Source organism: Aliihoeflea sp. PC F10.4 (assembly GCF_054612275.1).
In genome coordinates this window covers 1-111,503 of the sequence record NZ_JBTSWH010000003.1, presented here as the reverse complement: position 1 = coordinate 111,503, position 111,503 = coordinate 1, and the positions used below count along the sequence as shown (strand labels likewise).

107 protein-coding genes and 7 pseudogenes (1 of these 114 running past the window's edge) are annotated in these 111,503 nt (G+C 60.6%); 40 read left to right on the top strand and 74 right to left on the bottom strand.

The features are described 5' to 3' along the window. The 4 genes in view from ACX82Z_RS23345 to ACX82Z_RS23330 are tightly spaced (at most 56 nt apart) and all read right to left on the bottom strand, a layout consistent with a single transcriptional unit that may run on beyond the window. A protein-coding gene (locus ACX82Z_RS23345) for a Rieske 2Fe-2S domain-containing protein (RefSeq protein WP_459912282.1) crosses the window boundary here: on the bottom strand, positions 1–387 show its 5' portion. 939 nt of this gene lie to the left of the window's left edge; only the first 387 of its 1,326 coding nucleotides appear in the window; the start codon lies at positions 385–387; its stop codon lies beyond the left edge, outside the window. Between the two features lie 56 nt (positions 388–443). Then, a complete protein-coding gene (locus ACX82Z_RS23340) occupies positions 444–785 on the bottom strand; it encodes a hypothetical protein (protein WP_459912281.1) in 342 nt (113 codons plus the stop codon). Continuing rightward, positions 782–1,900 (bottom strand): thiolase family protein, encoded by a 1,119-nt coding sequence (locus ACX82Z_RS23335; RefSeq protein ID WP_459912279.1) that lies wholly within the window; start codon positions 1,898–1,900, stop codon positions 782–784. The genes ACX82Z_RS23340 and ACX82Z_RS23335 overlap by 4 nt, the downstream gene beginning before the upstream one ends. After that, positions 1,897–2,151, bottom strand: a complete 255-nt coding sequence (locus ACX82Z_RS23330; protein WP_459912277.1) for a hypothetical protein — start codon at positions 2,149–2,151, stop codon at positions 1,897–1,899. The genes ACX82Z_RS23335 and ACX82Z_RS23330 overlap by 4 nt, the downstream gene beginning before the upstream one ends. Before the next feature lie 294 nt (positions 2,152–2,445). On the opposite strand from ACX82Z_RS23330, the gene ACX82Z_RS23325 reads away from it, so the two are divergent. The 5 genes from ACX82Z_RS23325 (at position 2,446) to ACX82Z_RS23305 (ending at position 5,609) form a co-directional block, all read left to right on the top strand. Beyond that, complete coding sequence (locus ACX82Z_RS23325) at positions 2,446–2,625, top strand: hypothetical protein (RefSeq protein ID WP_459912276.1); 180 nt, start codon at positions 2,446–2,448, stop codon at positions 2,623–2,625. Continuing rightward, the gene (locus ACX82Z_RS23320; RefSeq protein WP_459912274.1) at positions 2,622–2,966 is read left to right on the top strand and encodes a MaoC/PaaZ C-terminal domain-containing protein; all 345 of its coding nucleotides are present in this window, start codon (positions 2,622–2,624) and stop codon (positions 2,964–2,966) included. The genes ACX82Z_RS23325 and ACX82Z_RS23320 overlap by 4 nt, the downstream gene beginning before the upstream one ends. A gap of 87 nt (positions 2,967–3,053) precedes the next feature. Further along, positions 3,054–3,812, top strand: a complete 759-nt coding sequence (locus tag ACX82Z_RS23315; RefSeq protein ID WP_459912272.1) for an electron transfer flavoprotein subunit beta/FixA family protein — start codon at positions 3,054–3,056, stop codon at positions 3,810–3,812. Beyond that, positions 3,812–4,738 (top strand): electron transfer flavoprotein subunit alpha/FixB family protein, encoded by a 927-nt coding sequence (locus ACX82Z_RS23310; RefSeq protein WP_459912271.1) that lies wholly within the window; start codon positions 3,812–3,814, stop codon positions 4,736–4,738. The genes ACX82Z_RS23315 and ACX82Z_RS23310 overlap by 1 nt, the downstream gene beginning before the upstream one ends. Before the next feature lie 25 nt (positions 4,739–4,763). Further along, positions 4,764–5,609: a MaoC/PaaZ C-terminal domain-containing protein gene (locus ACX82Z_RS23305; protein ID WP_459912269.1), complete on the top strand. Its 846-nt coding sequence runs from the start codon at positions 4,764–4,766 to the stop codon at positions 5,607–5,609. 15 nt (positions 5,610–5,624) lie between these two features. Here ACX82Z_RS23305 and ACX82Z_RS23300 read toward each other — a convergent pair whose 3' ends face one another. The 13 genes from ACX82Z_RS23300 to ACX82Z_RS23240 form a co-directional block, all read right to left on the bottom strand. Further along, positions 5,625–7,175: an AMP-binding protein gene (locus tag ACX82Z_RS23300; RefSeq protein WP_459912267.1), complete on the bottom strand. Its 1,551-nt coding sequence runs from the start codon at positions 7,173–7,175 to the stop codon at positions 5,625–5,627. Further along, entirely contained in the window at positions 7,172–7,981 is an 810-nt protein-coding gene (locus ACX82Z_RS23295) for an enoyl-CoA hydratase-related protein (RefSeq protein ID WP_133357809.1), read from the bottom strand. The genes ACX82Z_RS23300 and ACX82Z_RS23295 overlap by 4 nt, the downstream gene beginning before the upstream one ends. 1 nt (position 7,982) lies before the next feature. Beyond that, complete coding sequence (locus tag ACX82Z_RS23290) at positions 7,983–9,926, bottom strand: TRAP transporter permease (protein WP_459912264.1); 1,944 nt, start codon at positions 9,924–9,926, stop codon at positions 7,983–7,985. Between the two features lie 90 nt (positions 9,927–10,016). Further along, a complete protein-coding gene (locus ACX82Z_RS23285; RefSeq protein ID WP_459912262.1) occupies positions 10,017–11,180 on the bottom strand; it encodes a TAXI family TRAP transporter solute-binding subunit in 1,164 nt (387 codons plus the stop codon). A 50-nt stretch (positions 11,181–11,230) separates the two neighbouring features. Continuing rightward, the gene (locus ACX82Z_RS23280) at positions 11,231–12,025 is read right to left on the bottom strand and encodes an SDR family NAD(P)-dependent oxidoreductase (RefSeq protein WP_459912260.1); all 795 of its coding nucleotides are present in this window, start codon (positions 12,023–12,025) and stop codon (positions 11,231–11,233) included. After that, positions 12,022–12,399 carry a Zn-ribbon domain-containing OB-fold protein gene (locus ACX82Z_RS23275; protein WP_459912258.1) on the bottom strand — a complete coding sequence of 126 codons (378 nt, stop codon included), beginning with the start codon at positions 12,397–12,399 and terminating at the stop codon, positions 12,022–12,024. Before ACX82Z_RS23275 ends, ACX82Z_RS23280 begins: the two co-directional genes overlap by 4 nt. 2 nt (positions 12,400–12,401) lie before the next feature. Next, positions 12,402–13,553: a thiolase domain-containing protein gene (locus tag ACX82Z_RS23270; protein ID WP_459912256.1), complete on the bottom strand. Its 1,152-nt coding sequence runs from the start codon at positions 13,551–13,553 to the stop codon at positions 12,402–12,404. Continuing rightward, a complete protein-coding gene (locus tag ACX82Z_RS23265; protein ID WP_459912254.1) occupies positions 13,550–14,677 on the bottom strand; it encodes an acyl-CoA dehydrogenase family protein in 1,128 nt (375 codons plus the stop codon). The genes ACX82Z_RS23270 and ACX82Z_RS23265 overlap by 4 nt, the downstream gene beginning before the upstream one ends. Further along, complete coding sequence (locus ACX82Z_RS23260) at positions 14,674–15,924, bottom strand: acyl-CoA dehydrogenase family protein (protein ID WP_245513713.1); 1,251 nt, start codon at positions 15,922–15,924, stop codon at positions 14,674–14,676. The genes ACX82Z_RS23265 and ACX82Z_RS23260 overlap by 4 nt, the downstream gene beginning before the upstream one ends. A gap of 201 nt (positions 15,925–16,125) precedes the next feature. Further along, complete coding sequence (locus ACX82Z_RS23255; protein WP_133357759.1) at positions 16,126–16,896, bottom strand: enoyl-CoA hydratase-related protein; 771 nt, start codon at positions 16,894–16,896, stop codon at positions 16,126–16,128. After that, positions 16,893–17,762: a MaoC/PaaZ C-terminal domain-containing protein gene (locus tag ACX82Z_RS23250; protein WP_133357761.1), complete on the bottom strand. Its 870-nt coding sequence runs from the start codon at positions 17,760–17,762 to the stop codon at positions 16,893–16,895. The genes ACX82Z_RS23255 and ACX82Z_RS23250 overlap by 4 nt, the downstream gene beginning before the upstream one ends. Before the next feature lie 24 nt (positions 17,763–17,786). Further along, positions 17,787–18,545 (bottom strand): short-chain dehydrogenase/reductase, encoded by a 759-nt coding sequence (locus ACX82Z_RS23245; RefSeq protein WP_133357763.1) that lies wholly within the window; start codon positions 18,543–18,545, stop codon positions 17,787–17,789. 3 nt (positions 18,546–18,548) lie between these two features. Continuing rightward, positions 18,549–19,439 carry an NAD(P)-dependent oxidoreductase gene (locus tag ACX82Z_RS23240; RefSeq protein ID WP_459912251.1) on the bottom strand — a complete coding sequence of 297 codons (891 nt, stop codon included), beginning with the start codon at positions 19,437–19,439 and terminating at the stop codon, positions 18,549–18,551. A 268-nt stretch (positions 19,440–19,707) separates the two neighbouring features. Here ACX82Z_RS23240 and ACX82Z_RS23235 point away from each other — a divergent pair, with 268 nt between their 5' ends. Both ACX82Z_RS23235 and ACX82Z_RS23230 read left to right on the top strand, forming a co-directional pair. Continuing rightward, positions 19,708–20,256 (top strand): TRAP transporter small permease subunit, encoded by a 549-nt coding sequence (locus ACX82Z_RS23235; protein WP_459912249.1) that lies wholly within the window; start codon positions 19,708–19,710, stop codon positions 20,254–20,256. A gap of 11 nt (positions 20,257–20,267) precedes the next feature. Beyond that, positions 20,268–21,569, top strand: coding sequence for a TRAP transporter large permease (locus ACX82Z_RS23230; protein WP_459912247.1), 1,302 nt, complete (start codon positions 20,268–20,270; stop codon positions 21,567–21,569). A 103-nt stretch (positions 21,570–21,672) separates the two neighbouring features. On the opposite strand, the gene ACX82Z_RS23225 is transcribed toward ACX82Z_RS23230, so the two are convergent. After that, positions 21,673–22,797 carry a CaiB/BaiF CoA transferase family protein gene (locus ACX82Z_RS23225; RefSeq protein WP_459912245.1) on the bottom strand — a complete coding sequence of 375 codons (1,125 nt, stop codon included), beginning with the start codon at positions 22,795–22,797 and terminating at the stop codon, positions 21,673–21,675. 12 nt (positions 22,798–22,809) lie between these two features. Beyond that, positions 22,810–23,937: a CaiB/BaiF CoA transferase family protein gene (locus ACX82Z_RS23220; RefSeq protein WP_459912243.1), complete on the bottom strand. Its 1,128-nt coding sequence runs from the start codon at positions 23,935–23,937 to the stop codon at positions 22,810–22,812. Between the two features lie 207 nt (positions 23,938–24,144). On the opposite strand from ACX82Z_RS23220, the gene ACX82Z_RS23215 reads away from it, so the two are divergent. Further along, on the top strand, positions 24,145–24,786 hold the full coding sequence (locus ACX82Z_RS23215) for a LysR family transcriptional regulator (RefSeq protein ID WP_459912241.1): 642 nt from the start codon (positions 24,145–24,147) through the stop codon (positions 24,784–24,786). A gap of 128 nt (positions 24,787–24,914) precedes the next feature. After that, positions 24,915–25,580, top strand: coding sequence for a plasmid pRiA4b ORF-3 family protein (locus ACX82Z_RS23210; RefSeq protein WP_459912292.1), 666 nt, complete (start codon positions 24,915–24,917; stop codon positions 25,578–25,580). Here ACX82Z_RS23210 and ACX82Z_RS23205 read toward each other — a convergent pair. Then, on the bottom strand, positions 25,561–26,373 hold the full coding sequence (locus ACX82Z_RS23205; protein ID WP_459912239.1) for a tyrosine-type recombinase/integrase: 813 nt from the start codon (positions 26,371–26,373) through the stop codon (positions 25,561–25,563). The genes ACX82Z_RS23210 and ACX82Z_RS23205 overlap by 20 nt on opposite strands. Positions 26,374–26,517: 144 nt before the next feature. Between ACX82Z_RS23205 and ACX82Z_RS23200 the strand changes: the two genes are divergently transcribed. The 5 genes from ACX82Z_RS23200 to ACX82Z_RS23180 all read left to right on the top strand — a co-directional run bounded on the left by ACX82Z_RS23200 (position 26,518) and on the right by ACX82Z_RS23180 (position 32,618). Then, positions 26,518–27,918, top strand: a complete 1,401-nt coding sequence (locus ACX82Z_RS23200; RefSeq protein ID WP_459912237.1) for an ISKra4 family transposase — start codon at positions 26,518–26,520, stop codon at positions 27,916–27,918. A gap of 353 nt (positions 27,919–28,271) precedes the next feature. After that, on the top strand, positions 28,272–28,520 hold the full coding sequence (locus ACX82Z_RS23195; protein ID WP_109614872.1) for a hypothetical protein: 249 nt from the start codon (positions 28,272–28,274) through the stop codon (positions 28,518–28,520). Positions 28,521–28,767: 247 nt separating this feature from the next. Next, positions 28,768–28,959 (top strand): hypothetical protein, encoded by a 192-nt coding sequence (locus tag ACX82Z_RS23190; protein ID WP_109614873.1) that lies wholly within the window; start codon positions 28,768–28,770, stop codon positions 28,957–28,959. A 67-nt stretch (positions 28,960–29,026) separates the two neighbouring features. Continuing rightward, positions 29,027–31,900 (top strand): HsdM family class I SAM-dependent methyltransferase, encoded by a 2,874-nt coding sequence (locus ACX82Z_RS23185; RefSeq protein ID WP_109614874.1) that lies wholly within the window; start codon positions 29,027–29,029, stop codon positions 31,898–31,900. Position 31,901: 1 nt separating this feature from the next. Beyond that, positions 31,902–32,618 (top strand): hypothetical protein, encoded by a 717-nt coding sequence (locus ACX82Z_RS23180; RefSeq protein WP_459912234.1) that lies wholly within the window; start codon positions 31,902–31,904, stop codon positions 32,616–32,618. A gap of 52 nt (positions 32,619–32,670) precedes the next feature. Here ACX82Z_RS23180 and ACX82Z_RS23175 read toward each other — a convergent pair whose 3' ends face one another. From ACX82Z_RS23175 to traA, 14 genes and pseudogenes are all read right to left on the bottom strand, one after another. After that, the gene (locus tag ACX82Z_RS23175; protein ID WP_459912232.1) at positions 32,671–33,000 is read right to left on the bottom strand and encodes a hypothetical protein; all 330 of its coding nucleotides are present in this window, start codon (positions 32,998–33,000) and stop codon (positions 32,671–32,673) included. 272 nt (positions 33,001–33,272) lie between these two features. Beyond that, positions 33,273–34,016 (bottom strand): IS21-like element helper ATPase IstB, encoded by a 744-nt coding sequence (istB, locus tag ACX82Z_RS23170; RefSeq protein ID WP_427207147.1) that lies wholly within the window; start codon positions 34,014–34,016, stop codon positions 33,273–33,275. 11 nt (positions 34,017–34,027) lie between these two features. Beyond that, positions 34,028–35,539 carry an IS21 family transposase gene (gene istA / locus ACX82Z_RS23165; protein ID WP_253126725.1) on the bottom strand — a complete coding sequence of 504 codons (1,512 nt, stop codon included), beginning with the start codon at positions 35,537–35,539 and terminating at the stop codon, positions 34,028–34,030. 129 nt (positions 35,540–35,668) lie between these two features. Next, a complete protein-coding gene (locus tag ACX82Z_RS23160; protein WP_170125241.1) occupies positions 35,669–35,878 on the bottom strand; it encodes a hypothetical protein in 210 nt (69 codons plus the stop codon). Further along, complete coding sequence (locus tag ACX82Z_RS23155) at positions 35,879–39,172, bottom strand: Eco57I restriction-modification methylase domain-containing protein (protein ID WP_109614888.1); 3,294 nt, start codon at positions 39,170–39,172, stop codon at positions 35,879–35,881. It abuts the gene before it with no gap. A 14-nt stretch (positions 39,173–39,186) separates the two neighbouring features. Continuing rightward, on the bottom strand, positions 39,187–42,573 hold the full coding sequence (locus ACX82Z_RS23150) for a helicase-related protein (RefSeq protein WP_109614875.1): 3,387 nt from the start codon (positions 42,571–42,573) through the stop codon (positions 39,187–39,189). Then, the gene (locus tag ACX82Z_RS23145) at positions 42,573–42,767 is read right to left on the bottom strand and encodes a helix-turn-helix domain-containing protein (RefSeq protein WP_109614876.1); all 195 of its coding nucleotides are present in this window, start codon (positions 42,765–42,767) and stop codon (positions 42,573–42,575) included. The genes ACX82Z_RS23150 and ACX82Z_RS23145 overlap by 1 nt, the downstream gene beginning before the upstream one ends. A 173-nt stretch (positions 42,768–42,940) precedes the next feature. Beyond that, entirely contained in the window at positions 42,941–43,414 is a 474-nt protein-coding gene (locus ACX82Z_RS23140; protein WP_146201558.1) for a hypothetical protein, read from the bottom strand. Next, complete coding sequence (locus ACX82Z_RS23135; protein WP_109614878.1) at positions 43,414–43,779, bottom strand: thermonuclease family protein; 366 nt, start codon at positions 43,777–43,779, stop codon at positions 43,414–43,416. Before ACX82Z_RS23135 ends, ACX82Z_RS23140 begins: the two co-directional genes overlap by 1 nt. Continuing rightward, positions 43,776–44,411 carry a TraH family protein gene (locus ACX82Z_RS23130; RefSeq protein ID WP_109614879.1) on the bottom strand — a complete coding sequence of 212 codons (636 nt, stop codon included), beginning with the start codon at positions 44,409–44,411 and terminating at the stop codon, positions 43,776–43,778. Before ACX82Z_RS23130 ends, ACX82Z_RS23135 begins: the two co-directional genes overlap by 4 nt. A gap of 13 nt (positions 44,412–44,424) precedes the next feature. Continuing rightward, positions 44,425–45,663: a conjugal transfer protein TraB gene (locus ACX82Z_RS23125; RefSeq protein ID WP_109614880.1), complete on the bottom strand. Its 1,239-nt coding sequence runs from the start codon at positions 45,661–45,663 to the stop codon at positions 44,425–44,427. After that, entirely contained in the window at positions 45,584–46,117 is a 534-nt protein-coding gene (gene traF, locus ACX82Z_RS23120) for a conjugative transfer signal peptidase TraF (protein WP_109614881.1), read from the bottom strand. Before traF ends, ACX82Z_RS23125 begins: the two co-directional genes overlap by 80 nt. Further along, entirely contained in the window at positions 46,114–47,580 is a 1,467-nt protein-coding gene (locus ACX82Z_RS23115; RefSeq protein WP_280523582.1) for a BID domain-containing protein, read from the bottom strand. Before ACX82Z_RS23115 ends, traF begins: the two co-directional genes overlap by 4 nt. Before the next feature lie 363 nt (positions 47,581–47,943). Beyond that, positions 47,944–50,187 (bottom strand): annotated as a pseudogene (gene traA, locus ACX82Z_RS23110) (Ti-type conjugative transfer relaxase TraA); the annotation flags it as partial. A gap of 214 nt (positions 50,188–50,401) precedes the next feature. Here traA and ACX82Z_RS23105 point away from each other — a divergent pair. From ACX82Z_RS23105 to traG, 3 genes and pseudogenes are all read left to right on the top strand, one after another. Beyond that, positions 50,402–50,626 carry a TraC family protein gene (locus ACX82Z_RS23105; protein ID WP_109614883.1) on the top strand — a complete coding sequence of 75 codons (225 nt, stop codon included), beginning with the start codon at positions 50,402–50,404 and terminating at the stop codon, positions 50,624–50,626. Positions 50,627–50,654: 28 nt separating this feature from the next. Further along, positions 50,655–50,852, top strand: a pseudogene (locus ACX82Z_RS23100) (conjugal transfer protein TraD); the annotation flags it as partial. Continuing rightward, complete coding sequence (gene traG / locus ACX82Z_RS23095; protein WP_459912228.1) at positions 50,851–52,821, top strand: Ti-type conjugative transfer system protein TraG; 1,971 nt, start codon at positions 50,851–50,853, stop codon at positions 52,819–52,821. The pseudogene ACX82Z_RS23100 and the gene traG, both read left to right, overlap by 2 nt. A 172-nt stretch (positions 52,822–52,993) precedes the next feature. Here the strand turns inward: traG and ACX82Z_RS23090 are convergent, their stop codons facing one another. The 4 genes from ACX82Z_RS23090 to ACX82Z_RS23075 form a co-directional block, all read right to left on the bottom strand. Further along, the gene (locus tag ACX82Z_RS23090; RefSeq protein ID WP_170125242.1) at positions 52,994–53,158 is read right to left on the bottom strand and encodes a hypothetical protein; all 165 of its coding nucleotides are present in this window, start codon (positions 53,156–53,158) and stop codon (positions 52,994–52,996) included. A 428-nt stretch (positions 53,159–53,586) separates the two neighbouring features. Continuing rightward, a complete protein-coding gene (locus ACX82Z_RS23085) occupies positions 53,587–53,811 on the bottom strand; it encodes a hypothetical protein (RefSeq protein ID WP_146201553.1) in 225 nt (74 codons plus the stop codon). Positions 53,812–53,871: 60 nt separating this feature from the next. Further along, on the bottom strand, positions 53,872–54,216 hold the full coding sequence (locus ACX82Z_RS23080; RefSeq protein WP_032492531.1) for a DUF736 domain-containing protein: 345 nt from the start codon (positions 54,214–54,216) through the stop codon (positions 53,872–53,874). A gap of 311 nt (positions 54,217–54,527) precedes the next feature. After that, on the bottom strand, positions 54,528–55,904 hold the full coding sequence (locus tag ACX82Z_RS23075; protein ID WP_109614781.1) for a Fic family protein: 1,377 nt from the start codon (positions 55,902–55,904) through the stop codon (positions 54,528–54,530). A 32-nt stretch (positions 55,905–55,936) separates the two neighbouring features. Between ACX82Z_RS23075 and ACX82Z_RS23070 the strand changes: the two genes are divergently transcribed. After that, a complete protein-coding gene (locus tag ACX82Z_RS23070) occupies positions 55,937–56,254 on the top strand; it encodes a hypothetical protein (RefSeq protein ID WP_459912225.1) in 318 nt (105 codons plus the stop codon). On the opposite strand, the gene ACX82Z_RS23065 is transcribed toward ACX82Z_RS23070, so the two are convergent. From ACX82Z_RS23065 to ACX82Z_RS23045, 5 genes and pseudogenes are all read right to left on the bottom strand, one after another. After that, entirely contained in the window at positions 56,251–57,141 is an 891-nt protein-coding gene (locus ACX82Z_RS23065) for an ArdC family protein (protein WP_032492525.1), read from the bottom strand. The genes ACX82Z_RS23070 and ACX82Z_RS23065 overlap by 4 nt on opposite strands. Positions 57,142–57,457: 316 nt before the next feature. Beyond that, positions 57,458–57,817: a hypothetical protein gene (locus tag ACX82Z_RS23060; protein WP_109614779.1), complete on the bottom strand. Its 360-nt coding sequence runs from the start codon at positions 57,815–57,817 to the stop codon at positions 57,458–57,460. Continuing rightward, complete coding sequence (locus tag ACX82Z_RS23055; protein ID WP_109614778.1) at positions 57,814–58,497, bottom strand: ParA family protein; 684 nt, start codon at positions 58,495–58,497, stop codon at positions 57,814–57,816. The genes ACX82Z_RS23060 and ACX82Z_RS23055 overlap by 4 nt, the downstream gene beginning before the upstream one ends. Positions 58,498–58,745: 248 nt before the next feature. Then, a complete protein-coding gene (locus tag ACX82Z_RS23050; RefSeq protein ID WP_109614777.1) occupies positions 58,746–58,955 on the bottom strand; it encodes a trans-acting factor B in 210 nt (69 codons plus the stop codon). A gap of 203 nt (positions 58,956–59,158) precedes the next feature. Further along, positions 59,159–59,980: pseudogene (locus tag ACX82Z_RS23045) on the bottom strand (IS256 family transposase); the annotation flags it as partial. A gap of 60 nt (positions 59,981–60,040) precedes the next feature. Between ACX82Z_RS23045 and ACX82Z_RS23040 the strand changes: the two are divergent. Beyond that, the gene (locus tag ACX82Z_RS23040; protein WP_459912221.1) at positions 60,041–61,084 is read left to right on the top strand and encodes an IS110 family RNA-guided transposase; all 1,044 of its coding nucleotides are present in this window, start codon (positions 60,041–60,043) and stop codon (positions 61,082–61,084) included. A 279-nt stretch (positions 61,085–61,363) separates the two neighbouring features. Here ACX82Z_RS23040 and ACX82Z_RS23035 read toward each other — a convergent pair. From ACX82Z_RS23035 to ACX82Z_RS23000, 8 genes and pseudogenes are all read right to left on the bottom strand, one after another. After that, positions 61,364–61,759: pseudogene (locus tag ACX82Z_RS23035) on the bottom strand (transposase); the annotation flags it as partial. 1,014 nt (positions 61,760–62,773) lie between these two features. Continuing rightward, complete coding sequence (locus ACX82Z_RS23030; RefSeq protein WP_109614775.1) at positions 62,774–63,601, bottom strand: class I SAM-dependent methyltransferase; 828 nt, start codon at positions 63,599–63,601, stop codon at positions 62,774–62,776. 352 nt (positions 63,602–63,953) lie between these two features. Continuing rightward, on the bottom strand, positions 63,954–64,322 hold the full coding sequence (locus ACX82Z_RS23025; protein ID WP_109614774.1) for a hypothetical protein: 369 nt from the start codon (positions 64,320–64,322) through the stop codon (positions 63,954–63,956). A 2-nt stretch (positions 64,323–64,324) separates the two neighbouring features. Beyond that, positions 64,325–64,798: a hypothetical protein gene (locus ACX82Z_RS23020; RefSeq protein ID WP_109614773.1), complete on the bottom strand. Its 474-nt coding sequence runs from the start codon at positions 64,796–64,798 to the stop codon at positions 64,325–64,327. A gap of 190 nt (positions 64,799–64,988) precedes the next feature. Further along, the gene (locus ACX82Z_RS23015; protein WP_109614772.1) at positions 64,989–65,420 is read right to left on the bottom strand and encodes a type II toxin-antitoxin system VapC family toxin; all 432 of its coding nucleotides are present in this window, start codon (positions 65,418–65,420) and stop codon (positions 64,989–64,991) included. Continuing rightward, entirely contained in the window at positions 65,420–65,659 is a 240-nt protein-coding gene (locus tag ACX82Z_RS23010) for a type II toxin-antitoxin system VapB family antitoxin (protein ID WP_109614771.1), read from the bottom strand. Before ACX82Z_RS23010 ends, ACX82Z_RS23015 begins: the two co-directional genes overlap by 1 nt. Before the next feature lie 128 nt (positions 65,660–65,787). Next, entirely contained in the window at positions 65,788–66,189 is a 402-nt protein-coding gene (locus tag ACX82Z_RS23005; RefSeq protein ID WP_170125233.1) for a hypothetical protein, read from the bottom strand. A gap of 75 nt (positions 66,190–66,264) precedes the next feature. Continuing rightward, entirely contained in the window at positions 66,265–68,190 is a 1,926-nt protein-coding gene (locus tag ACX82Z_RS23000) for a ParB/RepB/Spo0J family partition protein (RefSeq protein ID WP_109614785.1), read from the bottom strand. A 573-nt stretch (positions 68,191–68,763) separates the two neighbouring features. Here ACX82Z_RS23000 and ACX82Z_RS22995 point away from each other — a divergent pair. Next, a complete protein-coding gene (locus ACX82Z_RS22995; RefSeq protein ID WP_109614769.1) occupies positions 68,764–69,015 on the top strand; it encodes a hypothetical protein in 252 nt (83 codons plus the stop codon). 267 nt (positions 69,016–69,282) lie between these two features. On the opposite strand, the gene istB (ACX82Z_RS22990) is transcribed toward ACX82Z_RS22995, so the two are convergent. Continuing rightward, on the bottom strand, positions 69,283–70,026 hold the full coding sequence (gene istB / locus ACX82Z_RS22990; protein ID WP_427207147.1) for an IS21-like element helper ATPase IstB: 744 nt from the start codon (positions 70,024–70,026) through the stop codon (positions 69,283–69,285). Between the two features lie 11 nt (positions 70,027–70,037). Then, the gene (gene istA / locus ACX82Z_RS22985; RefSeq protein WP_253126725.1) at positions 70,038–71,549 is read right to left on the bottom strand and encodes an IS21 family transposase; all 1,512 of its coding nucleotides are present in this window, start codon (positions 71,547–71,549) and stop codon (positions 70,038–70,040) included. Positions 71,550–71,711: 162 nt separating this feature from the next. Between istA (ACX82Z_RS22985) and ACX82Z_RS22980 the strand changes: the two genes are divergently transcribed. Next, a complete protein-coding gene (locus tag ACX82Z_RS22980) occupies positions 71,712–72,530 on the top strand; it encodes an AbiJ-NTD4 domain-containing protein (RefSeq protein WP_459912291.1) in 819 nt (272 codons plus the stop codon). A 238-nt stretch (positions 72,531–72,768) separates the two neighbouring features. Here ACX82Z_RS22980 and ACX82Z_RS22975 read toward each other — a convergent pair whose 3' ends face one another. From ACX82Z_RS22975 to ACX82Z_RS22955, 5 genes are all read right to left on the bottom strand, one after another. Beyond that, positions 72,769–73,272 (bottom strand): thermonuclease family protein, encoded by a 504-nt coding sequence (locus tag ACX82Z_RS22975; protein WP_146201552.1) that lies wholly within the window; start codon positions 73,270–73,272, stop codon positions 72,769–72,771. A gap of 21 nt (positions 73,273–73,293) precedes the next feature. Beyond that, positions 73,294–73,803 carry an RrF2 family transcriptional regulator gene (locus tag ACX82Z_RS22970; RefSeq protein ID WP_210205693.1) on the bottom strand — a complete coding sequence of 170 codons (510 nt, stop codon included), beginning with the start codon at positions 73,801–73,803 and terminating at the stop codon, positions 73,294–73,296. Between the two features lie 19 nt (positions 73,804–73,822). Next, positions 73,823–75,175 (bottom strand): plasmid replication protein RepC, encoded by a 1,353-nt coding sequence (gene repC / locus ACX82Z_RS22965; RefSeq protein WP_109614765.1) that lies wholly within the window; start codon positions 75,173–75,175, stop codon positions 73,823–73,825. An 806-nt stretch (positions 75,176–75,981) separates the two neighbouring features. Then, the gene (locus ACX82Z_RS22960) at positions 75,982–76,293 is read right to left on the bottom strand and encodes a MarR family transcriptional regulator (protein WP_170125235.1); all 312 of its coding nucleotides are present in this window, start codon (positions 76,291–76,293) and stop codon (positions 75,982–75,984) included. Positions 76,294–76,566: 273 nt separating this feature from the next. Then, the gene (locus ACX82Z_RS22955) at positions 76,567–77,763 is read right to left on the bottom strand and encodes an IS256 family transposase (protein WP_057352988.1); all 1,197 of its coding nucleotides are present in this window, start codon (positions 77,761–77,763) and stop codon (positions 76,567–76,569) included. A 238-nt stretch (positions 77,764–78,001) separates the two neighbouring features. Between ACX82Z_RS22955 and trbB the strand changes: the two genes are divergently transcribed. From trbB to ACX82Z_RS22885, 14 genes and pseudogenes are all read left to right on the top strand, one after another. Continuing rightward, positions 78,002–78,994: a P-type conjugative transfer ATPase TrbB gene (gene trbB / locus ACX82Z_RS22950; protein ID WP_280523580.1), complete on the top strand. Its 993-nt coding sequence runs from the start codon at positions 78,002–78,004 to the stop codon at positions 78,992–78,994. Next, positions 78,984–79,352 (top strand): TrbC/VirB2 family protein, encoded by a 369-nt coding sequence (locus ACX82Z_RS22945; RefSeq protein WP_109614763.1) that lies wholly within the window; start codon positions 78,984–78,986, stop codon positions 79,350–79,352. Before trbB ends, ACX82Z_RS22945 begins: the two co-directional genes overlap by 11 nt. Next, positions 79,345–79,644 (top strand): conjugal transfer protein TrbD, encoded by a 300-nt coding sequence (locus ACX82Z_RS22940; RefSeq protein ID WP_109614762.1) that lies wholly within the window; start codon positions 79,345–79,347, stop codon positions 79,642–79,644. The genes ACX82Z_RS22945 and ACX82Z_RS22940 overlap by 8 nt, the downstream gene beginning before the upstream one ends. 3 nt (positions 79,645–79,647) lie before the next feature. Continuing rightward, entirely contained in the window at positions 79,648–82,086 is a 2,439-nt protein-coding gene (locus ACX82Z_RS22935; protein WP_109614761.1) for a conjugal transfer protein TrbE, read from the top strand. Continuing rightward, positions 82,061–82,852, top strand: a complete 792-nt coding sequence (gene trbJ / locus ACX82Z_RS22930; RefSeq protein ID WP_109614760.1) for a P-type conjugative transfer protein TrbJ — start codon at positions 82,061–82,063, stop codon at positions 82,850–82,852. Before ACX82Z_RS22935 ends, trbJ begins: the two co-directional genes overlap by 26 nt. Before the next feature lie 4 nt (positions 82,853–82,856). Then, positions 82,857–83,108, top strand: a complete 252-nt coding sequence (locus ACX82Z_RS22925; protein ID WP_109614759.1) for a DUF2749 domain-containing protein — start codon at positions 82,857–82,859, stop codon at positions 83,106–83,108. 19 nt (positions 83,109–83,127) lie between these two features. Beyond that, complete coding sequence (gene trbL, locus ACX82Z_RS22920) at positions 83,128–84,252, top strand: P-type conjugative transfer protein TrbL (RefSeq protein ID WP_109614758.1); 1,125 nt, start codon at positions 83,128–83,130, stop codon at positions 84,250–84,252. Between the two features lie 40 nt (positions 84,253–84,292). After that, positions 84,293–84,955 (top strand): conjugal transfer protein TrbF, encoded by a 663-nt coding sequence (gene trbF / locus ACX82Z_RS22915; protein WP_109614757.1) that lies wholly within the window; start codon positions 84,293–84,295, stop codon positions 84,953–84,955. 23 nt (positions 84,956–84,978) lie between these two features. Beyond that, a pseudogene (trbG, locus tag ACX82Z_RS22910) lies at positions 84,979–85,802 on the top strand (P-type conjugative transfer protein TrbG). Positions 85,803–85,804: 2 nt separating this feature from the next. Then, positions 85,805–86,263 carry a conjugal transfer protein TrbH gene (gene trbH / locus ACX82Z_RS22905; RefSeq protein ID WP_109614755.1) on the top strand — a complete coding sequence of 153 codons (459 nt, stop codon included), beginning with the start codon at positions 85,805–85,807 and terminating at the stop codon, positions 86,261–86,263. A 12-nt stretch (positions 86,264–86,275) separates the two neighbouring features. After that, positions 86,276–87,604, top strand: coding sequence for an IncP-type conjugal transfer protein TrbI (gene trbI / locus ACX82Z_RS22900; RefSeq protein WP_109614754.1), 1,329 nt, complete (start codon positions 86,276–86,278; stop codon positions 87,602–87,604). After that, positions 87,601–88,215: a hypothetical protein gene (locus ACX82Z_RS22895; protein WP_109614753.1), complete on the top strand. Its 615-nt coding sequence runs from the start codon at positions 87,601–87,603 to the stop codon at positions 88,213–88,215. The genes trbI and ACX82Z_RS22895 overlap by 4 nt, the downstream gene beginning before the upstream one ends. After that, the gene (locus ACX82Z_RS22890; RefSeq protein ID WP_109614752.1) at positions 88,215–88,475 is read left to right on the top strand and encodes a hypothetical protein; all 261 of its coding nucleotides are present in this window, start codon (positions 88,215–88,217) and stop codon (positions 88,473–88,475) included. The genes ACX82Z_RS22895 and ACX82Z_RS22890 overlap by 1 nt, the downstream gene beginning before the upstream one ends. 8 nt (positions 88,476–88,483) lie before the next feature. Next, positions 88,484–88,891: pseudogene (locus ACX82Z_RS22885) on the top strand (helix-turn-helix domain-containing protein); the annotation flags it as partial. A 99-nt stretch (positions 88,892–88,990) separates the two neighbouring features. Here the strand turns inward: ACX82Z_RS22885 and ACX82Z_RS22880 are convergent. After that, positions 88,991–89,383, bottom strand: a complete 393-nt coding sequence (locus ACX82Z_RS22880) for a hypothetical protein (RefSeq protein WP_109614750.1) — start codon at positions 89,381–89,383, stop codon at positions 88,991–88,993. A 150-nt stretch (positions 89,384–89,533) separates the two neighbouring features. Between ACX82Z_RS22880 and ACX82Z_RS22875 the strand changes: the two genes are divergently transcribed. Both ACX82Z_RS22875 and ACX82Z_RS22870 read left to right on the top strand, forming a co-directional pair. Next, positions 89,534–90,142 carry a recombinase family protein gene (locus ACX82Z_RS22875; protein ID WP_056103234.1) on the top strand — a complete coding sequence of 203 codons (609 nt, stop codon included), beginning with the start codon at positions 89,534–89,536 and terminating at the stop codon, positions 90,140–90,142. An 8-nt stretch (positions 90,143–90,150) separates the two neighbouring features. Beyond that, positions 90,151–93,153 carry a Tn3 family transposase gene (locus ACX82Z_RS22870; protein WP_109614749.1) on the top strand — a complete coding sequence of 1,001 codons (3,003 nt, stop codon included), beginning with the start codon at positions 90,151–90,153 and terminating at the stop codon, positions 93,151–93,153. A gap of 42 nt (positions 93,154–93,195) precedes the next feature. On the opposite strand, the pseudogene ACX82Z_RS22865 reads toward ACX82Z_RS22870, so the two are convergent. Continuing rightward, positions 93,196–94,530, bottom strand: a pseudogene (locus tag ACX82Z_RS22865) (DUF4158 domain-containing protein); the annotation flags it as partial. 154 nt (positions 94,531–94,684) lie between these two features. Here ACX82Z_RS22865 and ACX82Z_RS22860 point away from each other — a divergent pair. After that, positions 94,685–95,278: a recombinase family protein gene (locus ACX82Z_RS22860; RefSeq protein WP_459912213.1), complete on the top strand. Its 594-nt coding sequence runs from the start codon at positions 94,685–94,687 to the stop codon at positions 95,276–95,278. A gap of 365 nt (positions 95,279–95,643) precedes the next feature. On the opposite strand, the gene ACX82Z_RS22855 is transcribed toward ACX82Z_RS22860, so the two are convergent. From ACX82Z_RS22855 to tnpA, 6 genes are all read right to left on the bottom strand, one after another. Then, positions 95,644–96,699, bottom strand: a complete 1,056-nt coding sequence (locus ACX82Z_RS22855; protein ID WP_109614748.1) for a maleylacetate reductase — start codon at positions 96,697–96,699, stop codon at positions 95,644–95,646. A 14-nt stretch (positions 96,700–96,713) separates the two neighbouring features. Continuing rightward, positions 96,714–97,613 carry a 4-sulfomuconolactone hydrolase gene (locus ACX82Z_RS22850; protein WP_109614747.1) on the bottom strand — a complete coding sequence of 300 codons (900 nt, stop codon included), beginning with the start codon at positions 97,611–97,613 and terminating at the stop codon, positions 96,714–96,716. A 39-nt stretch (positions 97,614–97,652) separates the two neighbouring features. Further along, the gene (locus tag ACX82Z_RS22845; RefSeq protein ID WP_459912210.1) at positions 97,653–98,939 is read right to left on the bottom strand and encodes a class-II fumarase/aspartase family protein; all 1,287 of its coding nucleotides are present in this window, start codon (positions 98,937–98,939) and stop codon (positions 97,653–97,655) included. A gap of 242 nt (positions 98,940–99,181) precedes the next feature. Continuing rightward, a complete protein-coding gene (tnpC, locus tag ACX82Z_RS22840; RefSeq protein WP_459912208.1) occupies positions 99,182–100,837 on the bottom strand; it encodes an IS66 family transposase in 1,656 nt (551 codons plus the stop codon). Between the two features lie 62 nt (positions 100,838–100,899). After that, complete coding sequence (gene tnpB, locus ACX82Z_RS22835; protein ID WP_459912206.1) at positions 100,900–101,253, bottom strand: IS66 family insertion sequence element accessory protein TnpB; 354 nt, start codon at positions 101,251–101,253, stop codon at positions 100,900–100,902. Then, complete coding sequence (gene tnpA / locus ACX82Z_RS22830; RefSeq protein ID WP_459912204.1) at positions 101,250–101,696, bottom strand: IS66-like element accessory protein TnpA; 447 nt, start codon at positions 101,694–101,696, stop codon at positions 101,250–101,252. Before tnpA ends, tnpB begins: the two co-directional genes overlap by 4 nt. Before the next feature lie 363 nt (positions 101,697–102,059). Here tnpA and ACX82Z_RS22825 point away from each other — a divergent pair, with 363 nt between their 5' ends. Next, a complete protein-coding gene (locus ACX82Z_RS22825; protein WP_109614746.1) occupies positions 102,060–102,842 on the top strand; it encodes an IclR family transcriptional regulator in 783 nt (260 codons plus the stop codon). Between the two features lie 62 nt (positions 102,843–102,904). On the opposite strand, the gene ACX82Z_RS22820 is transcribed toward ACX82Z_RS22825, so the two are convergent. From ACX82Z_RS22820 to pcaH, 8 genes are all read right to left on the bottom strand, one after another. Next, complete coding sequence (locus ACX82Z_RS22820) at positions 102,905–103,933, bottom strand: TRAP transporter large permease (RefSeq protein WP_459912202.1); 1,029 nt, start codon at positions 103,931–103,933, stop codon at positions 102,905–102,907. Between the two features lie 152 nt (positions 103,934–104,085). Then, positions 104,086–104,829, bottom strand: coding sequence for an IS21-like element helper ATPase IstB (gene istB, locus ACX82Z_RS22815; RefSeq protein ID WP_427207147.1), 744 nt, complete (start codon positions 104,827–104,829; stop codon positions 104,086–104,088). A gap of 11 nt (positions 104,830–104,840) precedes the next feature. Further along, the gene (gene istA / locus ACX82Z_RS22810; protein ID WP_253126725.1) at positions 104,841–106,352 is read right to left on the bottom strand and encodes an IS21 family transposase; all 1,512 of its coding nucleotides are present in this window, start codon (positions 106,350–106,352) and stop codon (positions 104,841–104,843) included. 175 nt (positions 106,353–106,527) lie between these two features. Further along, entirely contained in the window at positions 106,528–106,818 is a 291-nt protein-coding gene (locus tag ACX82Z_RS22805; protein WP_459912200.1) for a TRAP transporter large permease subunit, read from the bottom strand. After that, positions 106,811–107,356, bottom strand: coding sequence for a TRAP transporter small permease (locus ACX82Z_RS22800; RefSeq protein ID WP_109614744.1), 546 nt, complete (start codon positions 107,354–107,356; stop codon positions 106,811–106,813). Before ACX82Z_RS22800 ends, ACX82Z_RS22805 begins: the two co-directional genes overlap by 8 nt. Next, complete coding sequence (locus ACX82Z_RS22795) at positions 107,331–108,302, bottom strand: TRAP transporter substrate-binding protein (RefSeq protein WP_459912197.1); 972 nt, start codon at positions 108,300–108,302, stop codon at positions 107,331–107,333. Before ACX82Z_RS22795 ends, ACX82Z_RS22800 begins: the two co-directional genes overlap by 26 nt. A 68-nt stretch (positions 108,303–108,370) precedes the next feature. After that, a complete protein-coding gene (gene pcaG, locus ACX82Z_RS22790) occupies positions 108,371–108,961 on the bottom strand; it encodes a protocatechuate 3,4-dioxygenase subunit alpha (RefSeq protein WP_051796746.1) in 591 nt (196 codons plus the stop codon). Then, positions 108,951–109,688 carry a protocatechuate 3,4-dioxygenase subunit beta gene (gene pcaH, locus ACX82Z_RS22785; protein WP_051796759.1) on the bottom strand — a complete coding sequence of 246 codons (738 nt, stop codon included), beginning with the start codon at positions 109,686–109,688 and terminating at the stop codon, positions 108,951–108,953. Before pcaH ends, pcaG begins: the two co-directional genes overlap by 11 nt. 175 nt (positions 109,689–109,863) lie before the next feature. Here pcaH and ACX82Z_RS22780 point away from each other — a divergent pair, with 175 nt between their 5' ends. Beyond that, positions 109,864–110,991, top strand: a complete 1,128-nt coding sequence (locus tag ACX82Z_RS22780; protein WP_109614743.1) for an ISAs1 family transposase — start codon at positions 109,864–109,866, stop codon at positions 110,989–110,991. The last annotated feature ends 512 nt before the right edge of the window (positions 110,992–111,503 follow it).

Below are 111,503 nucleotides of genomic sequence, written 5' to 3'. Positions count from 1 at the left end.
CCCATTGCGTTCGACGCAGGGGTAGGACTTGAGCTTCACCCGTTCCTTCAGGCGCGAGCGCACCGGCTCGGCCGGCATGTCGGTGACATTGCCGCCGACGTCGAATTTCCAGCCGTGGTAGACGCAGCGCAGCCCGCAATCCTCGTTGCGGGCAAAGGACATCGGCGCGCCCCGGTGGGGACAGACATGATCGACCAGGCCGACATTGCCCTCGCTGTCGCGGAAGACGACCAGCGTCTCGCCCAGCAGCTTGACGGTCTGCGGCTGGCCGTCCTTCTCGAGGTCGGCGGCGGCGTAGAACGGAATCCAATAGAGCCGCATCATCCCGCCCATGGTGGTGCCGGGGCCGACACGGACCAGGGTTTCGTTATCTTGATGTGAAAGCATGTTTCTTGTCTCCCTCCTGTCGGGTCGCCCGCGCGGGCCGGCCCTTGTGACTTCGTTTATCCATTGTTCGCGAGGTCGGTTGCGGGGCGGTCGAGCTGGCCATGGACCAGCCCGCCAACCCCGAGAAAGCGGGCCCACCAGCCCTGGTCGGTGGTTTCCAGCGGCGGGCGCGGCACAGGGGGCAGTTCGCCCGCCCGGAGACGCCGCATGATCTCCTCGATCCGCATGCGCTCCAGCGCCAGCAGCGCTTGCTCGACATCCTCGTGCTCGGCCTCGAAACCGCCCAACTCGGGGTAGCGCAGCCGTCGGGTCCACTCGCCGTCACGCTCGATCGGCTGGGCCTCCAGAATGTACGGGATCGACAGGTAGTCTCGGACTTTCATCTCTGAACCTTTCATGCGCTCGTCCGTGGGCGTTCCGGCTCGAGCAGAACGAAGGATGAATCGTCGTACGGGCCGACCTGAACCAGCGCCGGGCCGGATCTGACCTGCCGCGCGCCCGCGCGCCCGGTGGCCTGCAGGTAGGCCTCGCGCAGATGTCCCATGCCGTGCAGCCGCCCCTCCCCCAGCGCGCCGCCGAAGGTGTTGAGCGGCAACTTGCCGTCACGCTCGGCGCGCCCCTCGCGGATGAAGGCGGGGGCGCCGCCAACGGAGGTGATGCCAAAGCCGTCGAGCCACTCCCAGACCATCGAGGAGAAGCCGTCGTAAAGTTGCGCCGAGGCAAGATCGCCCGGCCCGCGGCCGCTCATCCGCCAGATCCGTTCCGGGCGGGAAAAACCGCTCCATCCCGTCACCCATGCGGGCGAGGCCCCGGCGGGCAGATCGTCTTCAAGGCACATCACGAAGGCCTGCGCGCCGCAGACCGGCATGTCGCAGTCGAACAGCCCGTGTGGCTCGGCGATCATCCGGGCGGCCATGTATTTGTCGCGCTCCAGCGGCTTGTCGCGCCAGATCGCCGTCGGATTGTCGGCGGCATTGCGCCGGGCCAGGCTGACGATGGCGAAAAGATCGTCGCGGCTGGCGCTATGGCGCTGCATGTAGGCCCAGGCGCGCGCGGCAAACCGCGCTCCGGCCGTGCCGAACCCGTAGGGCCTGGTGAACTGATCTAGCCCGAACGCATCGTTGCCCGTGCCGGTGGCATAGTTCAGATCGGGCAGCACATGGAGGGCGCGCACGCCGAGGACATGTCGGCACGTACCCGACAGCAGCGCATGGGCGGCGCTGCCGACCATATCCGTCGGATAGCGGCGATACAGGTCCGCCGCCCATGTAAGGCGGAGCCCCATCATGGCCGCCAGGGTCTTCACCGAAATTTCGTCTCCCCCCTCCGCATGGGGAGAGCCGGCATTGGTCGCGTAGGGCGCGCCCACATATCCGTCGATCGCGTCACGGTCCAGTTTGGCGTCGGCGAGCGCCGCGGTGGCGGCATCAAGGGCGAATGCTGCAATACCCCGCTCGGACCTTGCGACGATCCCGGAAGCCCCGAAGCCCGCGATGACGACCCGACCGCTCATAGGGCCCGCTCCGGCATGACAATGGCATAGGAGCCATCCGCGTCGGTGCGAAATCCGATACGGACCGGAGCTCCCGGAGCCAGCGATGCGGTGACGTCGTCGGCATCGAGCGCGACAAGCAGAATGCGCGGGTCTTCCTCGATCGCGCATTGCGCCAGCGTGGCCGGCATCTCCTGTCCCGGATAGCCGGGGATGTGAAGAACCGTGCGCCCTGCCAGCGTCGCGCGGCCAGAGCATTGGATCGGGCTCATCTGGTCGCCGAGGCAGTCCGGGCATCGCGGCGAAAGCGGCGGCGCCATCCGCCCGCATGAGGTGCATTTGCCCAAAAGAGGGCGCCTTCGGCGGCCTTCTCCCAGAAGACGGCTGTTTCCTTTGTGGGAACAGGGCGCGGACGGCCCTTTGAGAGGGTTGATATGGACTTCATTGGACTGGTTGTATAATGGACTGACCATTAGATCAATTGCAAAATTGCCTCGCAAGCGGAGGCGCTACGATCGACCGAAGCCGCCCCGCCGGCGAACCGGAGAGGAGTGTAAGGAGACCAGATGACCCAGATCCGAGACTTTCAGGACCGTTTGAAACTGCCTGTCATCGCCGCGCCGATGTTTCTGGCTTCCGGGCCCGAGCTGGTGATTTCAGCCTGCCGCGCCGGCATTGTCGGAACCTTTCCCGCGCTGAACCTGAGATCGACCGAAGCCTTGGCCGCGACCGGTTCGCCGCGGTGACGGGCGACAACAACTGGTATCACCTGGATGTCGAGCGGGCGGCGCGCGAGTTGCCGGGGGGCCGGACGCTGGCGCATGGGCTGCTGACGCTTGCGCTGGTGCCGGGCCTGTCGGGCCAGATCTTCCGGGTCACGGCGCATGGGCGGGCGCTGAACTACGGGTACGAGAAACTCAGGTTTCCCGAACCGGTGGAAAGCGGCGACCGGGTGCGGCTGCATATGGAGGTCACCGATGCCGAGCCGGACCGGGGCGGATTGATGATCCGGCGCAACTTCAAGATGGAGATCGCAGGCAAGACGCGTCCCGGGCTCGTCGCGGTTGCCCTGACGCTTGCCTATTAGCGCATTTTTGGTTGATTGTAGGACCATTAGTCGTATTCCTGTCCCGAAGCGGCGTCATGCCGCCCCTGGCGCAAGGAGAGAGACCCCATGAAGGTGCTGGTACCTGTGAAACGGGTGATCGACTACAACGTGAAGGTCCGGGTCAAGTCGGACGGTTCCGGTGTCGATCTCGCCAATGTGAAGATGTCGATGAATCCGTTCGACGAGATTGCCGTCGAAGAGGCGATCCGGCTGAAGGAAGCCGGGACCGCCGAAGAGGTGATCGCGGTGTCGATCGGCGTGAAACAGGCGCAGGAGACGCTGCGCACCGCGCTGGCCATGGGCGCCGACCGGGCGATCCTCGTGGTGGCCGCCGATGATGTGCACCAGGACATCGAGCCGCTGGCCGTCGCCAAGCTTCTCGCGAAGATCGCCGAGGAAGAAGGCGCCGGCCTCGTGCTTGCCGGCAAGCAGGCGATCGACAACGACATGAACGCCACGGGCCAGATGCTTTCGGCCCTGCTGGGCTGGTCGCAGGCCACCTTCGCATCGGAACTGAAGATCGAGGGTGAGCACGCCGTGGTGACCCGCGAGGTCGATGGCGGCTTGCAGACGATCAAGGTGAAGATGCCCGCCATCGTCACCGTGGACCTGCGCCTCAACGAGCCGCGCTACGCCTCCCTGCCCAACATCATGAAGGCCAAGAAGAAGCCGCTGGATGAGAAGACCGCCGCCGACTACGGCGTCGACGTCAGCCCGCGCCTCGAGGTGGTGAAGACCTCCGAGCCAGAAACCCGGCAGGCCGGCGAGATCGTGCCCGATGTCGACACGCTGGTGGCGAAGCTCAAGGAAAAGGGGATTATCTGATGGCTGTTCTCCTTCTTGCCGAAGTGACCGACGGCGAACTGGCGATGGACGCCACCGCCAAGGCCGTCTCCGCCGCCGCGAGGCTGGGCGACGTGACTGTGCTCTGTGCCGGGGCCTCGGCCTCCGCAGCCGGGGAAGCCGCCGCCAGGATCGACGGCGTGGCGAGGGTCCTCGTCGTCGAGGATCCCTCGCTGGGCCACCGCCTTGCCGAGCCGACCGCGGCGCTGATCGTCTCCCTTGCCGGCGATTACTCCCACATCGTCGCGCCCGCCACGACGGATGCGAAGAACGTGATGCCGCGCGTCGCCGCTCTGCTTGACGTGATGGTGCTCTCGGATGTCTCCGGCGTGGTCGACGCCGATACATTCGAGCGCCCGGTCTATGCCGGCAATGCGATCCAGACGGTCAGGTCGAAGGATGAAAAGAAGGTCATCACCTTCCGGACCTCGACCTTCGACGCCGCCGGCGAAGGCGGGTCCGCCTCTGTCGAAACCGCCGCCGCCGGCGAAAATCCGGGCCTTTCGGAGTGGGTCGAAGACAAGGTCGCGGTCTCGGACCGCCCCGAGCTGACCTCCGCCGGCTTCGTCGTCTCCGGCGGGCGCGGCGTCGGCTCGCAGGATGATTTCGCGCTGATCGAAAAGCTCGCCGACAAGCTTGGCGCCGCCGTCGGCGCCTCCCGCGCGGCCGTCGACGCCGGCTTCGCCCCGAACGACTGGCAGGTCGGCCAGACCGGCAAGGTCGTCGCACCCGAGCTCTACGTGGCCGTGGGCATCTCCGGCGCGATCCAGCATCTCGCGGGCATGAAGGATTCGAAAGTCATCGTCGCGATCAACAAGGACGAGGAGGCGCCGATCTTCCAGATCGCCGACTATGGCCTCGTCGCGGACCTCTTCACCGCGGTGCCCGAACTGATCGAGAAGCTCTGAACGCCAGGATACAGGAGATCTGACCATGCCGCTCGACGAGACCCGGGTTCGCGATTTCGACTTTGCCGATGTGCCCGTGAAGGTGCGCGAGAAGGATGCGATGCTCTATGCGCTCGGCCTCGGGATCGGGGCCGACCCGCTGGACGCGCGGGCCCTGCGACATGTCTACGAGAAGGACTTGCAGGTGTTTCCGACCATGCCGCTGGTGCTGGGCAGCCCCGGCATGTGGTTCGACAACGCCGGGCTGGATTACCGCAAGCTGGTGCATGGGGCGCAGGCGCTGGAGGTGGTCCGACCGCTGCCGCTGAACGCCGACATGGTGGCCCGCTCCAGGGTTGTGGGTCTTTGGGACAGGGGCGCCGAGAAGGGCGCCGTGGTGGACGTGGAGCGGGTGTTGACCGACACGGCCGGTGCGGCGGTGGCGCGGCTTGTCTCGACCTACGCGCTGCGTGGGGACGGCGGCTTTGGCGGCCGCCCGCCGGAGCGCGATGGCTGGGCGCGGCCGGAGCGGGCGGCGGATGGCGCAGCGGTGCTGCCGATCCTGCCGCAGGCCGCGCTGCTCTACCGGCTGAACGGCGACATGAACCCGCTGCACGCCGACCCCGAACGGGCGAAGGCGGTGGGCTTCGAACGACCGATCCTGCACGGGCTCTGCACCTTTGCCATGGCGGCGCGCGGACTGATCGAGCAGCTCAGCCCCGATGCGCCGGAAGCGCTTCGCGCGATTTCCGGCCGGTTCAGCCGTCCGGTCTTTCCGGGCGAAACGCTGCGGGTGACGTTCTGGCGGGAAGCCGGCGAGGTGCTGTTCGAAGCCTCGGTCGAGGAGCGGGACCTGGTCGTGCTGACGGGTGGACGCGCGCGCTTCGCGTGAGCGCGCGCTGCGCGATCAGCCCTGATCGCGCAGCTTTCGCTTCATCAGCTTGCCGCTTTCCTCGCGCGGCAGCTTGTCGGCAAAATGGATGATGCGCGGTATCTTGTACTTGGCCAGCCGCGGCTCGAGGTAATGGCGGATCGCCTCCGGGTCGGGCTTGGCGCCGGGGGCTAGCTGAATATAGGCGGCGAGAACTTCGCCGAACTCCGGGTCGGGCAGGCCGATCACCGCGCAATCGACCACATCCGGGCTCTGGATCAGCTCGGATTCGATTTCCGCCGGGTAGATGTTGGTGCCGCCGAAGATCACCATGTCGCGCTTGCGGTCGCTGATATACAGAAAGCCCGCCTCGTCGAGATAGCCCACATCGCCGATGCTGATGAATCCGTCGCGCTCCGACTCGGCGCGCGCCTCGGGATTGTTGATGTAGGTGAAATCGGCGTAGTTGGCGTTGCGCACGTAGATTTCGCCCGCCTCGCCCGTGGGCAGCACGCTGCCGTCATCGCCATAGATGCGGATCTCGGCGTTGGGAACGCAGCGCCCGACCGTGCCGGGGCGGGCGAGCCACTCTTCAGGCGTCGCATGCAGGGCGATGCCAACCTCGGTGCCGCCGTAGATCTCGTGCACGATGGGGCCGAACCATTCCATCAGGCCCTGCTTGACCTCGACCGGGCAGGCGCTGGCGGTATGGCTGATCCAGCGCAGCGAGGAGACGTCGTATTTCTCGCGCACCTCCCTGGGCAGCTTGAGCAGTTTGACGAACATGGTCGGCACGGCGGTGACCACGTTGATCCGGTGTTTCTCGATCAGGGCAAGGAACTCTTCGGGGTCGAAGCGCGGGGTGATCACCAGCAGGCGGCCGCGGGTGGCGGCGTAGCGGGCAAAGCCGTTGGGCGAGGCGTGATAGAGCGGGGTGACCAGCAGGCCGCGCATATCGGGCGCGATGCCATAGGTCGCCCTGAAGGTGGCGGCGTTGCGCTCCGCCTCCTGCGGGGTCATCGGGTTGCGCTTCACACCCTTGGGTTTTCCGGTGGTGCCGGACGTATAGATGATGACGCCGCGATCAAGCGGGATCGGGCCGCTGTGGGGCTCCGCCGCGGCGATCCAGGTTTCGTAATCCGTCATGCCTTCGGGAACGGCGCATTGCGACGGGTCGAGCTTGAACGCCCGGGCCACGGCGGGCGGCGTCGCCACCACGACCACGCGGCACGTCCCGGGCAGCCCGCCCTGCACCAGCGGCAGCAGGTCGGCGTGGACGATCAGCATGTCGGCCGCGCAATCTTCGATGACATAGAGCAGCTCGGGGCCGGCCAGGTGCCAGTTCAGCGGAACGGAATAGCAGCCCAGCCGCTGTGCGGCGATGTTGACCTCGATGATGGGCGTGTCGTTGCGCATCAGCTGCGACACCACCATGCCCTCCGAAAGGCCGTCGCGCTTCAGCGCCCCCGCCACCTGGGCGACCCGCGCTTCCATCTGCTCCTGGGTGACGGTGCGGTCTCCGGTGATGATTTCCGCAGGCTGCTGCACGTCTTTCAGGTCGCGGATGGCTGTCTGCGTCAGGGTCATGTGGTGTGCTCCCGGGAGGCAAGGGGAATGTTGATGAAATCGGGCGTCCGTTTCTCGGCAAAGGCCGCGCGGCCCTCGCGGGATTCGGGTGCGCCCGAGCATTGGGACTGCATCTTCGCCTCAAAGGCGATCTGCGCTTCGAAATCGTTGCAGGGCGAGGCTTCGAACAGCCCGCGTGTTCGGCTCAGTGCGTTTACGGGCCCCTCGGCGAGCCGGGTTGCGAGGGCGAGGCTTTCCGACTGCAGGCTCTCGTCCGGAAAGACGCGATTGACCAGGCCCCAGTCGAGCGCCTGCGCCGCCGGAAGCCGTTCCGCCAGAAGCGCCATTTCGCGCGCCCGGGCCTCGCCGATGCGGCGGGGCAGCAGCCAGCTTGCGCCGCAGTCGGGAACCAGTCCGGCCTTGACGAAGGCCTGCAGAAAGGAGGCGCTTTCGGCGCAGGTCACGATATCGCCGAGAAGCGCGAGGCTCATGCCCGCCCCGGCGGCAATGCCGTTGACCGCCACGACGACGGGCAGCGGGCAGGTCCGAAGCCGGCGGATCATCGGATGATACCAGGTTTCGAGCACCGTGCCGCCCTCGGGAACCTCAAGACGTTCCGTCAGGTCCGCCCCGGCGCAGAAGCCGCGTCCGGCTCCGGTGATGAGCAGGGCGCGGGTCGGGCTGCCGGGCGCCAGGCAGTCGGCCAGGGCCAACTCGAGCGCGCGGGCGAGCTGGCCGGACAGCGCATTCATCCGTTCCGGGCGGTTGAGGGTCAGCCGCGTTACGGCGCCGATCTCTTCGCGCAGCAGGATATCGGGTGCGGTCATCTCATTCTCCGGCGGGACTTGCGGACAGGGGGGCGGTCATGGCGCATCCGGGAAGGGTGCGGATGGCGAGGGCGCACAGGGCGATGAGGGCGATGCCGATGGCGCCGAACTCGAGCTGGTTGAGACCCAGCGATGCGTTGCCCGGGGAGGCCAGGATGAGCCCGGCCAGCATCAGCACCGCCCGGGTCGCGACGCCCGCGACCGAGTTGGCGATCCCTCCGACGCCCAGCATGTAGCCTTGCAGGGACCACGATACCGCCGCCACCCCGCAGACCGCCGTGATGATGGAGGTGACGATCTCGTAAGGCGTGCCCTGCAGGATCAGCGCCGGGTTCATCACGAAGAAGAACGGCACGAAGTACATCACCGAGGCGAGCCGCATCGCGTGCCAGCCGATCTTGATCGCGGGGACCTTGGCGATGGCCGCGGCGGCAAACGTGGCGATGGCGACCGGCGGCGTGACGAAGGAGAGCATGCCCCAGTACATGACGAAGAGATGCACCGCGAGCGGGTTGAACCCGACCTTGACCAGTGCGGGCACCAGCACGATGGCGAGAAAGATGTAGCAGGCCGAAACCGTCATCCCCATGCCGAGCACGAAGGAGGTGAGGGCGCCCATTATGAGCAGCATGATCGGCGCGTCGCCGGCGAGAAAGACAAGCTCGGTGCTCAGCGTGCTGAGGATGCCGGTGGCCGCCAGCCCGCCCGCGATCATGCCGATCGCGAGGATGATCGCGATGATCTCCGAAAGTCCGCGTCCGATGCCGGTGATCATTTCGCGGAGGCCGGCGAGGCCGACCCGGTTCTCGGGCCGGTACTGGTTGACCACAAGGAGCAGGCCGGTGGCGTAGAAGGCCGCGCGGCTCTCGTTCATGCCCTGGGCCAGCATGGTGATGAGCGCGATGAAGACGAGGCAGTAGTGCCAACCGCCCTTGAAAGCCTCGGCGAGGGTGGGAAGTTCGGCCCGCGGCAAGCCCTTGAGGCCACGCCGTGCGGCGTAGGCGTCCACCTGCAGCAGGAGGCCGATGTAGAAAAGCGCGGCGGGGATGGCGGCCGCAAGGGCGACCTCGGTGTAGGGAATGGACAGGAACGTCGCCATGATGAAGGCGGTGGTGCCCATCACGGGAGGGGTCAGCACGCCGCCGGTGGACGCGACCGCCTCGACGCCGCCGGCGTAGGAGGCGGAAAATCCCGTGCGTTTCATCGCCGGGATCGAGACCGATCCGCTGGTCATGACGTTCGAGATCACGCTGCCGCTGATCGAGGCTTGCAGCGCGCTCGACACCACGGCGACGTGGGCCGCGCCTCCACGCACCGTGCCCATGAGGGCAAAGGCGACATCGTTGAAGAACTTCGCCGCGCCGGTGAATTGCAGCGCCAACCCGAAGACGATGAAGCCGACGACAAGATCGGCGAATGCCCGCATCGGCACGCCGAAAACGCTTTCGAAGCTGTAGAGGTGGTAGGCCGCGACATCGGAGATGGGCAGCGACATGGAATTGAGCGGGCCCGGCATGTGGTCGGCGACGGTCGGGTAGAGCGAGACCAGCAGCACGACGATCGTCAGCGGCCAGCCATTGGTGCGGCGCGCGCCTTCCAGCACCAGGAGCCAGGTAAGCCCGGCGACAAGCTGCGCCTGGGTCGGGGCCGTGAACTGCCAGTTCGAATAGATGATGTCGTTGGCGTGAAGGATCAGGTAGCCCGAGCACAGGCAGGCGAGCACGAAGAGCGCGCAGTCAAGAAGGCCGACCTCTCCCGTGGTGCGCGCCGCACGCGGCGTGATCAGGAAGATGATCGGAAAGAACACCAGCGTCAGCACGTAAAGGAATGTCTGCCCGTTGATAACCACGCCGATCACGCGCGAGAACAGAAAGGTCTGGTTCACCGTCAGCAGGAGGCCGAGCGCGGAAAAGGCGAATATGATCCACTGTGAGAGCCTGGTCATTGTCCGGAGCCTTCGTTGTTGCCGGGCGTCGCGCCCGACGCAGGGACAGCGGAAGGCCCGACGCACGGATGCGCCGGGCCCCCTGGCGAACTACCAGTCCTTGACGGGAACGTCGAAACCGGCGGCTTCGAGCGCCTTGATGCGCGCTTCCTTCCAGGCGGTGGCGAATTCGGCATCGTCGGAAATGTTGCGGGCCACGGTCTCTTTCCAAGCGTCCGCGAGCACTTCCTGGCGCTTCACCAGCGCGTCGTTGTGGGCCTGAAGCTCGTCATTCCAGAGGCCGGCCTCCTTGAAGTAGCGGATGGCGCCATCGTGGAAGGGCACCACGTAATTGAGGATCTGCCGGTCGGCGGCCAGTCCGTAGGTGGTGGGGGCGGCCTTGGAGATATTGTCGAAATCGTCGTAGATCGCCTTGACCATCGCATAGACGAGGCTGTCGGAGCGTTCGCTTGTGGTGTTGAGCATCATCTCGGGATAGCTGGCCATCTCGATCCCCTCCTTGGGGATGTTGACGCCTTCCCTGGCGACCTTCTGGATCCAGCGCGGATCGCTGGCGCGGATGTTTTTCCAGCACTCGGTGTCGGAGAAGGGCACCGGCACCCAGGCCAGCCCGCGCGACGAGGCTTCGGCGCGCAGCGAGGTGCCGGTGTTGGTGGTGGTAAAGTAGACGTCGGCCTGATCGTTCATGTAGGCGTCGACGGACGCGCCGTAGCCCGGCACGTCGACCTTGGTCACATCATCCCAGGTGAGGCCGCCGCAGGCCAATATGTACGTGTTCAGCGCTGCTTCGATCGACGGCGAGCCCTGCACGAAGGCGATCCGCAAACCGGCGAGATCGCGCGGGCTCTTGACGTTTTCCGCGAGGTCGGGGGCGATCGCCAGCGCGAAACTCTGGTCGGTCATGCTGGTCAGCACGAGGCGCACAGGCTGCGGACCCCAATCCTTCGCGCCGAACTGGTAGGCGCCTTCCTGGGCGAAATACACATCGAACACGGCGAGGACGAAGTCCGCACGCCCGGTTTTCAATGTCGACTGCTGCGCGACGCCATTGCCCGCGCTGAGGACGCGCAGATTGACATCGTTGCTTTGCTTCAGCGCGCTGCTGATGGCGACGGCGGCCGTGTGTATCGCGCCGCCGCCGTCATAGGTGGTCCAGACGACGGTGCCGGGCAGGGTGTCCTGCGCCATCGCGGTGCTGCTCGCCAGCGCCACGACAGCGGCCGCGGCCGTGCTCCTGATTGCCTTCGGTATCATGGTTCTTCCTCCCTTGAATGCGGGATGGCGCCCGCCAAAGCATTGCCAGTTCAGATGTTGATGTTCATGCCGCCATCGATGCCGAGGTTCTGGCCGGTGATGTAGGACGCGGAATCCGACAGCAGGAAAGCCACGGGGCGCACCACTTCCAGCGGCTCGGCCCAGTAGCCCAAGGCGATGCGCGACAGAATGTCGTCGCGGAACTTCTCGCTGCGGACCACCTCGGTCATCGGGGTTTCGACGACCCCGAAGCTCACCGTGTTGGAGCGGATGCCGTAGCGGGCCCACTCCTTCGCGGCGGTCATGGAAATGCCGAAGATCCCGGCCTTGGCGGCGGCGTAATTGACTTGTCCGATCGAGCCGGAGCGCCCGGCGATGGATGACACATGCACCAGCGCGCCGGAGGTCTTCTTCGATTCGCCCGCGTCGGCGATCATCGCCCTGCCGACGGCCTGGGTCCAAAGATACGCGCCCTTGAGGTGCACGCGGATCACGTCGTCCCACTGGGACTCTTCCATCTTGAGCAGCATCGCCGGGCGGATGATGCCCGCGTTGTTGACCAGTCCGGTCAGGCGCAGCCCCTTGGCGCGCACCGCGGCAATGGTGCTGGCGGCGAAGGCCGCGTCGCTGACGTCACCGGTGAAGATCTCCGCGGCCGGAATATCGGCCTTCAGCGCTTCGAGCGCCTCTCCGTTGAGGTCCACCGCGACGACGGCGCCGCCCAGATCGGCGATCAGCCCCGCCAGTGCGCGCCCGATCCCCTGACCGGCGCCGGTGACGACGATCACCTTGCCTTCGAGCGTTCCGAGATTCTGCATGTGCGTTTCCTGTTCCTGCTTGCTCATGTCCTGCGAAACACCGGCCCGGTCAGCCCGTCCGGGTTCGCTTCGAAATCGACCGTTACCGCGTCGCCGATGGCGATGTTTTCCGGCGCGTCGATGATGCGCGTCATCATCGTCGGCCCTTCCTCCAGCGTGACGTAGGCCACCACGCGCCGGTGATCGGGGCGCTCGGTGACCGAAAGACTGTAGATCGTGCCCCGCCCGCTGGCGGGCGCCAGCTCGACGTCGTCGGCGCGACAGAACGGGCAGATCTCGCGCGGGTAATAGTGGGCCTCGCCGCAGGCGTTGCAGCGCGCCACCAGCAGCCGGTGGGCCTTGGCGGCTTCCCAGAAAGGGGCCGCATCGAACTGGACCTCGGCAATGTCGGCGATGTTCATGGCTACTGCCTTTCCAGAATGAGGGTGGCGGAGCCGTGGCGCGTGGCGAGCGAGCCTCCCGTGCCGTGGGCAAGCGCCAGGTCGCAATTGGGCACCTGGACGGCCGGGTGGGCCTCGCCGCGCAACTGGCGCACCGCCTCGATGACCTTGGTCATGCCGCCCCGGTTGGAGGGATGGTTGTTGCACAGGCCGCCGCCATCGGTGTTGAAGGGCAGCCGGCCAGTGCCGGAGATCAGGTTGCCGTCGGCCACGAAGGCGCCCCCCTTGCCCTTCTCGCAGAACCCGAGGTCCTCGAGCGCGACCAGAACGGTGATGGTGAAGCTGTCGTAGATCGAGGCGTATTTGATGTCGGCCGGCGTCACCCCCGCTTCGGAGAAGGCCCGCGGACCGGAGACGGCTGCGGCGGAGGCGGTCAGGTCGATCCGCCCCGCGGATGGGTGCCCGATGGCTTCGCCGGAGCCGCGCACGGCGACGAGCGGGCGCGACAGGGATCTGGCGACGGCCTCGCTCGTCACGACGAGCGCCCCGCCGCCATCGCTGACGACGCAGCAGTCGAGCCGGTGCAGCGGAGCTGACACTATCGGAGAATTGACCACGTCCTCCACCGTCACGACCTTGCGCAACATGGCGTTTTCGTTGTGCTGCGCGTGATGCGAGGCGGCGACCTTGATCCAGGCGAGTTGCTCGGAGGTGGTGCCGAACTCGTGCATATGCCTGGCCGCGACCATTCCGTACATTTCGACGATCGAAGCGGCGTGGGGCGCTTCGAACGGCGTGTCCGGCGTGGGGGCCAGCGGCATTTTCGCGGATTTCATGCCCGCCGCGCGCGGGCGCCCCGCCAGGGTGATCAGCGCGACGTTGCACTTGCCCGCGGCAATCGCCTGCGCGGCATGGGCGACGTGAACCAGATAGGCCGAACCGCCGGAATCGGTGGAGTCGAAATGGCTGACGTTGAGGTTCATGTATTCCAGCATCGACATCGGGCCGAGGCCGGGGGCGTCGCCCGCGCAGAAGTAGCCATCGACGTCGTCGAAAGTCAGTCCGGCGTCGGCGAGCGCCCCCCGGGCGGATTGCATGTGCAGTTGCGCGACCGAAATGCCTTCGGCCTTGCGGGTCGGATGCTCGAAGGCGCCGACGATATAGGCGCGGCTCATTGCGCGGCCTCCGGCCTTGCTTCGGCGTCGATTTCGGCGGCGAGCGCGGCGCTGCGCAGACGCAGGCTTCCGGCTTCCTGACCGAGCAGCGCCTGAAGGCAGATCAGGCGGCGAAAATAGTGTCCGATGGCCATTTCGTCGGTCATGCCCATCCCTCCATGCAGTTGAATCGTGGCCTGGCCGACCGCCTGCGCGGCCCGGCAGATGCGGGCGCGGGCGCGGTCGAGCAGCGGCGCGGGGTCGGCGAGCGTCTGCGCGGCGAAGCTGGCCATCTCGGCCATGCTGCGGGCCAGTTCCGCCTCGACGCCGATGTCGGCGAAGCGGTGACGCAGGGCCTGGAAGCCGGCCAGCGGGCGGCCGAATTGCTGGCGCTCGTTCAGGTAGGCGCGGGTCAAGGCCAGGGCCTTGTCGATGGCGCCGACGGCATCGGCGCAGAGCGCCGCGACGGTGAAGGCCTCCGCCTTCGCGACGGCGTCGCGCGCCGCCGCGCCCCGGGCCAGGATCGCCTCGCCGCCGACAGTGCAGCCGTCGAGATGCACCTTGCCCAGATGACGCCCGTCAATGCCCCGATAGGGGGTGATCGCGATGCCGTCGGCGGTGCTCGGCAGCCGCACGAGCATCGGTTCGGGGCCGTCCGCGAAGATCAGGAGATCGGTTGTGTGAGGGCCGGTCTCGCACAGCGGCACGACGCCGGAAAGCGAGGCGCCATCCTTGTCGGGCGCTGCGGACACCGGAGTGGTGAGGCCGACCGGAAGGCCGAAGCCGACGGGCGCGAAAATGCGGCTTCCCGCGACGAGGCCGGCCAGCACGTCACTGCCGGCGCCGGCGGCGCGAAGGGCGGTCAACGCCGTGACGGAGGAGGCCACGAAGGGCTCGGGCAGGCGGGCGTGGCCCGCCGCATAGGCCAGGATCGCCGCCTCTGCCGCGCCAAGCCCGAGGCCGCCCGCGGCGTCGTCCGCCAGGACGCCGTGCCAGCCGAGATCGGCCATCCCGGCCCAGCGTTCGGCATCGAAGCCATCGGATTGTCGCAGCGCCGCCTCGCTGACGGCGCCGGTAAAACGCGTGGCGCTGTCACGGATCATTTCCGCCTCGTGGGAGGGCGTCAAGTGGTCGAGAAAGCTCATTGCAGCGTGTCCAGGGTGGCCTTGGCGAGAATCTCGCGCTGAATTTCGTTGGTGCCGCCATAGATCGAGGTCGCGCGCCCGAAGAGGTATTCGGCGAGCGCCCCGTCGAAGAAGGCGGAGGAAAGATCGCTGACATCCTCCATCGCATCGACGAACTGCGGGCCGCGTCCGGCCGCGAACGGGCCGAGGGCCGAGACCATGAGCTCGGCGAGGGCCTGCTGGATCTCGGCGCTCTTCAGCTTCAGCACCGATGGCCCGACGCTGGCGAAGGCGCTGTCGCGCCCCGTGGACAGCAGGCGGATTTCGGTGATCTCCAGCGCCGTGAGATCGGCTTCGATCCGGGCGAGGTCTCGCAGGAAGGCCCGGTCGGCGCATAACGGCGTGTCGCCGACGTGGCTGGCGCGTGCGATCCGCTTGAGTCGGGCGACCTGGCGGCGGCACCTGCCGATATTGGTGATCCCGGTGCGTTCGTTGCCGAGCAGGAACTTCGCATAGCTCCAGCCCTTGCCTGCCTCGCCGACCAGCCCGGTCTTGGGGATCTTCACGTCGGTGAAGAAGACCTCGTTGAGCGAATGGGACATGTCGATGGCGATGATCGGTTTGATCTCGATGCCGGGCGTGTCCATGTCGAGCACGAAGAAGGAGATGCCCTCCTGCTTGCGGACGCCTTCGCCGGTGCGGGCGAGGAGGAAGATCCGGTCGGCGTAATGGGCCTTCGAGGTCCAGATCTTCTGGCCGTTCAGCAGGTAATGGTCGCCCTTGTCCTCGGCGCGGGTCTTCAGGCTGGCCAGGTCGGAGCCCGAGCCGGGCTCGGAGAAGCCCTGGCACCAGAAGTCTTCGCCGCTCAGGATGCGCGGCAGGTACAGGTCTTTCTGATCCTGGTTGCCGAAGGTGTAGAGCACCGGGCCGACCATGGCCGTGCCGAAGGGCGGGATCGAGGGCGCCGCGTTGGCGCCGAGTTCGATCGTGTAGACGAAGCGCTGAAGCTGCGACCAGCCCGTGCCGCCGTATTCGACCGGCCAGGCGGGGGCGACCCAGCCCCTGGCGCTCAGCTTTTTCAGAAAGGCGGCGGTCTCGGGCTTGGTTGCCGCATAGCCCATGTCGAGCCGGGCGCGGGTCTCGTCCGGCACGGCAGCGCGCAGGAATTGCCGGACTTCCCTGCGGAACGCCCGCAGCGAGTCGTCGAGAAGCAGATCGATATGATCCTGGGAGCCGTCCCCGGGCTGGTGGCGCGTCAAATCCGTCACTGCGGCGCGATCCGGTTCGCTCCCGAGAGAAGCGTCTTGTGCATTGTATCCCGGTTCCTCCCCTGGCCCTTATGGTCTTGAATTTCGATGAGACGAAATGTTCAATTGGTATTACCATTACAATGAGTCAAACCAATGTCAACTCCGGCCGGTCACTATCGTCCCGCGCAGGAATTTCGGGGTCGGACGCAGACGGCTCGGCTATCGGCCGCGAAACACCGGCGGACGTTTTTCGATGAAGGAGGCGATGCCTTCGGCCTTGTCCTCGGAGGACATCAGGAGTTGCAGCGCCTTGCGCTCGATCCTCAAGGCGGCGTCGAGCGGGACGTCGGCGCCGGACAGCACGGCCTCCTTGACCTGCCGCACGGCGAGCGGCGCGCGCTTTGCGATGCGCCCGGCGATCTCCATCGCCGTGGGGAGCACCTCATTGTCGGCGACGACCTCGCTGACGAGGCCGAGGCGTTCGGCCTTTTGCGCGCTCAGCATGTCGCCGGTCAGAAGGTAGCGCATGGCGGCGAACTTGCCGATCGCGCGGGGCAGGCGCTGGGTGCCGCCGGCGCCGGGGATCAGCCCGACCTTGACCTCGGGCAGCCCGAACCGGGCGCTTTCTCCGGCAATGATGATGTCGGCGTGCATCGCCAGCTCGAAACCGCCGCCCAATGCGAACCCGTTGACAGCGGCGATCAGCGGCTTGGGAAAGGCGCCGATGGCCAGCCAGTAGCGTTCGGCCCCGATCCGCAGCATGTCGACCGAGTTGGTCTCGCCCAATTGCTTGAGGTCGGCGCCGGCGGCGAAGATTTCGTCGCCGCCCGTCAGGATGACGCACCGGATCGCCTCGTCGGCGGCAAATTCCGCGAACCCGTCGATAAGCTCCTCGCGCAGCTCGAAGGACAGCGCGTTGCGCGCGTCGGGCCGGTTGAGGGTCAGCAGGCCGATGCCCGGGGATGGGGTGTCCTTGAGGACAAGGCTCATGTCGATGCTCCTTCATCAAGTTCCATGGCGCCGTTGGTGATGATCTGGACGTCCCGCTCGAGCGCGGTGCAGGTGAAAAGGGCGCGGGACCCTTCGCGCCAGATCGAGGTGCGGATGGTGTCGCCCGGGAAGGCGGGGGCGGAAAAGCGCACCGAGAGGGCGCGAACACGCGACTCGTCATGCGCGCAAACCGTCTTCAGGAGGGCGCAGCCGGCGATGCCGTAGCTGCACAGACCATGCAGGATCGGCTGCGGAAAACCAACCGCGCCCGCCACATCCGGGTCGGCATGGACGGGATTCAGATCGCCATTGAGGCGATAGAGCAGGGCCTGCTGTCCGCTCGTGGGGATATCGCAGACAATATCGGCCTCGCGGTCGGGCAGCGCCCAGGACCGTCCTTTTGGCTGCACCGCGCCGCCATAGCCGCCTTCTCCGCGCAGATAAGCAGTCCGGTTGACCGTCCAGAGCGGTGTGCCGTCCGCGTCGCTGACCTGGCATTCCAGCTCGACGACCGCGCCCTTGCCGACGCCCTTGTCCCAGACATTGACGATGCGGGAATGGCCGGTCAGCGGCTGTCCGACCGGAATGGCCCGGTGCAGACGCACGGATTGCTCTCCGTGCAGCACCGAATCCGCATCGATGCCGAGTGTCGGGTCCGCCACCCAATGTCCCGGCGTACAGAGCACTGCCGCCATCGTCGGCACGACCCGCAGATGCGGCTCGTAGACGAATGGCAGGTCGCGCCGGTCGGTCGGATTCTGGCCGAAGCCCACAGAGAGCGCATAGAGCTGGCAGTCTCGTGCGCTCGGTGTCTGGGTCACCGGCGGGAAGACCAGGTTTGCGACGACGTCGTGATTGAAAGCCATCAGGGACTCCCGGTGCTAAGCGGTTCAACCGCCGCCGTGAATGGAAAGAACGGTTCCGTTGGTGTAGGCCGAGCGCGGAGAGGCGAGGAACGCGACGGCATCGGAAATCTCCCGGGGAGACGCGGGACGCCCGTAGGGGAGGCTCGCAGTCAACTCCGCGGCGCGGCTCTCATCGCCGAATTTCTCCGCCGCGCGGGCCTTGAGAAAGAGCTGTATCCGCTCCGTCGCGACAGAACCGGGGTTGAGCCCGACGATCCGGCCTCCCATCGCCTTGAACTGCTTTGCGTAAGCCCGGGTGAAGGCGACGAGCGCGGCATTTCCGACGGCCCCGCAGATGTAGTCCGGGCTCAGGCTCTCGGCTCCGGCGCCGATGATATTGACGATGACTCCCTTCCGGGCGGCGATGCGCGGCGCGAGGGCGCGTGTGAGGTTGATGTAGCCGAAGACCTTCAGGTCCCAGGCCGTCCGCCATGTGTTCTCGTCGATGGCCTGAAGGTCGCCGGGCGGAATGGCTCCGGCGTTGTTGACCAGGATGTCGACAGGCTCCGACCGCGCGGCCAGGCGGTCGATCCCCTCGGGGGTGGCGAGGTCGGCGGCAACGGTGTCGGGCGCGCTGCCCGTCTCCTCCGCGATTTGCGCGGCTGCCGTGGCGAGGGTGTCGGCATGACGCGCGACCAGCGTCACCCGCGCGCCCTCGCGGGCAAGCGTCAGCGCGGTGGCATGGCCGATGCCCTTGCTCGCGCCGGTGACAATCGCGTTCAGGCCCTTCAGATCGAGCAGCATCGGCTATCCTCCCCTGTTGGCGTGCAGCAGGCCGACCATGACGGCCATCTGCTCGATCAGGGGCAAGGTCACCCCGGTTTGCCTGGCAAGCGTCCGGATGATGTCGATGTCCTTGCGCAGATTGGCGGGGCTCGCGCCTCCATATGCGGGCAAAGCCGGCCCGTTGGAGAGGAAGGCGCGCATCGCTTCGGTATGCAGCGGCAGGCCGATCAGCGGTCCTTCCGCCATGTTGCGCCGCCACTCCCTGATCGCAGGCGTGTCCGCGAAGCCGCCGGCGAAGGCATCGGGCAGCCTGGCGACGTCGACGCCCAGCCGCTCGCCCAGCACCAGCGCCTCCGCGACGGCGAACGCCGACAGGAAGCCGATCATCTGGTTGCAGGCCTTGGTCGCCTGACCGGTCCCGGTTGGCCCCATGTGAGTGATGTTGTCGCAAAAGCAGGCGAGCACCGGCCTGACGGCGTCGACGGCATGTTCGGGGCCGCCGACGAAAGCTGCAAGGGTTCCTCGCTCCGCGCCGACGATGCCGCCGGAAACGGGGGCGTCGACCCAGATGCTGCCGGTCGCCTCTTTCAGGCGGTCCGCCAGGCGACGGGTGTCGTCCGTCGGGACGGTGGAATGATCCACCACATAGGCCGGCGGGGTGCGGGACCTGGCGACGCCGGCGGCGCCGAAGACCACGTCCTCCAGCGCCTCGACGCCGGTGACGCAGATGCAAAGGACATCGCAGGAGTCGGCCAACGCCGCCGGGGTTGCGGCCTGTTGCGCCCCTTGCGCGGTCAGCTCCGCGACCTTCGCCGGAGATCTGTTCCAGACGGAGAGCCGATAGCCCGCGTCGGCGATTCGCGCCGCCATCGGGGTTCCTATGGCGCCAAGGCCCATGAAGCCGATTTTCACTGTCGAATGCTCCCGAGGCTAATCTGGACTGTGGCGGATCGACAAACTCGCGCCCAGTCTAGGAGGCCCGAAGCGATGAGGGCCAAGACGAAATGCATCTCAATAGCGCGGGGGCGAGAAAGCCGTTGATAGCCCAACCCTCTCACTTCCCCGCGATAACGTATTGGACGCACTGATCGGGGCCGTGCACTGTGCCGTGATACGGAGGCGGCGCCTTGCGCGAAATGGAGGTGTAATACCTCCTTCCAGCCATCCGGGGAGGATATCTATGATCGCATTAATCGACCGTCTTGCGACGCTGGCGGCCAAAGCCACGCTCTGGCTCGCCGCGTTACTCTTGCTGTTGATGGCCATTCACATCACCGCCGACGTGGCGATGCGGAACCTGTTCGGCGCGCCCATTGCCGGAACCCTGGAGTTCGGCACCTACTACTACATGGTCGCCGCCTCCTTTCTTGCGCTGGGCTATGCCCAACTGCGTGACCACAATATCTCGGTGGACATCCTCGTCTACAGCGCCCCGGCCCGGACCCGCATGCTGGTCGAGTTCGTCGCGCTTGTCGTTTCACTGATCTACGCCGTGGCCTTCACTTACGCCTCATTGGTCGTGGCCCTCGAAAAGACCCGGAAGGGCGAGTTCGCCCTGACCCAGTATTTCAATCTGGAGATCTGGCCGTCGCGATGGATCCTGGTCATCAGCGGCGCGATCTTCAGCCTCGTCCTGCTGGCGCAAATCCTGCGGCTGGCCGTGGCGATCGGCAAGGGTGAGAACCGGAGAATCGGCGATCTGGCCGGCAATACGCGGAGGAGCGCCTGACCATGGATACAATGCTCATCGGCGGCACAGGCCTGGTCGCGCTTGTTGTCCTGCTGGCCATCCGGGTGCCCGTCGGAATCGCGCTTTCGATCGTCTCGATGATCGGCCTCTGGATGATCCGCGGCATGAATGGCGCCATCGGCGCGATCAAGGGCATCCCCTACGATTTCACGGCGCATTGGACGCTCTCGGCGATCCCGATGTTCCTGCTGATGGGGACGATCATCGCCAATTCGGGCATGACATCGAGCCTCTACAAGGCGATGCGGGTCTGGCTGGGGTGGCTGCCCGGAGGGCTGGCGGTCGCGACCAACTTCGCCGGCGCGGGCTTTGCCGCGGCCAGCGGCTCCAGCATGGCGACGACGGCGACGCTCGGCCGGGTGGCCGTGCCCGAAATGCTGGCCAGCGGCTACAATCCGGGGCTTGCGACCGGCGTCGCCACCGCTGTCGGCACCTTGGGAGCGGTGATCCCGCCGAGCATCATCATCGTACTCTATGCGATTTTCGCGCAAGCGCCGGTGGGGCAGGTGCTGATCGCGGGGATCGTGCCCGGCCTGTTGACCGCCTTCGCCTATGCCACGCTGATCATCCTGCGCGTCAAGCTCAACCCCTCCCTCGCGCCGCCCTATGAGGGCGAGCGCCTGACCTTGGCGGACCATTGGGCGATCCTGCGACCGATCTGGCCGCTGCCCGTTCTCGTTCTCGCGGTGATCGGAGGCATCTACAGCGGCATCATGACGGCGACGGAATCCGGCGCCGCGGGCGTGGTTCTGGCCATCCTGGTGACGGCCCTGCAGGGCAAATTCTCGTTCAAGGTCCTCAAACGGAGCCTTGTCGAGGCCGCGGAAACCACGGCGACGCTCATCCTGATCGCCATAGGCGCCGCGCTGTTCACCCGGTTTCTCGCATTCTCCGGCATCCCCAACCTGCTGGCGGAAATGATCGCGGCAGGCGGGGCCAGCCCGCTGGTGATCATCCTGTCGATCTCGGTGGTCTATATCGTGCTCGGCTGCTTCCTCGATCCGCTGGGCGTGCTGCTGCTGACCCTGCCGATCCTTCTGCCGATCTTCGAGGCCGCCCACATCAACCTGGTCTGGATCGGCATCATCCTGGTGAAATACATCGAGATCGGAATGCTGACGCCACCGGTAGGGCTCAATGTCTTCGTCATGAAGGGCGTGGTCGGGGATGCGGTCGGTCTGGGCGAAATCTTCAAGGGCGTGACCTGGTTCCTGTTGGCGGAAGTCGTGGTCATGGCGATCCTGATCTTCTTCCCCGAGGTGACGCTGTTCCTGCCGAACTACATGAATTAGCGCCCAACCGGAGCGTCCCTGAAAAAAGGAAAGGCCCACGCCGGGAGGAAGCGTGGGCCTTTCTCGTTCGAAAGCGGGCGCCCGTGCGGGCGTACAGAGCGTATCAGAGAAAATCCGAGAGCTTGTACTCACCCACTTCCGAGACGGTCGGAACGGCGGCCGTTTCCGCCCGCGACATCTTGAAGGGCAGGTTGGTCACCAGATATTCGCCGGCCGGGTCGCTCACCGTCTGGAACGCGCCGCGTTCGGCGAAGAGCGGGTCTTCGAGCGCCTCCGCAATGGTGCGGTACCGGGCGCAGGGCACCGATGCGGCGGTCAGGATTTCCTCACACTCCACGCTGGTATGCTGCATCGTCCAGGTCTCGAGCTGGGCGAGCAGGGCCGGGTAGTTGTTGTAGCGGGCCATGACGTCGCAAAAGCGTTCGTCCTCCGCCCATTCCGGATGCCCCATGGCCTGCACCATCTGCACGAAGTTGCGCTGCGTGTTCGGGATCAGGATCACGAAGCCGTCGCTGCTGCGCACGGGCTTGTAGACAGGGCGGGAGACCGGCGCCGGGAACTGCGCCTCCTGTACGTCATATGGCATGAGGTTCATCGTGCTTTCGAGCAACGAGACGTCGATGAACTGGCCTTTGCCGGTTTTCTCCCGGTGATAGAGGGCGGCGTTGATCGCGCTGAACGCATAGACGGCCGAGAGAACGTCGGCATAGAAAAGGCAGCTGTTGGCCGGGCGCGTCAGCTCTTCCTGGTAGCGCAGGTTGATGAGTTCGAGGCCCGAGGTCGCGTGGATCGTCTGGGCATAGGCCGGACGTCCGGCGCCTATGCCGCCCTGGCCGAAGCCCGAGACGGAACAGTAGATCAGGCGCGGGTTCAGCGCGGCGAGCGTCTCGAAATCCAGCCCGAAACGCGCCATGACGCCGGGGCGAAAGTTCTCGACCAGCACGTCGGCGGTGGCGATGACCTTTTTCAGCTCGGCAATGGTGTCCGGGTCTTTCAGATCGAGCGCAACGCTCTTCTTGCCGCAGTTGAGCTGGCCGAAATAGGTGCTGTGCCCGTCGCGCAGCGGCGCCTGGGTGCGCAGGTAGTCGCCTTCGGGCGTTTCGATCTTGATGACCTCCGCTCCGAGATCGGCAAGGTAGCGCGTTCCGTAGGGGCCGGCGATGAGAGTCGAGAAGTCCACCACACGCAGGCCGGTGAAGGGGCGTGGGGCTGTCTGGTTATCGGTCACGGATGGCTCCTCTCAGCTGAATTTGCGCGCGAAATCTGCGGGATCGACGCCCCAGGCGGTGAGCGCGGCGGCGGTGTTTTCGCCGCTCTCGCTGGGCGGTTCCGGCATGTCCGGAATGGAGCGGCTGAACCGCGGGGCCGGGGCGGGCTGGCGGATTCCGGCGATATCGATCATGGCCGCCCGCTCCGTCATCTGCGGATGGTTCGCGGCTTCCTCAAGTGTGAGGACCGGGGCAAAGCAGGCGGAGCGGCCCTCGAAGACCGACTCCCAATCGGCGCGATCGCGGCTCCGGAACACCTCGGCGAAGACGATCTTCTGTTCCGGCCAGGAGGCGCGGTCCATCTGACGGTCGAGATAATCGGGCGACAGACCCATGCCGTCGAGCAGCTCGGCGTAGAACTTGCGCTCGACCGCGCCGACGGAAATGTATTTGCCGTCGGCGGTTTCGTAGCAGGCATACCACGGCGCGCCGCCGTCGATGAAATTGCTCTCGTATTCGTGTGTCCATGCGCCCGCCGCGCTGAAGCCGCGGAAGGTCGTCAGCATCGAGGAAACCCCGTCGACGATCGCCGCATCCACCACCTGCCCCTTGCCGGTTTCCCGGGCGTTCAGGACGGCGGCGAGCAATCCGAACGCCATGTAAAGCGCGCCGCCCCCGAGATCGGCCACCAGATTGAGCGGAATGGCCGGGCCCTGCTCGCGGCTGCCGATCATCGAAAGGGCGCCGGTGAGCGCGAGGTAGTTGATGTCGTGGCCGACCGTTTGGGCAAGCGGGCCGTCCTGGCCCCAGCCGGTGAGGCGGCCGTAAGCGAGCCTTGGATTGAGCGCCAGGCAAGCCTCGGGACCGAGGCCGAGCCGCTCCATCACGCCGGGGCGGAAGCCTTCGATCAGGGCGTCGGCGCCCGCGATCAGCTCGAGCGCCGCCTCGCGCCCCTTGTCGGACTTCAGATCGAGCGCGATCGACGGACGATTGCGCCGGGTCAGATCGTGACGAAGCTGCTTCCTGACGCCGAGCCCGGCATCCGTCGTGCGGTCGATCCTCAGCACATTTGCTCCGAGATCGGCCATGAGCATGGCGCAGAACGGGCCGGGCCCGATGCCGCCCATCTCGATGATTTTCAGGCCGTTCAACGGTCCCATGACAGTCCTCCCTCCAGAAACCCCGCGCGCTGCAAGGCCCTGGCTCCCGCAGTCTCGTCTTGGTCTGACCATTATAGAGTTTGACCAATTAAATGAAAGCCCCTATTGTCGCGAATCCATGCGCCCCAGGCGGAAAATTCGCTCCAATGGGTGCACTTCATTGCGGGAGGATGAGGTATGGGATGTCAGGCCGGTGGAAACGGGACGATGTTCAACGAGGTTCTGAAGCTCCGACTACCGGTGCTGGAGGATCTGCCGCGGATCGAGCTGCGGCAACTTCGATACTTCCTTGCCGTCGCCGAAGAACTCAACTTCACGCGCGCGGCGGAACGCATGGGCATTGCCCAACCCCCCTTGAGCCAGCAGATTCTCTCCCTTGAGAGCCAGCTGCGGGCAAAGCTTTTCACGCGTTCGAGGCGTCAGGTGAAGCTGACCAAGGAGGGCGAAGCCCTGCAGATCTACGCGCGCCGGATCATAAATACCACGATGCTCGCGGCGGAGTCCGTGCGGGCCGTCGCCAACGGACTGACCGGACAACTGGCTGTCGGCGCGGTCTGCTCGGCGATCCACTCGTTGATCCCCGAACTGCTGCCGAAGTTCCACCAGCTTCATCCGGGCGTAAAGCTGCACCTGCAGGAAATGACCGTGCTGGAACAGCTGCGCGCCTTGCGGGAGGAGCGAATCGACATCGCGATCGTACGCGAACCGATGGCGGCCTCGGAGTTTTCGACGCGGAGGCTGTTCGAGGAGCCGTTCGTCGCGGCGGTGCCCAGATCCAGTCCGCTGGCGCGGCTCAACCGGGTTTCGCTGGCGCAACTCTCCAGAGAACCGCTCGTGCAGGGACCATGAGGATTTGTGTGGCAGTACCATCCCTGGGGTGAATGCGGTATGGGGGACGGTGATTTTCATCGAGGCCTGCCATCTTGATACCGCCGCGTCGATCAAGCCGACGTTCGCCATTACGTTCCGAGGGTACCCTGACGCCGGATACGACGCCAACGGTCCTGCAATTCCGCGTCTGGCTGAGGGGATTGAGCCCGATGGTGTGGCGGCGAGTGCAGGTGCCGGCGACCATGACCTTGCGCGAGTTTCACGGCGTTCTTCAGGTCGCGATGGGCTGGGAAGGCATCCATCTCTACCAGTTTGTCGTACACACGGTCCGCTACGGCTCATGGGAATTGACTGCGGAATCGCCGGACATCGGACTTGACGCATTGAAGCTGCGCACCGGAAGTCGGCTTCTGTATGAATACGATCTCAATGTTCCGTGGGACCATGAGGTGCGGCTGGAAGAGCGGACCGCCGCCAAACCGCAAACGCATTATCCCTGCTGCATCGGCGGTGCCGGCACTTGCCCGCCAGAGGATAGCGGTGGCCCTGAGGCCTGGATCCGGCAGGAAGATGAAGCGTTCGGGCTTGGACTGGATGAAGATCTCGCCAGTGCGCTGGAATTCATCAAGGACATCAGTGACACCCGGTCCTTTGCAATCCTCGACGATCCGGATCGAGCGGATGAATTTCGGGAACTGCTTTCCCGCATCGACAGGCGAAACGCCCTTTTCGGCAGGACATTCAAGCGGCGGCAGGCAAACGAGCGCCTGCGACGAGATGAACATCTCACCCTCATGCATCAGCAGATGTAATCTCGCCGTTCGAACCGCGACCGTTTGCAAGCAGATCGGCGGCCAGAAGAGCCGCGTCATCACCACGATCATGCTGGATGCCGGAGAGCAGCGATCGTGCCGCTGGAGCGGTAATCCGGTCGAATTTCCGGCGCAGGGTTGCGGCGGTCGTTTCCGCATAGTGCCGTGTCGTGGTGATGTTCTCGTGGCCGAGGAAGCGCTGTACGTCGGTGATGTCCATGCCGAGCGCCAACAGCTTCGTCGCCATCGTGTGGCGCAAAAGATGCGGATAGACCCGCTTGGTGATCCCGGCCTTGCGGGCGACCTGCCGCACGATCTGGCCGATGCGCTGGCGACTGTAGGTATAGGGCAGCGAACCGTTGCCCCGTTCACGGCTTTGGAACAGGGGGCCGGCACGTCTTGTGCCGATATGAAGCCTCAGCATCTGCGCCAGCTCCCGCCGGACCGGAACTTCGCGGCGTTTCGATCCCTTTCCTCGCATGACAACGATCACGCGCTCCGCCAGGCTGACATCCTCGACGCGCAGTCGGGTGAATTCGGAAACGCGCAAGCCGGTTTCCAGCAAGGTCTGAAGGAGCAGACCCGTCGCCCCACTCGCCTCGTAGGCATGGTCGATGAATACCAGCTCTTCCTCGACCGTCAGCCGGTTGATCGACGTTCGCTTTTCCGGCGGCGCCGACAGTCCGGCTTGGGCGCGGGCGCGTTTGATGACCGCCTTGCTCTGCAGATAGTCGATCCCTTCACGGATCAGGATGGTGGCGATGGCATTGGCGGCACGATCGATCGAGGTCATGACGGTTTACCAGATGATTTCCGGATTGCTAACTGGTGAGAGTTATCACCGTTGCCGGCGAAAGCGGAGAGCAGAAATGCGCCGGTCGGGCGTGACGAGCTTTCCACTCCGCCTGTTCTGGAAAACCCGGCAAGGAGATACAGCATGCAGGTTCGGATCGTCATGGAACTCACCGACGACGGCGGCGAAGAGATCGGTCGGGAGATCATCGCTGACATGACGAAGATCACAACGGGTGCGGAGGATCTCGGTCTGTCACTTGCCGAAGGCAAGGCCCTGCTTGCCAGACTTCAGCAGAAGATGGTGGAGACGCAGGTGCACCTATGGCTGGCGGAAAACCGTGAGACGGACGGCCGCCGGTTGCGGCACAAGGGATACTATCCCGTCACCTTCCACACCCTGTTCGGCGATGTCCGGCTCAGGAGCCCACGATACGCGCTGCCGGAAAGTGAAGGACGCAATCGGCCGGGCACGGTGTCGCCGTTGCGGCGACTGATCCCCGACCACATCGCGCCCGAGCGGCTGTATCTCGAAACGCGCTGGGCTTCGCTCGTGCCGTATGCCGCCGCAGCCGAGCTTTTGGCCGATGTGTTGCCGATCGACTGCGGGACCAACGCCACGACGGTGCGGCAGCATACCTTGAAAACGGCTGCCCGGATCGAGCGGGAGCTGACGGAAGAACGCGTCTCCTTCATGCAGGATTCGTGTCCACGCGACTGGATGAACCTGCCCATTCCCGATGGCCGCATCGTCATTGGCCTTGATGGCGGCTACATCCGGGATCGTGACGACCGGAAGAAGAATTTCGAGCTGATCGTCGGCCGTTCTCTGCCCGAGGACGGTGAGCCGCGCTATATCGGCTTCGTTCATGGTTACGACCGCAAGCCGCAGCGCCGGATTCTCGACCACCTCAAGAAGCAGGGCGTGCAGGCCAATCAGGATATCACCTTCATCACCGACGGCGGCGAGGAAGTTCGCTCGCTCGCCGAAATGATCGCCCCAGCCAGCGAGCATGTCCTGGACTGGTTCCACATCACAATGCGCATCACCGTGCTTCGCCAGTTCGCCCAGGGCCTTCGCCATCATGACAAGGAAGCCGGCAACGTCATGCTGGACATGCTGTCCCGGATCAAATGGTATCTGTGGCATGGCAACACCTACCGGGCGCGTGAGGAGATCGATTGGCTGCTCGACGATGCCGAAGCCACGGAAACCGACTACCCGAACATGAAAAAGTTTCTGACAGCGATCGGCGAATTCCGATTCTATATCGGATCAAACCACGCCAGCCTGATCAACTATGGCGAACGCTACCGGTCCGGAGAGCGTATTTCCTCCGCCTTCGTGGAAGCCACCGTCAACGCCGTCGTCAGCAAGCGTTTCGCCAAGAAGCAGCAAATGCAATGGAGCCGGACAGGCGCGCATCTTCTGCTGCAAACCCGAACACAGACCCTCGACGGCTCGCTGCGCTCGACCTTCGAGAAGTGGTATCCAGGCATGGCAAACGATAATCATCGAAACCCTGGCAACAAGGCGGCGGCGTAGCTGCCACACAAATCCTTATGCTCTCCTATTGGTTATGATCCCCCGTTGCGGACCTTCTTTCTCCAGGCATTTCCCGATCCGGAAACGGACGAGTGCGCGCTTTGGCTCGGCACATGTTTGGAGGAATTTCCGACGCTGGAATCCATCATCGAAGACGCGCGACGAGATGGGTTTGAAATTTTCGGATTATCGCACGAAATCATCATGGGGATGCTCAAGGATGCGGGACCGTGGTACCCGCCAAGCCTTGGTGAACGGCTTGGCATTGTGCGATAAGCGGCTTTGTCGGCGGGCTGGCCTGATGTAGCTTCGTCAAATAGTCTGATGAAAGTATCTAAGCTGGGAAGATCTCCATGCCCGACCACGAATTGCAGCACATCATCACAAAGGCTCGCGACGCCAAGCACGGTGAATTTGGGGTTCTGTCTACCGGCGAGAAGTTGGCCGTCGCGCTGGTGCTGAACCGGCCGGACTGGCTGGCCGGTATGCACTACACGCTGGCAGAGGCCATTGAGCGCGTAGGCCCCAAGTGGCTCGCTTTGATTCCCGAAGCCGCACGGGCGCTGGAATACGAAGACGAGCAGGCCGACGGTAAGGCATAAGCCGGATTTCTAAGATCCACTTCCGATGGATTATATAACAATTTCAATAACTTAGTTCCATAATGATAATTATGCGACTCAACAAACCACACAACAAAAAAAGCCGGACTTGCCTCTCGCCCCATCACGGCGTGACTAAAGAAAGCCAGCTTTCTGCTTTTATGTATTGCAAGAAATCCATACATATGGAAGTTTGGAGCATGTCAATGCGGCCGGACTACGTCGATCGCCATGTGAGGGATGCCTAATGGCTGACAAGGATGCTGTTATAATCAGCGACCAAAGCGGCGTGGGAACCGAGAAAGGCATCTCGCTCAACTTCAAGGTGACCGCAGAGTTCAAGAAAGAATTCAAAGGGTTCGCTGTCGCTCAGGGGATCAGCATGACGGACCTTCTCAAGGAAGGCTTCGCTCTCTCCAGAAAGAACCGGCAAAAATGATCATCCCATGGGTCAAGGCGGTGCGCGCTGTTTGTATCGAATCAGCGCAAGCACTACGTCAGCCGCAATGACGATCGAGGCCCTAAACAACACCGAAGCGACGGTCGACTGGCTGTTCTCTATCGGTGAAGGCCGCGGCCTGCCCGCGATCGACGGCTTATTGGCGGTCGATGATTATGATCCCAAGGGGCGGTCGCCGGAAGAAGTCGCCATCATGGAGAAGGCGCATTCCTACGGTGCGCGCGCAGTGTTTTTTGAGGCGGAACGACACGGCCGGTCGCCGATCGCGCAAGCATTCATCTTCGAATCAACTGACGAGCTTGACGACGCTCGGTTCGCAGAACTGCACAAGCGTCTGTGGAGCTGGGGCGGCGTGCCGCTCGTCTATCGCGCTGCGCCTGGCTGCATACAACTCTTTCGCTGTGCTCACGAACCTGATTTTGTCGGGTCCGGCGATGTCGCCGTTTGCCGTCCGATCCGCACGCTGTTGATTGGCGCAAAGATTGCCGCAGAGGAGATCTGGTGGGACGCTGCTCGAATTCGAAACGGCACGATCTGGGATGATCCCGACACCTGCAAACTTATGCTTTCGGCCCAGAAGGCGGCGCACAGAACATTGGTCGAAGAGGTGCGCGCGCTGGCAAAACACCTCGCGGAACGGCGGCTGCTCGCGCCTCGACTACGCCGCCGCCTGCTCATCCTGTCACTGCTGATTGCCTATCTTGAAGAACGATCGGTTCTCCAGCCGGCCGATTTCGGCAAGGCGCGCGAGGGTGCTCGTCGGTTTTTCGAAGTTCTTGGCGATGGCGTAGCGTTGGTCACGCTGCTCGAAGCGCTCGAAGAGCGTTTCAATGGCCATGTATTCAGATTGACGGATGAAGAACGTGCGGCTTTGGCGGAAAGCACCGAACTCGCCAGTTACGCGCGCCTCGTTGAAGGTTATGAGGATAGCAGCGGCCAGCTTAGCCTCTGGCGTCTGTACTCCTTCCGCGATCTGCCGGTTGAGTTGATCAGCAATATCTATCAGCTCTTTGTGAAGGACGCTTCGAGTTCCATTTACACCCCTCCCGCCCTAGTACGGCTCATGCTGGAAGAGGCGCTGGGGTGGGACAGACTCGACAAGCTGATGGCCGGCGATGGGGTAATTCTCGATCCGGCCTGCGGGTCGGGAGTTTTTCTAGTCGAGGCCTACAGGCGGCTCGTTCTGCACTGGCGCTGGCGGAATAATTGGGCGCGTCCAGGCATCGACGAACTACGCCCGCTGCTCCAGCGTGTACATGGCATCGATCTCGAAGAGGGGGCCGTCGAACTGGCCGCGTTCAGCCTGTGTCTCAGCCTCTGCGACGCGCTGCAACCGGAAGAAATTCGCTCCAGCGTGAAGCTATTCCCGCCGCTAGCTGATGTGACACTGCACCATAGCTGCTTCTTCGAAGCGAAGGCCAAGGGGATGATCAAAGCGCCGGTCACGGCGATTATTGGCAATCCACCCTTCGAGTCATCTTTGACGACGGAAGGGGCGAAGCAAAGCTACGCCGCCTACACGCAGGCGCATGGTGCCTTGGCAGACAAGCAACTCGCCTATCTTTTCCTGCACGATGCAATGGAAATGCTGACACCAGAAGGTGTATTGGCGATGGTCGAGCCATCAGGCTTTCTCTATAATCAGCACGCACTTGCTTTCCGCCGTACTTTCTTCACCCGCTGGAAGGTGCGTGAGGTCCTCGATTTCGTATCGGTACGCGGACTGTTCAAAAAGGGCGAGGCTGACCCGAAGATCGTGGTGGTGATTGCGGAGGCTGCGACGCCGTCGCCCGATAGCCGCCTGCTTCATGCTGTGTTCCGCCGCAATGGCCGCGCCACCGCCGAGCAGGGTTTCGACATCGACTATTATGACCTTCATTGGCTCCGCAACGCGGATGCGGAACGGTCACGCGACGTCTGGCGCTCAAATCTGCTCGGCGGCAGCCGAGTTCTCGACCTGATCAATCGGTTGCGTAGCTATCCGACGCTGAAGGATTTCGCGACGAAGCAGGGCTGGGATTTCGGCGAAGGCTACATTGCAGGGCTGAAGGGCATTTCCCGACCCGCTGGCCACCTCGTCGGCCAGCCGCTGCTGCCGACGAGCGCGCTCTCCGAACATGGCCTCAACACAGTGCTCCTCGAAACGGTACCAGACCGTCCCATTAAGGATACCAAGACAGAGCGTAGGTTCTCGCCGCCGTTCCTGCTGATCAAGGAACATGAGAACCTGCATCACGGCCTCTGGAACGGCCACTATCTGACCTACAAGCATGAGATTGTCGGGCTAACGGCTCCGAAGAAGGACCTGGATCGTCTCGCTGGCATTGAGGCCTGGCTCAAGCGCGAGAATACGGTGCTGCGCGCCTATGTGGCTGGAATTAGCGCCCGCCTATTCACACAGCGCGCCACGGCGATTCTCAGTGCCGACGTGTTTGCCTTACCTTATCCGGAGGATCAGGATCTTGATCTCAGCCAAAATGAGCGCGTCATTGCGGAAGATATCGTTGATCATCAGCGTGATTTTATTCGCCTCGGAACTGCTGCGCCAGTGATGCGAAAGGCACCCGTCGAGGCACTTGACGCTTTCGACGAGGTATTTTCCAGCCAACTCAATGCCGTTTATACGCGCAAGCCAGTACGCGCCCTGCAATCTCAGCAATGGTCGGGTGCCATCTGCAAGCCTTATGTGTTTGGTGATGGCGCGGTCGATTGGTCCGACGCCAATGAATTGCACAACTATCTTGACACCTTACTTCATGAGCGTCGCGGCTCCGGCCTGACTGTCACACGTATCACCCGACTGTACGACAAGGGTTTTGTGTTTCTGCTAAAACCGGATCGTCATAGGTTTTGGACGCGCTCGATCGCGCTTCGTGACGCCGACGATGTCCTCGCCGACCTTCGCGCGCAGGGGTTCTAGCGTGCTGGCGGATGAAGGAGAACGTCAAACGCATGCGGGAGCACTTGACACCGGAGCTCATCTTCCCGGTGAATGGTTCAACTCGCTGGTTGGATTCATTGGTAGCGTTTTGCCGCAGTGGCGCGATGATCCGGCAAGACCCGCCCAGAGCGGCGAGACCGGGCTAACGGCGCAACTCTGCTCGCGCCTCACCAGCGTGAGCCGTCATACCCCAGGCTGGGATTTCCTGCAGTTCAAACGGGAAGAACCGGATGAGACAGACGGTCGACGCTCAATCGACCTTGCGGTGGCGCCGAGCGGGTCGGTGATTTGGATCGAAGGCCGCGAATATACCGAATATCAGACTCTTCTTCCAATCGAGTGCAAGCGGCTGCCTACACCGTCGGGGGCCGAGCGCGACGAGCGCGAGTATCTTTACAGCCGGTTCAATACCGCAGGCGGCATCCAGCGCTTTAAAGCGGGCCATCATGCCGCTTCCCACGCACATGCCGCAATGATCGGCTATGTGCAGGATCGCGACATTCTCGCCTGGGCTGCGCAGCTTGACCAATGGATTGAGGGATTGGAGAGCGATACTATCGACGGCTGGTCGGTTGCCGACAAGCTAGCGCTCATGGAGCATGATGCCGCATCCAAAATCGCATCGTTCCGGTCTGATCATACTCGGCGTGCTGGGCTCGTTGGTATCAGGATTGATCACCTCTGGATCGAGATGTAGAACTAACGACATGACATATCGCACTCCCCGCATTTGAGGATTCGGGCAGTGTTCATCTTTCCGGCCACCGTAATTGAACTGCCACTCGCACCGGAGTCTGAACCTCGAGAGGCGCTCCACTAATATAGCTCAGGGCTGCATCGATCTTTGGCGCATCAAGTGTTTCGAGATAGCGGATCGCGGCTTCTGCTGAAAAAGGCTCGCCGGCCTTTTCCGACTCATGGAAGTTGCTTGCGAGCGCCGTCCAGATCGCCGCGTCATAGCCGTTCGCCTTCGCCCAAGCCGTGATCGCTGCGACAGATTGTGGGTGGCGTTCAATGGCTTTGCCGCTTTGCCGGCCCGACGAAATGTCGACAAAACCTACTCGCCCCTGATTTTGCATATCTCTTGGAAGAGGTTCTCCCGCCGCCCCCTCGCGCACCCAAAGGTTCTCAAGCGCCGCATTTAGATCAGTGAAACTGCTTCGGGCCGCGTAGGTGGTGCAGAAGGGGCCGAAAGCTTCATCGATTGCGTATTCCGATGAAGCCGGCCATTGATTCCGAAACGAAGCCGGCCACCTGTTCCGATTTCATTCCGGCCAGCATTCCGATTTGAAGCCGGCCAGTCGATGCTCCCCTGGGTCGTTGTTTTGAATGGCTCCTGTTTGTCGTGCGGTCAAGCGGCGGATGGAGTGTGGCGCTGCTTTCGCAGGCTCTCGCCGCTGAGTTCAATGCGGTAGGCGCTGTGGACGAGGCGATCGAGGATGGCGTCGGCGAGTGTCGGATTGCCGATCATGTCGTACCAATGATCGATGGGCACCTGGCTGGTGACGATGGTGGATCGCTTCTCATAGCGATCTTCGATGATCTCGAGGAGATCGCGGCGCTGCTCGTCGTTGAGCTTCTCGGGACCCCAATCGTCGAGGATGAGCAGGTCGGTTCTGGCGAGTGCCTTGAGGACCTTCGGGTAGCGGCCGTCGCCGCGCGCGAGTGCAAGGGTGGCGAATAGCCTGGGCAGGCGATGATAGGCGACGGAGAAGTCCTCGCGGCATGCCTTGTGTCCGAGCGCGCAGGCCAGCCAGCTCTTGCCGACGCCGGCGGGTCCGATCAGCAGGAGACTGTGATGATGCCTGATCCAGTCGCAGCCGGCGAGCTTCAGGAACAGATTGCGGTCGAGGCCGCGGGCGGCGCGGAAGTCGATGTTCTCGACCTGGGCGTCATGGCGGAGCCTGGCGGCACGGGCTCTCGCCTCGAAGCGCTTCTGGCGGCGCGTCGTCGCCTCGCGCTCAAGAAGGAGAGCGAGCCATTCGCCATGCTCGAGGCTCCTCACTTCCGGTTGGGCCTCGAGTTCGTGATAGGCGCTTGCCATGCCGGAGAGGCCGAGTTCGCGCAGCATGTCGATGGTGGGATTGGTCAGCATTGTCTTGGTCCTCAATGAAAGTAGCCGGGGCCGCGCAGGTTTGCGTGTTCCATGACGGCGGCGGGTTCGGTGGAATGCCTGTTGGACTTGTGGGTGGCGATGAGTGCGGTGATGGTCTTGCAGGTCAGCCCGCCGATCTCGACGGCACGCGCCGACACAGCCTCGGCGCGCTCGCGGGGAAGATCGCGATAGAGGCGCAGGACTCCGAGGCATGTCCTGAAGCCCTGTTCGGGATGTGGCCGGCTGGCGAGAATGGCGGTGACCAGGCCTTCGGTCTCGGGACCGATCGACGCGCCCCAGCGCCGGAAACGATCCGGTGTCCACTCGGCGTAGCGCCGATGCGAACTCGGCATATGATCGGGGTCCGTGCCAAAGCGCGGCCCCCCATAGCGGCGCTGATGCGCGGCGATGCGCTTGCCACGGTGGAATATCTCGATCATCCGGGCGGTGGCACGGATATCGACCTGCTGGCGGATGAGGCCGTGCGGGACGGAATAGAAGAAGCTCTTGAACTCGACGTGATAATCCGTCGAGACCCGCGCCAAGCGCCATTCGGCGAACTCGTAGTCCTCTGCGGGAAGGGTTGCGAGGGCTGGGCGTTCGACCGTCTCGAAGAGATGCCGGCGGCTGACGCCGAGCCGGCGCATGACATGATCGTTGATGCGCGCGAGCATCTCGGCGATCGCGGCATTGGCCTCGGCAAGCGAGAAGAAGGTCTGCTTGCGCAGGCGGCCGAGAATGCAGCTCTGGGCAAAGCGCACGGCGTTCTCGACCTTGGCCTTGTCCTTCGGGCGTCGCGGCCGGGCCGGCAGGACGCCGACACCGTAGTGGGACGCCATCATGCCGTAGCTGCGATTGATCTCGGGATCATGAAAGCTGGCGCGGTTGACGCCGGACTTCAGGTTGTCCGGCACGATCAGCCGGGGCACGCCACCGAAGAAGGCGAACATGCGCACATGCGAGCCGATCCAGTCCGGGAGCGTCTGGGTCCAGGTGGCCTCGGCAAACGTGTAGCTCGACGCGCCGAGCACGCCAACGAACAGTTCCGCCTCCCGGACCTCGCCGGTCTTGCGATCGACGATCGGCACCTTCTTTCCGGAATAGTCGACGAAGACCTTGTCGCCGGCGGCGTGTTCCTGGCGCATCGTCGGCGACAGGCGTTGCTCGAAACCGCGAAACAGTTCGCAGAAGCGGCTATAGCCGTAACCGTCGGGATGGACGCTGCGGTATTCCTCCCAGAGGATCAGAAGCGTCACGCCCGGCTTCTTCAGCTCGATCGAAAGCTCAGCCCATTCAGGCTCCTGCCTTCGCCGCTGGCCCTGCTTGACCCCGGCGCGGGCGAAAAGACGATGTTCGAGCGCATCGTCGGTCAGCTCGCCGGGCAAGGGCCAGGCCAAGCCCGCTAGCGCCGCCCGCTTCAGATTGTCCTGCACGGTGCTGCGCGCAACGCCGAGCACCACCGCAATCTCGCGGCTACTTGTTCCGCTTCCGGCAAGCCGGAGCATCTGTCGTAATTGTCTCATGGTCAGCCTTCTCTTCGCCGGCATCAAAATCTCCTCGTGTACCGGGAGGCTTGATGCCAAAGTTGCTGACCCAGGGGGTATCGTTAGAGCCGAAAAACGGCCGACAATTGATTGGAATCGTGGCCGGCTTCAAATCGGAACGGTGGCCGGTAATTGATCGGAATGCCGGCCGGCTTCAGCTCGGAATCCGCAATCGATCACCAAAGTGAGCCGCCCGCCTCCCGAGATGCGGCAGAATTCAACAGGAAGTTGCGGGCCGCTCGGGTCGAAGTCGTCGGCAATCGCCAGTTTCTGACGATCCCAGACAAGCGAGCCCCATGCGAGAACAGCGATCCTCAATCAATCTTCCTCCTCACTGCCGTCATTTTCCTCTGTTTGTCCCATTCGATATTTAACGTCGTAGTTCACAATGTAGTCAATTTCGACATCGCTCAAACCGTAGTGTACAGGGCCAATTTCAAGATCAATTGCATCCGATGCCGGCTTACACGGGGGAAATGAAAATGTCTGAAGCTCAATACGCCCCGTCTTCTTCTGGTTTCTCACCTTGATTGCCGAATTTCTTCGCAGCGAGTCGGACATTTGTTGTCCAAGCACCTCAAGGCGCGTTACTTGTGGTTCCGAAAGTCCCGTTATCTGAGTTGGAAACCGTCCAATCTCTTTAAACCCACAGTGGAACCCATCACCGTGGCATCGCCAGTACCAGTAAAACGCGTTTGAATTCAATATCGATAAAATGCTCCGACGATAGGTATTGTCGACATAGAGCTTCTTAAAATCGGGTGAAACCGTTTCAGCCTCTCCCTCTCTTTTGAAGAGAGGCGCGAAATCGACAGCTTTCACAAAGTTATTTATGATGCGGTGGATGTAGATTGGTGCGGCACCCTTATCGCGCATAAAGTAGTTGATGCTCTTTCCCGTCAGCTTCTTCAGTATGTCAATGGCTAAGGAGCTATCGATTCTCGGTATCCAGGTCACCGACGCGCTTTCAGAGACGTCCAGATAAAACAACCCTTCCATCAAATATTGGCGCTCAGCCGCAAACCATCGCTTATAGGCAGTCGTCTGCATCCGAACTCGTTTGTTTGCCAGACGATTCTCGGCAATTATTATTGCGAGCCGCTGCGCAGCTCCTTCAAAGAGCCGAGCAGGGAAGACATCAAACGACGAAGCCCAAATCGAATCCCGCTTAAACAGAAGCTCCTGGAACGATGAGGTTCGATCCGTACAAATTGCTGAAACAGGGAGAACCAACCCAGATCGACCGTTTGGAGATAGGTCAAAAGATCGCTCTCCGCACATGGCAAAAAGATTGCCGCTCGCTTCCGTTTGGTAGTTTCTAACCGAGTATGCCTTTTTTACCTTGCTGTACTCGACGTAGGGCGGGTTTCCTAGAACTATATCAAAGCCGCCCCGGCTCATGATCCCATGGAACTCTATGAACCAGTGAAACGGCTGATGCGTCTTTACCCACCCGCTCAAGTTGCCTTCAAATTGCTTCTTGACGCCGTAATCAGCAGAAAGGTGGAGATTAAGCGCAGTTTCCAGTGACGCCAATTGTTCTCGAAGTCTTATTTTGTCTTCAAGCGGAACGGGGCCGTCACCCTCTACTTGTCGTTTTCGAAACGCATCAAACGTTTGCTGAAGTTTAGCGGCATTAGCCGTGATTGTTTCCAACGAATTATCAAGATCGAGCTTGCTCGTCAGCGCCTTTTTCACATCGGCATAGGTCGCGTAGCCGACCAGCGTATTGCCGGCGCGGATGTTGAAGTCGATATCCGGCAACGGTTCGATACCGAGGTTTTCCTGCTTCTGATCGGGATCGACCTGGGCAGCAAGCTTGAGGAACAGGCGGAGCTTACAGATCTCGACCGCCTCTTCCATGATATCGACGCCGAAGAGGTTGTTCAGGATGATGCTCTTCAGCGTGAAATAGCGGGCGTTCGGGTGCGCGCCGACTTTTGCCAGTGTGGCTTTGAAGTCTTCGAACTTCTTTGGCGCGTGGCCATCAGCCGAGCGCTCAAGATCGGCAACAAAGGCTTCCATCCGGTCGAGGCACGTCTCGTAGAGCGGTTCGAGGATATTGAGCGCGGCGAACAGGAACGCGCCAGAACCGCAGGTTGGATCGAGAACGGTGACTCCCTCAATCGCGTTCCAGAAGGCGCGCAGCAGATCCGGGCCTTCGCAACGCTCGATCACGTCCTGGGCGAACTGCCGGATGTCGAGATTGAGCGTTATGAGATCGTTGATCTCGCGGACTTCGCCCGCCGCCAGTTTTGCGCGGACTTCTGCATAACGAGTGCGCCGTGCCACGACCTCACGCCAGATTTCCGTCGGCAAGCCGAAGTCGGCCGGCGCCTTCTGGTTCCATTGCGTGCGGGCCGAAACGTCTTCGACGCCAGCCGCGATCTCAGGCGGAAGCGCTTGTACTGCGCCGTGCTTGACGGCGGTGTAGATATAGCGGTCGGGATCGTCGCGCAGATGATCCCAGATCGTCGGTCCACCCGGGTTTTCGAAGGCCACCTTGCACTTGGCCCTTGCGGCGTCGAAGAGGAAAGGGATCACCGTGTTTTTCGAGATGTATTCGGTGATATCCTCCTTCGTGTAGTAGGCCCCCATTTGCTTCTGGTTGATGTATTTCTCGAAAATATAGCCGAGAACGTCCGGATTGATCTCGTTATCGTTGCGCAGCGGGCGCTCGTCGAGATGCCACTGATAGCGGTCGAAATAGGCGAAGATGCGCGTGAAGGCTTCGTCCGGGATCTTGATGTCCGGGCAGCGCTCCTCGATCGGGTGCTTTTCGAAGAGGCCACCGTTCAGATAGGGGATGCGGCCGAGGAGCTTGTCGAGCTCCGGGCTCCGTTCCCTGCCGCCAAGCCCCTCATGGAATAGGCGCAGGAGGAAATAACGATAGAAGGAATAGAATCTGTCTTGGCCATTTTCACGTTGGCAGCGAGCTAGCCTGTCGCGCAAATAATCCCGCTCACCGTTCAGAAAGCCTTTCCGCTGCATGAAATAGATGAACATCAAGCGGTTGAGCATCAGCGAGGCGTACCATTCCTTATCCGCGACCTCGGTGATGCCGCTGATGAAGCCGAGGAAGGCCGTGTGTTCCTTTGTGAACTGATCGTAGAAACGCTTTGTGACGCGCTCGACATCGAAGGCAGCGCGAGCGCGCGCCGTGACATCGACCAGCGTAAGGGTGCTCTCCTCGGCGAGTGAGAACGCAATCGCTTCCAGCTTTTGCAGGAAGCCTCTATTGCCTGATGGGGCATACCAAAAGTGCTCGGGAACCGAGGCGGGCTTGCCGGCCTCGCGCCGCGCCCAGCACCATATCTGCTCGGCACGCTTCCCGTCGATGAAGATAATCAGGTGCTCAAGTGTCGTCTTGGCGACTTGGATCTCGATTTTCTTTCGCGTGGCGCGGTCCGGGATCTGCTGGTCGACTGGCGCCTGACAAACCCAGGCAACCATCCCGCGCTTTTCGGCGACGGCTTTCAGAGCGAACGTAGCGTTCGAGGTTGCGATGGACAGGTCGGCGCTATGCCGATCCCATCCTAATTCCTCAATGAAGAGCTTTCCGAACTCGAATTGCTCCAGCAGTTTCCTGGCATCATCGGCGTTGAAGTCCATCCCCAGCCCCTTCGTCACGCCGTCAGACGCGCAAGCCCCAACGAGCAGATGATCTGCGGCTCGCCGGAGTGTTCCTCATCTTGGATCAGACAAAGCCGATCCTCCTCACGTAGCGCCAAAACCAATTCGGCCAACTTGTCATCATTGATGCCCACCTTCATCTGTCGGTTCAAGGTATCGGTCGCCGACTGGCGCAGCGGGAAACGGTAAATTTCTTCAATGGCTTTGCCGAGCTCGGGTAGATCAAACAGAGATCCTTTTACCTTGTCGGCATGGCGCTTAAGGCGTTCGTAGGTGCGGAAGCGCGCACCGGAAGGGCGACCAAGTTGCCCACCAACCTGCTTCTCCTCTGCAGCAATGTGCTCGACACCCTTTGCAACCATTGAATGGTGTTGTTCCTGCCGAGGCAAGGCGGGTGTGTTCCGCTCGCACGCCGCGATTTTCAGGATTTCGAACTGCGACTGGGTGACACTGGCGCCGTCCTGGTCGACCCAGGCAAGAGCGTCATTACCCTGTGCTGTACGCATATAGACCAGCGCGCCGTGCGGGCGCCCGTCTTGGGGCGTGTAAGCCTTCGTGGAATAGACAACGGACGGAAGCTCAGGAATCGATTTCTGCAAAGCCGGGTTCGCGTCGATCGCATTCTTCCAAATTTGATAGGCGTACGAGGCGAGATCGACCTCGGTATCTGCTTCGCCGTCCAGAATACCAGCGTTCTCGTTATAAAGATCGACAAGCTCTTCGCGTTCGCCTTCATCCTCGAAGAACGCTTCGTCGGTCCCTACGACCTCGGCATTTTCCTTCAAACGCTGGCGGACACGCGAACGCAATTGGATCAAGCGTTCGACGCCATCAGCCGGAAGAAAAGAATAGCAGAGGATTTTCTCAGCCTTCTGTCCGATGCGATCAACACGGCCCGCACGCTGAATGAGACGGATAATCGCCCAAGGCAGGTCGTAGTTCACCAGAATCGCACCGTCCTGAAGATTCTGGCCTTCACTGAGTACATCGGTAGCGATCAGGACACGCAACTCTTCGTCGGGCTTAATTTTGTCGCGCTTGTTGTTGCTACCGGGGCTGAAACGCCACGCAAAGCTGGTCGGATCCGATGTTTCGCCCGACACCGCGGCGATCGACTTGAGGCCTTTTGCCTTCAACTGTCGCTCGAGATAGCGAACCGTGTCGGCAAATTGCGAGAAGATCATGATCTTCTCATTGGGATGCTTCTTGGTCAGCAGGTCGAATAGAGACGCGAGCTTGGTGTCCTTCGACGGATCCCATTGGCCGCAATCGTCAATGATCTTCAGGAGCCGTGCGCTGTCGGTTGCCAGATCCTTTTTCAGCTGAGCCACAAAAAGGTCGGCACGAAGCCACTTGAACCGCTTCCTGTATTGGGTGGCGTAGAGCCCATACGTTTCCGCCGCCTGCGCTCGAAAGGCCGCCTCGTCGCGCAAGTCGAGTGCTTCGGCGTCCTGAGTATTCTCATCTTCGCCTTCTGCGAACAGCTCGGCATCGGCACTCTGATCGTCGACATCCTCGTCGTAATTCGCGGTATCTAAGAGTCCGGCATCCTGCGTACCAAGTGGTAAAGGAAGTTCGTTCTCGATGGCATGTAGGAAGATGTAGTTTCTCAGGACGTGGCGCTCTAGCGATTGCTGGAACGCCTCACCACTACTTTCCAAGCGCTTGAACAGGTTGGTGCGACAAAAACCCATGAGGCGCTTGCCCGCACGGGAAAGGTCGTCAAGTTGCTTCGCTTCATTCGGCGTCGGTGGCTTGTGCGGCTTCGGCGCGACATAGTTGCCCAGGCCGTAGCGCGGCAGATGCATAAGATTGATCGCGTCCACGACCGGCGCGGCGTAAAGCTTCGCGTATTGATCGCCGGTGTCTTTGTCGTTGATATTAAGCCGAAGAGTACGCGGCACACGCTCGGGGAAATAGGAACGCGAACCGTCTTCGAACGTTAGGAACTTGCGACCGTTGGCGGGATCGATCTGAGCATAGTTGTCCTGAATAAACGTTCGCGTGCGACGAACCATGTAGAGGCGCATCAACTCCCGCCAATCATCAGCGTGATCGCTTTTCTCGAAAGCCGCGAGGGATCTGACGGGGCATTGGTGGCGCCGAATGAATTCCGTTTCCCCGATGTCTTGCAACAGTCGTTCCGGACGAACGCCGATGTCCTGTTCCTCGGGGACGAAAAGACGAAGCTGGTTGGAAAGATCGCCGTAGGTCTTGTTGTACGGTGTCGCTGACAGGAGGATGCAGCGGCTTTCGTTTTCCTGCAAATACTCCTGGATCGCTCGATATCTTCGTCCCTCATGGTTGCGAAGATTATGGCTTTCGTCGATCAGGACGACGCGATATCGCCGAAGATCGGGCAGTTCTCGCGTAACCCGCGTGACCGAGAGCACTTTTGCAAGGAGACGGTATTCAGCAACATAATCCTCCCACATCTTGACCAGATTCTTCGGGCAAATGATGAGTGTTTCTGTGAAGTGATCGTCCTGAAATATCTTGGCGAGCGCAGTAGCCATCAATGTCTTGCCCAAGCCAACAACGTCGCCGATGAGGACTCCACCGCGTTTGTTCAGATGATGAGCGGCGATTTTGACTGCGGCCTCTTGATAAGCGAAAAGCCGTTTTCCAAACTCCGGTGGTATTCGAAATTCATTGAGTCCTGCGCGCGCTTCCTGCGCCAGATGGTAGGCCATCTTGACGTAAATCATGTAAGGATCGAGCGGCTCCTCTCGCGCCCAACTGTCCTCGATGACCTCGATCAGTTCCTCCGTGATATCGATGCACCAGCGGTCCGACCAACGGTCATCGAACCATTTGGCGAGTTTCTCCGTGGCGTCGTGATCGAGAACGTCGACGTTCAGCTCACCCTGCTTCGAAAGGCCGGAGAGAGTAAGATTGCTGCTACCTAGAAAGCCGGTTATCGGGTTGTTCGGATCTGGCCTAAAAAGGAGATAGAGCTTCGCGTGCAGGGGATGTTTCAGGAACAACCGAACCGTGACCTGCTTCGATTTCAATTGACTAGCAAGCCGCCGCAACCCGGCCTCATCGGCGTTATTTGGCATGCCCAAGGTTAGCTGAACACGGAAGTCTTCCGCCAATCTTCTCTTCAGTCGAAGTGCCGACTGGTTGTCGAGCGTATGATCTTCCTTACCGGTTCCGAGCCCAATCCGCAGTTCCTCTTGCGGAAGACGTTGCATTCCCACAAGTAGGCGACATTGGCTTCCTTCTCCGCCTGGCCATGCAGAAACTAAATCATCTACCGATTTCCAGCCTCGCAGATTGAAGTAGCCAACACAGAAGTCTCCCCGCTCGGATATCGAAAGCGTCTGTCGAAGTGCGGGAAGAAGACCCGATTCGATGTTGTCAAAAATACGCGGCATCAAGCATCTCCAGCGCTCTCATCGCGCGTATTCTGGCCCTTAGTGAGCCTCTCGATCTCATCCTTTCGGAAACGCCAAGCGCCTCCGACCTTGAACCCGGGGAGTTTCCCTTCTGCCGCGAGACGGTAGGCCGTCTTCTCATTGATCTTGAGGTACTCGGCGACCTCTCGGATCGTCAGGATGTCGTTGCTCATTGGCGTGATAGCCCCCCCGAGGAGCAGAACTGGGAAAATGGAGGAAAATTACGGAAACCGCAAGCAGGAGCGAGCGCGACTTCGAACGGCAACCGTAGGGAACGCCGCGAAGTAAGGGCAATCGTTCATGAGCCTCCCCTTGCTCGAACCCACAGTCTTCCATTTCCCGCCGATCAGGCTACCAATTCAACATCGATCTGGGCGACCACAGACTGCCCACGTTTCCCTTCGATGAAATACTCCGTCAGGCGCCAAAAGATGTCCGCGTCCGCTTCCTCATTGCACTCCCAGCTCGTCGCATCCACGACGCGCTGCGCGAAGGGATGGGAGCCGGTTTGCGGACGGGCCTTGTCCCTGAAGGCGGTCTTCAATTTCGACGCAAGTTTCAGCTTATTAAAATCAGCATCGATGACGCCTGTTTCGGTAAGCTGCTCGATCCGCCCTTCTGCAACGGCAACGATAAGCGGCAAGTCGCCCTTGTAGGCGATCAGCACCTTGGCAGACTTGAACCGCAGTCCGGCCCATTGGGGTAGCGCCGCCACGCCACCCATCACCTCATGAAACAGCTTCCGGCTGACAACATGAATGGTCGCCTCGTCCGGGCTGACCAGGATAAAGCGGTCCTTGATCGTGTCGTAATCCGCCATCAGCACCACGGCTCCCGTCGCCCGCTCCATGTGCGGGCCAGGCCTTCCCGCACAAGCATGTCGCCGGCGTCCTGACCGTTGACCCGAACGCCCGCCAAGGTGCGTCCATAGCGATCAGTATCCTGCCGCTGGATCTCCACCTTGCCATCCTGGAGGATGGAAGCAAGCCGTTGCTTGGACTGCTGCGCCAGGTCGGATTCGAAGCGGCATTTCCCCTCGATCTCCGGCGCGTCGATATTGAAGATCCGCACGGATTCGCCGCCGCGGCTCCCGACGCGGAACGTGTCTCCGTCCCAGATGCGGATTTCTGTCGGCTCGCACTGCACGGCGCAGAGCATGATGGTGACGATGATATGGCTGTTCATTGGCCTGCTGTCTTCGGCTCCGTGTTGTGGGATTTGATACCGGACAGATCGATCCGGATGCTCGCCTTGTTCGGGTCTTCGTCCTTGAACGGGGGTTCTGAAGGCCCCTCGCCTACCTCAGTCTCTGCCGACTGCTCGCCCTCGGCCTCCTGAGCCTCGGCCGCCTCCGGCTCCGCAACCTTCACGTCTTCGGGATCGTCGGCATAGAACACGCGCTCCCCCTCGAAGATGCCGGTGCCATAAGCCCATATCGCGTCATCGAACGCCTCCGGCCGGGGATTGCCGTACCACTTCGTGACGATGCGGTAGACCTTGCCGAACAGAGCCGTGCCCCTGCGGAGATTTTCGCAAGGGTCGAACAGGTCGATGCTCAGCTCGCTCTTGTCGGCAACACCGAGGCCGGCCGGATACTGCGTCAGCCCGACGCGAACCACAGCCTGGCCCACATGCTGTTGCGTCAGCGCCAAGGCTTCTTCGGCCGTGGCCGGCTTGGGAACAGCGAACGTCCGCTGGCCGCTCTTCACCGTGACCGTCAGATGATCGGCGGCGCCGACTTCCTCGACAAATTTCTGAACGATCTCGACGCTCAAGCGCGGATCGGCACATTGTTGAATCAAAGCCGCGTCGATCATGCCCGCTCCTTTCTCAAGTATTGAAGGCCATCACCAGCGGAAGGCCGAACAGCGAGGCCCACGCCTCTGCGCTCGCCTTCTGGATTGCGACAATATTGGTGTTTCCGATCCACCAGCCGTTGCCTGTGGCAACGATCACATCGGGGTCATGCAACATGGATTGCAGGACCGGCCAGATGATCAATTGTTCGTAGCAGATGAGCGGCGCCACGCGAAAGCCCGCGAACTCAACAACCGGATTGGCAAAGAAATGCGCGTGCGCGCCTCCGCCCTCGCCCGTCAAAGCCAGCCAGGGCTGCCACATCGATGCCGGGACCGGCATTCTCTCTTTATAGAGGATCCGCGAACCTTCCGGCGCGATCTCCATCATCACATTGTCATAGCCGATCGGATCGATGACGGCCGCACCGCCATTGACCTTGACCTCGACGCCCGCCAGTTCGCGGAGCCAAAGCCGCTCGGTGGTCCGGCTCCAAAGGCCAAGGGCGCTTTCAGGCAGGACCACGGCCTTTGCTCCCTGCCCTACAGCCTCTTTCACCAGGGCGATTGTCTCAAGATGCTGCGCGTAATCGGCATATTGCCCGGCCGCCGTGAACTTGAACCCGGTGTTGATCCCTGCCCACCCTTTCGGTACTGCTGGTGGCGTCCACGTTGCAGTGGACCAAGCGTAAAATCCTCCCAGGACGAACGCGGCGATCGGCCAGGCTCTCGTCGTCATGACGAGCAGGCCGATCGCAGTTGCTGCCAATCCGAACCATCCCCACCCTGGAAACAAGATTCCGGCCGCCGTGATCGGGCTTGCCCATCCGGTGATGCCGAAGGGCGGGATGCTCATGAGGATGGCCGCGATCGCGTAGCGCAGCGGCCGATGCCAACCGCCCCTGGCTGTCCAGAGCGCGGCATGGACCGCAACGAAGAGGATCGATGCGGCAATCCAGAACGCAAGCCCGATGGCGAGCTGTTCGCCAAAGAAAATCGACGTTCCGACCGGAAGGCCGCGCGCGGCGCCCAGGAAGTGGGCGGCCGCCACAAGCGCCGCGACGGTTCGCGAGGGCGCGAATGCCCAAAGTGCTGGAAATGCAACGCCAACCGGGAATGCCAGGGCATGGCCGCTCCACCCGACGGCGCCGGTGATGATGCCACCGGCGACGAAAGCAGCGCCAACGGCGATGCTACGGGGTGAAGGTGAGAATTTCTCGCGCGAGGCCAAGCGCGCCGGACGTGGGGATTGGGCCGAAATATCTTGAATCATAAGAACCAACAAAATCCGAATGCAGGAACACTGTGCCCTCGCTGACCCTGCCTCCGGCAAAGATCGGCATGGCGCGACCTTCAGCGTCAGCCTTGAGGACACGCGAGGACGACAAAGGCTTGCCATCAACGAGAACCTGGCCGTCGATCTCGACCGCCTGACCGGCGACTGCCGCAACCGTCTTGATGAGCGGCCCGCTCCCGGAGGGGCAAAGACCGCGGGGCAGATAATGCCGCTCCAGCGCAAGTGCTGCGGCCGCGCCCTGGGGCGGGCATATGAATATGCGGTCCCCTGCCCTGATCTCCCGGTTCAATGGCTCGATCTGCCAAAGCCCGAGGGGATAGGATGGGGTGAAGTTGATCCGGTAGCCGCCGAACGCAAACGCGCTGGCAATGCCACCGATCAGAAGCGCGCCGGCGCCGATAATCGCAAGGGCGTTGCGCCGTCTGCTCATCGGGTCATGCCCGGGTTGCGAGACTGCGTTTGCGTGCGGGCCTGTTGCTGCTGCAGATCCTTTTCATGGGCGGCAAGCTTCTGCGCTGCGTTGAATATCGGCCATGCGCTGGCGAGTTTCGCGTGATCGCCGGGCGCGACCTTGGCAGCGGCGGCATCGAACGATTTGCCCTTGGGCTCCGCACCGCCCCTGAACGCCCGATTGCCGAACTTTTTGTCGAGGCTTTTGTTGAGGTCATCGATCTCGGCCTTGATCATCTTGTCGGCTAGGGCAAAGCCCATTGCCGAATGAATATCGTTGCGGTCGATCGCGTCGCGGACACGCTCGAGAACGCGCTCGGCCGAACTGGAAATTGCCGGTATGTCGATGCGCTGGCGGTCACGTTCGCGGCTCAATTCCACCGTCCGGAGATCCGCGATCTCAGCTCGCAGGCGAATATAATCCTGCATGGATTTGCGCAGCGGCGCGACATTGCCGACGGCGCGCTGCCGTTCGGCCTTGGCCGCCCCTGACGCCAGCAAGCCGGTTTTGCCGCGTAGCGCGCCATAAGCTTCGGGATTGTTGGCGAGCTGGTCGTGAATACGGCTCTGCTCGGCCTTGGCGGCTGAGTCATTGCCATTGAGGGCTGGCGTTAGATTCATCGCCTTCATCGCCTCCTCGGGCTTCTCATAGATCAGCTTCATGCGGTCGTTGATGTCAGTCCAATGGACTGTCAGGGTCGCGTCACCTTGCACTTTAGCCTCCACTGCTTGGCTGATGGATTGTGCCCAGGTCGCGACACCGCGCAACCAAGGCTGAGTTTGAGCGGCCGGTATGGAACGGGCGGACTGGTTGCGGCCGAACCGCTCGATGAAGCTGGCGAGTTTCGCGCCGGCGGCGGCCAGGCGCGCGCGCTGATCCTTGATCCAACGCGCATGATTTTTCGCCAGCGCCGTTGCCACGCGGATGCCGTAGAGCCCGCGATTGTTCGCATAGGCCAAGGCCTGGTCGTAGAGCTTGGACCCGGCGTAATCGAGCGTCGTCCCTTTCGCTCCTGATCGGGATAGGCGCGTGACAAGAGCATGAAACACTTGCGACGGCTGCTCCTTCGAGGTGCTATCCTGCCGCGCTGTCCGTTGCTCGGCCGTCTCGATCCTGACAGCGGTCCAGACGTTGCGCTCAACGGTCCGCTCTTCAAGCCGGGTCGCTCCGGTGGCTTCGTTCACAACCGGCACCAGCGTTTTGACGTCCTCGGTCCCGTCTCGGCGCAAGGTAACGGTATCGCCAATGGATGCTCCCGCCTCCTCGAGTGCCTTCGGTATCTTGACGCCCCATAGCCGATGCACCGTTCCATCGGCCGCCTTGAGGTCGGCATAGGGTGTCGGCTCAACGTCCTCACGATCGCGGAATTTCGCCTCTCCTGCCTCGACCAGCTCGCCGGTCACACCGGCGGCATGATCGATGCGCCCCGGCTTGGCGAACATGGCGGCCGCCCCGATCCGCTGTGCAACCGGATCGGTTTCCTGCACGATTGCCGCCGTCCAGACATTCCGCTCGACAGCACGTTCCTCGAAATGCTTCTTGCCCGACGCTTCATCGATCACGGGAACCTTGACGATGACCTGCTCGGTGCCATCCTTGCGAAGCGTGACCACATCGCCAATGGATGCTCCGGACTGCTCGACGCCTTTGGGAAGGCTGACACCCCACAGGCGATGCGTGGATCCGTTCCGGTCCTGAAGATCCACGTAGGGCGACGGCGCCACGTCCTCTCCCTCGCGGAATTTCGCCATTCCTGCATCGACCATCTTGCCGGTGATGCCGGCCATATGATCGACGCGCGAATACCGCTTGAACTCGTCGGCTGACGCATACAGCTCGACACTCTCCCGATGACGGGTAAGCGCCACATAGGAAAGGTGGCGGTCGAACATCGACGAGGCCAGAACCTTGACGCGATCGACGGTCGCGCCCTGGCTCTTGTGTACGGTCGTCGCGTAGCCGTGGTCGACATTCGCATAGAACCGCTGATCGATCTCGACCTTGCGTGAACTGCCGGGGCCACGCCCCCCCTCGCCAACTTCAACGACGATACGGCCCTTCCCGGCGTCCACCACGCGCCCGATCATGCCGTTCATGACGCCAAGGGAGCCTTCGTTCTTCAGGAATACGACCTGATCGCCAGCTGCGAAATTGCGCGCACCTTCGGCGGTCCGGAATTCATGACCCTCGGAAAGCTGACCGAGCTCGATAAGAGCGGAACGCGCAAGATCATTGAGTGCCCGCACGTCGCGCCGCATGTAGGCAAGGATCAGGCTCGAACGGTTCGGGTCGTAGTCCGCCACCCAATCCTTCACGAGCGCGGCAATCGCCTCGTCCTTTGTGGCCGTCTCGATGACATGGCCGCGATCGTTGTAGGCAGTCAATGCCGTTTCCACGTCGCCGCGCGCGAGGCTCATGGAAGCTTCCCGCATCCAGTCCTCGAACTGGCGATAGATCGTTTCCAGTTCGGCATAGCCGGTGATGTTGGAAAGCGAGGCAAAGGCGCCGCCCGCCTCGATCGGCTGCAACTGACCGGCGTCACCGACCAGTACGAGTTTTGCTCCGGAACGGGAAACCTCGGAAACGAAATCTGCCATCTGACGAGAGGCAACCATGCCCGCCTCGTCCATGACAAAGATGGTCTTGTCGTCCAGGTGAAGCCGATCGCGCTGCCACTGCAATTGCCATGAGGCCAGTGTCCGGCTCTCGATACCGGCCTCTTTCTCAAGACCTTCGGCAGCCTTACCAGCGAGCGCCCCGCCCACCACTTTGAAGCCCTCCGCCTCCCATATCTCGCGGGCCGCTTTCATCATCGTGGTTTTACCGGCGCCGGCGTGGCCGACCACCATGGCAAGACGCTCATTGCCCGTGATGCGCTCAATCGCGATCCGCTGCTCGTCGGAAATACGGCTCTGCGCAGCCAGCACCTCGTTGCGGACTGTGGCAGAAACACCGAACCGGCCCCGGCTAGAAAGCACCTCGGCGTGGGACGCCATTTCCGATTCAACGCGGATCATCTCCCGCGTTGAATAACGGTTCGGCAGAACTTCCCCTGTCGCGAAGTCAACGCCCTCCGCCTCGATCATCGCAAGCTCCGGGCTCGCCATGATCTGCGCCATGAGGTTCTGAAACTCGCCCACGTCGTCAACATAGCGATGAAGATGTTTCGCAATGTCGCGTTCATCGAAAACACTCCGGTCACGCGAAACGGCATCGATGACGATCTCCGGCTTGGCCGCGATCCGCTCGGCATTCTCCCGCCGTGTTGCCGCATGCAGCATCAGACGCTCAAGCTTCGCCTCGCGCCCTTCTGCTTCGGCCTCCCTCTGTATTGCCTTGCTGGCAACACCGATATGCGAGGTTGGCGCAAGCTCTATGCCGCGCTCGGCATAGGACCGCCCATCGACGCGAACGTCATGGCCGTTCAATTCCAGATGCTTGTTCTGCGCCGCGTACCACGCTTCGCGTAATGCGAGGAAATCGGTCTTATCCCCGGCCCATAGTTTGTAAACAATCTGGCCGTTCTTTGAACGCAGGGGCCTGCCGTTCTCGTCCAGCACGGCCACCTTCTTGCCACCGAAACCGTCATGGGTGAGCGGCCGAAGATTCGTCATCAGATGCACATGCGGATTGCCCGGTGCATCGTGATAGACCCAATCGGCAATCAGCCCCCGCTTCGATATCTGTCCGGTAACAAAGTCGCGCATCAAAGCGACATTCTGTTCCGTCGTCAGCTCGATCGGCAATGCCATGATGAACTCTTTGGCAAGCTGCGCATCCTTGCGAACCTCGAACGCCTCCACCTTGTTCCAGAACGCCTCGGCGCTCCCGGCCGCTGTCCGATCCGCAATTATGGCCTTTGCCCACTCGGGGGCATCCTCCGGCAGCACGAACTCGTCATGTACCATGCCGGACTTGTTGGAAAAGTCCGCTATCCGGTCCTCGCGTTCATTCTCCATACGAGCACAATGGCGATACGCCGCAGCCGCGACAGCCGAGCGGCCTTCGCCCCGGCTGATCAGTTGTGGCGTAAAGTGCGTGATCGCCAAAGAGCGAACCTCCGGTGAGCAAAGCGCCCCAACAAAGGGCGCTTTCTGAGCGACGTTGCGAAGCAACGTATTACTGCGCTGTTAATCACAGACCAAAACATGTACCGGCAAGCCGGTGCTTTGTAAAGTTGCCGCCTATCGGCGGGAAGGGGTTGCCTCTCGCAAACCCATGAGGCAAAACAGAACGGCAACAACAACTTGGAGACATCAACGAATGGCAAGGAAGGCAAAAACCCCGGCACAGATCAAAGCCGAAATGGAGCGCCTGAAACAGGAGCTCAAAGAGGCAGAAGCAAAAGAGGCTGATCGCCTGGGAGCACTGGCCATCAAGGCGGGGCTTCATGAGATCGAAGCGAGTGACGCCGATCTTGTGAAGGCCATGAAGGAAGTGGCTGCCCGATTTCAGACCGCGCGCGCACAGCCCGGTAAAACGGCTTAGCGCCCGGATCGCCAGGACGGAGCGGCAGTTGCAATCAGCGACCAGCGACGAGCGGAAGAAAGACACGCGTGAGAAAATCCAGCTTGGCGGCCTGGTCGTTAAAGCCGGTCTTCGCGATGTCGATAAAGCCGTTATCCTCGGCGCGCTTCTTGAAGCCGCCGAACGGCTGAACGACGAAACGGAGCGGGCGCGATTTGCCGCTCGCGGCAAGGAGGCATTCGAGAATGGAAGCAAAGAAGCTGGCGCTGATGAGCGCCCCGATCGCGGTATTGCTGGCAATCCTGTTCGCGATGAACGGGATTGAGACCTGGGTGGCCGGATTCGGCAAGACGCCGGAATCCTATCAGACGCTCGGACGCATCGGATTGGCCCTCCCCTATGTGACGGCGGCTGCCTTCGGCATCATCTTCCTGCTTGCGACACGAGGATCATTGGCAATTCAGTCGGCAGGCCTTGGCGTCCTCTTGGGCGGCGCGGCCGTCGCTGCAATTGGTATGATTGGCGAAACAACGCGCATCATGTCCATGATCGATTGGGTGCCCGATGGACAGATTGGCAACTACCTCGACCTTTACACCTTGGGCGGCTCCGCTGTCGCGCTCGGCTCCGCACTGTTCGGCCTCAAGGTCGCTATGCGAGGCAATATGGCGTTCGGCTCAACCGGCCCGAAACGGCTGAGTGGAGCCCGCGCCGTTCATGGCGCCAATGACTGGATGAGTGATGCGCAGGCGGCAAAACTGTTCCCGGCGTCGGGCGGCATTGTCGTTGGCGAGAACTATCGCCCCGACAAGGATACTGTCGGCCAGGTCGGCTTTGATCCCCGCCGAAAGGACACCTGGGGCAAGGGCGGGAAAGCGCCCCTGCTCTGCTTTGATGCCGGGTTCGGCTCCACCCATGGGCTCGTCTTCGCCGGATCGGGCGGCTTCAAGACGACATCGGTTGTGATCCCGACCGCGCTCAAATTCAAAGGGACACTGATCGTCCTCGATCCCTCGACCGAGATCGCGCCAATGGTCACTGCGCACCGGCGCAGCAATTACCAGCGCGTGTTCACGCTCGACCCCCGGAAACCCGAAGTCGGGTTCAACGTCCTCGACTGGATCGGGCAACACGGCAACTCGCCCGAGGAAGATATCGCCTCCGTCGCGGCATGGTTGATGAGCGAAAAGCCGCGTGTCAGTTCCGGCTCCGATGACTTTTTCCGCACCACGGCCGAACAGCTCATAACCGCGATCATCGCGGACGTGATGCTGAGTGAAGAGCCCTTGGAAGATGACGACGAGGACGAGGAAGACGACGAGCTGCGCACTGGCGAAAAATCGCTGCGCATGGTTCGCAAGCGGCTCGCCCAACCGGAAAAGACCCTGCAGAAGAAACTCGAAAAGATTCACAGAAACACCTCCTCCCGCTTCGTGCGGGAGAACGTTGCCCCCTTCATCAACATGACCGAACAGACGTTCTCCGGGGTCTATGCGACTGCTACCAAGGAGACACATTGGTTGTCCTACGACAACTATGCGGCTCTCGTATCCGGCGCCACCTTCAAGACCGAAGACATTGCCGACGGTGCGCACACCATCTTCATCAACATCGACCTATCGACCCTCGAAAATCATCCGGGCATGGCCCGTGTGATTATCGGTGCGTTCCTCAAGGCCGTCTACAATCGCAATGGCGACATCAACGAACGCGCCCTCTTCCTCCTCGATGAGGCCGCGCGCCTTGGCTACATGCGGATCATCGAAACGGCCCGCGATGCGGGCCGGAAGTACGGCATTACCCTGTTGATGCTGTTCCAGTCCCTCGGCCAGATGCGCGAAGCATTTGGCGGACGCGATGCGACCAGCAAATGGTTCGAATCCGCATCCTGGGTCTCCTTCTCGGCCGTCAATGACACGGACACCGCCGATTACATTTCCAAGCGCTGCGGCCAGACGACAATCGAAGTCGATCAAGTCAGCCGCAACACCAATGGCGGGCGAACTGGTCGATCGCGCTCCAAGCAACTGACACAACGCGCGTTGATCCTGCCCTATGAGGTCACGCAAATGCGGACCGACGAGCAGATCATTTTCACCAGCGGCAACCCGCCGATCCGCTGCGGCCGGTCGATCTATTTCCGCCGTCAGGAAATGGCCTCGAGGGTCGGTGCGTCCAATTTCTCCCCAAAGTCAAAGGCGGACGCTGGCGCGTAAGCGGAAGCCGCCCCATTGCGGTTTACCACAGGTTACGGCCTTCTCTTCGGCGCAATTTGGATAAGCGCGTTCAGGCCTCCACCTGCTCCGCCCGGTTCTAAGTAGGAACCGGGCTCCGGCCCTCCGGGCTGGAAAACCGCAAAGGGCCGGAAGCCCGTTTGTTTGAGCCGCCCTAGCGGGGCGGCTCGGCGCTGAACAGCGCGTCAAATACGGCCTTTTCCGCCGCGTGCTGCACCATAGCCTGCTCCAGCTCGGCCGCGATCTGCTGCCGCTCGCCGGCGTCCAGCGATGCCGCCAGCTCTGCGCGAAGTTCCTGAATGTGATCGTAGGTCGTCATTGCCTTGCTCCTTTGATTGAAAACAAAGGTTCGGCGCCAAGGTGAAGGGCTTGAGTCAATGACCGCCCCTGGGCGGCCCGAAGGGCAGATGGGGGAGCCGATTTGCGAAGCAAATTGGGGGTACCGTCTGTCGTTGACGCAAGACATTCGGCTTGGCACCATCGGCCCATGTTGAGAGAGAGAATACCTCTCCGTATCGCTCCCCTGCCCTTGCAACGGTTCGGCAACACTGCTCGTTTCCGGCAAGGGGCTGGTCCTCGCCATGCTCACCGCTACCGCGCCTGCGCGTGGCTCCGGTCCCGGTAAACCGCCCTTGCCCTCAACTGCGCCGCGTGGCGTCCTGAAGGTGTCGGGATGAGGGGCGTCTGCCCCTCGTGTCCCACTCGGTAGGTTCGACGGCCTGCGGCGCGTCGAACAAGGGGCGGATCTTAGAGCGCCCGGAATCTGCAAAGAGGCCGATTGGTGAAGCCTGGTCGCCAGCTCTGGTGATCGTAGACGTGGATTAGCGTTCCGATTGCCGCTTCCCCTGCCCCGAAGATTGAAAAAAGCACTTCTCCGATCTGTTCGGGATGAAGACAGGGGTAGCAATCGATCTGGCCGTCCGGTCGTTGGACCTCGATGCGGAATTGTTGAGTGTTGTCGTTCGCCGTCATGATCGCCTCCGCCGATCGGCTCGGCCGCCGAAGCGGCTGAGCCGAGGCAAGGCCGGTCCGTTAGGACCGGCGCTCGCTGTTGAGGTAATCGTTCGGGATGACCGCCATCAGCGTCTCATCGTCCTGACCGGGGTAGCGGCCGAGATTCGCGTACCAGCGGGAGTGCCCGGTGTTGAGTGTCAGCGCCAGGTAGGGCTTGTCGTCGGCGTTGAGCCGTTCCCAGATGCCGCCAACTTCAACGCGCCTGCCCCGCGGGCTCTGTGCAAACAGCCGGTACTTGGGGGCCTTCTCGTTGTCGCTGGTAACCGGCTCGCCGGTAACGTCGATGTCGAATGAGAGGGTGGCGATGTTGCCGGTGATCTTCTTGCCGTCGATCTGGATGAAGTTTGCGAGGGTGTCGGTCATTGTGATGCTCCTTGTTAGCGAGTTGCCGATGGGAGCTTTCAAAGAGCGGATATGGGCCGGACCACACCGAAGGCCGTAGCGTCAGCGAAGGACCGGGACTGGACGCGATTTTGTCTCGCGAGGAAGGCCGAACCGGGGTCCCCGCCCGACATGTCGGGTGGGGTGGTGATGCCGGGGAAAATCGTAGATAGGCGCGGTTGTGGTGCGGAACACCGCTCTTAGCTTCCCATCACCGGTAATTCGTGGACATACAAGGGGTATTGCAAGGGGCTGATCGACACCCTCCCCCAAACATGACGACGCCGGCGGGATTACCGGCTTGGTCCGCCTTTGCCTAACGACTGCGATTGGTTGAGTTCGCGGGCCTGGTTGCGCACCTGAGCATCGCCCTTGTCGAGCGTTTTCAGGACTGTGCGCGCGGTCGCAAGCTGTTGTTCATTGGCGCCATGTTTCTCGGCGATCGGCGCGAGGTTGCGAGCCGTCCTGAGCCTGCCGATATCGTCACCGAACCGCTTCTCGAATGAACGAATGGACTTGCTCAACTCGGTTTTCTGGTCGTCGGAAAGAGGCTGCTTCTTCTCGATCGCGCTCATCAGCGCGGCGCTTGGCTGGGCGATTTCCACCTTGCCGCGCTCGGCCAGCTCATGCTTTTCCTGGGCCAGGGTCTGACGGATGCCATGCACCAGCGAAATGTAATCATCGGCAACACCACGTAGGCCTGTTCGTCCTGCTATGGCTCGACGGTAGTCCATCCGTTCCTCACGGCTGGAGAAGACGCCGCCTGCGCCCTTGTATGGGCCATAGGCCTCCGGATCGAGACTGAGGCGGGCAATTACGTCGCGATCGCCAATCTTGCCGCTCATGGCGGTTTCGCGAACCGCGTCGAGCATCTTGGACGGATCGCGGTAGACCCCGGCCGCCATTCGGTCGAGGTTGCGGCTGGTTTCACGGAAATAGTCGGATTGCTCCAGGGCCTTGTCGAGGTCCGTCTTGCTAACGGCAGAGTCGAGTGTGCGGGCCGGAAGGATGGGTTGGCCGGTCATGGTCTTTTCTTCGGGACCAAGCCCAGGTAGGCCGCGCAGCGCATCGGCCGACTGAGCCCGATCGATGGCGCCGGAGCGCACATACGGTTTGAGATAGGCGTCGAGATGCCCCTTGCCGGGAGCTTCCAGCTCTCGCGTGAGGGCATTGAGATAATCGTTCTTGTTGGTCTGCGACCAGTCGATGTGGATACCCGCGCGACGGCAAAGCTCGGTATGCACCGTCATGATCGTGCGGCCGTTCCCATCAAGGAAAGGATGGGCATAGGCGAGATTGCCCATCACCTCGCCGGGTTTCTCGCGCATCGTGGCAGCATCGTTGCCCTGCCCCAAGGCATAGTCGACGCCTCGGCCGACATGCGAGGCGAACATGAATTCCACGGCCCCTTTCGTGACGTGGAGATCTCGAGCGTTCTGGGAGCGGTCCTGACCAGCCCACGGATAGACGTCACCAAACAAGGTTTCGTGCGTCTTCTTTACGTCCTCAAATGAAAGTCGCTCGACGCGACTAAGGTTGTGCAAGGCACGCTCGACATTGCCGCGAAAGGCATCATGCTCAAGGTCTTTGACCTTGGCCATGTCCTTTTGCCCGGCATGATTTCGCAGATATCCTCGTGTGGCAAAATCGCCGAACGGATCAAACGTCATCCTCGCGCTTGGCGTTCATCAAGATATCGGGAATGGAGACGGGTCAACTCAACACCGTTGATGACTCCCGCCTTGCGCAAGGCGACAACGACTTCCTGGACCTCATCAAACGCGACATCATCACCAGCCAGGCGCGTTACATCGTCCGCCCAATCGTCAAGCTCGGTACGAGCCGCGACAATTCCGTGCTGCTTTGCAAGCGCCAAGATGCATTCCTCGGCGGTCAGTTCAGTGGTGTGACGAACAGCGTGTGCCATGACAATCCTCAATATTTTCTGTCTGTTAACCTAGCATATGCTGGTACGGGAATCGAGTGCAGGGCTCCGACCACCAAGGGTAGAGCGGCCTAAGCGGCCGCCCTTTTTTCTTGAAGCGAGTGCAGGTAGTCGGCCGCCGCTTGCGCCTTGGAAGCGGCCCGGAAGATGGCGCGCTTATCCTGCTTCATGACGGCCAACCAACTGGCAAGGTACGACGCACTCTCGGGCCTGACCGAAGCGGTGATTTCGAGATCGGAGCAAAGGAAACATGCTGAAATTTCGGCGACCAGCTCCTCGAAATGGTATTCGTGATGCCGCTTGTCGGTGCTCTTGAGCCGGTCAAGCCGCTTGCTCGATCCTGACCAGTGAGAGACCTCATGCAGGATGGTCGAATAATATGCCTCGGGGCTTTCGAACGCCCGAAACGGCGGCATTTTGATCATGTCGAGCGCGGGAATGTAGCAGGCCCGATCCCCCTGATGTTGGATCACTGCGCCGGTGTTTTCAATGAACCGGTCGGCGCCTGCGATGCGCCGATCTTCCGGCATGGGGATTGGTTTGGCGTAGAAATCTTCCGGAAGGCCGTCAATTTGCGAGAGATTGAAGACGGTATACCCCTTGAGATAGGGGATTTCCCGGTCCTCATCCTCGCCTCGTCCGTTATCGACGCTGCGGGTCACGGTTCCGTATTTGACGATGATGGTTCCCTTTTCGCCTTTACAGACCTGGCCGCCAAGCTCCTGCGCCTGTTTGTAGGTCATGAACCTATCGTGCTGGAAGTTGTTGGCGGCCGATGCAATCCACAGCAGGAGGACGTTGATCCCACGATAGGGTTCGCCGGTGGAGCGAAGCGGCCGGGGGAAGGAACTGCCGATGTTGGTGGCGCTCCAGGGCTGCATCCAGGGCCGTGTACCGGCCTCCAAGGCGGAAACGATGGTGTCGGTGATGCGCTGATAGGTATCCGTGCGGGCTTCGCTCATGGCTATCTCCTTTGCCTCGTCTTGCTGACGGGGGCTCAAGAGACAGGGCGACAAAGCGGGGGCTGCACCCGAAGGGCCGCAATGCAATGGAGGGCATCAAAGCCCTAAGAATTTGCTTCGCGAGGAAGGCCGAAGGCCGGGGAAATTGTTAGGGCGGCGATGCTGCGGAAATCGCGCGCCCTGTCAGCCATCCGTCCTAGAAAGCAAGGCAGAGGCAAAGGGGGATACCGCGACGGCCCGCCGTATCCCGTTGCGCTGTCACGGCCGGGATTTCTCCTTGCCGGTGCATCGTTGTATGCTTGGGCGATCGGTTGCCCTATCGGCCCCCTGCCCTACCGTCTTCACGCTCATAGGCATCCATCATGGAGATCAGGACGTCCTCGCCTGCGGAGATACCCATGCGCTGCGCCAACTCCCAAAAGCGGCGGCGGGTATCCTCACTGGTCGCAATGTTGAGCTTGGCCGTTCGGTTGGAACGGCGAAGGCTGCGGGCGTCGAATGGTGCCTCGGATGCCGGAGCCTTCGGCGGAGTGGCGGGCTGAGCGGAATGCCGGGCGGTAAAGCCAGCGCGTTCAGCTACCTGTTTTATCTCTGCTTGATCGGATTCCGGAACTTTTGCGCGCGGCTTGAATCCCGTAACATCAGGCAGGTCTAGGGAGACACGTTCCTTGGTCATGCTGCTGCCGTCTCCTGTTCTCGAAGGGTCTCAATGACTGCTGTTGCCAACTGCTGAGCATTCTCCTGTGCCGTCCTGGGATTGGACACGTCCTCCTCGGATAGATCGAAGATCGTTCCGCCGAGCTGGAACATGGCACTGAATGCGGCCCGCTCCATCATCGACGCCGGCAGGATCGGGATGCCCTTTTCTTCGAGCGTCGTCCGAATGTGGCGTTGCTCCCTGCTCTGCAATGCCGTGGTCATGGAAAAGACCACGCGATAGTCGATCTTGCGCCGGAAGGCTTTGCTCTCACGCTCGATAAGGGCAATCACCCTGCCCGCCTGATCGGCGTCGAGCTGCTTGCCGCGCATTGGAATTAGCACCAGGTCGGCGCGGCTGATTGCATAGCTGGCCGTGAGGTTGGCTGATCCCTCCAGGTCAACGATTACGAACGGGCATTTCTCAGCGGCGGTATCGATCGCATCAACGATCGATTCCTCGTTGATGCCGCCCATCACCTCGAGCTGTTTCGGAACCGAATCTCCAAACCGGCTCGCCCAGGTCGCGAGGGGCTGGTTGGGATCGGCGTCGATAAGCGTCACAGAAGATCCTGCAGCGGCATAGACTTGGGCCAGGACGAGAGCGGTCGTTGATTTTCCAACGCCCCCTTTTGTCGAGCAAAGGACGATAACGGGCATTGCTACTCCTTCCGGTTCTGAGTTCCTTGCCGGTTCTTTACAGGACAGAAGTTACTATAAAGTGACTTCGAGGCGGGTTCCCATCTACCATAAACCGTCCATATGGTCACCACATGGCCAGAAGGAACCAACAAGGAACCCGGTTCCTGCTCAGAACTCGATAAGAACCGGGTTCCTTATTAGAACCGGTTAGCGTTGGAAAACGCCAAGGGAGCAAGGAAAAGCCCCCCGAAGGGAGCGGCTGAAGATCAGCCGGTTTTGGCGACCTTCTTGTTGTCGTTGTCGGCTCGACCGTCGAATTTCGCGTCATAACTCAAAGTGATCGCGAAAAGAGGGGGGAAGCCGATTGTTACGCCAATTTTGAGCGTGCCCTGATGTTTAGCTTTTCCGATCAGCTTCTTGATGAAGCCGACAATTTGGCGACCGGTAAGGCGGAGGTAGGTGATGGTCTGTTTCATAGCAGTTCTCCTAAAATGATGATTTCGTGTGGTGCGAAGCAGATAGAGCGGCGGCCGGCCTGCCTTTGCACCGCGCAGCGGTCGCAACGAAGTGGAGAACCCGAAGGGTTGCCAAGGCAGGCCAGCCGCTAAATTCGATCGTGTCCCAAGGCGTGGTGTAGCTTTGGCGGTCGCCGTGCCTTCCGGATAGAGCCGGGAATGGATCAGCTTGCGGCTGGCAGGCTGATGAGCGGATCATCGCTCATCGTGGCGATTGTCTCAAGTGTCATGTAGCGGGACCGCTGGACGGCCCATTCGTCATTCTGCTCCAGGAGCAAGGCACCGACCAGTCTGACTATGGCGTCGTCGTTGGGGAAGATGCCGACGACCTCGGTGCGCCGCTTGATTTCGCCGTTGAGGCGTTCGATTGGATTGGTGCTGTGAAGCTTGGCCCAATGCTGCTTGGGAAAGGTCATGTAGGCGAGCACGTCTTGCTCGGCACTGTCCATGAGACTGGCGAGTTTGGGCACCTTCGGCCTGATCTGGTCGGCGACGTTACGCCATTGGGTACTTGCAGCCTCTGACGTGTCCTGGGCAAAGGCCGTGGCGATGAAGGCGGAGACAACACGGCGTCCGCTCTTTCCGGCATGGGCGAGCGCATTGCGCATGAAGTGAACCCTGCAGCGCTGCCAGGTGGCCGAGAGAACCTTGGAGACGGCGGCTTTTATGCCTTCATGTGCGTCAGAGACGACGAGCTTGACGCCACGCAGACCCCGCCTTGTCAGCTTACGCAGGAACTCTGTCCAGATCGCCTCGGCCTCGGATGTGCCGATCTCCATACCGAGCACCTCGCGTCGACCGTCGGTGTTGACGCCGACGGCGATGATGACGGCGACGGAGACGATGCGCCCGCCGCGCCGGACCTTGAGGTAGGTCGCATCGATCCAAAGGTAGGGCCATTCCCCTTCGATGGGCCTGTCGAGGAAGGCCTTCACCTTCTCGTCGATCTCCTCGCAGAGCCGGGATACCTGTTGGGGTGGACGGCCCCTAAAACGGCATCGAAACGTGCCAGGGTGAGTCGTTGTAAACTCAAAGAGGAGCCGTCCGTGGAAAAGATTATCCGTATTGGCATGGATACGTCAAAGCACGTCTTTCAATTGCATGGCGTCAACGCTGCTGAGCAGCCAATCCTGCGCAAGAAGATGCGGCGTAGGGAAATGGTTGATTTCTTTACGGAATGCCCACCCACCATAATCGCGATCGAGGCCTGTGCTGCTTCAAACCATTGGGCCAGATTACTGTCAGCGCTCGGGCATGAAGTCAAACTGATCCCACCCCAACTGGTGAAGCCCTATGTCAAGCGCGGCAAGAATGATGCAGCTGATGCGGAAGCGCTCTGTGAGGCAATGAGCCGCCCGACAATGCGATTCGTTCCAGTCAAGTCGGTTGATCAGCAAGCTGCACTGATGCTGGTTGGCCTACGAGAACGTGTTGTTGCCGCACAGACGCAGCTTGCGAATAGTATTCGCGGATATGCAGCCGAGTTTGGGCTGACCGCCGCCAAAGGTATGTCTCATATTCCGCTGCTTCTGGAACGCATCAGGATCGATGACGCAATCCCTGATCTGGCACGAGACCTATTTGCATCACTAGCAGTTGAGTTTGTGCAGTTGAATGAGCGGCGCAAGGAACTGGAGGGAAAGCTGATGGCTTGGTACAGGAACAATGAATGCTGCCGCCGTCTCGCAAAAATCCCAGGTGTCGGGCCGATTGGTGCAGCACTCCTGGTGATGAAAGCACCGGCGCCAGAATTGTTTGCATCTGGCAGACAATTTGCCGCCTGGATGGGATTAACGCCCAAGGACCATTCCACTGCGGGCAAGGTCAGGCTCGGTATTATTACGAGGGCCGGAGACGAGGTATTGCGCAAAACCTTGGTAGTGGGCGCGACGTCATTGCTTCGGCATGTGAGAGTGGGACGCGGAAGGAATGCTTCGCCATGGCTCACGGAATTACTCAAGCGCAAGGCCCCTAAACTGGTCGCTGTCGCGCTGGCCAATAAGATTGCCCGGATTGCCTGGAAGTTGATGGTGACTGGTGAGGTCTACCGCCGAGACGATGGGACAACAAAGTTGGCAACCGCAGCATAAGAGACCAGGCAGCCATGGTGAACTGACGATAGAAGCCGCCGTGTTGCTCTGACGCGTGAACTTGCAGGAAACGAGGAGATGGTGTGATCGATCGATCCAAGACGCGGGATACTCCGTAAGAGCCAATGGCCAACCTGGTCGAATACCTGTTTGGACCCCACGTCGCGGAAACCATCTTGGCCAGCGTTCATGTGCGAGCGCAACAACAGGCCGGACATATGAACGCAAGCGATCCGATCAAAACCATCATAGGAATTCTTGCAAAGAGGGGGCCGTCCACATATGGCTCTTGGAGATGCCCGACATGCCCATGGCTTTTACAAGATCATCAACGGATCGGGTCGATACGCCCTGGATGTAGGCCTCCTGAATGACCGCCGTCAGAGCCTTCTCGGCCATGCGGCGCGGCTCCAGGAAGCTCGGGAAGTAGCTGCCGGTGCGAAGCTTTGGAATGCGCAGCTCAACGGTGCCCGCCCGTGTCTCCCAGTCCCGGTCGCGATAGCCGTTGCGCTGGGCCAGTCGGAAGCTATTCTTCTCGCCATAGCCCGCGCCAGTCTTCGTGCTGACCTCCAGCGCCATCAGCTTCTCGGCAGCGAAGCCGATCATCTCCCGGAGCAAATCGGCATCAGCGCTCTTCTCAACGAGCGAGCGCAGGTTCATCATATCTTCGGTCATCGGTGGTGTCCCTCAGGTTGGCTCTAAGCAACCCGACCCTACCGGAAAACACTGGTGACCACCGCTACGCCGCCCGCTCCCTACAGCACCTTGGAGGGTGCACTCGCGAGCGGCTTCGCTATCACCCAGCTACACCACTCGCCGGGACACGATCCTAAATTCGCGCAGCAGACCATCCGAAATTCAGCATTTGGCACTGCGAAGTAGACCAGCACCGGTGCGTCGCACCGATGTTGCACAGGGCGAAAGAAGCTGATCGGAAAAGCGGGCAGGGGGCGTGACGGCGTGGCGATCGGCTTCCCCCCGGATCACGGTGCGATTCGTGATGAAAATGGCCGACAACCTTCCTCGCATGACAAAACCGGCTGATCTTGATGCTGACCGGCGGGAGGCATTTTCTTTGCGTGGGGCGGGGAGCGCGAGGGGAGGGGCTTTAGGGGCTCCCCTCGTACCAGTCGGTGGGCGCTCGATGCGCCTGTCGGCTGGTGGGCGGCTTGGAATTTGCAGGGAAAAGGACTATATAGGCTCTCAGGAGTGGGACGCCGGGTTTCCCCGACGCCCCCTTTCCGAGATTAAGAATTGAACCCGGATTCGGAGTAGCCAGCTCGTCCGGGTTCTTTTCATTTCTAGGGTAACGGTCATGGGCAAAAGCCACATATCGTTACCTCCTTTTGAGGGCGAGGCCGTCGCCTCGGCCGGGGTGGCCTATCCTCCCCGATCGGCGCGGGCTGCTCCGCGCCTTGCTGCTTCCGCCCTCAAATCTGATTAGCGTTCCCTGTATAATGCCATTTTGCGAGCGTTGCGAAGGGCGGCACGGCTGGTTTCGAACCTGTAGCCGTCCCATTCCTTCCACGGCTCCCAGCCCCATCGGCGTCGGGTGGCCATACCAGACGCGGACCTCGACGCGCTCCGCGTCAAGCTCCCTGACGATTGAGACCGTGAATGATCCGCCCATATTCGAGGGCGTATCGAACACCTCGACGTGCCGGATTGTCCGGCTTTCCTTGGCCCTGCTCATAGCAAGGCCAACTGTTCGGCGGGTTGGCGGGAAATCTGCGGCATGGGCTTCGCCTCAATCCGCTCGATCTCATCGGCCTTGCGGGCGCGCGCCTCGGCAAAATCGAAACAGGCGATCTCGCAAATGATCGAGGTATCTTTCCATTGGTCGCGGAAAATCGAGGTGTCGATTCCGACTCCTGCGTCCATTTCAAAGCCTGTCGCCTTGGAAAACTCGGCGCCACGGCCTGAATTGCGGCGCTCGTAATAGGGGCGTCCGGAATACTGGAAGCTGGCGGACTGCTGCGGAATGATGAACGCGCCATGATCGGCAAGCTCAGCGGCAATATCGATCACATGAAACTCAAAATCCGGGCCGCGATAGCGCGGGCCGTTGCCATGGCGTTTGACCTTGCCGAATGGCGGATTGCCAATAGCCATATCGAAACGGCCTAGATCGAGTTCGCGCCAGTCGAACACATCGGCATTGATCCACCTGGCCTCCGGCAACAGCTTGCGGCCAACCTCGCAATATCGCGGGTTGATCTCGACGCAGGTCATATCCGGGGTTCTGCCGCAATAGGCTGCACGATGATAGATGAAATAGCTGAGCACGCCGATACCGGCGCAAAGGTCGACGACACGCCCGCCAGTTCCGTCGAGGGCGAAATCACCGGCAAGGTCGAAGGGGGTAAAGAACGCTCCCGACGCGCCGTTGATGTGGTTCGCGCCTTCGTGCCAATGCCGAAACACAAATTCCCGCTCGTCGTCGGTGAGCCTGTCCTTCGTCAAGATCGCCTCTGCCTCGTCATGGGCTTTTCGCTGCGCCCGCGTGAGTTTTGCCATGGTCCTGAATCTCCTTTTCCCGCGAAGCGGCTTTCCTGCCCGAAGGGGCAGGAGCCCCGCTCCTGCTCCCGAGCTCGTGCGGAACAGCGGGGGAGAGGGGGGCAAGCCGACAAACGGGCAGGGGGGACCACCCACCCCGAAGGGGCGCGCATGCGGATCCGCGTCAGCAAGATCCGCGGCGCGTCCTGCACCGAATGGATGGGGGCCGGTCTCGGCCGGCGCCAGGGAGTGAGGGAAGGATGGGGGATGCCGGTTTTCGGCTTGCAGGGGAGAGGGGGCAGCGACCCTCTTTCCCCTCTAAAGGATCAAAAAGAGGCCGCCCTGGGCGGCCACCTTGACAATCAGTTTCAGCTCAAGATGCGGGTTCGAATCCGACTGTTGCAAGCACCCGATCAACCGCCTTGCGGGCCGCAATCATCTTGGCCTCCGCCTTCACCCAAGGCGCGGCAAGGTCGCCAAAACGCTCGTTGATCCGGAACAGTTCGCGCATGCAATACTGTTTCTCGCTTTTGTCTGCGCCTGCAAGGGTCAAGCTGGATAACTTGTTCAGCATTGCCTCTCGCTGGCCCTCAAGGGCCTCAAACTCACGGATGAGACGAGTATATGGCCGCTCGGCCTTGTGGTAGGCGCGCATGACAAGAATTGCACGCAACCGCGTTATGACACCGGGGCGGCGGCGAACACGGAACCGCTCGCCTTCAAATTCGATGATTTCGGACATGCTCAATAGGTGGTCTGGTTGATATAGACTGTCGTTTGCTGCGCAGTGCCAGCGAAGGGTCGGAACCTCACCCCGGAATCTTTGAACACTGCATAGAAGGCGATCACTGGCGGCATGATCGCCAGCAGAGGGCCAAGGAAATAGAGCAGGGTGAATTGCAGGCTGGTTCCGGCCAAAGCCCAAACAAATCCGGCATGCCAGATGCTCTTGACGACGATGTAGAGTGCGAGGATGCCAGCGACTGCGATCATCGCTTCCATCGCCCAGGGCCAATCTGCAAGATGATCCGTCTCGGTGTCGAGATAGATGGCACCGTGAAAAAGCGCGGCGATCAGGCTGAGGCCGAACAGCCTGCGGGTCGTGAAAAACCTGTATCCCGCATATTTGGAAGAATAGTGCTGAAAGGTCATCAGGGCGAACAGGCAAGCGCCGATGACGCCGAGGCCATAGGCGAGTGTCCAAAATAGCTGTTCCATTTGCCTTCCTCTCGCTCGGTGCTGCGCTTCTGCTCCATCTTGGAAGTCTCAAGCTGCATCACGACTATAGGGCGAAAATTGGCTGCAAGCTATTCTGGCGCCTGCATTTTCGGGAATGCTGATCCTTTGGCGTGAGGAAACCCCGCGTGAACGCGGCGGGGTTCGGGAACCGGTGAAAGACCTGCCGCTATCAAGCCAGATCGGTTTCGGTGAAATCGTCGCCCTTGTAGGCGAGCCGCAACCGATACGCCTTGGCGCAGGCATAGGCGAAGCAATCGCCCATGTTGAGCTTGGCCGGATGATTGACGATCTTGCCATAGCGCTGCGCCGCATCGAGGGCCTTGTTGCCCACGTCGCCGCTGATCATGGTTTCACGAGCTGCGAGATCGACGGCGAACTGATCGACCAGGCGACGGGCCTTCTCGAACATTTCCGGTGTCGCGGGCTTGTCCTTGCCGGTGGCCTCGGCCAGCCGCCGTGTCAGAGAAAGCGTGGCTTCCATACGAACGATGGCCGACATGAAGAACGGGCCTCCGTCCTGCTCTAATCGGTCCATCTGCTCGGTGCCATCCGGCTCCTGGGCGAGAATGGCGACGACAACCGACGCATCAACAAACAGCATCAGTCCTCGCCCCACATTTCATCGGTTTCGGCTTTGTGATCTCCCGGCGCGAAAGGGCCGATGGCCCGCGCCATTTCAAGAGACTTGGCAAGTCGCTTGCGCATGGGCAGACTGGCCCTGCGCTGTGCGATCTCATGGATGAGCGCGGCCTTGACAGCCTCGACCTTCGTGGAGTTCGTCAATCCGACAAGTTCCTCGGTGAGTTTGTCCACCTCGGGGTCTTTGATGTAGAGCGGCATAGCAGCATATCCTTTCAAGGATATTATAATATCCTCTTTTACATATCCTCGCAATGTAAAACCCCGCCCGACACGGGCGAGGCTGAGGCGGGAAGGGGAGCTTGAGGGGAGGGGGCGCGGGCCTCCCCTCAATCGGGAGCCACGGCCCTTGCCATTTCGATGAAATTCACCGGCAAGCCAAACGCCTCGATGGCGACGGCCAAGGCGTCCTGAACGTCTTCCCACCTGACCTGCTCGGGATTGTCCACGTAAGCGAGGATGAGCTTGCGGCACGCCAGCGCCGCAAGCCTCGGGCTGGGGGTATGGGCAAGGGTCGTTTCTGCGCTGAACAGCGAGCGCGGCCAGTCAGCCAGAGAATAATCGGCAAGCCATGACGGGCCGTGCGAGTTGCGCAGCGCTTGCAGGATTCCGGTCGTCCGTGCGTTCATCCAGTCGGTGTTGAGTTCGTCTTTCCAGTCCGCGCCATGGGCAAGCGCGTATTCGAGCACGGCGGCATGTTCTTCGTTTGTGAGGGGGCGAAGGTCTGACATTGGTTCTCTCATTCCGAGGCTGAAAAGGGGACCGGCCGCGCCGGAGAAAGCGCGGCCGGGGGGAATGACGGCTGGTTATTCAGCCGCCACGGGGAACGGGTGGATTTCGGCGCTCTCGGCCTCGTCCGGGGTGGCCGGGGGAATGCGGATATGGGCGGGGAGCCATCCGCTATCCTTGACGGCCTTTTCGGCGTAGGCGGCGGCTTCGGCCTTTTTCATCGCGGAAACACCGCTGGCGAAATCAGCGCCGCGAACCTCGGCAACTGCGGCCTCGATGCTCTGCCGGTTCAGATGGCTGAAATAGCTCTCGGCGGTCGGCGTGAAATAATCGCGCATATCGACGTTGAGGGCCTGCCCGATCTGGTCGGCATGGATAAAAGCCTTCTTTCTGTCGCCGGTATATTTCGCTTCTACGGCGTTGACGGTGTGAGCGGCGGCAAAGGCCAGCAGGTTCAGCAGTTCCTCGCGGGACTGGTCGAGGCACCATTCCCAAAGATCGGCGGGGTTGCCGGTGATCTTGTGGCCGTAGTTCTCCTTGATGCTCTCCCACGCTGCCAGCGCCCGGTTGTCGTCGGGGCGCTTCATCGATCCCTCAAGCCGCTCATGGGTCAAGCTGATCTGCAGGGCGCTTTGCTCGGACACAAGCCCGGAACCATAGGCCACGCGCAGCAGCATGGCATGAACCACGGCGACAAGAGCGATATCGGGGTTGTTCGCCAGTTCGACGCGCAGCGCTGCGGTTTTCTGTGCGGTCAAATCCTCGATCAGAGTAGCCGAATGGGTGAGCTTGGCTCCCTTCGATGCCGTTTCCCCGGTGGCCTCGATGTCATCGCCTTCACCCTCGCCGGGCTCACCCTGGGCGTCCCGGTCCTCGTCCCGGACCAATCCGCGATGGATGGCCAGCCGCCCGTGATAATCGAGGGTCAGGATCGCTCCGGACTTTGCCAAGTTCTCGGCCTGATAGGTTTCCTCGGCGTCCCGCAAGGCGTCGATCTGCTTTTCCACCTCGGCAAGCCGGGGTTCGGCGTCCTCGTCAGCAGCTCCCGCCTCGATCAACTCGGCAAGGCTGTCGTATTCTTCGGAAAGCTGGTCGAGCTTTGCCTGATCGGCCTCGCTCAATTCCACCTTCTGCGGATACACGCGGCCCAACTGATAAAGATTATCGGGCTGCTTGGCGGCAAACTCCACCCATTTCCAGCCCTCCGCCTTTACCGGCTCGGCCAGAGATTCCAGCTTGGCCAGCACCAGCGTTTCCAGCAAGCCGGAGTCACATGCATAGCCGCCCGCCTCAGTGAACAGGTCGCGGCGAACCGGGCCTCCCGCTGCTTCGTAGGCGGCAAGACCACCAATGAAGGCAACGCGCTTATCGGTTCCGGGCACTTCCTCGGCGGTCAGTTGGCGCTTGATCGTGTGAGCGCTGCGATCCCAAGATTGCAACCCGTTCCACACTTCCTCCTGTCGGGCGTGGTCATCGCTGATAGTGAAGGCGGCAAGCTGCTCGAAGCTCAGTTCCTCGGCACGATATGCGGCCATGAGAACGGGCGAGACCTTCGCCAACGCGAGGCGGCGGTTGACGATGATTTCGGTCGTGCCAAAGCGGGCGGCTATGTCGGCAACAGGTTTTCCCTGATCGGCCATCGCCTTGAACGCCTCGAACTGGTCGGCCGGGTGCATGGCCTCGTGCAGGTTCTCGGTCAAGCTGATCGCCGTAGCGTCCTCGGCCTCTCGCTCCCTGCATTCAACGGGAAAGTCCTTCGCGATCTCGCCCGCCTCGGCAAGCAACAGCAGAGCGGCGCGGCGGCGACCGCCAGCCGTCACGAAATAGCGACCCTTCTTGTCACCTTTCCTCACGACGATGTTCTGCAACAGCCTGTAGCCGTCTGCTCGGATGGTTGCGGCAAGCTCCTTGATGCCTTCAGCACTATGGGTCTTGCGGACGTTCAGGGGGTCCACGTCCAGCTTGTTCAAGGGGATGGTGATCGTCTCGTTGGTGGTGGTCATGATGGTGTCTCCGATATGCAAGGGTTAAGCGGCGAATGCGATGGCGAGCGTCATGGCGGCGGCCAAGAACGCGGTAAGGCCTGCGGCCTCGAAGATGAGTTTCATGGGGTTTCTCCTTTTCCCGTTTTCCCGCGAAGCGGCTTTCCTGCCCGAAGGGGCAGGAGCCCCGCTCCTGCTCCCGAGCTCGTGCGGAACAGCGGGGGAGAGGGGGGCAAGCCGACAAACGGGCAGGGGGGACCACCCACCCCGAAGGGGCGCGCATGCGGATCCGCGTCAGCAAGATCCGCGGCGCGTCCTGCACCGAATGGATGGGGGCCGGTCTCGGCCGGCGCCAGGGAGTGAGGGAAGGATGGGGGATGCCGGTTTTCGGCTTGCAGGGGAGAGGGGGCAGCGACCCTCTTTCCCCTCTAAAGGATCAAAAAGAGGCCGCCCTGGGCGGCCACAATACCTCGTGGGCTAATCGGCTCGAAGCTGTGAAGACGGCCAACTCGAAGAACCGACCGGAAACCTAAAGTCGAGGCGGTCACAAAATGAAACTCGTGTATATTCGGCTAGAAGCGGGAGGGGAAAGTCATGACATGGGTTTCGGTGATATTGGCCTCGGTAGTTCCGGGCGTGTTGATTGTCGGCTATCTTAATCGCCGGGGAAATCCCCAGGACAAGGCCAAAGGAATTGGGTGGCAGTTCATCCGCTATACGGTGCTCACCATTGCAGTTCCGATTGTTGGAATCCTCGCGCTAAATGGCGCTCTCACCGGAGAGGCGGCAACACTGATCGCCGGCGCAATGGGATATGCCTTCGGCAAAACCCCCAAGGACGAATAAAGGTTGGGCCGTGAACTATTTCAGCGAAAAAGAAGAAGGTGAGCGCCCTCGGGAAAAGGGGGAAATTGGCGAAGGGGCGTGGGGCGGTATTGGGGCACTCATCGCCGCACGAATTGAAGATTGCGTATTCCGATGAAGCCGGCCATTGATTCCGAAACGAAGCCGGCCACCTGTTCCGATTTCATTCCGGCCAGCATTCCGATTTGAAGCCGGCCAGTCGATGCTCCCCTGGGTCGTTGTTTTGAATGGCTCCTGTTTGTCGTGCGGTCAAGCGGCGGATGGAGTGTGGCGCTGCTTTCGCAGGCTCTCGCCGCTGAGTTCAATGCGGTAGGCGCTGTGGACGAGGCGATCGAGGATGGCGTCGGCGAGTGTCGGATTGCCGATCATGTCGTACCAATGATCGATGGGCACCTGGCTGGTGACGATGGTGGATCGCTTCTCATAGCGATCTTCGATGATCTCGAGGAGATCGCGGCGCTGCTCGTCGTTGAGCTTCTCGGGACCCCAATCGTCGAGGATGAGCAGGTCGGTTCTGGCGAGTGCCTTGAGGACCTTCGGGTAGCGGCCGTCGCCGCGCGCGAGTGCAAGGGTGGCGAATAGCCTGGGCAGGCGATGATAGGCGACGGAGAAGTCCTCGCGGCATGCCTTGTGTCCGAGCGCGCAGGCCAGCCAGCTCTTGCCGACGCCGGCGGGTCCGATCAGCAGGAGACTGTGATGATGCCTGATCCAGTCGCAGCCGGCGAGCTTCAGGAACAGATTGCGGTCGAGGCCGCGGGCGGCGCGGAAGTCGATGTTCTCGACCTGGGCGTCATGGCGGAGCCTGGCGGCACGGGCTCTCGCCTCGAAGCGCTTCTGGCGGCGCGTCGTCGCCTCGCGCTCAAGAAGGAGAGCGAGCCATTCGCCATGCTCGAGGCTCCTCACTTCCGGTTGGGCCTCGAGTTCGTGATAGGCGCTTGCCATGCCGGAGAGGCCGAGTTCGCGCAGCATGTCGATGGTGGGATTGGTCAGCATTGTCTTGGTCCTCAATGAAAGTAGCCGGGGCCGCGCAGGTTTGCGTGTTCCATGACGGCGGCGGGTTCGGTGGAATGCCTGTTGGACTTGTGGGTGGCGATGAGTGCGGTGATGGTCTTGCAGGTCAGCCCGCCGATCTCGACGGCACGCGCCGACACAGCCTCGGCGCGCTCGCGGGGAAGATCGCGATAGAGGCGCAGGACTCCGAGGCATGTCCTGAAGCCCTGTTCGGGATGTGGCCGGCTGGCGAGAATGGCGGTGACCAGGCCTTCGGTCTCGGGACCGATCGACGCGCCCCAGCGCCGGAAACGATCCGGTGTCCACTCGGCGTAGCGCCGATGCGAACTCGGCATATGATCGGGGTCCGTGCCAAAGCGCGGCCCCCCATAGCGGCGCTGATGCGCGGCGATGCGCTTGCCACGGTGGAATATCTCGATCATCCGGGCGGTGGCACGGATATCGACCTGCTGGCGGATGAGGCCGTGCGGGACGGAATAGAAGAAGCTCTTGAACTCGACGTGATAATCCGTCGAGACCCGCGCCAAGCGCCATTCGGCGAACTCGTAGTCCTCTGCGGGAAGGGTTGCGAGGGCTGGGCGTTCGACCGTCTCGAAGAGATGCCGGCGGCTGACGCCGAGCCGGCGCATGACATGATCGTTGATGCGCGCGAGCATCTCGGCGATCGCGGCATTGGCCTCGGCAAGCGAGAAGAAGGTCTGCTTGCGCAGGCGGCCGAGAATGCAGCTCTGGGCAAAGCGCACGGCGTTCTCGACCTTGGCCTTGTCCTTCGGGCGTCGCGGCCGGGCCGGCAGGACGCCGACACCGTAGTGGGACGCCATCATGCCGTAGCTGCGATTGATCTCGGGATCATGAAAGCTGGCGCGGTTGACGCCGGACTTCAGGTTGTCCGGCACGATCAGCCGGGGCACGCCACCGAAGAAGGCGAACATGCGCACATGCGAGCCGATCCAGTCCGGGAGCGTCTGGGTCCAGGTGGCCTCGGCAAACGTGTAGCTCGACGCGCCGAGCACGCCAACGAACAGTTCCGCCTCCCGGACCTCGCCGGTCTTGCGATCGACGATCGGCACCTTCTTTCCGGAATAGTCGACGAAGACCTTGTCGCCGGCGGCGTGTTCCTGGCGCATCGTCGGCGACAGGCGTTGCTCGAAACCGCGAAACAGTTCGCAGAAGCGGCTATAGCCGTAACCGTCGGGATGGACGCTGCGGTATTCCTCCCAGAGGATCAGAAGCGTCACGCCCGGCTTCTTCAGCTCGATCGAAAGCTCAGCCCATTCAGGCTCCTGCCTTCGCCGCTGGCCCTGCTTGACCCCGGCGCGGGCGAAAAGACGATGTTCGAGCGCATCGTCGGTCAGCTCGCCGGGCAAGGGCCAGGCCAAGCCCGCTAGCGCCGCCCGCTTCAGATTGTCCTGCACGGTGCTGCGCGCAACGCCGAGCACCACCGCAATCTCGCGGCTACTTGTTCCGCTTCCGGCAAGCCGGAGCATCTGTCGTAATTGTCTCATGGTCAGCCTTCTCTTCGCCGGCATCAAAATCTCCTCGTGTACCGGGAGGCTTGATGCCAAAGTTGCTGACCCAGGGGGTATCGTTAGAGCCGAAAAACGGCCGACAATTGATTGGAATCGTGGCCGGCTTCAAATCGGAACGGTGGCCGGTAATTGATCGGAATGCCGGCCGGCTTCAGCTCGGAATCCGCAGAAGATGGCTCCTTCGGCGCGACTTACCCCAATCCCTGTCCCGATGGTAATGGACCCATTGGCACCGACGCGGATGCCTTTTGGAAGGGAATGCAGGGAGACATTCCCAATTTTCAGGAACTCCCGTTACCGGCCTGGTACGACGCGATTGAAATGCCGAGGACGTTAGATATCCTCGATGCGATCGAATTCTGCTGGCGATGCGTCGGAAAGCCTATGCATGTCGGCTATCACGAGTATTTCAAACACCATCATCTGCGGTTCGATGTTGGAGCCGGCCGCGGCCAGTTTCGAGAGGACATCAACCGAATTCTTCGGCGGAACGGGCTTGCCTACGAACTCAAGGTAGATGGCAGCATCGAACGTCTCGCGCCCCCTGTGTTGAGGGAAGAACTTGAATCGGCACATTTCCGCACAGGAGATTCGGAGTTGAACCGCATGCTGGAAACAGCGCGTCGGAAGTTTCTTGACCCTGACCGTGCGGTGCGCCGAGAATCGCTGGAAACACTATGGGATGCCTGGGAGCGGCTTAAGACCTTGGGTCCAGGACCAGACAAGAAGGCACAGCTCTCCGCTCTCCTCGACGCCACAGCCGAAGCATCCTCCCCGCGACTTCGCGAGGCCTTGGAGAGAGAGGCCAAGGAGCTCACGTGGATAGGCAACAACATGCAAATACGCCACTCGGAAAAAGAGAAAGAGCAGGTCGCAAGGGGCGAACATATTGACTATCTCTTCCATCGGCTTTTCAGCCTGATTCAGGCTCTTCTCCGGATGAACAAGGGGATTTGACCTACGCAATATCGGTCTGCGCGACGGATAGCCCCCGAAGGCCGAGACGATCGACTGGCGGGGGTTGGCTTTCCTGGCATGATGGCGGCTCCGGAGGAGACGCCGGCAGGACTTAGGAATGCCCCCAGGCATGGAATAATCGGCTCGGTAAGCCCTTTCAGGGCGGGGTTAGCCGGGTCGGGCCTTGGCCCGAACGCGCCCGAAAATCTCTGGTATTGCCCAACATAGGGTCGCTCAATCAATCAGCAGCCCGGTAAAAGTTACCGCCGCTTTGGAAATTTGAAGACCAAACACCAGCTTTCTTCTCCCTGGCCTCGGCTTCGATCAGACCATAGCTTTCCTCGATCGGCTCGCCATTTACTCGTTTGGCAATCGCCATGCCCTTTTCCAGGGCAAGCTTTGCGATGTCCTCACCGCTCGGCAAAAAGCACCGGCCATAAAACGTTGCATACTCGGCCGAACCTTCGTCTATGCACTTGATTGCATAGCCCAAAGTGATCTGCGTAAGCCATCCGGCGGCGACGATCCCGCACGGCCAGCCGACGCCGTTGAAAAAGGCCCTCTGCTCCAGATCACAGGTTTCGATTCCATAAAGCCGCACCCACAGGTTCGAACCTTGCAACTGGAACCGGCTGCCATTTGCCACGGAAACGAGCCCGGAACGGGATTGCGCTTCGGCTTGAACAGCTCCGGCCGCGATCAGGATCAACGCCAACGCCCAAATTTTTGGTTTCTGCATCATTGGGAGCCCTTTGATCGGATGCTACGGCATCGCATTCACTTCTGGCTGCCTTGTCATTCCGTCTTTTTTCTCGGGACACGGCCGATTCCGGAATAACGCTGCGCGTTCACGCGCTGCGGCATCCGTTTCGGCGCTTCGCAACTGCGCCATGCTGTAGCCTTCGAAGATGACCATGATTTGCTCCTGCACATGCCGATACATGTTACGCAGCGAGCACCGGCCATTGAGAAAGCACGCACAGTCCGGCGATCTGTCGCATTCCGTGAATTTCCATCCCGCTTCCTGTTCCCCGACGGCGATCACTTCCGACACGCGGACATTCGCCAGGTCGCGAACTGCTTTGACGCCACCGTTGCGGCCTCTAGTCGTGCGGACGAGGTTCGCTTGCGCCAGGTCGTTGATGAGGGTCTGCATGGAAAACGGTGAAATGGAGACGGCAAAGGCCAGCTCGGGCACTGGCACCAGTCGGTCCTCGAGCTGCGCGGCCAGATAGAGCAGGATTTTGATTGCGTTGTCGGAACGCATCGACATTTGCATGGTGGATCTCCGCTTAGTTTCGGTATGTCGGGGTTGACGGCGCGCGGCGTTCTTTTCGCGGCTTCCGCCAATGGAACAGCGAGGCCGGAAGATGAAGCTGGCCGGCCTCCGCCTTCGACAACATCCCGTTCAAATAGGCTCCTGGGTTATCGATCAGTCCATCCTCATGTTTCTCGTAGATCAACGCGACCGCCGCGGCCGCGGTTTGACGGCCAAGCATCCGGCAGGCGGCCGCCCATGTCGAATCCGGGATCTGCAAGCTCGGTTTCGCCACTTTTTCAGCGGCATTAACTATATCGTCCCATGTAACGCGCCCTCGGGAAACTATCCACTGCCCAAATTCCGGGCAAAGCACCATCAGAGTTGGGGGATCGATCGGCCTTGCTTCGATTTTTGTCGGTTGCTCTGGTGTCTCGCCTCGCTCAGGCTTATTTCCTAAGCCCTCTTCGCCGGCAGAGCCGGCGCTGATCAAATCGAGTTGTTCCGCGTTAGCGGAACGCCGCTCTCTTCTGTACAAATCATGGATTTGTCTCTCGGTTGTATTCTGTATGTGCGGCTCACTGGTGAACCCCAAGGGGCTCATATTCATGTCTTTCTGACCCGCTTGCCCTGTGCCTGACGGGGTGGGGCGGGCGGCTTGATCTTCGAATTTGTCAGCGGCCGCGGCATAGGCCGTGCGTGCCCGCTCAAGGATGGCTGCGAGGCGTTCACTTAGATCTTCCAGCCGTTCGGTCGAGCAACGGCCGCGCCGCAGCACGGCAAGCTCGTCCAGCTCGTCGGCGCACTCGCGCCATGGGCCGGGTAGATCGTAGGCGAGGCCGGATTCGATATAGGAGGTCAGCATCTTCCGATCGCGCGTGAATTGCTGTGCCAGGGACCGGGTGTAAGCCTGACGGCGTTCCTGCGCCTCGGCCATCGCCTCGAGGTCCGGAGTCCTGATGCCCAAGGGAGCAAGATCGATCCCGTAACTCCGCTCAACTTCGATCCTGCCGGAATGCGGATTGCGGCGACCGACGCGGCGGCCTGATGGACTATCTTTGAAGGTGATCAGGCCAGTTTCGGCCAGCCGGCGCAAGGTCCGCTTCACTGTAGCCAGGGACGTGTTCAGTTCGTCCATGAGCCGTTGATTGTCCGGCCAGGCCAAGGGGCGGCTGTCTGCTTCCCAATCGCAGTCGCGGGTGAAGCTCAAGAGGCAGTTCATGAGCTGGATCGCCTGGGCATGGAGCCCAAGCAGTGATGATGCTTTGTTGAAGGCAAGGACCGCCCGTTTTTTCTGAACGGCGGTCTGCGTGCCCCATTGTTCGGCAAGGGTGTGCGCATTGTTTATTCCAGGCGTCATCGCCCGGAAACCGGTTGGATTTGACATAGGATCTCCTGTTGCAGGGCAAAGCAGACCCGTTCGCCAAAGCGGCGTTTGTGGTTGACAAATTTTCCGGAGAGACTATCTTCAAGAGCAAGTTTCAGAAGCTGCTCGGGGTTTGGCGACCCTGGGTTTGAAGATAGGCTCCGTCGCTTCGGCTTCGGGGCCTTTATCTTTTCTGGGCTGAGTTCAAACGGTTTCCTTTTATTTGCAGTATTGTGATTTGGGTATTTGTGCCGGATTCGCTCCGGCGCGGCAACCCTGTCCAAGTCGATTAGGAAAATCTGCGGATTGGGATCATCCCAATGTGCGGACCGCATATTTTTTCTGAGGATCGGGACAAAATGAAACTGAGGACCGATCCGCAGGTACGCTAACGGTATTAGCCCCGTCCGCTTACGGGGCAGGCCTCCGTGGCGCGAATCTCTTGCGCCATCGTAAGTCTACTCCGTTTTGGTCATATTCCAGTAACGATGTTCCTAACATCGGCCCTCCCGCGTATCAGACAGGAGGCCAGTGCAATCAAAATCGATCATGTCTCGATCGATTACGCTGGTCTGAAGAAGATGGGCGAGAGCACAGAGAATACGACTGTGGTCCATGCCCAGGCACGTGACGAGGAACGACACTTTGACAGGCAGTGAGTCGTTGGCCGCTCGGGCGAGCGCGAGCGTAACGGCGAGTTGGTCCACAAGTATTGCACGGTCACGCGCTAGATGCGCCGGCCGGAACGTTGACGATTGGTAAAAGCAAAGGTCCCATGGACCTTGAATAATATTGTCTCCGGTCGCCTTAGTCATTGGTTCCTATATTTAATTTCCCTCATTTAGTATTGCATCACGAAATATCTTCAATTCGGGCGTCTCTACGAGGCGAAGTGCAAACGCATGGCCGCGCCCCAAACGATTGTGAATCTGTTCTCTTGTGACCAGGCCGCGCTCGACCAGCCGGGTAACGAGCTTGTGCGTCTGTGAGGCGTTGAGGCCGTAGATCTCGCCAAGTCGCTGAGTGGTCAAAGGCTCCGGCTGATTTTGCAGGGCATTGATCGTCAACAGCACCGCGACTTGCTGCAAGCGAGAGGCGGCTGTTTCCTCCGGAAAGGCGTTTTCTACGATCTGCTTCACGAGATGCCAAATGAGTCGGTTGTGCGATTGCATCCGTTTTAACTTTCACATATAGAAAAGTCCAGCCATCGTTTTGATGGCGGGCTGTTTCTCCTTAGTCGCATTTTTGCGGCTAGGCGATGCTGCGTGTCTGGTGCAACTGTGTCACATACTCTCGGATTCCGTGTAAAAGTCGCTACCCTGAGTCATGTTTCCTCTGTCGCCGGGGATCGTGTCCCCCGGGGTGGTGTAGCTTTGGCGGTCGCCGTGCTTCCGGACAGAGCCGGGAATGGATCAGCTTGCGGCTGGCAGGCTGATGAGCGGATCATCGCTCATCGTGGCGATTGTCTCAAGTGTCATGTAGCGGGACCGCTGGACGGCCCATTCGTCGTTCTGTTCGAGCAGCAGCGCACCGACCAGGCGCACGATGGCGTCGTCGTTTGGGAAGATGCCGACGACCTCTGTGCGTCGCTTGATCTCACCGTTCAATCGCTCAATCGGGTTTGTCGAGTGGAGTTTGGCCCAATGCTGCTTGGGAAAGGTCATGTAGGCGAGCACGTCTTGCTCGGCACTGTCCATGAGACTGGCGAGTTTGGGCACCTTCGGCCTGATCTGGTCGGCGACGTTGCGCCATTGGGTACTTGCAGCCTCTGACGTGTCCTGGGCAAAGGCCGTGGCGATGAAGGCGGAGACAACACGGCGTCCGCTCTTTCCGGCATGGGCGAGCGCATTGCGCATGAAGTGAACCCTGCAGCGCTGCCAGGTGGCGGAAAGCACCTTCGATACTGCGGCTTTGATGCCCTCATGGGCATCGGAGACGACGAGCTTGACGCCACGCAGACCCCGCCTGGTCAGCTTACGCAGGAACTCTGTCCAGATCGCCTCGGCCTCGGATGTGCCGATCTCCATACCGAGCACCTCGCGTCGACCGTCGGTGTTGACGCCGACGGCGATGATGACGGCGACGGAGACGATGCGCCCGCCGCGCCGGACCTTGAGGTAGGTCGCATCGATCCAAAGGTAGGGCCATTCCCCTTCGATGGGCCTGTCGAGGAAGGCCTTCACCTTCTCGTCGATCTCCTCGCAGAGCCGGGATACCTGGCTTTTGGAGATACCCGACATGCCCATGGCTTTTACAAGATCATCAACGGATCGGGTCGAGACACCCTGGATATAGGCCTCCTGGATCACCGCCGTCAGAGCCTTCTCCGCCATGCGGCGCGGCTCAAGAAAGCTTGGAAAATAGCTGCCTGTGCGAAGCTTCGGAATGCGCAGCTCGACGGTTCCCGCCCGCGTCTCCCAGTCCCGATCGCGGTAGCCGTTGCGCTGGGCAAGTCGGAAGCTATTCTTCTCGCCATAGCCCGCGCCGGTCTTCGTGCCGACCTCCAGCGCCATCAGCTTCTCGGCGGCAAAGCCGATCATCTCCCGGAGCAAATCGGCATCAGCGCTCTTCTCAACGAGCGAGCGCAAGTTCATCATGTCGTCGGTCATCGGTGGTGTCCCTCAGGTTGGTCATAAGCAACACGACCCTACCGGAAAACACTGGTGACCACCGCTACGCCGTCCGCTCCCTACGGCACATTGGAGGGTACGCTCGCGAGCGGCTTCGCTATCACCCAGCTACACCACTCGGCGGGACACGATCTCGCCGGGTTGACACATGCTACTGGCTAACTCAGTAACCGAATTACTGGTTTGCAATAGGACTTGATGGCGAGAGGGTCTTCTTTTGAGCAGGGACGGAGCGAAGGAATCGCGCCGCAGGCTGGAAAACAGTCTTCGCGACGCACTCGGCAAGACGATCCTTGCCGCCCTCGATGACCCCAAGGTTGTCGAGGTCATGCTCAATCCTGACGGCACTCTTTTTATAGAGCGGATTGGTGCTGGCATGGAGCCGGCAGGTGAAATGAGCGCCCATGACGCCGAGGCGGTGATTGGCCGCGTGGCTCACGCGCTCAAAACCGAAGTCGACCAGGACCGGCCGATTATCTCTGGTGAACTGCCCCTGGGTGGCCATCGTTTCGAGGGGCTTTTGCCCCCGGCCGCACCCTCTCCGATGTTCACGATCCGCAAGCGCGCATCGATGCTGATCACGCTCGACCAGTACATGACCGACGGGATCATGAGCGCGGCGCAAATCGCCGTCGTTCGCGAAGCGATTGCAAATCGGTGGAATATCGTGGTGTCGGGCGGCACGGGTACGGGCAAGACGACGCTCACCAACGCGATCATTCGCGAGCTGGTCGACGTGGCCCCGGAGCATCGACTGGTGATCCTTGAGGATACCGCCGAAATCCAATGCTCGGCGTCAAATCACGTCATCCTGCATACAACGGACACGGTGGACATGGGCCGTCTCCTGAAATCGACGATGCGGTTGCGGCCTGACCGTATCATCGTGGGCGAGGTGCGCGATGGCGCGGCCCTGACGCTCTTGAAAGCATGGAATACAGGCCACCCGGGCGGCATTGCGACGGTTCACTCGAACAATGCCTATGCCGCTCTCACTCGCCTCGAGCAGCTTGTCGCGGAAGTCAGCACCCAACCGATGCCCGAAGTCATCGGGGAGGCGGTCGATCTGATCGTTTCCATCGAACGCGCCCCAGGCGGGCGCGTTGTTCGGGAAATCCTCAAGGTCGAGGGGTTCCGCGACGGAAAATACCTCATCACGCCTATCGGCAACCACAAGTCTGAAACACAGGGAAAACTCCATGTCGCGTAAATTGCTGACGCTACTCGGCCTCGTTGCCGCTTCACTGATGATGATCGAACCGGCTCTTGCTGGTGGTGGCGGCGGGCTTCCCTGGGAAGGTCCGCTTGAACAGATCCAGGAATCCATAACCGGGCCGGTCGCCGGCGCCATCGCGCTTGCCGCCGTCGCCATTGCTGGCGGCATGCTGATCTTCGGTGGCGAGCTGAACGATTTCGCCCGCCGTCTGATGTACGTGGTCCTTGTCGCCGGCATCCTGCTCGGCGCAACGCAGATTGTCGGCCTGTTTGGCGCGGGCGGCGCGTCGATCGGCGTTCCGGAGCAAGTGGAAGCCCTCAAGCCGGTCCCTGGGGGACCGGCTAATGGCTGAGCAGGAAAGCCGTTTGGAGAGGGCGCGGATTCACCGCGCCCTGTCCCGGCCAACCCTGCTTTTCGGGGCTGACCGCGAACTGGTGCTGATCACCGGGCTTGCAGCGGTCATCCTCATTTTCGTGGTTCTCACGATGGTATCGGCGGCGCTCGGCTTCGCGATCTGGATCGTGGTCGTCGGCCTTTTGCGCATGATGGCGAAAGCTGATCCGCTGATGCGCAAGGTCTACCTCCGCCACATCAGATACCGCTCGTATTACCGGCCGACTTCCACGCCATGGCGGAAATATTGACCGATGGTAGCTCTCTCCAAATTCCGCCACACCGGCGCGTCGTTCTCGGACCTTCTGCCCTATGCGGGGCTGGTCGAAAACGGCATTATTCTGCTGAAGGACGGCTCGCTGATGGCGGGCTGGTATTTTGCCGGTCCCGATAGCGAAAGCTCGACCGATTTCGAGCGCAACGAAGTGTCGCGCCAGATCAACTCCATCCTCGCCCGGCTCGGTTCGGGCTGGATGATTCAGGTCGAAGCCGTGCGCGTTCCGACCACTTCATATCCGACCAAGGATCAGTCCTATTTCCCCGATCCGGTCAGCTCGTTGATAGATGACGAGCGGCGCCAGCGCTTCGAAACGGCCGAAGGCCACTACGAAAGCCAGCACGCCATTATCCTGACCTATCGCCAGCCGGAAAAGCGCAAGTCCGGCTTGGTGAAATACATCTATTCTGACGACGAAAGCCGCTCGACCAGCTTTGCCGACCGCACGCTTGAATATTTCCGTGCGCAGATCCGCGAGTTCGAGCAGTACATGGGCAACGTCGTCTCGATCCGGCGCATGGTGACGCACGAAGCAGAGGAGCGCGGCGGCTTCCGCACCGCCAAATATGATGATCTTTTCCAGTTCGTGCGCTTCTGCCTCGTAGGCGAGAACCATCCGGTTCGCCTGCCTGCCGTGCCCATGTATCTCGACTATCTCGCGACGGCCGAATTTCATCACGGCCTCTCGCCCATGGTGGACGGCCGATACATGCAGGTCGTGGCGATCGACGGCTTTCCGGCCGAGAGCTGGCCGGGCATTCTGAACGTTCTCGACCTCATGCCTCTCACCTATCGGTGGTCCAGCCGTTTCGTCTTTCTCGATCCTATCGAGGCCAGCCAGCGACTGGAGCGCACCCGCAAGAAGTGGCTGCAGAAGGTTCGCCCCTTCACCGACCAGCTTTTCAAGACCAATAGCGGTTCTGTTGATCAGGATGCGCTTTTGATGGTGTCGGAAAGCGAGGACGCGATTGCAGCGGCCAATTCGCAGCTCGTCGCCTATGGCTATTACACGCCGGTCATCGTCATGTTCGGCAATGACGAGGCCAAGCTGCGCGAACGCGCGGAAGCGGTTCGCCGCTTGATCCAGGCCGAAGGTTTTGCGGCCCGTATCGAGACCCTGAATGCAACCGAAGCATTTCTCGGAAGCATGCCGGGCAACTGGTACGCCAACATTCGTGAGCCGCTGATCCACACCCGCAATCTGGCCGACATGGTGCCGCTCAACTCGGTCTGGTCCGGTGAAGCGGTAAACCCGTGCCCCTTCTATCCGGAGGGTTCGCCGCCGTTGATGCAGGTTGCCTCTGGTTCGACGCCGTTCCGGCTGAACCTTCATGTTGGCGACCTGGGCCACACGCTGATTTTCGGGCCGACCGGTTCGGGTAAATCAACGCTCCTGGCCCTGATCGCAGCGCAGTTCCGGCGCTACAGGGATGCGCAGCTTTTCGCCTTCGACAAGGGCAAGTCGATGTATCCGTTGACGCTGGCGGTTAACGGCGATCACTACGATGTTGGGGCAGGGGAACAACTGACGTTCTGCCCTTTGTCGGATCTGGAATCCGATAGCGACAAGGCTTGGGCCGCTGAGTGGATCGAAACCCTGATCGAGCTTCAGGGCGAAAAAGTCACGCCTGACCATCGCAACGCGATCTCGCACCAGGTCGATCTTATGTCGAAATCAGAACGGCGCTCGCTTTCAGATTTCGTGTCCGGCGTGCAGATGCGCTCTATCAAGGACGCGCTGCGCCACTACACGGTCGACGGTCCCATGGGGCATTTGCTCGACGCGGAACAGGACGGCCTCAAGCTCTCGAACTTCCAGACCTTCGAAATCGAAGAGCTGATGAATATGGGGGACCGCAACCTTGTTCCGATCCTGCTCTACCTGTTCCGCCGAATTGAAAAGCGCCTGACCGGCGCTCCAAGCCTGATCATTCTGGATGAGGCCTGGCTGATGCTCGGCCATCCGGCATTCCGCGACAAGATCCGCGAATGGCTGAAGGTCCTCCGTAAGGCCAATTGCGCGGTCATCCTGGCAACGCAGTCGATCTCGGATGCGGACAAGTCCGGCATCATGGACGTCCTCAAGGAAAGTTGCCCGACCAAGATTTGCCTGCCGAACGGCGCTGCGCGCGAAACCGGTACGCGCGACTTCTACGAGAAGATCGGCTTCAACGACCGGCAAATCGAGATCGTCGCCACGGCCATCCCGAAGCGGGAATATTACGTTGTTTCGCCGGACGGCCGGCGCCTGTTCGACATGGCGCTCGGCCCAATCACGCTGTCCTTCGTCGGCGCCGCCGGCAAGGACGACATCAAGCGCATCGAGGAGCTGCACACCCACTACGGCGATGAGTGGCCGCGGCACTGGCTTCAGACGAGAGGAATCGAGAATGCTCACAAACTCTTTGCTTCGTAGCACCGTCGCGGGGGTCCTGCTCGCCCTTAGCATTTCCGGCTCGGCTCATGCCGGCGCGGCCACTGGCGGCGCGACCGAATGGACGCAGCTTTTGAACAATGTCCAATTGCTGGAGCAATCGGGGCAGGGCGTCACCCAGATCAACAATCAGGTGACACAGATCACCAACCAGATGACGCAGATTCAGAACCAGCTCGACCAGTACCGGACGATGCTGCAGAATCTGGAAAAGCTGCCCGATAACATTTGGGGGCAGGCGCAGCAGGACCTCAATCAACTTCGCAATCTCGTCCAGCAGGGCGATGGCATCGCCTTTTCGATGGGCGGATTGGACGACGTTCTAAAGCAGCGTTTTCCGAGCTTCGAGGAATTTGCCAGCGGTGTGAAGGGCGGGGAAAACTACTCCGACCAGTATCAGAGCTGGTCGCAGACCAACCGGGACACGATCGGCGGGACATTGGCGCAAGCCGGTCTAACGGCTCAACAGTTCGACAGCGAACAGAGCACCATGCGCGAGCTGCAATCGCAGTCGCAGTCGGCGGTTGGCCAGATGCAGGCGCTACAGGTCGGGCATTCGATCGCCAGCCAACAGGTCGAACAGATGCAGAAGCTTCGCGGCCTTGTTGCACAGCAATCGACCATGATGGGCGCTTGGTACCAGTCCGAACAGGCCGCCAAGGATCTCGCGCAGAACAAGCGGGAGCAGTTCTTTAATAGCACATCGCCGTCCACCTCCGGCGGTCAAGAAATGCAGCCGAGGTGGTAAGCGCATGACTGTTGTTAAGCTCCCCATCGTCATCGTGATTGCCCTCCTGTCCGCTGTCGCGGGCGGGGCTTTGTCCTATGTCGTCATTCCGAACACCGATCCGGAGGTGAAGGCGTTGCTTGCTCGCCAAGTTGAGCTTGCCGAAGAGGAAGCCGCTGCGCGCCAGGCTGCGCAGGAAAAAGCCGGCGACTTCTTCAAGTCCAATCCGGACGACTATCCAACCTCGGGCGGCCAGAAAATGGCACCTCGTTTCTGAACCAGCAGAGGTTTTCAGCATGCGCGCCGCATCGATTTTGAGAATGGCGACCTTCGCCATTGCCGCCCTCGCTTTGGTTGAGCCAGCCATCGCACAGGAAGGCAGTGTCCTCACCAATCTGGAAAACCAGGTGCGGTCTGCCACTCAAGGGTGGGAATCCACCGTCATGAACGCGGCCACTTCGCTGTTCTGGATCTTGGCGGGTATCGAATTTGGCATTGCCGCCGTCTGGCTCGCAATAGCCTCGCCTTCGCTCGATACGTGGTTTGCAGAGCTGGTGCGCCGGATCCTCTTCATCGGCTTCTTTCTGTTCGTCCTTCAGCAAGGGCCGGACTTCGCAAAATCGATCGTAGACAGTCTCTTCCAGCTCGGCGCCGATGGCGGGTCGGCGTCTCCTGCGGACGTGTTCAACGCCGGTATCCGCGTGGCCTCGAAGCTCTCCGAGCAGATCAAGTTCGGTCTGTTCGAAGACAATGCCATGGCGATCGCGGCGGTTATCGCCGTCGCAATCGTGGTCATCTGCTTTTCCCTTGTCGCGGCAATCTTCGTCGCCGTGCTGGTGGAAATGTATGTCGGCCTGCTCGCCGGTATGATCATGCTCGGCCTTGGCGGTTCCAGTTTCACCAAGGAATTTGCGATTAAATATCTGGTCTACGCCTTCAGCGTCGGCATGAAGCTCATGGCGCTGGTCATGATTGCGCGCATCGGCTCGGAAATCTTGATCGGATTGGCCGATGATGCGACTGCTGGTGAGGAGTGGCTTGCATCTTTGATCATCGCCGGCCTTTCGGTCGTCGTCTTCATGATCGCACTTCATGTCCCGAACATTATTCAGGGCGTCGTCCAGGGTGTCTCCACCAGCAACGGCATGGAAGCCATTCGTGGCGGCGCTCAAGTCGCCACTTTTGCCGCCGCTGCGGCAACTGGCGTCGGCGCCGGGGTTGCCGCCGCTGGTGCTGCAAAGGCCGGGGGCGCAAGCGCTCTTGGTTCGGCCATGGCAGGCGCTCGGGCAGGGGTCTCGACCAGTGCCCGCAACATGGCCAACGACGCCTTGAACAAGGCGGTTGGCCTTCATGGCTCGCGCGGAAGCGGCGGCCCGTCGATGGGGCTGAGCAATCCCAAAGTCAAAAGCAATCAGAAATGAGCGGCATGGCCCGCGTCTCTCCAACGTCAGGAATTAGGTCATGGCGAAGCTGAAAAATCCCGAAAATCCGTATCTCGCGGCGCGATACGAGTGGAATGAGCGGTATGGCAGCGCGACCCGCTCTGCCAACGCTTGGCGCACGATCGGCATCCTCGCCATGACCATGGCCGTGATCGGTTTCGGCTATGGGCTGTATCAGTCGAGCCAGGTCAAACTGGTGCCCTACATCGTCGAGGTCGACCAGCTCGGCAATTCCGTTTCGGGCGGCTTCCCAGCGCAGATCGAATATGCCGACGAGCGCGTCGTGCGCGCCATGCTCGGCACGTGGATCTCGAACTTCCGTTCGATCACGCCCGATACCATTGTCCAGAAGGGTTACATCGATCGCACATACGCGATGCTGCGGAAATCCGACCCATCAACAGAGAAGGTCAACAACTGGTTCCGCAACAATTCGCCCTTCGACCGGGCGCGGACTGTCACCGTTTCGGTTGAGGTCAGCAATGTCGTGGCGCTCTCGAACAAGAGCTATCAGGTCGATTGGTCCGAAATCGAGCGGGATCGCGCCGGCAAAGAGCTGCGCACGCGACGCTGGCGCGGAGTGGCGACCGTTACACTATCGCCACCTCAAGACGAGGCTATCATTCGCCTGAACCCCATCGGCCTTTACCTCCAGGACTTCGACTGGACGGCCCAACTTTAGCCAAAACGCTCGCGGAGAGAGTGATGTTCAATATGATGAAATTGCGCGCGAGCGTGTGCGCTACAGCCTTGGTTTTCAGCACGGTTGCCCCGAGCATGGGACAGTCGGCCGACTTCAACGCCAACAAGGGCATCGGCATATCCGGGCAATGGCAGAATGCCGGCGCGGTCATGACGAAAGGCCCGGACGGGCAGGTGATCTATCTCTATGGGGAGACGCAGCCGACGGTCGTTTGCTCCCCCTGCAACTGTGCGAAATCCAGTTGCAGGCCGGAGAAGCCGTGCGCGACGTTCTGGTGGGCGATACCGTGCGCTGGCAGGTCGAACCGGCATCTTCCGGTTCGCCGGAAGGCCAGCGCATCAGCCTGATCGTCAAGCCGGCCGAAGCCGGGCTCAAGACGTCCATGGTCGTCACCACATCGCGCCGGACCTACCACATCAATCTGCAATCCCACGGCTCACGCTACATGGCGCGCGTGGCTTTCAACTACCCGGAAGACATTCGCAAGCAGCTCGAGGTCGTGAACCAGCGGATCTCCGACAGCGTGATCCCCGGCGCCGGCGTTCCGGCCGAAAACCTCAACTTCAATTTCTCCATGTCAGGCAGCGCCAGGTGGAAGCCGACGCGCGTCTACACGGACGGAACGAAGACCTATATCCAGTTCCCTGGCCACCTGGGGAGCGGCGATGCGCCGGTCCTCTATGTCGTTTCGGGCGGGCAAAACCAGATCGTCAATTACCGGCTCAACAACAATATGATGGTCGTCGACTATCTGATCGATCGGGCCATCCTCGTTTCCGGCGTCGGGAGCCGTCAGCAGAAAATCACAATCAACAGGAGGGGATAGTCATGTCTGACTTCTCCATGAAGATCTCACGCGCGCTTGCCATCGGCATCATATCGACCTCGCTCGCGGCCTGCACCACGACAGGGGGCTATTTCTCCCCTGTTGCCAGCATGGATGCGGCCCAGCTCGATAGCATCGCGGCAGATGCCGTCGCCGGCGACATGGTTGCAAAACTTGCCGAGAATGTCGGACCGGGGACCGGAACGATCGCTCTCAAAAGCGACGATTCCGCTTTTGCGGCATCGCTCGACAAGCAACTGCGAGGCTGGGGCTATGCCGTTGATCCGGCGGCAACCGGCGCGGGCGCGATCCCGCTTGCCTACACCGTCGACACGGCTGATGGACAGGTCCTCGTGCGTCTTTCCACGCCGACCGTTGAATTGGCCCGTACCTATTCGACCTCGACGGGCATTGCCGTTCCGGCAAGCCCCGTGTCGGTCATGCGCCGCGCCGAAAGCTAAGAGGACCTGGCTATGAGTTCGATTGATTTGAATGCCGGTCCTGATGAAGACCGCCCGAAGATCCGGCGTCTCAACAGACTGCCGATCTTCATCTTCATCGGGCTCGCGGTCCTCTTTTTTGGCGTTATCATTTGGGGCCTGTCGCAACGCGGCCTGATGAGGGGCGGGGAACAGCCGGACCAAACCCAGGGGCAACCTGCGAGCGATTTTGCCGATGAAATCAAGCGCGGCATTGGCGACGGCGTGATCGGCGAGCCTCGGCCTGATCCGGTCATTATTCAGCCGTCAACGGAAACCGCCGTCGAAGAGGATCGACCGGCCGTGAACCCGTTCCAGCCGACGACACGGCAAGAGACGGTCCAGCAGACGACATTAGAGCCGGAAGCCGATTGGCGCGAACGTCTCCTGCGCGAGCAGGAAGAAGCGTTGCTGCGCGAGCGCCATCGCCAGCAGCTTGCGGCAATTCAGGCTCAGAGCAATGCTCGCAACAGCCCTATGGCGATCGACATCACCAATCTCGACGCGGCCCAACAGTCTGGTCAGCAACAGGGGCAAGGGCAGGGGACAACGCTTGCCGGTACGGGCGGCATGTCCGACCTCTATGCGGCCGCAATGCGCGCCGGGCTTGGTGGTCAAGCCGGTGCAGGCGACCAGAACAATCAGGCTGGAAAGCAGGCGTTTTTTAATCAGGACGTGGCCGATCTTGGCTATCTGCCAAATCAGGTCGTCCCGCAAATGTCGCCCTATGAGCTCAAACGCGGCTCGATGATCCCCGCAACGCTCATTACCGGCATCAACTCCGACCTTCCCGGGCGCATCACCGCCCAGGTTCGCCAGAATGTCTATGACAGCGCCACCGGCCACCGTCTTCTGATCCCCCAAGGGACGAAGCTCTTTGGCCGTTATGATTCCGAAGTCTCTTTCGGTCAGCAACGTGCGCTCGTCATCTGGACCGATATCATCTTCCCGAACGGCTCCACGCTGCAGATCGGCGGCATGGCAGGCGTTGATACACAGGGCTATGGCGGCTTCCGCGACAAGGTGAACAATCATTTCTGGCGCACCTTCGGTTCCGCCATTCTGGTCGCGGCAATCGGGACCGGCATCGACATGGCCTTGCCGGAAAGCAGCACCAATGCCTTCGGTGTCTCGCAAGAACGGCCAGAAGATGCGGCCCGCCGCAACTTCGCGGAATCGTTCGGCCGCGTGGCTGACAAGACCATCGACCGCAATCTGAATGTCCAGCCGACTTTGGAAATCCGGCCTGGCTACAACTTCAACATCCTAGTCGATCAGGACATCGTGTTTCCGGGGGCATACAGGACGGGAGGCGAGCGATGATCGCACTTGGGCGTGCCGGAATCCGGCTTCCTATCATACTCGGCACGGCCGCTCTTTTGAGCGGCTGCCTCGCGCCGGAGGAGTTCAACGCCACGATTGACCTTTCGGGCTATTCCTACTCCGTTGAACTGGATGGGCGTCTGGCCGACCCTCGTTATGTGAAGGCCCTGCAGGATAGGCAGGAGATTCCGCCCGACGCCGATGAGAAGATGAAGGGCCAAGAGGCCTTGGCAGCGACGATGCCGGGAATGGAGCGCTTCGTCTATGTAGGGGGAGGCCGGTTTGATCTGGCAATGAGCCTAGAAGGCGAACTTACTGAATCGAATCCGGCGATCGGTTTCCCCGCCACCAAGTCACGGTCCGGCAACAATTTCTTGACGGTTGAACGTCAGGAGGATGGCTCGGTCGTGATCTCGACGCCGGTGGTGCCGAAACAGGCTTTGGCTGACCTCAACTCGATCGGCTTGCCGGCGACTGGAACCGTCACCGTCACCGTCAAGGGCACGGTTCTGGAACAGAACGCCGACGAGGAGGCCGGGCAAACCTATAGCTGGCATCGGAAATCCTGGGAGGATCGCGTATATCTGAAGCTCGATCCGGGCGGAAGCTGATGAGCATCCTGCCGAACAATAAGCAACCTCTCTCCGGACAACGGAGATTGGATGCCCTTCACGATTTAGAGCTGATCGTGCAAGGCGAAGAGGCCGGAATTACGTGGCGCCGAGTTTGCGTCTTGCTCGACAATGAGCTGGCCGAAATCAACCATCCCGTTATTGCACAGGGAACGAGTTGGGGGTTGAACCTCACAGATAACGGGCTCCGTTTCATCGATGGTCCAACAACAAAAGAGGTTCAGCCCTCGCGAGCATAAGCAAGGAGATTTGCGTGACCCGTGGTGTGCCTAAGAAAAAAGAACCCGACGCGATCGATATTCATGTTGGACGCCGAATCCGTATGCGGCGCGTCTGGCGCGACATGACACAGGTGGCTTTAGCCGGGGCGATCGGCCTCACGTTCCAGCAGGTGCAAAAATACGAGAAAGGGACCAATAGGGTAAGCGCAAGTCGCCTCACAGAAATCGCGGCCGTTCTCGACGTCGCCCCCTCGTACTTCTTCGAGGACATGCACGACCGCGAGGGCGTTGCTCGTACTCCGCCCGTTGACAACGAGATGGCGGAGTTTCTGTCCAGCGCTGAGGGCTTAGCGTTGAACCGGGCCTTCGCTCGCATTGAAAATAAGACCATTCGTCGGCGCTTTGCTGGCCTGGTCAAAAGCCTCGCGGCTCAAGCGGAACATTCTCAAGAGGAAGAAAGGGCATTGAGTAGCAACGGAACAGAAAACTCACTTAAGCGGCCGAGGTGGGCTTTCCGACATTCCGGCACGGCGTTAGCGCCAGCGATCCAGCTCCTTGATCGTTGACCTGTGGCATTTGAGGTGATGCTTCATCAGCCTGATGTCGTGGAGGTAATCCTGCTCCGGCCGGAATTCGTAATCCGGATCGATATGGAGGTGGTTGCGGGTAAAGCATTCGACCAGGTTGATGCCGTCCCAGGTGCCGATGACCTGTTCGAGGCTTTTCGCCATATGATGCAAAGGGGAACCGGGCTCGTTTTCATCCCTCATCTTGTGAAGACGCACATGGATGTGCTGCAGCATGTCGGTCCGCATGTAGCGGTTCAGGAGCATGAGCGAGTGGGCCGGCGTCTTCGGCACGGCAAAGCCCATCTTGTCTTCCGGCGGCAGGTCCGGAACATTCGGGCGGTGGTCTGTGTCGGGCATCGCAACAAACCCCGGTTTTCTGCACCTCGGAACAACACGCCGGCGAATCTGGCGCGACGATCTGCCGATTTCATATAAAGCCTTGGATAAACCTATAGCCAGAAAACCTGGCCCCCGCTACGTTGATAGACGAAGGGGGCGAACATCACCATGCTGATCGGATATATGCGGGTGTCGACGGCCGAGCAGAGCCTCGACCTTCAACGCGATGCGCTCGAAAAGGCTGGCTGTCGGAAGATCTACGAGGATGTCTGTTCGGGCCGCGCCACCGAGCGGCCCGGCCTTGCCCAGGCACTCGACACCGCTCGCGAGGGCGACACGCTTGTCATCTGGAAACTCGACCGGATCGGACGATCCCTGCCGCATGTCGTCGGGCTTGTCGGCGAGCTTCAGAAGCAGGGGATCGGGCTGAAGGTGCTGACCGGTGACGTCGACACGACCACGGCGACGGGGCGACTTGTCTTTGGCATTTTCGCCACGCTCGCCGAGTTCGAGCGCGATCTCATCCATGAGCGCACGATGGCAGGTCTGGCCGCCGCGCGAGCCCGGGGTCGCGCCGGCGGACGGCCGCGGATGATGACCCGTCCGAAGCTTAAGACCGCGATGGCGATGATGGCGGACCGGGAAAACAGCGCCCGTGATGTCGCCACCCAGCTCGGCGTCTCGCTGTCGACGCTCTATGCCTATGTCGACAGCAAGGGCCAACCGCGCCCGCGTGCCGCTGATCTTCTCAAGAAGCGTTCGGTCGCCGCGAAATAGGAGAGCCCGTGCCGGTCAGCTTCCTCACCGAGGACCAGGTCCGGCGCTACGGTCGTTTCGCGGACGAGCCGACCTCCGATCAGTTGGTCAGGTACTTCTATCTCGATGACGCCGATCGCGCGTTTGTCGCCGAGCATCGCGGCGATCGCAACCGCCTGGGCGTCGCCGTCCAGCTCGGATCGGTTCGCCTGCTCGGGGTGTTTCTCGAGGACCTTGCGACAGCTCCGGCGTCCGCCGTGGGGTACGCGGCAGAGCAACTCGGCCTCAATGATCCGGGCGCGATTTTCGCCTATGCGAACGACCGGGCGCGCTGGCGACATATCCCGCGCATCCGGGCACGCTATGGCTATCGCTCCGTCACCGATCCCGGCGTGTCGTTCCGGCTGAGCCGCTTTCTCTACGCCCTTTGCTGGACCGGCACCGACCGGCCCTCGGCGCTGTTCGATAGAGCTGTTTCCTTTCTGCTCGCCAACAAGGTTTTGCTGCCGGGACTGTCGGTGCTCGAGCGGACGGTCTCCCGCGTTCGCGCGCGCGCCAATGCCCGTCTGTTCCGCCGCCTCGTCGACAAGGTGACGCCCGAACAGCGCGAGCGGCTCGACGCTCTCGTCGTGGTGCCGGAAGGTGTCCGCCAGAGCCCCCTCGATCGCCTTCGGGACGGTCCTTATATCCAGAGCGGCCCAGAGATCAGCCGGGCGCTGGCGCGTCTCGACGAAATCCGCGTCATCACGGAAGGGTTGCCGGAAATCGACAGGCTGCCGCCTGGTCGCATCAATGCGCTCGCCCGCTTCGCGTCCGCTGCCAAGGCACAGGCGGTCGCCCGACTTCCGGACGATCGGCGGACCGCAACGCTTCTGGCGTTCATCCGCACACTCGAGGCCAGCGCCAGCGACGACGTCATCGATCTGTTCGACGTCGTCACCACGACGATCTTTTCCAATGCGCAGGCGGCCTCAAGGGAGGCGCGTCTGCGCTCGCTTCGCGACCTCGATGCCGCTGCGCTGAAGCTGCGCGACGCCGCCGCCGTTTTGTTCGACGAGGCGACACCGGACGCCGAGGTTCGTGCCGTCATCTTCGAGACCGTGGGGCGCGATCTCCTGAAAACCGCCTATGACCGGGTGGGTGCACTCGCCGAGCCGCCCGACGACGTCTATTTCGCCGAACTCAGGAAACACCGGGGGCAGTTTCGCTTCGCGCCGGCGCTGCTGCGTGGGCTCGACCTCGACGCGGCTCCGGCGGGCAGGTCGCTCCTGGATGCCGTTGAACACGTGCGTGCCCTTCAAGATGGCGTCAAACGGTCTGGACCCGCACCCGCCGCCTTCGCACCGAAGGAGTGGATTGGCCAGTTGAAAGCGGCCGACGGCAAGATTGACCTGTTCGGCTATCGGCTGTGCGTACTTGATCAGCTCCGGCGCACGATCCGCCGGCGGGATGTCTTTGCGTCCCGGTCGCTGCGCTACGCCGATCCACGCAAGGGTCTTCTGTCCGGCGCGGCCTGGGAAGCGGCTCGCCCGGCCGTTTGTCGCACGGTCGGGGTCTCGGCGTCGGCCGACGAGGAACTGACCCGGCTTTCGACACGCCTTGATCTCGCCTATCGGGAAACCGCCGATCGCGCGCCCGCCAACCCGGCGCTGTCGTTCGAGACGACGGCCGGCGGCGTCGATCTGTCGGTCGCGCAGCTCGACAAGATCGAGGAGCCGCCGAGCCTCGTGGCGCTTCGCACCGAAATCGAGACCCGACTCCCGCATGTCGATCTGCCTGAACTTATCCTCGAAATACAGGCGCGGACTGGATTTGCCGAGCATTTTACCCACGCGAGCGAAGGTGGTTCACGCGCCGAGGACATCGCGACGAGCGTCAGCGCGGTTCTCCTGGCCGAAGCCTGCAATACTGGCTTCGAGCCGCTTGTCCGGCGGGACAGCCCGGCGCTTCGCCGATCGCGGCTGAGCTGGGTGAAACAGAACTTTCTGCGCGCCGAGACGCTGACCGCCGCCAACGCAGCACTGGTGGCGGCGCAGAACGCGGTCCCACTCGCCCGATCCTGGGGCGGCGGCGAAGTTGCCTCGGCCGACGGCTTGCGCTTTGTCGTGCCGGTGCGCACCATTCATTCCGGCCCCAATCCTCACTACTTCGGACACGAGCGCGGCGTCACCTGGTACAATCTGGCGTCCGACCAGTACACCGGCCTCAACGCGATCACCATTCCCGGAACGTTGCGCGACAGCCTTTATCTCCTGGCCCTCGTCCTGGAGCAGGAAACCGAGCTTTCTCCAACCGAGATCATGACCGACACCGCAGGCTACACCGACACGATCTTCGGAATCTTCCATCTCCTCGGCTACCAGTTCAGTCCTCGCATCGCCGACATCGGCGGCTCCCGGTTCTGGCGGGTGGACAGGAAAGCTGATTACGGCCTGCTCGACGGGCTTGCGGCGAACCGGATCAACGTGCGCCTCATCGCCGACCACTGGGACGACCTCCTGCGCCTCGCCGGGTCGCTGAAACTCGGCGTCGTGCGAGCCGCCGGGCTCACCCGCACCCTCCAGACCAACGATCGCCCGATGAAACTGGCCCGTGCGCTCCAGGAGCTGGGACGCCTGATCAAGACGCTCTACCTGCTGCGGTTCATCGATGACGAGAGCTATCGCCGGCGCATCCTCATACAGCTCAACCGCGGCGAAAATCGCCACAGGCTGGCGCGCGTGATCTTCCACGGCAAGCGTGGCGAACTGCGCCAGCGCTATCGCGACGGTCAGGAGGACCAGCTCGGCTCGCTCGGCCTGGTGGTCAACGTCGTCGTCCTGTGGAACACGATCTATATGGACGCCGCTCTCAATCAGCTGCGCGCCGAAGGATACGAGGTGAAGTCCGAGGACGTCGCCCACCTTTCCCCGTTGAGCTTCGGCCACATCAACATGCTCGGCCGTTACGCCTTCACACTGCCGGAAATCATCGCGCGTGGCGAACTCAGGCCGCTGCGCGATCCCCGAACCGCAGGAATCGACGACCTGTAGGCAAGCTTATGTGTGTTTTCTGTTCCGTTGCTACTCAGAGCCCAATTTGCGGGCCGTCACGCCGAGATGGGCAACCGGAACCCGATCTGGAAGGCTGCGCCGCCCATCTTCGTAGAGGGATTTGAGGATCTCGATCGCCGCAAGCAGGGGATCGTTCCGGCGAGCCGAGCGGAAAGCGAAGGTCCGTAGAAACAGCGCCGCATATTTGCGGACGCTCGCATATTGCTCCACCGCCACAAGCAATGGATCTGGATCTCCATTTTCCACCATGGCCTCGAGAGCGGGCTTTGCCTGCAAAAGACGATGCCAGCCGACGTGCCGGTTGATCGTCTCGATCGCATCCTCATCATTGTCGTTGGCGGCCTGAAGGGCGGAAATCGTATCGAGAAACAGCCGGAGCGCCTTGGCCGTCTCTTTACGCGTTTCGGCATGGCGCTGCTTCTTGCGATTGTTGGCCCGGGAAAAGAGCCTGCCGATCAGCTTGATGAACATGGTGACCGCATCGTCAGTCAGCTTCTGGCCGAGTTTGATAACCTGGGCGACGATCGTCGCGCGCCGACGGCTGGCGTTGAAATCAGCGGTAAGCCAGGCCGGCGTAACATCGCCCTCCCGGATCATCTGGTCCCAGCGCCCGGAATGGATGCGGCCCTGCAGACGGGGATCGATGTCGATGGCGCGAATGAAGGAGAGCCTTTCCATCATCGCGACCAGGTTGCTGGCGCCGGGTGCGTCCGGAGCCGATCGTAGCCAATGGAACCGCGTCTGTGCGATTGCAGGATCGACCTTCAGCAAATCGTCAAGACTCTGAAGTTGCTCAGGGGAAAAGCCGGAGATCAACGCCGTTTCCGCACGCCGTCGCGCTATAGCGCGCGCCGCTAGCCCGATCCGCTCTACAGTGTCTGGCGCAGGAAGCACCACATTGCGGTCCCGCATGGTGGTGATGATTGCCTTGGCAATAGAAGACCCTTTGTCTGTCGTCGCTGCCGTTTCGATCGCCGACATCAAGGCGGCCCGCCGGTCCGGAGCTGCTGCAGTTCTCATCCCAAGATAGGCGAGGAGGTGCGATACGTGTTCCAGCCGGGTCGGTTCTCGCCTCGCATAAGAACTGAAATTTTCTGGATCGGCATCCAATTGCTCGGCGATATAGTTGAGCATTCCCCGCGGCGGTATTTCGTTCGCCATGAGCGTCCTGCCCGGATATCGCATCATGCAAAGCTGGGCAGCAAAGCCGAGCTGGTTATGTTTGCGTCTTCGGACTGCGATCTCCAGCCGATCGGCTGGAGACAGAGTGTAGTGACGGATCAGGCTGTCTTCATCGATCGGCACGCCGAACAGCTCCTGTCGATCCTGGATTTTGAGAAGCTTCCGTCGGGCCATTCTTTACTCCACACAACATCTTGCCGATGACCCCTTGGCATGTCCGAAAACGACCGGTTCCGTACAGGGTGAAACCGCACTGTCCACAAATTACCTTGACATAGTTATGGACATGCTCGACATTCCGGACAGCCTATTCGGACGAATCGAGCCCATGCCACGCACCTTTGCCTACGTCCGTGTCTCCACGACCGGCCAAACGACTGAAAACCAGATTCAGGAAATCGAGGCAGCCGGTTTCCACATCGAGCCACGCCGCATCGTCACCGAAACAGTCTCCGGCAGTGTCGCCATTGCGCAGCGCCGAGGCTTCATCCGGCTCATGGACAAGCTCGAAGCCGGCGACGTGCTCATCGTGACAAAGCTCGACCGTCTTGGGCGGGACGCCATCGATGTGAGCACCACAGTAGGGAAACTGGAGGAATTGGGTGTCCGGGTTCACTGCCTCGCTCTGGGCGGTGTCGATCTCGCAAGCTCCGCTGGCAAAATGACTATGAACGTCATCAACGCCGTCGCGCAGTTCGAACGTGACCTGCTTATCGAACGCACGCAGTCCGGCCTCAAACGGGCAAAATCGGAAGGAAGGATTCTTGGTCGACCGGCGCGGCTCAACGAAATGCGGAAGCAAGACGTTCTTGAAGGGCTGGCCAATGGCATGAGCGTTTCCGCGCTCGCCAGAAAGTTCGAAACCAGCCGGCAGACCATCATGCGCGTCAGAGACGACGGTTCACGGTCCGTTCGACCTTAGCGTATGATTTCGAACAGTTCTTGTTCTGACCCCAGGTTGGTCGTGGCGTTGTTGATCGTCTGGCTCCTTTGGAATCAAGCTGGTGGAGGCGCCCATCGCGGGTGACCGCCAGCAAAACGGCTTTGGCACGAGCGAGGCTCGCCGTCGCGTTAAGAGACGGTCGGCGAGAACCGATCTCTGCGCGCCGCTCTTATGACACAAACGACGCCTGGCTCGCGGCGCCGCATATATCCGGGTTTAAGGCTTCAAGATCTTTCGCGTGACCTTACTGGTGGGGACGATTCGACCTTAAAAGTGCGGCTCGGATGGCTGGAGACAGGAGGCTATCATCGTCATACTCGTGTGCTGAAGGGGCGCAAAGTCTTTCACAAATCATCGCCACGCCATGCATGGGTCAAGAGCGTTCGTATTGGCGCGAGCTCGATTGGACGTGGATTCCAATAAGCATTTTCCGTGGCGAGCTCCGCTGCGCGCGCTATATCTGCTTCTTCAAAGCCCAATGCTTGGAGGGACGTCGGGGCTCCTAAGTTCTTTGCGAGAGCACGGAAACCCCTTGCAGCGTCCACACCTCCCATTGCGCGCGACATCGCTGCCATTGCTTCGGGAATTTCCGTACGATTGTAGTCCAAGGCATAAGGCAGTACCACGCAGTGGGTAGCTGCATGAGGCAAATTGAAACTGCCCCCAAGCGTGTGGCACAATTTGTGGTGCAAAGCCATTCCCGCGGAGCCGAGACAAATCCCACACAACCAGGCTCCGTACAACGCCTCGCTTCGTGCCTCGACATTTCGCTCGTCATCGACGATCCGTGGGAGCGCCTGGGTCAGGACGCGAATAGCTTCCTCTGCTAAAAGGGAAATCACCGGATTGCGGTCCCGGGCGTAAAGCGCTTCAGCCGCATGTGCAGCCGCATTCAAGCCTGACGTAACAGAAATTTGGGCCGGTAAGGTCAGAGTTAAGTCAACGTCGTAGATCACCGTCTGGGGCTGGATTTTTGGGTTACGGATTGTGGTTTTCAACCCATCTTCCGTTTGCCCCAGTATGGGGGTCATTTCTGACCCCGCATATGTCGTCGGTACCACAACCTGTGGCAAATCGGTTCGCCACGCTATTGCTTTGCCCAAACCAATTGTGGAACCACCTCCGATAGCAACCAAGCAGTCCGCATTGACCTCGCTCGCTCGCCTGACACCCACCGCCGTGACTTCACTCGGAGTGTGCATAGCGGCTTCATGGAACGACCCCGCCAACCGCCATTCTAAGTTGCTCGCGATTGAAAGCGACTGTTCTTCTTGTTGCGGTGTGGACAGTACCAGCGCTCTTTTCAGCCCTAGTCGGTCCAGCTCCGCAGCCAGTGATCGTGATGCTCCACGGCCAAAGATAACCCTTGAAGGAGCTGAATTGTACACGAAAGGTTGCATTGAATATCCGCCCTTTAGATGGCGCCGAACAATCGGGCAGGGTTATCAACCAGGATTTTATGCCGGAGAGCGACGTCAGGAGCAAACCGGGCAACTAAGTTCAACAAATCTCCGTCATCTGGCATGCGCTTCGGGTCGAAGTACCCGGAATGCGGCCAGTCGCTTCCCCAGAGTAGGCGGTCAGGGGCTATCTCACTTAAGGCGTGTGCGAACGGCACAACATCGTCATATGGAACACCTGAATGCGAGATCCGATCGGCTCCCGTCAACTTAATCCAGACATGATCAAGAGTCGCAAGATCACGTAGGATCTTAAAGGGAAGCTGGTTGACTCCGGCCGCCGTTTCAACTCTGCCAAAATGGTCGATTATGATCGGTGTTTCAGCTCCCGCGATGAGGTCACATAGCCCCTCCAAAGCATCAGGAGCAAAATGCATGTTTATGCACCAATCGAGTTCACGGCACCAACCATGCATTCGCTCGAACAGTTCGGTGTCGAGTGCGCCGGAACCGTGCTGGGGATTGAATGCGAAACGTACCCCTCTTACACCGCGGGTCTTCAGGTCACGCAGTTCCGTAAAGGTCATATCACGATGAGGCTTGATTATTCCGAGGAGACGGCGATCAGAACGCTCGACCGCATCAATAGTCACTGAATTATCAATCCCGTGCACATTCGGGTGGACACAGACACCCCGTTCGATGCCCAAACGCTCCATCAACGCCAGATAATCTTCAAGCGGTGAATCCGGCGGAGTATACGGACGCTTTTCCGCATATGGGAACACAGCCGTTGGGCCAAAAACATGGAGATGAGTGTCCCATGCGCCTTTTGGTATTGCAAAACTTATTGGCGCAGAGCGCGCGCGAGGCCCTTCGCAAGGCGGTATGCCAGCTTGATCAGCGGGTAACATTTTCCTGGAGCTCCTTTCTGTTGAGCCGAAACTAGCAAGTCATGCCAATTGCTTCCGAACAGAGATTAGCGCTGCGCGACAGCGGCTCGCGGCAGCATTGATCGCTGGTGCAAGCTCAAATGCCTGCAGGATGGTGGAATGGTGGGCGGGGAAGCGTTTGGTCAGACGTTCCCGAAGGTGCCCACCTGAACGGACGACGTTGGCGACTTCTTCCTCTACGGCGGTGTAAGCTTCGGCGCGTCCCATCGCCTGCGCTAGACCTCCCGCAACCGCATCGCTGAATATCATTCCGTTTGTCAATTCTATGTTTCGGTACATTCGTGCGGCATCGACTTCCAAGCCACCAGCTAGAAGACGAGCCTCTCTGAGCGCTCCTGCCGCCAGTCCGACGAGAGACGGGAGCGCCAGCCATTCAGAATGCCAGGCGCCAACGGGCCTTTCATGAAGGCTTGCCATCGCGCTCACCAACGTCGAAAGGTGGCCCACTGATGCAGAGTGTTGGGCCAGAATGATCATCGATCCAACAGGATTTCGCTTGTGAGGCATAGCCGAGGAGCCACCCCGGCCGGCGACCGCTGGCTCAGATACCTCTCCCACTTCCGTTGTCGCAAGGTGAAGCACATCTGTCGCCATCTTCGCTAGAATTCCGAGAAGGATGGCCAACCAACTACCTAGTTCAACAATTCTGCTACGATGCGTGTGCCACGGCATAGCGGGGACGGCTAATCCAAGATCCGCCGCAGTCCTCGTCACAACGGCTTCGGCCCGATCGCCCATTTGGGTCAGTGTGCCTACAGGACCAGCCAATGAGAGGACGAGCACTCGCAGTTTAAGTTGCTCAAGCTGAGCTAAGTGCTCAGCGATCGCGACACACCAGCCTGCCACTTTGAAGCCGAATGTGACAGGCGAAGCATGTTGGCCAGCTGTGCGCCCGATGCAGGGAGTCTCGCAATGTTCCTCCGCTAGCTCGCACAGGGAAGAAAGCAAGGCACTTAGATCAGTTTCGATTAGATCCACCGCTTTGGCCATTTGAAGAATCATGGCCGTATCCATGATGTCTTGGCTCGTAGTACCGAAATGGAAGCCACCTGCTACATCCGGCGGAAGCATGGCTTGCACTGATTTTACGAATGGGATGACAGGGACCGCTCCAAGTCGGGTCTGCTCTGCCAGTACCTTAATGTCCAGAGAGCCAGGATCTATACCGGCGATGGAGTTGGCAAGCTCTTGGCTGACCAAACCTTCAGCAGCCTGAGCGCGCGCCAAAGCGGTTTCGACTCGCAACATCAACCCGAGAAATCGACGCTCCGAGAGCGCGTCCCTCATTTCTTTCGTCGTAAACAGAGGCCCCAACAGGTCTGAATCAAGGGGGGAAAATGACATCAAAACGCCCAGTAAGATGAATCTAGGGATGGAGCCGTAGCTATAACTTTGACTGGCTATTATGTACAGCGTTAGCTTAATATGAACGTATGCGCCGTCTACGCCCCATTGATTTTTCGGTTTCAGCTACTCGGTCGTGCGGCCTGAGGACGGGATGTGAGCTCACCGGATAGTATCTGGTGAGCTCATTGTGAAGCTTTGATGCGGGCGGCGTATGCCCATGGCATCAAGGCGTCAATGTCCTTGGCGAGGTGGCCGTTTGCTAGGCGGGTGAAGAGGTCGCAGAGATAGGCGTATGGTTCGACGCCGTTCATTTTGCATGTGCCGATCAGGCTGGCGAACCGGGCCCAATTTCGGCCCCCTTCATCATGGCCTGCAAAGAGCGCGTTGCGGCGGTTCATGGCCGGGCGGCGGATCGCGTTTTCCACCAGGTTGGAGTCGATATCGACATGGCCATCGTCCAGGAACAGCCGGAAGCCTTCCTGTCGTGTCAGCATATAGGCGAGCGCCTTTCCGAGGTCGGACTTGCGTGAGACACGCTCTGCCTGGGCCGCAATCCACGTGAAGAACTCATCCACCAGCGGCGCTGACAATGCCTGTCGAACTGCCCGGCGATGTTCGGGATCTGACCCTCGAATGCTGTCTTCGATCTTGTAGAGGGCGGCGATCCGCACCAGTGCCTCATCGACAATGGGTGATCCGCTCTTCGGCGCGGCCTTGATCAGCTTCCTGCGTCCGTGCGCCCAACAGAATGCCAGCTTCAACGGATCGCCACCCACCCGGTCCGGCGTGGCGAGGTGAGAGTAACCGCCATAGGCATCCACTTGGATTATGCCGTTGAACCCATCGAGGATTTCAGCGGCATATTCGCCCTTGCGCCCGGGCCGATAATGGAACACCACGCCCGGCGCAGCAGAACCATTCCAGCCGCGGTCGTCACGCAGCACAGCCCAGAGATAGCCGGTCTTGGTCTTGCCTCGTCCCGGATCCAGGACCGGAGCTGTTGTCTCATCGACATAGAGCCTGGTGCTGTCAAAAAGCAGCCGCTTGGCCATATGATCGACCACCGCTGCGATTTCGTTACCCGTGCGCCCCATCCAATCAGCAAGGACCGTGCGGTCGATCGGCACGCCGTGTCGCGCCATGACCTCGGCCTGACGGTTGAGCGGCATATGTTCGGAATGCTTGGAGACGGCAATCTCGGCCAGAAGGGCCTCCGTCGGCCAGCTTCCTTCCAGAAGATGCGCAGGTGCCCTGGCCTGGACGACGCCCGTGCGCCCCTTGGGGCAGGCGTATTTCGGGCGGATCGTGACGATCACCTCGTAGCGCGCCGGCACCCGGTCGAGCCGTTCCGTCCGATCCTCGCCGATCCGCACCATGTTGCCGCAACCGCAAGGACAAACGATGCTCTCCGGCTCGATCACGCGCTCGACCCGCGGCAGATGTTCGGGCAGTTCACGAGCTTTGCGCTCTTTGCGAGGAGCGGCTTTGGATGGATCATTCGAGGCGCTGACTTCGATCTTCTTTTCGACGGCCGCGATCCGCGCCTGTGTTTCGGCAATTGCCGTTTCAAGATCCTCAAGGGCCAGTTCCATCTGCGCCGGGTCGAGCTTTTCCGACTTTGGCCCAAACTTCGTGCGCCGATAGTCGTGAACCTGCCCCTCAAGCTTCTCGATCAACTCCTTCAGTTCAGTGATGAAGGCGTCCTTTTCGGCGACGACCGCTTGCTCATGCTGCCTGGCAGCACGCTCGACCGAAAGCTCGAACTGCATGGCTGCAAAGGCTTTGACAACCTCTGGCGGAAGGTTCGGAAACTGGCTTAGATCAATCGGTTGCGACATGCCGTTTTATAGCAAAACAGCACTAAAAAGCCAAATAAAACAATGCAAAGACCAGCGAAGGTTCAGCCTGCCGCCGATGGAGCGGCAACCCGTCGTGCCATCACCCGCCGCCAGTCAAGACCTTCGAACAAAGCCTCATATTGACCCCTGGAAAGACGCATCACCCCATCTTGAACCTTGGGCCAGGCAAAGCTTCCATGTTCGAGAATTTTGTACGTCAGCACTAACCCTGTGCCATCCCATACCAGGATCTTCATGCGATCTCCGCGTTTTGAACGAAAGATCACCGTAACCCCGGAATGCGGATCAAGCTTCAATTCGGTCTGCACCATCAAAGCCAGCGCCTGATGCCCACAGCGGAAGTCAACCGGCCGCGTTGCGATCAGGATCGGCAGTCGTTGACCCGCGACGATCATGCCATCTCTCGCATCGCACGAACCAGAGCGGCGACACGTTCAACCGGCACGTCTCCAGGAACCTGCAGTACAACATCCTTGCCGATAAGCAGCGTCAACACCATTGAAGCCGCCTCTGGCCGCTCCGGCGACCTCAAAACACTCACCGCATCGCTCGGCTCCGCTGTGATCGCCAAAGGCACAAACGCAGGCTCGGCATCACCACTCTCACAAAGGCCCGACATTACCTCAACAGGCAAAGCCAGAATTCCCTCGCGCGCTTGTCGCCGCCAACTGGAAAGCTGATTTGCTATAACGCCGTGACGACGCGCCACATCAACAACACGAACACCGGGCTCAAGGCTTTCCGCGACAATGCGAGCCTTCACGTCATCCGGCCACCGCCGGTTACCGCGGCGCGGCTCGACAACTTCATAGCGGCCAACAAATCCATCTTCTGCCATGCAAATCTCCAGATAACCCTGGAAACCTTCTGGCATACCCAGCAAGCCTCAAAACATAGCCAATCCAATGGGGCACAGACGGCGCTTACATATGAACAGCATTTATCGTATAAGATTTCTGTGCGATCTGCGTTGCTGCGTCGGCGAAGTTCACCTTCGCCGAAGCGGCAGAAAAAGGAATCTGGTAGCGGTAGAAGTATGATGCCCCTCCAACCGATGTGTGATGGAATGGTACGTTTCTAAAGCAGGTAGGGTGACTTGAGTGCGCGCCTTCGACCTAACTCATGTCGCCGGTTTACAGTTCACGAAGTTGTAACGCGAAGGACCCGCCGCTTGGCAGCAATTTGCAAGAATGAGAGGACTATGGCTCTGGAGCCAAATTCGCCACAAAACACAGTTCAGACGGTTTCTAAAGCGCTTGCTTTACTTGAGCTATTCACCCCCGATGTTGAATGGCTCGGGGTACGCGAAATCGGAAGAATCCTCGATATTAACAGCGCTACAGTTCACAATCTGCTCCGCACCCTCGCCAGTTCAGGTTTCATTGAGCAGCATCCTGAGACTCGAAAATACCGGCTCGGGCTCGCACTCGTTCAGCTTGCCGGAACTAAGCTTGCTCAGTTAGATCTGGTCAAGGTTTGCTCGCCCCCCATGAAGGCTCTGATGGAAAAGACGGGGGAGACGGTGACGCTTTCTGTTTTGCACGGTTCGGAGCTTCTCTACCTAGCAAAAAACGAAAGCACCGAGCCTATGCGTGTCGCGTCTCGCGTCGGTGGCAGCGCCCCTTTGCATTGCTCTGCAAACGGCAAAGCTCTGCTTGCCTTCATAGAAGAGCCGCAACTGTCTCAGTTCTTTTCGCAACCCCTCAAACGCTTTACATCGGAAACGGTCGTCGATTCTGAGATATTGAGAGCTGAACTCCAGGACATTCGGCGTTTAGGCTATGCTGTCGATCTTGGCGGCTACTTACCAGGTGTGAATGCGGTTGGAGCACCGATTCGTGACCAGACCCACAAAGTGGTGGCGTCGCTCGGAATCGTTGGACCTGCCAGCCGTCTTAGGGAGGAGAAACTGACCTTCTGCACCATTCATGTACAAGAGGCCGCAGCTGAAATGTCTCGTTCATTGGGGTGGAACAGGAGGTAGAGGCAAGTGTCCGGGCCAACCGCTGCGCAGTTGGCCGGGACACTTGTATTTCGCTGAAAAAGTCAGAACATCGCCTGGGGTATAAACAATGCAATTTGGGGGAAAAGTACGAGCAAAAGCAGACAGAACCCCATTGCAAACCAGAATGGCAGGACGCCGCGAAAAATCGTGGCCATGGGCACATCACCGGCAATACTTTTCACGACAAATACATTCATGCCGACAGGAGGCGTGATCATACCCATCTCAATCATGATAACGGCTACAACACCAAACCAGATCGGATCAAAGCCCATCGACATCATGATGGGGTAGAAGATGGGAACAGTCACGACCAGCATTGCTAACCCGTCCATGAACATCCCCAAAATCAGATAGGCAACAACGACAAGAAACAGCACGCCATAGGGGCCGAGACCAGCAGACGTCATTGCTTCGCCCAACATCGACGGCAATTGTGTCATCGATAGAAACGGATTGAGGACTGCTGCGCCTATAATGATCAGGTACAGCATGGCTGTAGTGCTGACCGTGTCGCTAACCGCTCGCCAAGCGGTTGACGGAGTCAGCTTCCGCGTAAATAGAGCCAAGATAAGGACCAGTCCCGCGCCGATGCCGGCGGCTTCGACTGGCGTGAATACACCAAGATAAATACCCCCAATTGATACTATGATTACCGTTAGCAGGGGCGCCGCACGGAGTGCGGCAGCCATACGTTCCTTTAGCGGAACATGAGCTCCGCGCGGTCCCGCTTCTGGATTTCGAAGCGAGATGAGGGTGACCGTGAGAATGAACAAGCCTGCAAGCAAGAGACCGGGGAGAATACCCGACATGAACAATTGGCCAATGCTTTGTTCGGTGAGAATGGCGTAGATAACAAAGCCGGTTGATGGTGGGATAAGGAAACCAAGGGTGCCACCGGCAGCAATCGCACCCGTTGCGAGCCCGCTGGAATAGTTGAAACGCGCCATCTCTGGCAGTGCGACACGTCCAATGGTAACCGCAGTCGCCACCGATGAGCCACTGACGGCGGAGAACGCCGCACACCCAAGGACTGAAGCCGAAGCAAGACCTCCAGGGAGTCGCCCCACCCATGCTGCGTATTCCGATGAAGCCGGCCATTGATTCCGAAACGAAGCCGGCCACCTGTTCCGATTTCATTCCGGCCAGCATTCCGATTTGAAGCCGGCCAGTCGATGCTCCCCTGGGTCGTTGTTTTGAATGGCTCCTGTTTGTCGTGCGGTCAAGCGGCGGATGGAGTGTGGCGCTGCTTTCGCAGGCTCTCGCCGCTGAGTTCAATGCGGTAGGCGCTGTGGACGAGGCGATCGAGGATGGCGTCGGCGAGTGTCGGATTGCCGATCATGTCGTACCAATGATCGATGGGCACCTGGCTGGTGACGATGGTGGATCGCTTCTCATAGCGATCTTCGATGATCTCGAGGAGATCGCGGCGCTGCTCGTCGTTGAGCTTCTCGGGACCCCAATCGTCGAGGATGAGCAGGTCGGTTCTGGCGAGTGCCTTGAGGACCTTCGGGTAGCGGCCGTCGCCGCGCGCGAGTGCAAGGGTGGCGAATAGCCTGGGCAGGCGATGATAGGCGACGGAGAAGTCCTCGCGGCATGCCTTGTGTCCGAGCGCGCAGGCCAGCCAGCTCTTGCCGACGCCGGCGGGTCCGATCAGCAGGAGACTGTGATGATGCCTGATCCAGTCGCAGCCGGCGAGCTTCAGGAACAGATTGCGGTCGAGGCCGCGGGCGGCGCGGAAGTCGATGTTCTCGACCTGGGCGTCATGGCGGAGCCTGGCGGCACGGGCTCTCGCCTCGAAGCGCTTCTGGCGGCGCGTCGTCGCCTCGCGCTCAAGAAGGAGAGCGAGCCATTCGCCATGCTCGAGGCTCCTCACTTCCGGTTGGGCCTCGAGTTCGTGATAGGCGCTTGCCATGCCGGAGAGGCCGAGTTCGCGCAGCATGTCGATGGTGGGATTGGTCAGCATTGTCTTGGTCCTCAATGAAAGTAGCCGGGGCCGCGCAGGTTTGCGTGTTCCATGACGGCGGCGGGTTCGGTGGAATGCCTGTTGGACTTGTGGGTGGCGATGAGTGCGGTGATGGTCTTGCAGGTCAGCCCGCCGATCTCGACGGCACGCGCCGACACAGCCTCGGCGCGCTCGCGGGGAAGATCGCGATAGAGGCGCAGGACTCCGAGGCATGTCCTGAAGCCCTGTTCGGGATGTGGCCGGCTGGCGAGAATGGCGGTGACCAGGCCTTCGGTCTCGGGACCGATCGACGCGCCCCAGCGCCGGAAACGATCCGGTGTCCACTCGGCGTAGCGCCGATGCGAACTCGGCATATGATCGGGGTCCGTGCCAAAGCGCGGCCCCCCATAGCGGCGCTGATGCGCGGCGATGCGCTTGCCACGGTGGAATATCTCGATCATCCGGGCGGTGGCACGGATATCGACCTGCTGGCGGATGAGGCCGTGCGGGACGGAATAGAAGAAGCTCTTGAACTCGACGTGATAATCCGTCGAGACCCGCGCCAAGCGCCATTCGGCGAACTCGTAGTCCTCTGCGGGAAGGGTTGCGAGGGCTGGGCGTTCGACCGTCTCGAAGAGATGCCGGCGGCTGACGCCGAGCCGGCGCATGACATGATCGTTGATGCGCGCGAGCATCTCGGCGATCGCGGCATTGGCCTCGGCAAGCGAGAAGAAGGTCTGCTTGCGCAGGCGGCCGAGAATGCAGCTCTGGGCAAAGCGCACGGCGTTCTCGACCTTGGCCTTGTCCTTCGGGCGTCGCGGCCGGGCCGGCAGGACGCCGACACCGTAGTGGGACGCCATCATGCCGTAGCTGCGATTGATCTCGGGATCATGAAAGCTGGCGCGGTTGACGCCGGACTTCAGGTTGTCCGGCACGATCAGCCGGGGCACGCCACCGAAGAAGGCGAACATGCGCACATGCGAGCCGATCCAGTCCGGGAGCGTCTGGGTCCAGGTGGCCTCGGCAAACGTGTAGCTCGACGCGCCGAGCACGCCAACGAACAGTTCCGCCTCCCGGACCTCGCCGGTCTTGCGATCGACGATCGGCACCTTCTTTCCGGAATAGTCGACGAAGACCTTGTCGCCGGCGGCGTGTTCCTGGCGCATCGTCGGCGACAGGCGTTGCTCGAAACCGCGAAACAGTTCGCAGAAGCGGCTATAGCCGTAACCGTCGGGATGGACGCTGCGGTATTCCTCCCAGAGGATCAGAAGCGTCACGCCCGGCTTCTTCAGCTCGATCGAAAGCTCAGCCCATTCAGGCTCCTGCCTTCGCCGCTGGCCCTGCTTGACCCCGGCGCGGGCGAAAAGACGATGTTCGAGCGCATCGTCGGTCAGCTCGCCGGGCAAGGGCCAGGCCAAGCCCGCTAGCGCCGCCCGCTTCAGATTGTCCTGCACGGTGCTGCGCGCAACGCCGAGCACCACCGCAATCTCGCGGCTACTTGTTCCGCTTCCGGCAAGCCGGAGCATCTGTCGTAATTGTCTCATGGTCAGCCTTCTCTTCGCCGGCATCAAAATCTCCTCGTGTACCGGGAGGCTTGATGCCAAAGTTGCTGACCCAGGGGGTATCGTTAGAGCCGAAAAACGGCCGACAATTGATTGGAATCGTGGCCGGCTTCAAATCGGAACGGTGGCCGGTAATTGATCGGAATGCCGGCCGGCTTCAGCTCGGAATCCGCACCCATGCAAAAGCCGCTTCGTAGAGCCCACGGCTGAAGCCGGCTACCGAAGCTATATTGCCCATCAATATAAATAGAGGGATGACGGTCAACGAGTAGTTGGATACCTGAGAGAATGTCTCCGTAACCATTAAGGCGTTCGCCGAACGGAAGCCATTCAGCATCCACGTGCCGAAGAAGCCCACGGTCAGCATCGCCATCCCAACTGGCATGCGCAAGACCATCAATACGAAAAGCGCTCCGATGCCGAAGAGGCCAATCGAAAAATCAGTCATGCGCGCCTGTACCCCCGCGAATGAGGTCAACTATTTGCAGGACCAGAACAACCGCAAAAAGGGCACCGCCGAGCGCCATGAGTCCATAGAATGGCCAGAATGGGACACGCAGCATGTTGGATAGGTCGTTATACTCCAGTGCTTCACGCAGTTTTAGCCACGAGCGCCAAGTCAAGAGGTACATGAGGTAGACGCCTACGGCACGCGAGAACAAGTCGCCAATGAAACGGCCCCACACGCCGATATGCTTATCGAACACATCAACTCGCACATGTCCGTCGCGCTGGGCGGTGCCTGGCATTGCGAGCATAACCAACGCGATCGAGACTAGCTGAATTATCTCATCACTACCGAGGATTGGGGTCTGAAAGAAATAGCGCATGATGACGCCAACAAAGCTGGTGCATAAGATAATGGCTAAGGCTAGAGCTGACAGAGACGTTAAGAAGGCAACCGCCCATTCGATTACTATCGAATGGGCGATGCCTTGCTTCTTTTTTATTGTCGGAGAGTTAGTCATTCTGTAGCGCTTCGACATAGGCGCGTGCTGCAACGCCTGTTGCTTCGACTTCTTCAATCACGCTCTCGACCACGGTACTAGTTGCGGCATTGAATTTCTCGATTTCTTCCTCTGAAAGCGTAATTACTTCTTTACCTTCCGTTCCAGCGAAGTCCTTGAGGGCGGTGGATGCAACGCCGAGCCAAGCCCTATTGCCGTTTCGTGCGGCTTCCTGACCAGCATCGAGAACAGCTTTTTGTTGCTCTTCACTAAGCTCCTGGAAACTGTCGAGATTCATCACCATCAAAAACTGGGAAATCGACGTATCCATGCCGACTGTGATGTAGTTTGTCACCTCTTCCAGTCTGAACCCTGTCAGAGCTGTGGCGTCAATCATCGCTCCATCGATGACCCCCGTTTGCATCGCATTATAAACTTCACTTGCAGGCATGGAAACGGGAACACCTCCCCACGCTTCGAGCACAAGGCCTGCGTTACGTGATGGGACGCGAACCTTCATGCCAGCAAGATCCTCGAGCTTACGAATTGGCTTGGTCGCAGAGAACAAAAACGACGGTGCGTTATTCCATAGGGCGAGCAGCTGAACTCGACGATACTCCTGAGAGAGCTTGTCAATGTTGGCCAGCATGCGTTCGGTACCGGTCTCAGCGTCAATCACACCGGGCAGGTCGGCAAGAAGGGTCAATGGAAATGTAGAGGCCGTGTAACCCGGCATAGCCAAGACGATATCAGCGACGCCATCGACAGCACGATTGTACTGCTCGTTTGGGCCTGGGCCAAGCTCCCCTCCCATATAGAGTCGGACGGTTAAATCCCCGCCCGTTGCCTCTGACACTGCGTTCGCAAAAGGCTCATATACCTCTTCAACAATAAAATGCGAGGGCGAATGAAAATCGGCAAGTTTCAGATCACGGGCAAAGGCGGGCAATGTCGACAGAAGCGCTGTCGCGGTCACTGCGGCCACGCGATTGGCGTCAGAATTACCTTGCGCTGCAAAGGCAGCCTTCGCAGGCGAGTGCTATGTTTGTGATCTCACACTTCGAAGAAAACCGTCTCCCTCTGTCCTTGAAGGCGGATTGTGATGTGAAAGGCGGCATCATCGATCTTTTCTGCGATAAGCGTAGCACGCTCATCACTCGACAGGAGAGCCAAGATCGGGTCTTCATCATTAGAGACTTCATCTGCGAAATAGATTCTCGTGTATAATCTGCGGTTCAATCCCTTTCCAAAGATGGAAAGCGCAACGTGAGGCGCCTGTAAGATCCCTGCGGATGTCGGAACACGACCCGGTTTCACAGTGTGAAATGTGAAGGAGCCAGACTCATTGCAGTGGGTGCGGCCAAAGCCCGTGAATGATGACTTTCGTGGGTTGATTTGTGCACCTACAAAATTGCCATTTCCATCAGGCTGCCAGAGTTCGATCATACCATCAGGGATGGCATGATCATCTCCGTCGATGAGCGTTCCCGAAATTGAAATGCGCTGTCCCACAGCATCGTCGGTGGCGAGGTTCCTTCCAAAAATAGGAGGGATCGTTTGATAGTCGTCTGGCGTCAGGCAGTAGGCATAGAAGGGACCGACTGTCTGAGATGGTGTGATCGTCATCGGGGCTTCAATGCGCATGAGTTTCCTCGAAATAGTTCCCGTTTCGGCCCCGCAGAACAATGTCAAAGCGGTAAGTTAAGCCCCATTCAGACTGTGTAGCCTCAAGATCGAGCGAAGCCACCATTCCTCTCTTTGAGAAATCCGGCGCTGCATTATAGATGGAGTCATATCTGAGTAGGGGATCGCCCTCGAAGTAGAGTTGGGTGACCAAGCGGCTCAAAAATGACGGCCCGAATAAAGAGATGTGAATGTGGCGTGGACGCCAGACGTTGTGCAGTCCCACGACCGGATAAGCACCAGGAATAATCGTAATAAATGAATATGAGCCGTCGCTTCCGGTAACGGTACGGCCAGCGCCCGAAAAGTTTGGGTCAAGGGGTGCTAAGTGCTGATCTAACTTATGAATATAGCGACCAGCTGCGTTCGCCTGCCAGATTTCCAATAGTGCGTTTGGAACGCCGCGGCCGTCTTCATCGATAACACGCCCCGTAATTCGAATGCGCTCTCCTATCGGCTCTCCGTCATGCTGACGAGTCAGATCCGAGTCTTCTGGACGAACACTTTCGTGTCCATACACAGGCCCGTACAACTCCGTAGCAGTCTGCGGAATATATCTTAAGGGCCGGGATGGAGCGCGCTTTCTGGTAAAGATGTAGGCCGGCGTATCATAAGGCGGATGCATGCCGACGCTATCGGAGGGATATTCCGCCGGCACTTCGGGCCAGCCGGGGAGGAACAAGGCCATGAGCACTTACCTGTTCATATAATCTAAACACTGTTCAATAAGTTAGAACACTTTTTCTTGCCCGTCAACGCCGTCCCGAGTTGCAGGCAAGGCAATCGGGCGAGTTAATGCGTGACATTTGCGGGAAGTGCTGAATCTGTGGGAACCCAATTGATTCGATTGGGATTTTCTGACCATGAGCGTATCCGAAGAAGCTGTTCTTGAAAGCGTTGTTTTTCTTGATCATTTCTCCGACCTGTCCGACCCGCGGCAGCTCAGCAAGGTGATCTATCCGCTTGATGAGATCCTGTTGCTCTCCTTGCTTGCCGTTGTGGCCGGGGCCGAGACCTTCACCGGGATTGCCGAGTTCGGGAGATTGAAGCCTGATCTGCTGCGCCGCTTTCGGCCCTTTGCCAACGGAACGCCGGACCACGATCGCATTGGAGAAGTGTTCGCCGCCCTTGATGCAGAACACTTCCAGAAGTGTTTCGTCCATTGGGTTGCGGCACTGACCGACATACCCGAAGGCGTGATCGCCATCGATGGAAAGACTAGCCGACGCTCCGGCAAGAAGGGTGGGCACAACCCCATCCATATGGTCTCGGCCTTTGCCGCCCAGCAACGCCTGGTCCTTGGGCAGGTCAAGGTTGAGCAGAAGTCCAATGAGATCGTCGCAATTCCGAAGCTCCTGGAGATGCTGGCCATCGAGGGCGCCATCATCACCATTGATGCGATGGGCTGCCAGCGTGACATTGCCAGCAAGATCATCGACAAAAAGGCTGACTACGTCCTTGCACTGAAAGGTAACCAGGGGACCCTTCGTGAGGATGTCGAACTTTTTTCCAACGAACAAAAATCCAGCAATTTCAGCGACTCCACGGTCAGCCAGCACAAGTCCGTCGATGGGGATCACGGCCGTATCGTAACCCGCAACGTGACTGTCTTCCACGACATCGGATGGCTGCAGCAGCGCCACAAATGGCCGGGCATGAAAGCTATCATCATGGTCGACAGCGAGACAGAAATTGACGCCAAGGTCGAACGGGAAACGCGTTTTTACATCACATCTTCAGCTGACGGCGCCGACAAGCTCGGTGATGTCGTACGGCGCCACTGGTCCGTGGAAAGTATGCACTGGCTGATGGATTGCGTCTTCAGGGATGACGAATGCCGTGTGCGAACCGATCATGCGCCAGCCAATTTCACGACCATCAAGCATATGGCCCACAACCTGTTGCGTCGCCATCCAGCCAAGCTATCGATGACTTCGAAACGACTGAGCGCGGGTTGGAATGAAGACTTCCTTGTCAGCATCATCAAGTGAAAATCAATTCACCCGATTCCCGTGGAGTTGCAGGCCGTCGTCTAAGATCATTTGAGCGGTTCTAGATTGGCTATCGCTTCAAAGAGCTTGCCTCTCTTTGCGCTGGGATATGTCTCGGAGTTTACGACCCGGAATAGCTTGGACTGCGAGGTTGCCGAACCGAGAGAGAGCAACGACCTGAAAAGCTGTTTGCGGCAGGTTTGCGGACGCAGAAATCGGGTTGCAGGCGTCGGAGTTTAACACCGAATCTCTGCCAAAGCCTTTTCGCCGAACCTACATCGGTGGGAATAATATCCTGGTCCAACTATTGAGCTAGCGCACCTGACGAATGGGCTGCTCCTGCAGAGCGCCAAACCTCCGCTCCGTCTAGTCGACCGAACTATTCGAAACAATCGATCATTCTGATCCATTTTTTGCGTTGGACCCTGCGGTGTTGGAATGAGATTTCGTTCGATGCATAGATGGAGTATCAAGTGTCTGCTCGTTCCCCGGTCCAGTCAAAGCAACACTCG

What these genes read in the sequence shown, in the direction of transcription:
- ACX82Z_RS23080 (WP_032492531.1), bottom strand. Translation starts at nt 54,216, where the DNA reads ATGACCGACACCCTCGCAAACTTCATCCAGATCGACGGCAAGAAGATC.
- ACX82Z_RS23115 (WP_280523582.1), bottom strand. Translation starts at nt 47,580, where the DNA reads ATGTTCGCCAAGCCGGGGCGCATCGATCATGCCGCCGGTGTGACCGGC.
- ACX82Z_RS23125 (WP_109614880.1), bottom strand. Translation starts at nt 45,663, where the DNA reads ATGATTCAAGATATTTCGGCCCAATCCCCACGTCCGGCGCGCTTGGCC.
- ACX82Z_RS23150 (WP_109614875.1), bottom strand. Translation starts at nt 42,573, where the DNA reads ATGCCGCGTATTTTTGACAACATCGAATCGGGTCTTCTTCCCGCACTT.
- ACX82Z_RS23295 (WP_133357809.1), bottom strand. Translation starts at nt 7,981, where the DNA reads ATGACCGCACCCGATATCCTGCTGCGCGAAGAGATCGGCGCCGTAACG.
- trbL (WP_109614758.1), top strand. Translation starts at nt 83,128, where the DNA reads ATGCGCGCCGCATCGATTTTGAGAATGGCGACCTTCGCCATTGCCGCC.
- ACX82Z_RS23255 (WP_133357759.1), bottom strand. Translation starts at nt 16,896, where the DNA reads ATGAGCCTTGTCCTCAAGGACACCCCATCCCCGGGCATCGGCCTGCTG.
- ACX82Z_RS23250 (WP_133357761.1), bottom strand. Translation starts at nt 17,762, where the DNA reads ATGGCTTTCAATCACGACGTCGTCGCAAACCTGGTCTTCCCGCCGGTG.
- ACX82Z_RS23300 (WP_459912267.1), bottom strand. Translation starts at nt 7,175, where the DNA reads ATGACCCTGACGCAGACAGCCATCCGCGACCTGAAAGACGTGCAGCAG.
- ACX82Z_RS22860 (WP_459912213.1), top strand. Translation starts at nt 94,685, where the DNA reads ATGCCACGCACCTTTGCCTACGTCCGTGTCTCCACGACCGGCCAAACG.
- ACX82Z_RS22845 (WP_459912210.1), bottom strand. Translation starts at nt 98,939, where the DNA reads ATGAGGGACGCGCTCTCGGAGCGTCGATTTCTCGGGTTGATGTTGCGA.
- ACX82Z_RS23175 (WP_459912232.1), bottom strand. Translation starts at nt 33,000, where the DNA reads ATGCAAAATCAGGGGCGAGTAGGTTTTGTCGACATTTCGTCGGGCCGG.
- ACX82Z_RS23105 (WP_109614883.1), top strand. Translation starts at nt 50,402, where the DNA reads ATGGCAAGGAAGGCAAAAACCCCGGCACAGATCAAAGCCGAAATGGAG.
- ACX82Z_RS23265 (WP_459912254.1), bottom strand. Translation starts at nt 14,677, where the DNA reads ATGAGCTTTCTCGACCACTTGACGCCCTCCCACGAGGCGGAAATGATC.
- ACX82Z_RS23145 (WP_109614876.1), bottom strand. Translation starts at nt 42,767, where the DNA reads ATGAGCAACGACATCCTGACGATCCGAGAGGTCGCCGAGTACCTCAAG.
- ACX82Z_RS22850 (WP_109614747.1), bottom strand. Translation starts at nt 97,613, where the DNA reads ATGTTACCCGCTGATCAAGCTGGCATACCGCCTTGCGAAGGGCCTCGC.
- ACX82Z_RS22880 (WP_109614750.1), bottom strand. Translation starts at nt 89,383, where the DNA reads ATGCCCGACACAGACCACCGCCCGAATGTTCCGGACCTGCCGCCGGAA.
- ACX82Z_RS23140 (WP_146201558.1), bottom strand. Translation starts at nt 43,414, where the DNA reads ATGGCGGATTACGACACGATCAAGGACCGCTTTATCCTGGTCAGCCCG.
- tnpB (WP_459912206.1), bottom strand. Translation starts at nt 101,253, where the DNA reads ATGATCGTCGCGGGTCAACGACTGCCGATCCTGATCGCAACGCGGCCG.
- ACX82Z_RS23305 (WP_459912269.1), top strand. Translation starts at nt 4,764, where the DNA reads ATGCCGCTCGACGAGACCCGGGTTCGCGATTTCGACTTTGCCGATGTG.
- istA (WP_253126725.1), bottom strand. Translation starts at nt 71,549, where the DNA reads ATGAGACAATTACGACAGATGCTCCGGCTTGCCGGAAGCGGAACAAGT.
- ACX82Z_RS23220 (WP_459912243.1), bottom strand. Translation starts at nt 23,937, where the DNA reads ATGGGACCGTTGAACGGCCTGAAAATCATCGAGATGGGCGGCATCGGG.
- ACX82Z_RS23085 (WP_146201553.1), bottom strand. Translation starts at nt 53,811, where the DNA reads ATGACGGCGAACGACAACACTCAACAATTCCGCATCGAGGTCCAACGA.
- ACX82Z_RS23235 (WP_459912249.1), top strand. Translation starts at nt 19,708, where the DNA reads ATGATCGCATTAATCGACCGTCTTGCGACGCTGGCGGCCAAAGCCACG.
- istB (WP_427207147.1), bottom strand. Translation starts at nt 104,829, where the DNA reads ATGCTGACCAATCCCACCATCGACATGCTGCGCGAACTCGGCCTCTCC.
- ACX82Z_RS23010 (WP_109614771.1), bottom strand. Translation starts at nt 65,659, where the DNA reads ATGCCGCTCTACATCAAAGACCCCGAGGTGGACAAACTCACCGAGGAA.
- ACX82Z_RS22975 (WP_146201552.1), bottom strand. Translation starts at nt 73,272, where the DNA reads ATGATGCAGAAACCAAAAATTTGGGCGTTGGCGTTGATCCTGATCGCG.
- ACX82Z_RS23270 (WP_459912256.1), bottom strand. Translation starts at nt 13,553, where the DNA reads ATGAGCCGCGCCTATATCGTCGGCGCCTTCGAGCATCCGACCCGCAAG.
- ACX82Z_RS23090 (WP_170125242.1), bottom strand. Translation starts at nt 53,158, where the DNA reads ATGACGACCTACGATCACATTCAGGAACTTCGCGCAGAGCTGGCGGCA.
- ACX82Z_RS22875 (WP_056103234.1), top strand. Translation starts at nt 89,534, where the DNA reads ATGCTGATCGGATATATGCGGGTGTCGACGGCCGAGCAGAGCCTCGAC.
- ACX82Z_RS22780 (WP_109614743.1), top strand. Translation starts at nt 109,864, where the DNA reads ATGAGCGTATCCGAAGAAGCTGTTCTTGAAAGCGTTGTTTTTCTTGAT.
- ACX82Z_RS23315 (WP_459912272.1), top strand. Translation starts at nt 3,054, where the DNA reads ATGAAGGTGCTGGTACCTGTGAAACGGGTGATCGACTACAACGTGAAG.
- trbF (WP_109614757.1), top strand. Translation starts at nt 84,293, where the DNA reads ATGGCGAAGCTGAAAAATCCCGAAAATCCGTATCTCGCGGCGCGATAC.
- trbJ (WP_109614760.1), top strand. Translation starts at nt 82,061, where the DNA reads ATGCTCACAAACTCTTTGCTTCGTAGCACCGTCGCGGGGGTCCTGCTC.
- ACX82Z_RS23200 (WP_459912237.1), top strand. Translation starts at nt 26,518, where the DNA reads ATGCAGGTTCGGATCGTCATGGAACTCACCGACGACGGCGGCGAAGAG.
- ACX82Z_RS22925 (WP_109614759.1), top strand. Translation starts at nt 82,857, where the DNA reads ATGACTGTTGTTAAGCTCCCCATCGTCATCGTGATTGCCCTCCTGTCC.
- ACX82Z_RS23205 (WP_459912239.1), bottom strand. Translation starts at nt 26,373, where the DNA reads ATGACCTCGATCGATCGTGCCGCCAATGCCATCGCCACCATCCTGATC.
- pcaH (WP_051796759.1), bottom strand. Translation starts at nt 109,688, where the DNA reads ATGGCCTTGTTCCTCCCCGGCTGGCCCGAAGTGCCGGCGGAATATCCC.
- istB (WP_427207147.1), bottom strand. Translation starts at nt 70,026, where the DNA reads ATGCTGACCAATCCCACCATCGACATGCTGCGCGAACTCGGCCTCTCC.
- istA (WP_253126725.1), bottom strand. Translation starts at nt 106,352, where the DNA reads ATGAGACAATTACGACAGATGCTCCGGCTTGCCGGAAGCGGAACAAGT.
- ACX82Z_RS22805 (WP_459912200.1), bottom strand. Translation starts at nt 106,818, where the DNA reads ATGACTGATTTTTCGATTGGCCTCTTCGGCATCGGAGCGCTTTTCGTA.
- ACX82Z_RS23275 (WP_459912258.1), bottom strand. Translation starts at nt 12,399, where the DNA reads ATGAACATCGCCGACATTGCCGAGGTCCAGTTCGATGCGGCCCCTTTC.
- ACX82Z_RS23340 (WP_459912281.1), bottom strand. Translation starts at nt 785, where the DNA reads ATGAAAGGTTCAGAGATGAAAGTCCGAGACTACCTGTCGATCCCGTAC.
- pcaG (WP_051796746.1), bottom strand. Translation starts at nt 108,961, where the DNA reads ATGCGCATTGAAGCCCCGATGACGATCACACCATCTCAGACAGTCGGT.
- traG (WP_459912228.1), top strand. Translation starts at nt 50,851, where the DNA reads ATGGAAGCAAAGAAGCTGGCGCTGATGAGCGCCCCGATCGCGGTATTG.
- istB (WP_427207147.1), bottom strand. Translation starts at nt 34,016, where the DNA reads ATGCTGACCAATCCCACCATCGACATGCTGCGCGAACTCGGCCTCTCC.
- ACX82Z_RS23215 (WP_459912241.1), top strand. Translation starts at nt 24,145, where the DNA reads ATGTTCAACGAGGTTCTGAAGCTCCGACTACCGGTGCTGGAGGATCTG.
- ACX82Z_RS23285 (WP_459912262.1), bottom strand. Translation starts at nt 11,180, where the DNA reads ATGATACCGAAGGCAATCAGGAGCACGGCCGCGGCCGCTGTCGTGGCG.
- ACX82Z_RS23050 (WP_109614777.1), bottom strand. Translation starts at nt 58,955, where the DNA reads ATGAAACAGACCATCACCTACCTCCGCCTTACCGGTCGCCAAATTGTC.
- ACX82Z_RS22995 (WP_109614769.1), top strand. Translation starts at nt 68,764, where the DNA reads ATGACATGGGTTTCGGTGATATTGGCCTCGGTAGTTCCGGGCGTGTTG.
- ACX82Z_RS22980 (WP_459912291.1), top strand. Translation starts at nt 71,712, where the DNA reads ATGCCGGCCGGCTTCAGCTCGGAATCCGCAGAAGATGGCTCCTTCGGC.
- ACX82Z_RS23075 (WP_109614781.1), bottom strand. Translation starts at nt 55,904, where the DNA reads ATGACGTTTGATCCGTTCGGCGATTTTGCCACACGAGGATATCTGCGA.
- ACX82Z_RS23060 (WP_109614779.1), bottom strand. Translation starts at nt 57,817, where the DNA reads ATGACCAAGGAACGTGTCTCCCTAGACCTGCCTGATGTTACGGGATTC.
- ACX82Z_RS23290 (WP_459912264.1), bottom strand. Translation starts at nt 9,926, where the DNA reads ATGACCAGGCTCTCACAGTGGATCATATTCGCCTTTTCCGCGCTCGGC.
- traF (WP_109614881.1), bottom strand. Translation starts at nt 46,117, where the DNA reads ATGAGCAGACGGCGCAACGCCCTTGCGATTATCGGCGCCGGCGCGCTT.
- ACX82Z_RS22935 (WP_109614761.1), top strand. Translation starts at nt 79,648, where the DNA reads ATGGTAGCTCTCTCCAAATTCCGCCACACCGGCGCGTCGTTCTCGGAC.
- ACX82Z_RS22945 (WP_109614763.1), top strand. Translation starts at nt 78,984, where the DNA reads ATGTCGCGTAAATTGCTGACGCTACTCGGCCTCGTTGCCGCTTCACTG.
- ACX82Z_RS23070 (WP_459912225.1), top strand. Translation starts at nt 55,937, where the DNA reads ATGGAGACGGGTCAACTCAACACCGTTGATGACTCCCGCCTTGCGCAA.
- ACX82Z_RS23155 (WP_109614888.1), bottom strand. Translation starts at nt 39,172, where the DNA reads ATGGACTTCAACGCCGATGATGCCAGGAAACTGCTGGAGCAATTCGAG.
- ACX82Z_RS23195 (WP_109614872.1), top strand. Translation starts at nt 28,272, where the DNA reads ATGCCCGACCACGAATTGCAGCACATCATCACAAAGGCTCGCGACGCC.
- trbI (WP_109614754.1), top strand. Translation starts at nt 86,276, where the DNA reads ATGAGTTCGATTGATTTGAATGCCGGTCCTGATGAAGACCGCCCGAAG.
- ACX82Z_RS23245 (WP_133357763.1), bottom strand. Translation starts at nt 18,545, where the DNA reads ATGCTGCTCGATCTGAAGGGCCTGAACGCGATTGTCACCGGCGCGAGC.
- ACX82Z_RS23330 (WP_459912277.1), bottom strand. Translation starts at nt 2,151, where the DNA reads ATGAGCCCGATCCAATGCTCTGGCCGCGCGACGCTGGCAGGGCGCACG.
- tnpA (WP_459912204.1), bottom strand. Translation starts at nt 101,696, where the DNA reads ATGGCAGAAGATGGATTTGTTGGCCGCTATGAAGTTGTCGAGCCGCGC.
- ACX82Z_RS23015 (WP_109614772.1), bottom strand. Translation starts at nt 65,420, where the DNA reads ATGCTGTTTGTTGATGCGTCGGTTGTCGTCGCCATTCTCGCCCAGGAG.
- ACX82Z_RS23280 (WP_459912260.1), bottom strand. Translation starts at nt 12,025, where the DNA reads ATGAGCAAGCAGGAACAGGAAACGCACATGCAGAATCTCGGAACGCTC.
- trbH (WP_109614755.1), top strand. Translation starts at nt 85,805, where the DNA reads ATGTCTGACTTCTCCATGAAGATCTCACGCGCGCTTGCCATCGGCATC.
- ACX82Z_RS23025 (WP_109614774.1), bottom strand. Translation starts at nt 64,322, where the DNA reads ATGTCCGAAATCATCGAATTTGAAGGCGAGCGGTTCCGTGTTCGCCGC.
- ACX82Z_RS23065 (WP_032492525.1), bottom strand. Translation starts at nt 57,141, where the DNA reads ATGAGCGAAGCCCGCACGGATACCTATCAGCGCATCACCGACACCATC.
- ACX82Z_RS23190 (WP_109614873.1), top strand. Translation starts at nt 28,768, where the DNA reads ATGGCTGACAAGGATGCTGTTATAATCAGCGACCAAAGCGGCGTGGGA.
- ACX82Z_RS23325 (WP_459912276.1), top strand. Translation starts at nt 2,446, where the DNA reads ATGACCCAGATCCGAGACTTTCAGGACCGTTTGAAACTGCCTGTCATC.
- ACX82Z_RS23005 (WP_170125233.1), bottom strand. Translation starts at nt 66,189, where the DNA reads ATGTCAGACCTTCGCCCCCTCACAAACGAAGAACATGCCGCCGTGCTC.
- tnpC (WP_459912208.1), bottom strand. Translation starts at nt 100,837, where the DNA reads ATGTCGCAACCGATTGATCTAAGCCAGTTTCCGAACCTTCCGCCAGAG.
- ACX82Z_RS23000 (WP_109614785.1), bottom strand. Translation starts at nt 68,190, where the DNA reads ATGACCACCACCAACGAGACGATCACCATCCCCTTGAACAAGCTGGAC.
- ACX82Z_RS23135 (WP_109614878.1), bottom strand. Translation starts at nt 43,779, where the DNA reads ATGAACAGCCATATCATCGTCACCATCATGCTCTGCGCCGTGCAGTGC.
- ACX82Z_RS23185 (WP_109614874.1), top strand. Translation starts at nt 29,027, where the DNA reads ATGACGATCGAGGCCCTAAACAACACCGAAGCGACGGTCGACTGGCTG.
- ACX82Z_RS23020 (WP_109614773.1), bottom strand. Translation starts at nt 64,798, where the DNA reads ATGGAACAGCTATTTTGGACACTCGCCTATGGCCTCGGCGTCATCGGC.
- ACX82Z_RS23335 (WP_459912279.1), bottom strand. Translation starts at nt 1,900, where the DNA reads ATGAGCGGTCGGGTCGTCATCGCGGGCTTCGGGGCTTCCGGGATCGTC.
- ACX82Z_RS22970 (WP_210205693.1), bottom strand. Translation starts at nt 73,803, where the DNA reads ATGTCGATGCGTTCCGACAACGCAATCAAAATCCTGCTCTATCTGGCC.
- ACX82Z_RS22855 (WP_109614748.1), bottom strand. Translation starts at nt 96,699, where the DNA reads ATGCAACCTTTCGTGTACAATTCAGCTCCTTCAAGGGTTATCTTTGGC.
- repC (WP_109614765.1), bottom strand. Translation starts at nt 75,175, where the DNA reads ATGTCAAATCCAACCGGTTTCCGGGCGATGACGCCTGGAATAAACAAT.
- ACX82Z_RS22800 (WP_109614744.1), bottom strand. Translation starts at nt 107,356, where the DNA reads ATGTCGAAGCGCTACAGAATGACTAACTCTCCGACAATAAAAAAGAAG.
- ACX82Z_RS22895 (WP_109614753.1), top strand. Translation starts at nt 87,601, where the DNA reads ATGATCGCACTTGGGCGTGCCGGAATCCGGCTTCCTATCATACTCGGC.
- ACX82Z_RS23310 (WP_459912271.1), top strand. Translation starts at nt 3,812, where the DNA reads ATGGCTGTTCTCCTTCTTGCCGAAGTGACCGACGGCGAACTGGCGATG.
- ACX82Z_RS23030 (WP_109614775.1), bottom strand. Translation starts at nt 63,601, where the DNA reads ATGGCAAAACTCACGCGGGCGCAGCGAAAAGCCCATGACGAGGCAGAG.
- ACX82Z_RS22940 (WP_109614762.1), top strand. Translation starts at nt 79,345, where the DNA reads ATGGCTGAGCAGGAAAGCCGTTTGGAGAGGGCGCGGATTCACCGCGCC.
- ACX82Z_RS22890 (WP_109614752.1), top strand. Translation starts at nt 88,215, where the DNA reads ATGAGCATCCTGCCGAACAATAAGCAACCTCTCTCCGGACAACGGAGA.
- ACX82Z_RS22955 (WP_057352988.1), bottom strand. Translation starts at nt 77,763, where the DNA reads ATGACCGACGACATGATGAACTTGCGCTCGCTCGTTGAGAAGAGCGCT.
- ACX82Z_RS23130 (WP_109614879.1), bottom strand. Translation starts at nt 44,411, where the DNA reads ATGATCGACGCGGCTTTGATTCAACAATGTGCCGATCCGCGCTTGAGC.
- ACX82Z_RS23055 (WP_109614778.1), bottom strand. Translation starts at nt 58,497, where the DNA reads ATGCCCGTTATCGTCCTTTGCTCGACAAAAGGGGGCGTTGGAAAATCA.
- ACX82Z_RS23230 (WP_459912247.1), top strand. Translation starts at nt 20,268, where the DNA reads ATGCTCATCGGCGGCACAGGCCTGGTCGCGCTTGTTGTCCTGCTGGCC.
- istA (WP_253126725.1), bottom strand. Translation starts at nt 35,539, where the DNA reads ATGAGACAATTACGACAGATGCTCCGGCTTGCCGGAAGCGGAACAAGT.
- ACX82Z_RS22825 (WP_109614746.1), top strand. Translation starts at nt 102,060, where the DNA reads ATGGCTCTGGAGCCAAATTCGCCACAAAACACAGTTCAGACGGTTTCT.